This is a genomic window from Elongatibacter sediminis, from assembly GCF_037892215.1.
Classification (GTDB): Bacteria; Pseudomonadota; Gammaproteobacteria; order Xanthomonadales; family SZUA-36; genus Elongatibacter; species Elongatibacter sediminis.
In genome coordinates this window covers 1-115,343 of the sequence record NZ_JAZHOG010000007.1, presented here as the reverse complement: position 1 = coordinate 115,343, position 115,343 = coordinate 1, and the positions used below count along the sequence as shown (strand labels likewise).

At 62.0% G+C, this 115,343-nt stretch carries 91 protein-coding genes and 2 tRNA genes (1 of these 93 running past the window's edge); 46 read left to right on the top strand and 47 right to left on the bottom strand.

Features of this window, described 5'->3' with window-relative positions; genetic code table 11:
- From V3330_RS11525 to greB, 5 genes are all read right to left on the bottom strand, one after another.
- Positions 1–706: the 5' portion of a lysophospholipid acyltransferase family protein gene (locus tag V3330_RS11525; protein WP_354695573.1), read on the bottom strand. 59 nt of this gene lie to the left of the window's left edge; the window shows 706 of its 765 coding nt (coding positions 1–706); it begins with the start codon at positions 704–706; its stop codon lies off the left edge, out of view.
- Between the two features lie 59 nt (positions 707–765).
- Complete coding sequence (locus V3330_RS11520) at positions 766–1,431, bottom strand: SdpI family protein (protein WP_354695572.1); 666 nt, start codon at positions 1,429–1,431, stop codon at positions 766–768.
- Entirely contained in the window at positions 1,428–1,730 is a 303-nt protein-coding gene (locus V3330_RS11515; RefSeq protein ID WP_354695571.1) for a metalloregulator ArsR/SmtB family transcription factor, read from the bottom strand. The genes V3330_RS11520 and V3330_RS11515 overlap by 4 nt, the downstream gene beginning before the upstream one ends.
- A gap of 92 nt (positions 1,731–1,822) precedes the next feature.
- On the bottom strand, positions 1,823–2,317 hold the full coding sequence (locus tag V3330_RS11510; protein WP_354695570.1) for an Hsp20 family protein: 495 nt from the start codon (positions 2,315–2,317) through the stop codon (positions 1,823–1,825).
- A gap of 160 nt (positions 2,318–2,477) precedes the next feature.
- A complete protein-coding gene (gene greB / locus V3330_RS11505; RefSeq protein WP_354695569.1) occupies positions 2,478–2,981 on the bottom strand; it encodes a transcription elongation factor GreB in 504 nt (167 codons plus the stop codon).
- Positions 2,982–3,107: 126 nt separating this feature from the next.
- Between greB and V3330_RS11500 the strand changes: the two genes are divergently transcribed.
- From V3330_RS11500 to V3330_RS11480, 5 genes are all read left to right on the top strand, one after another.
- Positions 3,108–5,234, top strand: a complete 2,127-nt coding sequence (locus V3330_RS11500) for a M13 family metallopeptidase (RefSeq protein ID WP_354695568.1) — start codon at positions 3,108–3,110, stop codon at positions 5,232–5,234.
- 49 nt (positions 5,235–5,283) lie between these two features.
- Entirely contained in the window at positions 5,284–5,589 is a 306-nt protein-coding gene (locus V3330_RS11495) for a hypothetical protein (protein WP_354695567.1), read from the top strand.
- A 105-nt stretch (positions 5,590–5,694) separates the two neighbouring features.
- Positions 5,695–6,357, top strand: coding sequence for an RNA polymerase sigma factor (locus V3330_RS11490; RefSeq protein ID WP_354695566.1), 663 nt, complete (start codon positions 5,695–5,697; stop codon positions 6,355–6,357).
- A 33-nt stretch (positions 6,358–6,390) separates the two neighbouring features.
- Positions 6,391–6,945: a hypothetical protein gene (locus V3330_RS11485; protein WP_354695565.1), complete on the top strand. Its 555-nt coding sequence runs from the start codon at positions 6,391–6,393 to the stop codon at positions 6,943–6,945.
- Positions 6,946–6,975: 30 nt separating this feature from the next.
- Positions 6,976–8,463 carry a PDZ domain-containing protein gene (locus tag V3330_RS11480; RefSeq protein ID WP_354695564.1) on the top strand — a complete coding sequence of 496 codons (1,488 nt, stop codon included), beginning with the start codon at positions 6,976–6,978 and terminating at the stop codon, positions 8,461–8,463.
- 100 nt (positions 8,464–8,563) lie between these two features.
- Here the strand turns inward: V3330_RS11480 and V3330_RS11475 are convergent, their stop codons facing one another.
- Positions 8,564–8,836: a hypothetical protein gene (locus V3330_RS11475; RefSeq protein ID WP_354695563.1), complete on the bottom strand. Its 273-nt coding sequence runs from the start codon at positions 8,834–8,836 to the stop codon at positions 8,564–8,566.
- Here V3330_RS11475 and V3330_RS11470 point away from each other — a divergent pair.
- From V3330_RS11470 to V3330_RS11445, 6 genes are all read left to right on the top strand, one after another.
- Positions 8,835–9,740: a cation diffusion facilitator family transporter gene (locus V3330_RS11470; RefSeq protein ID WP_354695562.1), complete on the top strand. Its 906-nt coding sequence runs from the start codon at positions 8,835–8,837 to the stop codon at positions 9,738–9,740. The genes V3330_RS11475 and V3330_RS11470 overlap by 2 nt on opposite strands.
- A gap of 31 nt (positions 9,741–9,771) precedes the next feature.
- Positions 9,772–11,253 (top strand): 30S ribosomal protein S12 methylthiotransferase RimO, encoded by a 1,482-nt coding sequence (gene rimO / locus V3330_RS11465; RefSeq protein ID WP_354695561.1) that lies wholly within the window; start codon positions 9,772–9,774, stop codon positions 11,251–11,253.
- Between the two features lie 163 nt (positions 11,254–11,416).
- A complete protein-coding gene (locus tag V3330_RS11460) occupies positions 11,417–11,731 on the top strand; it encodes a hypothetical protein (RefSeq protein WP_354695560.1) in 315 nt (104 codons plus the stop codon).
- On the top strand, positions 11,710–13,209 hold the full coding sequence (locus V3330_RS11455; RefSeq protein ID WP_354695559.1) for a class I SAM-dependent methyltransferase: 1,500 nt from the start codon (positions 11,710–11,712) through the stop codon (positions 13,207–13,209). Before V3330_RS11460 ends, V3330_RS11455 begins: the two co-directional genes overlap by 22 nt.
- A 248-nt stretch (positions 13,210–13,457) precedes the next feature.
- Positions 13,458–13,889 carry a hypothetical protein gene (locus V3330_RS11450; RefSeq protein ID WP_354695558.1) on the top strand — a complete coding sequence of 144 codons (432 nt, stop codon included), beginning with the start codon at positions 13,458–13,460 and terminating at the stop codon, positions 13,887–13,889.
- Positions 13,890–14,142: 253 nt separating this feature from the next.
- The gene (locus V3330_RS11445) at positions 14,143–15,117 is read left to right on the top strand and encodes a lysylphosphatidylglycerol synthase transmembrane domain-containing protein (RefSeq protein WP_354695557.1); all 975 of its coding nucleotides are present in this window, start codon (positions 14,143–14,145) and stop codon (positions 15,115–15,117) included.
- 9 nt (positions 15,118–15,126) lie between these two features.
- Here V3330_RS11445 and V3330_RS11440 read toward each other — a convergent pair whose 3' ends face one another.
- Positions 15,127–16,326, bottom strand: coding sequence for a CDP-glycerol glycerophosphotransferase family protein (locus tag V3330_RS11440; RefSeq protein ID WP_354695556.1), 1,200 nt, complete (start codon positions 16,324–16,326; stop codon positions 15,127–15,129).
- A 215-nt stretch (positions 16,327–16,541) separates the two neighbouring features.
- On the opposite strand from V3330_RS11440, the gene V3330_RS11435 reads away from it, so the two are divergent.
- The 12 genes from V3330_RS11435 to V3330_RS11380 all read left to right on the top strand — a co-directional run bounded on the left by V3330_RS11435 (position 16,542) and on the right by V3330_RS11380 (position 27,102).
- Complete coding sequence (locus tag V3330_RS11435) at positions 16,542–17,732, top strand: AMP-binding protein (protein WP_354695555.1); 1,191 nt, start codon at positions 16,542–16,544, stop codon at positions 17,730–17,732.
- Positions 17,733–17,978: a hypothetical protein gene (locus V3330_RS11430; protein ID WP_354695554.1), complete on the top strand. Its 246-nt coding sequence runs from the start codon at positions 17,733–17,735 to the stop codon at positions 17,976–17,978.
- Positions 17,979–18,072: 94 nt separating this feature from the next.
- Entirely contained in the window at positions 18,073–18,897 is an 825-nt protein-coding gene (locus V3330_RS11425) for an iron-containing alcohol dehydrogenase (RefSeq protein WP_354695553.1), read from the top strand.
- Complete coding sequence (locus V3330_RS11420; RefSeq protein ID WP_354695552.1) at positions 18,894–19,943, top strand: LuxE/PaaK family acyltransferase; 1,050 nt, start codon at positions 18,894–18,896, stop codon at positions 19,941–19,943. Before V3330_RS11425 ends, V3330_RS11420 begins: the two co-directional genes overlap by 4 nt.
- Positions 19,936–21,135 carry an acyl-CoA reductase gene (locus tag V3330_RS11415; RefSeq protein WP_354695551.1) on the top strand — a complete coding sequence of 400 codons (1,200 nt, stop codon included), beginning with the start codon at positions 19,936–19,938 and terminating at the stop codon, positions 21,133–21,135. The genes V3330_RS11420 and V3330_RS11415 overlap by 8 nt, the downstream gene beginning before the upstream one ends.
- Positions 21,105–22,085, top strand: coding sequence for a glycosyltransferase family 2 protein (locus V3330_RS11410; RefSeq protein ID WP_354695550.1), 981 nt, complete (start codon positions 21,105–21,107; stop codon positions 22,083–22,085). Before V3330_RS11415 ends, V3330_RS11410 begins: the two co-directional genes overlap by 31 nt.
- The gene (locus V3330_RS11405; protein ID WP_354695549.1) at positions 22,082–22,783 is read left to right on the top strand and encodes a hypothetical protein; all 702 of its coding nucleotides are present in this window, start codon (positions 22,082–22,084) and stop codon (positions 22,781–22,783) included. Before V3330_RS11410 ends, V3330_RS11405 begins: the two co-directional genes overlap by 4 nt.
- An 85-nt stretch (positions 22,784–22,868) precedes the next feature.
- Complete coding sequence (locus V3330_RS11400) at positions 22,869–23,303, top strand: FAD synthase family protein (RefSeq protein WP_354695548.1); 435 nt, start codon at positions 22,869–22,871, stop codon at positions 23,301–23,303.
- A 5-nt stretch (positions 23,304–23,308) separates the two neighbouring features.
- Positions 23,309–25,234: an asparagine synthase (glutamine-hydrolyzing) gene (gene asnB / locus V3330_RS11395; protein ID WP_354695547.1), complete on the top strand. Its 1,926-nt coding sequence runs from the start codon at positions 23,309–23,311 to the stop codon at positions 25,232–25,234.
- Positions 25,235–25,285: 51 nt separating this feature from the next.
- Positions 25,286–25,705 (top strand): DCC1-like thiol-disulfide oxidoreductase family protein, encoded by a 420-nt coding sequence (locus V3330_RS11390; RefSeq protein ID WP_354695546.1) that lies wholly within the window; start codon positions 25,286–25,288, stop codon positions 25,703–25,705.
- Positions 25,686–26,222, top strand: a complete 537-nt coding sequence (locus tag V3330_RS11385) for a hypothetical protein (RefSeq protein ID WP_354695545.1) — start codon at positions 25,686–25,688, stop codon at positions 26,220–26,222. The genes V3330_RS11390 and V3330_RS11385 overlap by 20 nt, the downstream gene beginning before the upstream one ends.
- On the top strand, positions 26,212–27,102 hold the full coding sequence (locus tag V3330_RS11380) for an HTTM domain-containing protein (RefSeq protein ID WP_354695544.1): 891 nt from the start codon (positions 26,212–26,214) through the stop codon (positions 27,100–27,102). Before V3330_RS11385 ends, V3330_RS11380 begins: the two co-directional genes overlap by 11 nt.
- 55 nt (positions 27,103–27,157) lie before the next feature.
- Here V3330_RS11380 and V3330_RS11375 read toward each other — a convergent pair whose 3' ends face one another.
- From V3330_RS11375 to V3330_RS11365, 3 genes are read right to left on the bottom strand one after another with little or no spacing between them, the layout of a single operon-like run.
- The gene (locus V3330_RS11375; protein ID WP_354695543.1) at positions 27,158–29,194 is read right to left on the bottom strand and encodes a hypothetical protein; all 2,037 of its coding nucleotides are present in this window, start codon (positions 29,192–29,194) and stop codon (positions 27,158–27,160) included.
- A complete protein-coding gene (locus tag V3330_RS11370) occupies positions 29,194–30,528 on the bottom strand; it encodes an undecaprenyl-phosphate glucose phosphotransferase (RefSeq protein WP_354695711.1) in 1,335 nt (444 codons plus the stop codon). The genes V3330_RS11375 and V3330_RS11370 overlap by 1 nt, the downstream gene beginning before the upstream one ends.
- Positions 30,528–31,301: a WecB/TagA/CpsF family glycosyltransferase gene (locus V3330_RS11365; protein ID WP_354695542.1), complete on the bottom strand. Its 774-nt coding sequence runs from the start codon at positions 31,299–31,301 to the stop codon at positions 30,528–30,530. The genes V3330_RS11370 and V3330_RS11365 overlap by 1 nt, the downstream gene beginning before the upstream one ends.
- 12 nt (positions 31,302–31,313) lie before the next feature.
- On the opposite strand from V3330_RS11365, the gene V3330_RS11360 reads away from it, so the two are divergent.
- Complete coding sequence (locus V3330_RS11360; protein WP_354695541.1) at positions 31,314–32,348, top strand: glycosyltransferase family protein; 1,035 nt, start codon at positions 31,314–31,316, stop codon at positions 32,346–32,348.
- Here the strand turns inward: V3330_RS11360 and V3330_RS11355 are convergent, their stop codons facing one another.
- The 5 genes from V3330_RS11355 to V3330_RS11335 all read right to left on the bottom strand — a co-directional run bounded on the left by V3330_RS11355 (position 32,349) and on the right by V3330_RS11335 (position 38,017).
- Positions 32,349–33,278 carry a putative nucleotide-diphospho-sugar transferase gene (locus V3330_RS11355; protein WP_354695540.1) on the bottom strand — a complete coding sequence of 310 codons (930 nt, stop codon included), beginning with the start codon at positions 33,276–33,278 and terminating at the stop codon, positions 32,349–32,351. It lies immediately after the preceding gene.
- Positions 33,279–33,509: 231 nt separating this feature from the next.
- Positions 33,510–34,766 carry a glycosyltransferase family 4 protein gene (locus tag V3330_RS11350; protein ID WP_354695710.1) on the bottom strand — a complete coding sequence of 419 codons (1,257 nt, stop codon included), beginning with the start codon at positions 34,764–34,766 and terminating at the stop codon, positions 33,510–33,512.
- Positions 34,766–35,926, bottom strand: coding sequence for a glycosyltransferase family 4 protein (locus tag V3330_RS11345; protein WP_354695539.1), 1,161 nt, complete (start codon positions 35,924–35,926; stop codon positions 34,766–34,768). The genes V3330_RS11350 and V3330_RS11345 overlap by 1 nt, the downstream gene beginning before the upstream one ends.
- On the bottom strand, positions 35,904–37,049 hold the full coding sequence (locus tag V3330_RS11340; protein WP_354695538.1) for a glycosyltransferase family 4 protein: 1,146 nt from the start codon (positions 37,047–37,049) through the stop codon (positions 35,904–35,906). The genes V3330_RS11345 and V3330_RS11340 overlap by 23 nt, the downstream gene beginning before the upstream one ends.
- Positions 37,046–38,017, bottom strand: coding sequence for a glycosyltransferase family 2 protein (locus V3330_RS11335; RefSeq protein WP_354695537.1), 972 nt, complete (start codon positions 38,015–38,017; stop codon positions 37,046–37,048). Before V3330_RS11335 ends, V3330_RS11340 begins: the two co-directional genes overlap by 4 nt.
- Before the next feature lie 88 nt (positions 38,018–38,105).
- On the opposite strand from V3330_RS11335, the gene V3330_RS11330 reads away from it, so the two are divergent.
- Both V3330_RS11330 and V3330_RS11325 read left to right on the top strand, forming a co-directional pair.
- Positions 38,106–38,852 (top strand): class I SAM-dependent methyltransferase, encoded by a 747-nt coding sequence (locus tag V3330_RS11330; RefSeq protein WP_354695536.1) that lies wholly within the window; start codon positions 38,106–38,108, stop codon positions 38,850–38,852.
- A gap of 304 nt (positions 38,853–39,156) precedes the next feature.
- Positions 39,157–40,167, top strand: coding sequence for a class I SAM-dependent methyltransferase (locus V3330_RS11325; RefSeq protein ID WP_354695535.1), 1,011 nt, complete (start codon positions 39,157–39,159; stop codon positions 40,165–40,167).
- Positions 40,168–40,261: 94 nt separating this feature from the next.
- Here the strand turns inward: V3330_RS11325 and V3330_RS11320 are convergent, their stop codons facing one another.
- The 9 genes from V3330_RS11320 to V3330_RS11280 form a co-directional block, all read right to left on the bottom strand.
- Positions 40,262–40,777 carry a CDP-glycerol glycerophosphotransferase family protein gene (locus V3330_RS11320; protein WP_354695534.1) on the bottom strand — a complete coding sequence of 172 codons (516 nt, stop codon included), beginning with the start codon at positions 40,775–40,777 and terminating at the stop codon, positions 40,262–40,264.
- 929 nt (positions 40,778–41,706) lie between these two features.
- A complete protein-coding gene (locus V3330_RS11315; RefSeq protein WP_354695533.1) occupies positions 41,707–42,516 on the bottom strand; it encodes a class I SAM-dependent methyltransferase in 810 nt (269 codons plus the stop codon).
- Entirely contained in the window at positions 42,497–43,768 is a 1,272-nt protein-coding gene (locus tag V3330_RS11310; protein WP_354695532.1) for an ABC transporter ATP-binding protein, read from the bottom strand. The genes V3330_RS11315 and V3330_RS11310 overlap by 20 nt, the downstream gene beginning before the upstream one ends.
- Positions 43,769–43,771: 3 nt before the next feature.
- Complete coding sequence (locus V3330_RS11305) at positions 43,772–44,626, bottom strand: ABC transporter permease (protein WP_354695531.1); 855 nt, start codon at positions 44,624–44,626, stop codon at positions 43,772–43,774.
- 90 nt (positions 44,627–44,716) lie between these two features.
- The gene (locus V3330_RS11300) at positions 44,717–46,198 is read right to left on the bottom strand and encodes a hypothetical protein (RefSeq protein WP_354695530.1); all 1,482 of its coding nucleotides are present in this window, start codon (positions 46,196–46,198) and stop codon (positions 44,717–44,719) included.
- Positions 46,199–46,373: 175 nt separating this feature from the next.
- Complete coding sequence (locus tag V3330_RS11295) at positions 46,374–48,266, bottom strand: hypothetical protein (protein ID WP_354695529.1); 1,893 nt, start codon at positions 48,264–48,266, stop codon at positions 46,374–46,376.
- Positions 48,267–48,435: 169 nt separating this feature from the next.
- Positions 48,436–49,596 (bottom strand): dTDP-4-amino-4,6-dideoxygalactose transaminase, encoded by a 1,161-nt coding sequence (gene rffA / locus V3330_RS11290; protein ID WP_354695528.1) that lies wholly within the window; start codon positions 49,594–49,596, stop codon positions 48,436–48,438.
- A 100-nt stretch (positions 49,597–49,696) separates the two neighbouring features.
- A complete protein-coding gene (locus V3330_RS11285; RefSeq protein WP_354695527.1) occupies positions 49,697–53,407 on the bottom strand; it encodes a UvrD-helicase domain-containing protein in 3,711 nt (1,236 codons plus the stop codon).
- Positions 53,400–56,150, bottom strand: a complete 2,751-nt coding sequence (locus tag V3330_RS11280; RefSeq protein ID WP_354695526.1) for a PD-(D/E)XK nuclease family protein — start codon at positions 56,148–56,150, stop codon at positions 53,400–53,402. Before V3330_RS11280 ends, V3330_RS11285 begins: the two co-directional genes overlap by 8 nt.
- Positions 56,151–56,807: 657 nt before the next feature.
- On the opposite strand from V3330_RS11280, the gene V3330_RS11275 reads away from it, so the two are divergent.
- Entirely contained in the window at positions 56,808–57,575 is a 768-nt protein-coding gene (locus V3330_RS11275; RefSeq protein ID WP_354695525.1) for an SOS response-associated peptidase family protein, read from the top strand.
- Between the two features lie 118 nt (positions 57,576–57,693).
- On the opposite strand, the gene V3330_RS11270 is transcribed toward V3330_RS11275, so the two are convergent.
- Both V3330_RS11270 and V3330_RS11265 read right to left on the bottom strand, forming a co-directional pair.
- Positions 57,694–58,077 (bottom strand): hypothetical protein, encoded by a 384-nt coding sequence (locus V3330_RS11270; protein ID WP_354695524.1) that lies wholly within the window; start codon positions 58,075–58,077, stop codon positions 57,694–57,696.
- A gap of 113 nt (positions 58,078–58,190) precedes the next feature.
- A complete protein-coding gene (locus V3330_RS11265) occupies positions 58,191–58,808 on the bottom strand; it encodes a hypothetical protein (protein ID WP_354695523.1) in 618 nt (205 codons plus the stop codon).
- Positions 58,809–59,636: 828 nt separating this feature from the next.
- On the opposite strand from V3330_RS11265, the gene V3330_RS11260 reads away from it, so the two are divergent.
- Positions 59,637–60,812 carry a hypothetical protein gene (locus V3330_RS11260; RefSeq protein ID WP_354695522.1) on the top strand — a complete coding sequence of 392 codons (1,176 nt, stop codon included), beginning with the start codon at positions 59,637–59,639 and terminating at the stop codon, positions 60,810–60,812.
- On the opposite strand, the gene V3330_RS11255 is transcribed toward V3330_RS11260, so the two are convergent.
- Genes V3330_RS11255 through V3330_RS11235 form a run of 5 tightly spaced genes read right to left on the bottom strand, consistent with a single transcriptional unit; the run spans position 60,809 to position 66,427 of the window.
- Positions 60,809–61,984, bottom strand: coding sequence for a cytidylyltransferase domain-containing protein (locus V3330_RS11255; protein ID WP_354695521.1), 1,176 nt, complete (start codon positions 61,982–61,984; stop codon positions 60,809–60,811). The genes V3330_RS11260 and V3330_RS11255 overlap by 4 nt on opposite strands.
- Before the next feature lie 3 nt (positions 61,985–61,987).
- On the bottom strand, positions 61,988–62,866 hold the full coding sequence (locus V3330_RS11250) for an N-acetylneuraminate synthase family protein (RefSeq protein WP_354695520.1): 879 nt from the start codon (positions 62,864–62,866) through the stop codon (positions 61,988–61,990).
- A 39-nt stretch (positions 62,867–62,905) separates the two neighbouring features.
- Positions 62,906–63,820 carry a hypothetical protein gene (locus tag V3330_RS11245; RefSeq protein ID WP_354695519.1) on the bottom strand — a complete coding sequence of 305 codons (915 nt, stop codon included), beginning with the start codon at positions 63,818–63,820 and terminating at the stop codon, positions 62,906–62,908.
- Positions 63,817–65,235: a surface carbohydrate biosynthesis protein gene (locus V3330_RS11240; protein ID WP_354695518.1), complete on the bottom strand. Its 1,419-nt coding sequence runs from the start codon at positions 65,233–65,235 to the stop codon at positions 63,817–63,819. The genes V3330_RS11245 and V3330_RS11240 overlap by 4 nt, the downstream gene beginning before the upstream one ends.
- A gap of 7 nt (positions 65,236–65,242) precedes the next feature.
- Entirely contained in the window at positions 65,243–66,427 is a 1,185-nt protein-coding gene (locus V3330_RS11235) for a phospholipase D-like domain-containing protein (protein ID WP_354695517.1), read from the bottom strand.
- 430 nt (positions 66,428–66,857) lie between these two features.
- Here V3330_RS11235 and V3330_RS11230 point away from each other — a divergent pair, with 430 nt between their 5' ends.
- The 3 genes from V3330_RS11230 (at position 66,858) to V3330_RS11220 (ending at position 67,609) form a co-directional block, all read left to right on the top strand.
- Positions 66,858–67,367, top strand: a complete 510-nt coding sequence (locus V3330_RS11230) for a DUF1249 domain-containing protein (RefSeq protein ID WP_354695516.1) — start codon at positions 66,858–66,860, stop codon at positions 67,365–67,367.
- Between the two features lie 86 nt (positions 67,368–67,453).
- Positions 67,454–67,529: transfer RNA gene (locus V3330_RS11225), tRNA-Ala, on the top strand.
- A 4-nt stretch (positions 67,530–67,533) separates the two neighbouring features.
- Positions 67,534–67,609 (top strand) — tRNA-Glu (locus V3330_RS11220).
- Positions 67,610–68,132: 523 nt separating this feature from the next.
- Here the strand turns inward: V3330_RS11220 and ppsR are convergent.
- The gene (gene ppsR / locus V3330_RS11215; protein WP_354695515.1) at positions 68,133–68,948 is read right to left on the bottom strand and encodes a posphoenolpyruvate synthetase regulatory kinase/phosphorylase PpsR; all 816 of its coding nucleotides are present in this window, start codon (positions 68,946–68,948) and stop codon (positions 68,133–68,135) included.
- A 92-nt stretch (positions 68,949–69,040) separates the two neighbouring features.
- Between ppsR and ppsA the strand changes: the two genes are divergently transcribed.
- Complete coding sequence (gene ppsA / locus V3330_RS11210; RefSeq protein WP_354695514.1) at positions 69,041–71,407, top strand: phosphoenolpyruvate synthase; 2,367 nt, start codon at positions 69,041–69,043, stop codon at positions 71,405–71,407.
- A 646-nt stretch (positions 71,408–72,053) separates the two neighbouring features.
- On the opposite strand, the gene V3330_RS11205 is transcribed toward ppsA, so the two are convergent.
- A complete protein-coding gene (locus V3330_RS11205) occupies positions 72,054–75,020 on the bottom strand; it encodes a TonB-dependent receptor domain-containing protein (RefSeq protein ID WP_354695513.1) in 2,967 nt (988 codons plus the stop codon).
- 219 nt (positions 75,021–75,239) lie between these two features.
- Complete coding sequence (gene orn, locus V3330_RS11200; RefSeq protein WP_354695512.1) at positions 75,240–75,812, bottom strand: oligoribonuclease; 573 nt, start codon at positions 75,810–75,812, stop codon at positions 75,240–75,242.
- A gap of 112 nt (positions 75,813–75,924) precedes the next feature.
- Here orn and rsgA point away from each other — a divergent pair, with 112 nt between their 5' ends.
- The 10 genes from rsgA to V3330_RS11150 all read left to right on the top strand — a co-directional run bounded on the left by rsgA (position 75,925) and on the right by V3330_RS11150 (position 92,774).
- Entirely contained in the window at positions 75,925–76,830 is a 906-nt protein-coding gene (rsgA, locus tag V3330_RS11195) for a ribosome small subunit-dependent GTPase A (protein ID WP_354695511.1), read from the top strand.
- Between the two features lie 115 nt (positions 76,831–76,945).
- Entirely contained in the window at positions 76,946–77,245 is a 300-nt protein-coding gene (locus tag V3330_RS11190; protein ID WP_354695510.1) for a hypothetical protein, read from the top strand.
- A gap of 157 nt (positions 77,246–77,402) precedes the next feature.
- Positions 77,403–78,716, top strand: coding sequence for a TraB/GumN family protein (locus V3330_RS11185; protein WP_354695509.1), 1,314 nt, complete (start codon positions 77,403–77,405; stop codon positions 78,714–78,716).
- 13 nt (positions 78,717–78,729) lie between these two features.
- Positions 78,730–79,743 carry a tRNA dihydrouridine synthase DusB gene (dusB, locus tag V3330_RS11180; RefSeq protein WP_435791819.1) on the top strand — a complete coding sequence of 338 codons (1,014 nt, stop codon included), beginning with the start codon at positions 78,730–78,732 and terminating at the stop codon, positions 79,741–79,743.
- Positions 79,740–81,485 carry a Na+/H+ antiporter NhaC family protein gene (locus tag V3330_RS11175; RefSeq protein ID WP_354695508.1) on the top strand — a complete coding sequence of 582 codons (1,746 nt, stop codon included), beginning with the start codon at positions 79,740–79,742 and terminating at the stop codon, positions 81,483–81,485. Before dusB ends, V3330_RS11175 begins: the two co-directional genes overlap by 4 nt.
- Positions 81,486–81,496: 11 nt before the next feature.
- Positions 81,497–84,973 carry a transcription-repair coupling factor gene (gene mfd / locus V3330_RS11170; RefSeq protein ID WP_354695507.1) on the top strand — a complete coding sequence of 1,159 codons (3,477 nt, stop codon included), beginning with the start codon at positions 81,497–81,499 and terminating at the stop codon, positions 84,971–84,973.
- Positions 84,974–85,750: 777 nt separating this feature from the next.
- Complete coding sequence (locus tag V3330_RS11165) at positions 85,751–86,983, top strand: CsiV family protein (RefSeq protein WP_354695506.1); 1,233 nt, start codon at positions 85,751–85,753, stop codon at positions 86,981–86,983.
- 777 nt (positions 86,984–87,760) lie between these two features.
- The gene (locus V3330_RS11160; protein ID WP_354695505.1) at positions 87,761–90,544 is read left to right on the top strand and encodes a M16 family metallopeptidase; all 2,784 of its coding nucleotides are present in this window, start codon (positions 87,761–87,763) and stop codon (positions 90,542–90,544) included.
- Positions 90,545–90,662: 118 nt separating this feature from the next.
- On the top strand, positions 90,663–91,046 hold the full coding sequence (locus V3330_RS11155; protein WP_354695504.1) for a DUF6394 family protein: 384 nt from the start codon (positions 90,663–90,665) through the stop codon (positions 91,044–91,046).
- Between the two features lie 24 nt (positions 91,047–91,070).
- On the top strand, positions 91,071–92,774 hold the full coding sequence (locus tag V3330_RS11150) for a potassium channel family protein (protein WP_354695503.1): 1,704 nt from the start codon (positions 91,071–91,073) through the stop codon (positions 92,772–92,774).
- A gap of 76 nt (positions 92,775–92,850) precedes the next feature.
- Here the strand turns inward: V3330_RS11150 and V3330_RS11145 are convergent, their stop codons facing one another.
- The 6 genes from V3330_RS11145 to prfB all read right to left on the bottom strand — a co-directional run bounded on the left by V3330_RS11145 (position 92,851) and on the right by prfB (position 100,828).
- Entirely contained in the window at positions 92,851–93,669 is an 819-nt protein-coding gene (locus V3330_RS11145; protein ID WP_354695502.1) for a sulfotransferase family 2 domain-containing protein, read from the bottom strand.
- 130 nt (positions 93,670–93,799) lie between these two features.
- A complete protein-coding gene (locus V3330_RS11140) occupies positions 93,800–96,256 on the bottom strand; it encodes a CehA/McbA family metallohydrolase (protein WP_354695501.1) in 2,457 nt (818 codons plus the stop codon).
- A 23-nt stretch (positions 96,257–96,279) separates the two neighbouring features.
- Complete coding sequence (locus tag V3330_RS11135) at positions 96,280–97,095, bottom strand: nitrilase-related carbon-nitrogen hydrolase (RefSeq protein WP_354695500.1); 816 nt, start codon at positions 97,093–97,095, stop codon at positions 96,280–96,282.
- A 74-nt stretch (positions 97,096–97,169) separates the two neighbouring features.
- Positions 97,170–98,168, bottom strand: coding sequence for a glycosyltransferase (locus tag V3330_RS11130; RefSeq protein ID WP_354695499.1), 999 nt, complete (start codon positions 98,166–98,168; stop codon positions 97,170–97,172).
- Between the two features lie 9 nt (positions 98,169–98,177).
- Positions 98,178–99,710 (bottom strand): lysine--tRNA ligase, encoded by a 1,533-nt coding sequence (lysS, locus tag V3330_RS11125; RefSeq protein WP_354695498.1) that lies wholly within the window; start codon positions 99,708–99,710, stop codon positions 98,178–98,180.
- 16 nt (positions 99,711–99,726) lie between these two features.
- A protein-coding gene (prfB, locus tag V3330_RS11120) for a peptide chain release factor 2 (protein ID WP_354695708.1) occupies positions 99,727–100,828 on the bottom strand; the annotation gives its coding sequence in 2 pieces (ribosomal slippage) (positions 99,727–100,749 and positions 100,751–100,828; 1,101 coding nt in all).
- Between the two features lie 184 nt (positions 100,829–101,012).
- On the opposite strand from prfB, the gene V3330_RS11115 reads away from it, so the two are divergent.
- The 4 genes from V3330_RS11115 to V3330_RS11100 all read left to right on the top strand — a co-directional run bounded on the left by V3330_RS11115 (position 101,013) and on the right by V3330_RS11100 (position 105,142).
- Entirely contained in the window at positions 101,013–101,789 is a 777-nt protein-coding gene (locus tag V3330_RS11115) for an NIPSNAP family protein (RefSeq protein ID WP_354695497.1), read from the top strand.
- A gap of 132 nt (positions 101,790–101,921) precedes the next feature.
- Positions 101,922–103,103: an acyl-CoA dehydrogenase family protein gene (locus V3330_RS11110; RefSeq protein ID WP_354695496.1), complete on the top strand. Its 1,182-nt coding sequence runs from the start codon at positions 101,922–101,924 to the stop codon at positions 103,101–103,103.
- A 9-nt stretch (positions 103,104–103,112) separates the two neighbouring features.
- Positions 103,113–104,252: an acyl-CoA dehydrogenase family protein gene (locus tag V3330_RS11105; RefSeq protein WP_354695495.1), complete on the top strand. Its 1,140-nt coding sequence runs from the start codon at positions 103,113–103,115 to the stop codon at positions 104,250–104,252.
- Positions 104,253–104,311: 59 nt separating this feature from the next.
- Positions 104,312–105,142: an SDR family oxidoreductase gene (locus V3330_RS11100; RefSeq protein WP_354695494.1), complete on the top strand. Its 831-nt coding sequence runs from the start codon at positions 104,312–104,314 to the stop codon at positions 105,140–105,142.
- Between the two features lie 181 nt (positions 105,143–105,323).
- Here the strand turns inward: V3330_RS11100 and recJ are convergent, their stop codons facing one another.
- The 7 genes from recJ to dnaJ all read right to left on the bottom strand — a co-directional run bounded on the left by recJ (position 105,324) and on the right by dnaJ (position 114,987).
- Positions 105,324–107,078, bottom strand: a complete 1,755-nt coding sequence (recJ, locus tag V3330_RS11095; protein WP_354695493.1) for a single-stranded-DNA-specific exonuclease RecJ — start codon at positions 107,076–107,078, stop codon at positions 105,324–105,326.
- Positions 107,075–108,085 carry a hypothetical protein gene (locus V3330_RS11090; protein ID WP_354695492.1) on the bottom strand — a complete coding sequence of 337 codons (1,011 nt, stop codon included), beginning with the start codon at positions 108,083–108,085 and terminating at the stop codon, positions 107,075–107,077. The genes recJ and V3330_RS11090 overlap by 4 nt, the downstream gene beginning before the upstream one ends.
- A gap of 11 nt (positions 108,086–108,096) precedes the next feature.
- The gene (greA, locus tag V3330_RS11085; protein WP_354695491.1) at positions 108,097–108,573 is read right to left on the bottom strand and encodes a transcription elongation factor GreA; all 477 of its coding nucleotides are present in this window, start codon (positions 108,571–108,573) and stop codon (positions 108,097–108,099) included.
- A gap of 20 nt (positions 108,574–108,593) precedes the next feature.
- Complete coding sequence (gene carB, locus V3330_RS11080) at positions 108,594–111,818, bottom strand: carbamoyl-phosphate synthase large subunit (protein WP_354695490.1); 3,225 nt, start codon at positions 111,816–111,818, stop codon at positions 108,594–108,596.
- The gene (gene carA / locus V3330_RS11075) at positions 111,818–112,987 is read right to left on the bottom strand and encodes a glutamine-hydrolyzing carbamoyl-phosphate synthase small subunit (protein WP_354695489.1); all 1,170 of its coding nucleotides are present in this window, start codon (positions 112,985–112,987) and stop codon (positions 111,818–111,820) included. The genes carB and carA overlap by 1 nt, the downstream gene beginning before the upstream one ends.
- Positions 112,988–113,143: 156 nt before the next feature.
- Complete coding sequence (dapB, locus tag V3330_RS11070; RefSeq protein WP_354695488.1) at positions 113,144–113,854, bottom strand: 4-hydroxy-tetrahydrodipicolinate reductase; 711 nt, start codon at positions 113,852–113,854, stop codon at positions 113,144–113,146.
- Positions 113,855–113,862: 8 nt separating this feature from the next.
- Positions 113,863–114,987: a molecular chaperone DnaJ gene (dnaJ, locus tag V3330_RS11065; RefSeq protein ID WP_354695487.1), complete on the bottom strand. Its 1,125-nt coding sequence runs from the start codon at positions 114,985–114,987 to the stop codon at positions 113,863–113,865.
- Positions 114,988–115,343 lie beyond the last annotated feature (356 nt).

Below are 115,343 nucleotides of genomic sequence, written 5' to 3'. Positions count from 1 at the left end.
CCGCGCGGGTTTCGGACAGCAGCGCATCGAGATCCTGCAAGCTCATTTCCGTGGTGTCGATCGGTGGGTGTATGTGCATCGTGCAACGACCCGGAAACAGTTGCAGGGTTCGGGCCGGCAGAACGTCGCGGGTGCCGGTAATCGTGATCGGCAGCACCGGCAACTGCTGCTCGATGGCCAACCGGAAGGCGCCCTTCTTGAACGGCAGCAACCGACCGTCGTCACTGCGGGTGCCTTCGGCGAAAAACAGGATGCCCACCCCATCACCCAGGCGGTCCAGGGCCTGCATCACTGCCTTGCGGGCCTCACGCGGGTTACGGCGATTGACAAAAATATGGCCGGCCTTCTCGCAACCGATGCCAATGCCCGGAATTTTGCGCAATTCCTGCTTCATGACCCATTTCAGGTCCAGGTCCAGCCAGCCGTACACCACGGGAATGTCGTACTGACTCTGATGATTACACACCACCACGTAGGTGTTTTTGCGATCCGCGTTCTGCCGGCCTTCCACGGTTACCGAAATCGGCGTCAGCCAGGCCACCAGGCGCGCCCAGGTGACCGCGAACACGCGGCTGGCGACACGGTCGTTGACCAGCACCGCCGTAATCACGGTCAGGGTACTGAAGACCAGGGTCAGCACGGCGACCAATGGCAGGTAGACCAGCCAGACATAAACCTGGTACGGCCAGTAGAGAAGCTTCTTCATGGCTCGAAGTTTACGTGATACCGGTGCCCGGTACAGTGCCATCCTGGCGCTGCCGGCGGTCAGCCGGAGTCTGTATCCTCGCTGACAAATCCGTGCAGCCGCCGGTATAAAACCAGCGAGTAGCCGGTGGCCACCAGCGCCGCAAGCCCCAGCGCCAGCAGTCCCGGCCACAGCGGACCGCCGGCAAGACCGGTCAGCACGCAAACCAGACCCGCCGCCATGAACAACCAACCGCCCAGGCGGTGCGTGCGGTTCCACACGGTTTCGCTGGCCAGGGTCCACGGGGTGCGAATGCCGATGAAGAAATTGCGCGGAAACTTGGCCAGGTAATTGCCCAGCACGATGAAGAACGCACCCAGCAGAAACGGCAGCGCCCGATCCATTCCCAGGCGGCCACCCATGGCACTGTTCCAGCCGACAACGGCCAGAGCCCCCAGAAAGGACACCACCAGCAACACCACGAGATCATAAGCCCGGCGGCCCGCCTCCAGACGGAATCCCCTGGGTGCGACCCAGGGCAAGGCCATCAGCAATGCCGCGGTGCCCCCGGCGATCAACGGCATCAACCACACGCCCCAGGGCTTGGCGGTCCAGCCATCCGCCGCGCCATCGAGGTTCCAGTGGGTGGGCACCGGATCGGGCAACAGCGGGTACCAGGCCCACGCCAGTGCGGCCAGCGCCGCGACGACCACGGCGGTCAAGAGATTGAGACGGGACACTTTCATCGGCGTCCCACTCCCGGCTTGAGGAACTGGGTCAGCATCATCACGGCCTCCTCGAACACGGACAGATTCAGGGTGTAGATTCGTGATTGCCCGTCCCGGCGTACGCGGACCAGGCCGGCATCACGCAGGATGCCAAGGTGGTGGGAACAAGTCGCGGCCGACACCGCCACCCGGTCCGCGAGTTCACCCGCGGCCAGATCGCCGCCCCGCAATGCCCGCAGGATGCGCAGGCGTTGCGGGTCGCCCAGAGCCTTGAACAGGCGCTCTCCGGGCATTTCCGGGCCGGGATCGGGTTTCATATTTCGATATTCAAACAAATATCGAAATATGTCAACAATAAAAGGGGCGCCGAGAGGCGCCCCTTTTTCGATCGAACGGAAACCGGCGCCCGTCAGGCAGCCTTGATTTCCGTCTCCTCCGCGGACTGACCGCTTGCGGATTCGCCTTCCAGCAATGCCTTGCCGCTGTCGATTTCGATCGTGCGCGGCCGCATCACTTCCGGCAGTTCGCGTTCCAGGTCGATGTGCAGCAGGCCATTGTCCAGGCGGGCGCCCGTCACGCGCACGTGATCGGCCAGGTTAAACCGCCGCTCGAACGAACGCGTCGCGATGCCGCGATACAGGAACTTCTCCGCGCCGGCGGTCTCGTCTTCCGACTTTTCGCCGGTGACCGTCAACTGGTTCAGTTCTGTGGTGATCTTGAGTTCATTTTCCGCGAAACCCGCTACCGCCATGGTGATGCGGTACTCGTTTTCACCGGCCGAAACGATGTTGTACGGCGGGTACCCGCCGGCCTGTTCGACGCGATGGGCTGAGTTGAGCAGGGACGCCAGACGGTCGAAACCAACGGACGTGCGGAACAAGGGTGAGAGATCAAAAGTCGTCATTACCGTATCCTCCTGTGAAGCAATTCGGTATCAAATGTCAGCTTCCGCCGTATGGCCGGAAGCGCTTGCGGCCCCTTCTGGCGACCGCAATCAGAAAATGGGGATGAGCTGGAAAGTTTCAAGGCCTTCTGCGGTCCAAATGGCCCCGCCGGCCCGGCCCTCAGTGGCGCTCGTAACGTATGGACGTGATGGTGTAGAGCACGGACTTTTCGGGCAGGCTGACCTGGACCTCGTCGTCCACTGAACGCCCCAACAGGGCCCGCGCGAGTGGCGAATCCACCGAGATCAAGGCTCGCGCCGCATCGGTCTCGTCCGCCCCGACGATGCGGTATTCCGCGGCAATGCCCTGCTCGTCCTCGATACCGACCCAGGCACCGAAAAAAACCCGGTCCTGTTGCGGCGGCGTGCGGTCGACCACCTCGATCTCGTCCAGGCGTTTGCTCAGGTAACGGATTTTGCGGTCGATCTCGCCCAACTGCTTTTTGCGATAGATGTACTCGGCGTTCTCCGAACGGTCGCCCTCGGCCGCCGCCGCGGACAGCGCGGGCACCACTTCACCGCGCCGCAGCTTCCACAAGTCAGTCAGCCACGTCTTCAGCGCCGCGGCGCCTTCGGCCGTGATGTACGGGCTGCTTTTTTCCGGTGGCGGACGCCAACGTCCCATCGAGTTTCTCCCGCGCTTCGCCGCATCTGCAGCCGGGTGCATGTTAGCCCAACCAATGACACCTGCGTGACCAACGCGATTTGGTCCATAATGCCGCCAATTTTTCCCATCGCAGAGATTCGAACCATGTCCCAGCGAATTCCCACCCCTGCAACCGCCATCGCGCTGATCGCGGTGATCGCAGTTCTCGCGACCGCCTGCGGCCCGCAATCCGGGTCCGGACCCGAGGTTGCAGGCGACAGCAGCACGCCGGCGCCCGCCACCGCGGATACCGCGACACCGGACGCGTCTGCCGAAACGCTCGTCAGTGGTATCGAGGCGGACGGCTTCGACCGCTCGGTTCGCCCGCAAGACGACCTGTATACCTTCGCCAACGGCACCTGGCTGGAGCAGACCGAAATACCTGCCGACAAATCGCGCTACGGCACCTTCCTGGTACTGGCCGACAAGACCGAAGAGGACGTGCGCAAACTGGTCGAGGAAGTCAGCAATGCCGACGCGGTGGAACCGGGCAGTCCGGCGCAGAAAATCCGCGATTTCTTCAACGCTTACATGGATGCGGAAACCGCCGATCAGCTGGGCGAGAAGCCCATCGAGCCGGACCTCGAGCGTATCGCCGCGGCGCAGACTCATGCCGATATCGTGCGCCTGTTCGGCGAACTGGGCACCGACGGTATCAACAACCCGATCGGACTGTTCATTTTCTCGGACTTCCAGGACGCCAACACCAACGTGGTGTACGTGGCGCAGAATGGCCTGACCCTGCCCGACCGCGATTACTATCTCAAAGACGATGAGCAGTACGCGCAGGGACGCCAGTTGATGCAGGACTATGCTGAGCGCCTGTTCACCCTGGCCGGACTGGACGGCGCCGACTCCATTGGCAAGGAGCTTCTGGCGCTGGAAACCCGGCTGGCCGAGGTGCAGTGGACACGCGAGCAGAATCGCGACCGGGCGAGTCAGTACAACCCGCATTCGTCCGACGAACTGGAAAACCTGGCGCCGGAGATCGACTGGGAAGGGTTTTTCGAGGCCAGCCGACTGCCCGAGCGGGACACTTACATTGTCATGCAACCGAGTTTCTTCGAGGCCGCCGACGACATCATCAGCGATACGCCCGTGGAAACCTGGAAGAACTACCTGACTTTCCAGCTCCTCAGCGGTTACGCCCCGGTGTTGGGCGAAACGTATTTCAGCGCCTGGTTCGACATGTACCGCAAGGGGCTGCGCGGCGTGGAGCAGGCACGCCCGCGCTGGAAACGCGCCATCGCCTCGATCAACGGCAACATGGGCGAACTGCTGGGCCAACTCTACGTGGAAAGACACTTCACGCCCGAGGCCAAGGCCCGCATGCAGGAACTGATCGACAACCTGATTGAGGCCTACCGTCAATCCATCACCGACCTGGAATGGATGAGCGAGGAAACCAAGCAGGAGGCACTGGCCAAGCTGGCCCGTTTCAACTCCAAGGTCGGTTACCCCGACGAATGGCGTGATTACAGCGCGCTGGAAATCCGTCCCGGCGACCTGGTGGGCAACCTCAAGCGGGCCACGGCCTTCGAATATCAGCGCAACCTGAACAAACTCGACCGGCCGGTGGACAAATCCGAATGGCTGATGACGCCGCAGACCATCAACGCCTACTACCTGCCGATGTGGAATGAAATCGTATTCCCGGCTTCGATCCTGCAGCCTCCCTATTTCAACCTGGCCGCGGACGACGCGGTGAACTACGGTGCCATCGGCGCGGTGATCGGCCACGAAATCGGCCACGGATTCGACGACCAGGGCCGCAAGTTCGACGGCGACGGCAATCTGCGCGACTGGTGGACACCCGAAGACAACGCCCGCTTTCTCGAGCGCAAGGACAAACTGGCTGCACAGTACGACGCCTACGAAGTCATCGACGGTCTGACCATCAACGGGCAGTACACCTCGGGTGAGAACATCGGCGACCTGGGTGGCCTGAGCATCGCCTACAAGGCCTACCAATTGTCGCTGGACGGCGCCGAAGCGCCGGTGATCGACGGCTGGACCGGCGATCAGCGCTTCTTTCTGGGCTGGGCCCGCGCGTGGCGGGAAAAACGCCGCCCCGAAGAGGAAAAGCGGCTGCTGACCATCGACACCCATTCGCCAACCAAATTTCGCGCCAACGGCGCCGCCGTGAACGTCCCGGCCTTCTACGAAGCCTTCGACGTAAAGGAAGGCGACGGCATGTACCTGCCACCCGAAGACCGGGTCAAAATCTGGTAGCACCCGCTTCCCCCATGTCAAACCCATGGATCCCGGCTCGGAGGCCGGGATGACAGAACCGGGGTTTGAGCGTGAGGCGGCAATCGTTTCCGCAGTGGCCCAGGCGAGTGGATCCCGGCTCGGGGGCCGGGATGACGGGTGCGAGGGACACTACCCCGTGGTTCCGGACGCCAACCTCTCCCCCGTCATCCCGGACGCCAACCTCACCCCCGTCATCCCGGACGCCAACCTCCTCCCCGTCATCCCGGACGTCGCGCAGCGGCGATCCGGGATCCACCCGGCCCACAACCCCACCCCGCGCCAAACCCATGGATCCCGGCTCGGAGGCCGGGATGACGGGACCGAGGCACGGTGAACAGGCGCGAGTCTCTGGAGGACAGCCGCGAGTCTCTGGAGTCAAAGTGCGCAGGACCGCTACCGAACTGCGACCTTTTGGCGCCCAATCGCGTCTAATGGGTACATGAGCGGCTCCGCCTTCGACATCACATTGGACGACGTTACCCTCGCCCGCGCCCGCCGCGGGGACGAGGCGGCGCGCGAACGCATCTTCCGGCTGTACCACCAACCGGTCTATGCCATCGCCTACCGCGTGTGCCAGTGCCCGGAACTGGCGCAGGACGTGACCCAGGAAGCTTTCATCAACGCATTGGAACGCCTGCGTCAGTTTCGCGGCGACTCGCCGTTCTGGGGCTGGCTGCGCCGGGTGGTGGTCAATCACGCCATCAGCGCGCTGAGGCGAGCCCCGAAACACGATGCGATCGAACTGGAGGAGTACCACGCCGCCGCGCCGGGCGATGCCGGCCGTGTCGAACTGGGGCTGGATCTGGCCGATGCGCTGTCCCGGCTGGACCCCGAAGACCGCGCCGTGGTGTGGCTCTACGATGTCGAAGGCTACAACCACGCCGAAATCGCCGGCTTTTTCGGCCTGACGGCCAGTTTCTCCAAAACCCGGCTCTCGCGTGCCCGGGCCCGCCTGCGCGAACTGATGGGACCCGGCATGAATCCGCGCGATACGAGTACGGACCAACCGGCCTCGGAGCCAACCGAACGCGACCACGACCGCGAACAGGCTACATCCGGCAAGTCTCCTTATCCTGCCGGTGTACCCGCCGGAGGTTGCTGATGCGAACCCCATACCCAGAGGCTAATGAACCACATGAACGATATCCGTGATCCCTTCAGGCTGGCCTCACTGCCGCAACCCGAACCACCGGGCGATGCGTGGCCAGCCGTGGCGGCGGCGCTGCGTCAGCGCCAAAGGCGGCGCCGGCTGTACCGGGCGGCGGCGGGCATGGTACTGGCGGCCGGCCTCACCGCCTGGCTGCAGACGGATTTCCCCGGCCTGCCCAATCCCGGCGATCCGCCGCGCAGCGCAGCTGCGGATTCGGCCGCGGCCACGCCCGCTGAAAGTACCGCTCAGGCCACCGCATCTTCCGCCAGTCCCGAACGGACCCTGGCCGCGCTGATGAGCCTGTCGCAGCAGCTCGAAGCGCGACTCCGGCGGCTGCGCACCGACACCGGTCCGATGCCGTCCGGCGCGTTGGTCTACCAGATCGAACTGGAAGATCTGGTGGCCCAGGTGGACGATGCCCTGAGCCGGCAACCCGATTCGCCGACCCTGTGGAGCCAACGGGTCAACCTGTTGCTGGATCTGAATCAGCTTTACTGGCAGTCGCTGCGACCCGAAACCGGCCAGGTCGCGTCACTGTAGGAAAGACGAATGCACGAGGAACATGACTCCATGACACACATCCGATCCGCTCAATCCCAACACGCCCCGGCACAACGACGATCGCTGCTCGCGCTGGGTGCCCTGCTCGCAGGGCTGACGGCCGTCTCGGCGGCCCAGGCCGCCGGCGAGACAGCCGAGGCCGAACAGGCTCGTCAGGTACAGGCAATGCAAGCCGCCGAACAAGCGCGCGCGGCCGAAGCGAAACAATCCGCCGAGCAGGCGCGTGAGGCCGAAGCGAAACAATCCGCCGAACGGATGCGCCACGAAGCGGCACAGGTGCGTAGCGAGGCCCGCCAGGCCGAACGCGCGGCTTCAATCGCCGAAGCTGAACGGCAACTGGCCGAGGCTGCCCGCGCCATGGAAGAAGCGCGCCAGGGTCTGGCGGAAAGCCGAACCGAAAACATGCAGGATCAGAGCCGAATGCGCGAAGAACTCAGCCGCGCTCACCGGGCGCTGCGCGATGCCTCGCGCGAAGTGGCCCGCGCCCACCGCGAACTGGCCATGGCCGAACGCGAGCGCAGCGCGCGGATACGCGCATTCAACCTGGGCGATCGCGCGGTGATCGGAGTCCTGCTGGGCCCCGCCGACGACAACGGCATCCAGCTGATCGGAGTTTCCCCGGACGGCCCGGCCGAGCGCGCCGGACTGCGCGCCGGCGATGTGCTGGTGATGCTCAACGGCATCGAACTGGCCGCCAACTCCGATGGCGATGCTCGCGACACCCTGCTCTCACTGATGGAGGATGTCGGCGACGGCCAGGAACTGCCGGTTGAGGTGCTGCGCGATGACGAACGGCTGAACTTCAGCGTAACCGCCGAGCAACGCGAACCGGCATCGTGGCAGTCACTGGTTCGACTGCACGCGCCGTCGGCGCCGATTGCCCCGAGCGCAACCGCCGACCCCACGTCACCGCCACTTCCCGACGAGGCTCCGCACGTGGTGGTGGAACGTATCGAGATCCCGGAATTGGATTACGAAAAGCTGGAACGCAAACTGGAACGCATCGATGAACAACTGCAACGCTTCGAGTACCGTTTTATCGGCGAAGACGGCGAAACCATCGAGTTCAGTCAGGATTTCAGCTTCGATGGCGACGAGTTCTCGGCCATGGGCCGGCATGCGCTCGAGGAAGCCAACCTGATGTTCGGCCTGCCGCATACCCATGGCCTGGAAATGGTGGCACTGAATCCGAAACTGGGGGCTTATTTCAAAGCCGAGCGGGGTGTGCTGATCGTTCGCGCGGACACCGACAACGTGTATGGCCTGGAGTCCGGCGACGTGATTGTTTCGGTGGACGGCGAAGCCGTGGAACGCCCGGCCGACGTGCTGCGGGCGCTGCGCGACACCCAACCGGGCAACGAGGTCGAACTGGCCATCAAGCGCGACCGACGCAGCCGAACCCTGACCGCCACCGTACCGGAAAACCGGTTCGGTGGCCTGCATCTCAACGCACTGCCCACCCGCCTTGGCAACGCGCCCGCCAACGTGACCGATTAACCCCCGCTGCGGCACCCAAGCCCGCGCCGAGGGTCCAACCGAACGCCGCGCCAACAAAAACCAAGGGACCTGGCACCCCCGTCACCCGCACACGGACTCATCACCCTCCGCCATTCCGGACGTCGCCCCCCACCCCGTCATCCCGGACGTCGCCCCCCACCCCGTCATCCCGGACGCCACCCACCACCCCGTCGCTCCGGACGCCACCCACCACCCCGTCGCTCCGGACGCCACCCACCACCCCGTCATCCCGGACGTCGCGCAGCGGCGATCCGGGATCCACCCGGCCCTCGCCACCTGCCGCTTGTGGGTACAACGAAAGCGCCGGATAATGGCAACCTTCGAGGAAAGCATCCAAACGTGGAGCCCGCATGTCGGCGCCCGATTCACTCAAGTCCATTCTGTTCGCGTTTTTCGCCAACCTGTCGATCGCCATTGCCAAGGGTGTGGCGGCAATATTCACCGGTTCCGGCGCGATGCTGGCGGAAACCATTCACTCGCTGGCGGACAGCGGCAATCAATTGCTGTTGATCCTGGGGCTGCGCCAGACCCGGCGCGACCCGACCGATGAGCATCCGCTGGGTTTCGGCAAGAGCATCTACTTCTGGTCGTTCCTGGTGGCAGTGATCCTGTTCACCATTGGCGGCATGTTCTCGGTGTACGAAGGCATCCACAAATTGCAGCACCCCGAACCGCTGTCGCACGCCTGGGTGGCCTTTGCCGTGCTCAGTTTCGCCATCGTCGCCGAATCCATCTCGCTGTGGGGCTGCATGCGCGAGGTGAACAAGGAGCGACACGGCCGCAACCTGTGGCAGTGGTTCCGCCAGAGCCGCACTTCCGCCTTGATCGTGGTGTTCGGCGAAGACATCGCCGCCCTGCTCGGCCTGGTGCTGGCACTGCTGGCGGTGCTGGTCAGTGTTCTCACCGGCAACCCGCTGTGGGATGCGCTGGGCACCATCACCATCGGAGTGCTGCTGATCATCATCGCGGTGTTCATCGCCATCGAGGTCAAGCAATTGCTGATCGGCCAGAGCGTGGAGCCGCGCCAACTCGACCAGATGCGAGCCTTTCTCCAGGAGCACCGCGACGTCGATGATGTCTACAACCTGCTGACCCTGCAGTTCGGCCCCGATGCCGTGGTGGCGGTGAAAGCCCGGATGACACCGCAGGCCTCCGATGTCGCGCTGGTGGAATCGATCAATGGCGTCGAACTCGCCTTCCGCGAGCAATTCCCCTCGGTTCGCTGGCTGTTCTTCGAACCCGATGTGCACGACTAAACCCGCGGCCAGCCATCGAGCGACTCCCGATATGAAAACCCCGCAAGCCAAACGCGTCGGCTTCGTCAGCCTGGGATGTCCCAAGGCGCTGGTGGACTCCGAGCGCATCCTCACCCAACTGCGCCAGGACGGCTACGACATTGCGCCTGATTACGACGGCGCGGACGTGGTCGTCGTCAACACCTGCGGCTTCATCGACAGCGCCAAGGCGGAGTCGCTGGAAGCCATCGGCGAAGCCCTCGAGGCCAACGGCCGGGTCATCGTGACAGGCTGCATGGGCAAGAACTCCGACGACATCACCCGAGTTCACCCCAAAGTGCTGGCCGTCACCGGCCCTCAGCAGTACGAAGACGTGGTCAGCGCGGTGCACCGGCACGCGCCACAGCCGGCCACCCACGACCCGTTCACCGACCTGGTGCCGCCACCACGGACCCGGCCCGACGCAGAAGCCCGGGGCGTTAGCGGAGGCACCTCCGCCGAGGCCCGTACCGATGCCGATTCCAGAACCGCCGGTAGCGATGCGGGTGCCCGCACAGACGCCAACGCCGATGATGGCATCGGCATCAAGCTGACTCCACGTCACTATGCCTATCTGAAAATCTCCGAGGGCTGCAACCACAAATGCCGCTTCTGCATCATTCCCTCGATGCGCGGCCGCCTGGTCAGCCGCCCGGTGGGCGAGGTGCTCGGTGAGGCCGAACGGCTGGTCGCGGCCGGCGTCAAGGAACTGCTGGTGATATCGCAGGACACCTCGGCCTACGGCGTCGACCTGAAGTACAAACTGGATTTCTGGGGCGGCCGCCCGGTGCGCACCCGGATGAAGGAACTGTGCGAGGGCCTCGGCAGCCTGGGCGCGTGGGTGCGGTTGCACTATGTCTACCCCTACCCGCACGTGGACGACATCATCCCGCTGATGGCCGAGAACCGCATCCTGCCCTACCTCGACGTGCCTTTTCAGCACGGCAGCCCCGCCGTACTCAAACGCATGCGCCGGCCGGCGGCGGCTGAAAACACCCTGGAGCGGATTCGCATCTGGCGCGGCATCTGCCCCGAATTGACGATCCGCAGCACCTTCATCGTCGGCTTTCCCGGGGAGACCGAGGCAGAGTTCGAGGAGTTGCTGGACTTCCTCGAAGAGGCGCAACTCGACCGCGTCGGCTGTTTCCAGTACTCCCCGGTCGAAGGAGCCGCCGCCAATGACATGCCAGGCCCGGTACCCGACGAGGTGAAGCAGGAACGCTGGGAAGTGTTCATGCAGACGCAGGCCCGCATCAGCCGCGAACGCCTGCAGCGCAAGGTCGGCACCGTGCAGGAAGTGCTGATCGACGACATCCGCGTTGGCCGCGACGAAGACGGCTCCGCCATCGGCCGCAGCACCGCCGACGCCCCGGAAATCGACGGCATCGTCACCATCACCGACGGCGCCCGCCTGCGTCCCGGCGACCGCGTCAAAGTACGCATCGAGGCCGCCGACGACTACGACCTGTTCGGACGCCTGGATGACCCGCAATAACGCGCGGAACCCGCACGGAGCAGGCATGTGCCCCAGATACAAGGCAACCGCGGTACATTTACGGCACGCCGGATGGATGCCGGGTCAAGCCCGGCATGACGGGTTGGAACGCGAGCAGCACCGTCCAGGCCACTGGATACCGGGTCAGGCCCGGCATGACGGAGTGAAGGCGTTACGCCCTGCCACTTTCCCACACCCCGTCATCCCGGACGCGGCACAACCATTCACCGTCATTCCGGACGCGGCGCAACCTTTCATCGTCATCCCGGACGCGGCGCAACCATTCACCGTCATCCCGGACGCGGCGCAACCTTTCATCGTCATCCCGGACGCGGCCCAGCCATTCACCGTCATCCCGGACGCGGCGCAGCCATTCACCGTCATCCCGGACGCGGCCCAGCCGCGATCCGGGATCCACCCGGCCCACAACACCCAACAATCGCCCGAATCACCGCCATGCAACGCCCCAGCGAACTGATCCTGCGTAACGCCAGCGCTCTACCCGAGGGGCCGGTACTCCTGCTCAACGCACCGCGCGACGGTCTCTACCGTGAACTCGCCGCGCAACATTCGGTGAGCATCTCCACCCAGGACTACGGCGACTTCGACTGGCTACGAACCAGCGGCGCCGACACCCGTTTCGGTCTGCTCCCATGGGCCTCGGACGACCCCTCCACCACCCCAAGACACCCGACCGTCACCCCGTCTCCCGAGCCGGGGTCCACCACCGGAACACCCCGCGATCCACTGCCGCGGAATTCGGACCACACCCCCGTCACCCAGGCCCCCCAGCCGGGGTTCACCACCACCGGAACACCCAGCGATCCACTGCTGCCGAATTCGGACCACCCCCCAGTCACCCCGGCCCCCCAGCCGGGGTCCACCGGTACTGGAACACCCAGCGACCCGCTGCCGCGGAATTCGGACCACCCCCCAGTCACCCCGGCCCCCCAGCCGGGGTCCACCGGTACTGGAACACCCAGCGACCCACTGCCGCGGAATTCGGACCACCCCCCAGTCACCCCGGCCCCCGAGCCGGGGTCCACCGGCAGAACCACACCCACGGCAACGATCATCCTCTTTCTCCCACGCGAAAAAGACCGCCTGGAAATGCTCCTTCACGCCTGCGCCAGCACCATGGCACAAGACGCCCAACTGTGGCTGGTGGGCGAAAACCGCGCCGGCATCAAGTCGGCGGCACGCCGCCTGGCCACCCGCTTCAACCGGGTCGAAAAGCTCGACAGCGCCCGCCATTGCGTTCTGTTCCGCGCCGCCGAGCCACTACCGGGCACGCCTTTCGATGTGGCTGACTACCGCCAGCAATGGGAACTGCAACTTCCCCCGGGACTGCCCGGCGGCGTGCTGCGCATCGAATCCCTGCCGGGCGTGTTCGCGCACGGACGCCTGGATGGCGGCACGGCCCTGTTGCTCAAATTTCTCGGGGAGAACTTCGCCGCCCTGAAAATCAGCGGCCACTGCCTGGATTTCGGCTGCGGCGCCGGCATCATCGGCCTGGCATTGCTGCGTGCCAATCCCGAACTCGACATGACCCTGGTCGACAGCAACGCCGCCGCCCTGCTCTCGGCGGCGCGATCCCTGCAGGCCAACGGCCTGGCATCCGCGCCCCCGGCAACCGGGGAAAACATACCCGCCCAGCCCGAAAACGAGCCCAGGGTGCATCTGAAGGCCGCCGACGGCCTCCCGGCCGAGGGACCCGCGCTGGACTGGATCATCAGCAATCCCCCCTTCCACCAGGGCGTCGACACCGATTTCGACGTCGCCCGGCAATTTTTCACCCGGGCCGCCGCCCGCCTGAAAAAAACCGGTAAAATGCTGCTGGTCTGCAACCGGTACCTGCCCTACGAAAACTGGCTGGAGAAATCCTTCCAGGCGCTTGAAAAACCGGCAGAAAACCGCGATTTCAAGATTCTGCTGGCGCGGCGCCCCCGGGGCTGAACCCGCGGAGGACCGGGCCGAGGTGGCCACTGTTGTGCCGTCGGCGGAATTTTTTGCCGCAACACGTGTCGAAATGCGCTGCCGGCACAAGCGGCCGATGCCATGCAGGCCCGGGCGTAACGAAGGGCAAGCAACCGGAAGAGCGTCGAAGAACGTCGCCCCTGCGACCGGGCACCAACACAGGGGCCGCAAACCCGGGCCCGCAACCGGAAACTCCGATGAAACAATGCAAGAAGTCGAGGAACACCATGAAGCCGATTCAACTGATTCAACCATTCGCCATCAGCGCGCTCCTCGCCCTCGGCACCGCTTACGCGGGCCCCAGTGACGAGGCGTCAACCGAAGTCGCCGACGCCGTGGAAGCCGTCGAGTCCGCACCGGTCGATGCCGCCGCGGTCGACGCCGCCAGCCCGTCGGAACAGGCAGTCTCCCGCTTCAGCGAAGGCATGCAGATTCCGGTCGACGGCAGCAGCCTCGAAGCCTTCGAGAAAAGCCTGGAAGCCATCGGAGAACAAGCCACCAAGGCCGAATTCACCACCCTGAACAACGCCATCGACTACCTGATGATCTACGACCTCGCCGCCAAACGTAACCGCGAAAAACTCGCCTCCAACCTCGACGGCCTCACCGGCGAGCAGATCGTGGACAAGGTGCAGTGGCGCAAGGGCAAGAAGTACTGAGTCTGGTCAGCCGGCCATCTCGGTTCTGACTGCCACGCATCGACTTTCCCCGGTCTGCCCCACCCGACGGGAAATGCGCTATATGCACCCGCCACCCAGTGGCGCCTCGTTGCTGCGGCGCCTTCACCGGTACCTGTAAATCCCACGCTCACAACCGCCACGACCCACGCGAATCGACTGATCCTGCCACACGGCCTGAAGTGGTAATCTTGCGTTGGTGCCAATCCGGGCACCAAGCGACTTTTCCACGGCCATGAACAAGAAGCGCTGGAAAACCACGGCCAAAGTCGTCTTTGGTCTGGCCTTGCTGTTCACCCTGTTGGGCATGGTGGATCACGCCAGTCTGTGGGATGCAGTTAAAACAGCAAGTCCGCCCCTGCTGATTGCGTCGTTCGCTTTGTTCGCCAGCCAGGGAATCTTCGAATGCGGCCGCCTTCGCATCGTTTTCGCGGGCTACGGCATCGGGTGGATCGACAGTGCCCGCCTATTCCTCGTCGGCCTGTTCTTTGGCAATTTCATGCCCGGCATGATTGGCGCGGACGTTTACCAGGTACAGCAGATGCACGCCATCCGACCGGGACTGATCCAACCACTTTCCCTCTCGGCATTTCTCCGTGCAACCGGCCTCGTACTCAATGCCATTCTGGCCGGCACCGCGCTTCTGCTGGGCGCCGGGCTCGCCAGGGAAGACAGCCATATCGCGTGGGAATCGATTGGCAACAATGTTCCCTGGACCCTGATATGTGCTGGCATAGCCGTCTTGTTGCTATTAACGCTGGGAACGGCGCCGGGCCGACGCTTGGGCCGGACCATTTCGAGCCATGTCCGCCACCTGCTGGGTGAGTCGATACGGGCTGTCCGAAGCCTGACTGCGGGACAACAGGTGATGCTATGGCTTCTGGGAATATGCGTGATATTTTCGCGGGTGTTCTGCTATTTCCTGCTTCTTGCAGCCGTCGGTTCTTCGGCAACCATCGCCGAAATCCTGCTGGCCGTGACCTTCACAGCCTTGGCCGTGATCATTCCCGTCAGCTTTGCCGGTCTTGGTATCCGTGAAGCGTCGCTCGCGGCAGTCTTGATTGTAGCCGGGGTTGAACCAGCCTATGCAGTGGCCGTGTCCCTGATCAGCCGCTGCTATATCTGGATGCTATCCATTATTGGCGGTACATGGTTCGTGTTGGACCGGCGGGCGGCCGTGGCCGATACCAGCGCCACCACCGGAGACTGAACTCCTCCCTTAACGTAATGCTCGCAGCCGCTCAGTAACACGTTCACAGGATTTACCATCCTGGTGGACATGGTGATAGTTCACGAGCGATTCAAATGTCCTTGTGTACTCCGGTTCCTGGAACCATACCGAATGCTTGAACAGCTTTTCTTCCAGTTCTTTTTCCGTGCGGACGAGCGGCCCCGGAATCTCTTTCTGAAAATCTCCGATGACCCGCGAATCACTCAGGTAGCGCTCGATGTCATAGGCATAAAAAATGATGGGTCGCCGCGCCAGCAAGTAGTCGACGAAAACGCTCGAATAGTCGGTGATCAGCACATCAGCCTGAACCAGTAGTTCCTGAATGTCATCGACCGACTTCGAAACGTCCACGACATGGCTCATGGATGGAGGAATCTGAAGCGTCCGGTCAAATGCATGTTTTTTGATCAAAAGGACCCAGTTTCGCGCTGCCAGATGTTCATTGATTCTGGCGAGAAATTCGTCGGAGAACGGGCGAGTGGCATCCGGGTAATCACGGAAGGTCGGAGCATACACAATGACAGTTTCGTACTTGCGCCACGGTGTACGTATTCCCCAGGCTTCGGGAGCATCGAAAAAGACATCGTTTTTGGGGTAACCGGTAATCGCGACATTGGGATTGTCGAAGGCAGACGACAAGCGCTCACTGGCAATGTCCGAAAGCGCAATGATCAGACGCACCGAAGAGAGTTCCCACTGGTACAACTGGAAATACAATCGCTCGTGAAAGCGCGAGAGATCTCGATCCCTCAGCGCATCCAGGCAAATCCGTTTCATTGGCGTCCCATGCCAGGTCTGGACTACGTTGAATCGCCCGAGAAACAAACGCTCGTAAGCAATATCATGACCTCCGACATCCGCGGAATTGCCACTTTCGATCAGCAGGAATTCCGCACGCAAAATGGCCCACAATCCTGGCAGCGACCAGGCGCTGTAAACCGGATTTCCGTTCTTCCGCAGCGCCTGGAGCACCTGCGCGCTCTTGGTGATCCAGTGAGCGTCCGGAACATCCGGCACCGATCGCCTGTGAACGAGATATTGATAGAGAAATCGGGTATTTCCGGAAAACCGGTGTCCCATCCCCCCACCGAGAAGCCATTTGTCGCGTTGTTTCGGCACCACGTACGAGAGCAGGAAGAGCAGAAAATTCATTGCCAACCCGGCGATGACTTGGATGTACTTTGTCATTCTTATTCCTAAGGGAAGTTACGCCGCGACCACGCTCGCATGACAGCACGAGTCGAATATCATAGTGCCACAGACACTGGCGCCGGAGCCATGACCCGATTCGTTTACTTTCGGGTTCAGGGCCATTACATTCCCCTGAACTCGGGAACCCGTTCCGGGCGCGCGAAGGTTCGCACGGCAGCGATCCATGACTAAGAGAGGCAAAGCGCCGAACCATGTCCGATATCCACATCATCACGGAACAGGATATTGCTGAAGACACAAACCTGCTTCAGCGTCGATGGACCGAACCGAACACTTTTGTTCTGTTGCCAGCACGGCAGGAAATTCACCGGCACTGGATTGGCAATGCCACCCGACTGATCACCAAACACTGCCCGACCGACAGTTTCGCCTTGCTGACCTCCGGCAGCACCGGCCAGCCCCGGCTGATTGTGGGTAACCGCAACCGCTCCGAGGCGCTGGCGCGCGTTCTGCATGAGCAACAAAACAGTGAACCGGTTGACGAAACGGTGTGCACTCTTCCATTGAGCTACAGTTTCGCCTTCATCAACCAATGGTTGTGGTCGCACGTATTCCAGCGAAAGCTCCGATTGACCGAAGGATTCAGTGCTCCGGACCGATTGATGCAGATCCTCGCCGGGGCCTCGAACGCCATGCTGTGCCTGGTCGGCAGCCAAGTGCCCTTGATTCGCCGTTTTTTTCCGGAAGCTTCATTTCCGGGAATTATTCGCGTGCATTTCGCGGGCGGCCGCTTCCCGCAGGAAGAACTGGATTTCCTGAAGGAGCGGTTTCCGAATGCGGAGATTTACAACAATTACGGCTGTGCCGAAGCCATGCCGCGTCTGAGCATGAGACGCGCCGGCGATGCCGAGGACGCCAGCCATGTCGGATGTCCGCTGCCAGGCGTGGAGCTGCGCAGTGACCCGTCGCACCGATTGCTGTTCCGGAGCCCTTATCGGGCCATAGCGCTGATCGATGACACGCGGCTGCACCATGTCGACGATGAAGAATGGCTGCCAACTGGAGACCTTGGAATCATCGGAACCGATGGCGGCGTGCGGCTGATGGGTCGAGCAAACGACGTGTTCAAACGCCACGGCGAAAAAATCTCACTACCCCAACTCATGACCACCGTGAAGGAGCACTGGGCCGGTGACGCGGCGTTTTACACCGATCAGGATGCTTCGTGCGAATCCGGCTGCGTTCTTGTGCTGGCGCCCGTGCCGACACCAGAGCAGGTGCGCGAGGTATTGATGGGCTTTAGAAAGTACCATACCCGTCCACATTGGCCTTTGCGGGTGGAAAGCCTGGAATCGATGCCACTATTGCCCAATGGCAAGATAGACCTCAAAGGGCTGCCTGGTGCAGGGAACACACAGGTCCACTGGAAACAGAGAATATAAATGACAAATCGGGAAAAATTGCGGGAACTGCTCCTGGACATCCTGCTGCTGGACCCCAGCGAATTTCATTTCGATCTCAAGCGTGACGAGGTCGAGACCTGGGACTCCATGTCGGTGGTGGCGATCGCGGTCGGTGTCGATGAAGATTTCGGTTATCACTTCAGTCCTGAAGAGGCCATGGCCATCACCGGTGTCGCCGACATCATGTCCACACTCGAAAGCAAAGGCATTTCTTTTGCCGAATGATCCGGCCATCCGCCCGCTCGACGGGCTTGATCCGCAACGGCTCGGCGAAACGCGGCTTCTGGCAACACGCTCAGTGCGCGACCGGATAGCGGCGTTGCCGTTCGCGACAGCCCGGGATATTGACGAGCTTGCAGCCGGGCTGGAAACCCTGATTGTGGTCGGCGGTGGGAAGCTGATGGACGAAGCCAAATACTGGCGTTTCACGAAGTCACCAGACACTCGGCTCATCGCCATTCCTTCCATCTGGGGCAGTGGCGCGGAAAGCTCTCCGGTCGCCGTACTGAACCGCAACGGCGAAAAGCGGATACACATCGACGATCGCCTTGTACCCAACGAGCGCTGCGTCTGGCCGGAGCTGGCCGAGTCCATTCCGGTACCGCGGGCCCGAGATGCCTGTGGCGATACCTGGTCGCACGCACTGGAAGGCTTTCTCTCCCCCCTCGCCTCAGCGCAATTGCGATCCCAACTCGCTGTCATCATCCGGGAACTGACCGGGCTACCATTGACCAACGACCCCGCCTGGTTCGAGCCCAGCGCCCAGGCTTGCGCCGCCCAGGCGCAATCGAGCGTCGGACTGGTTCACGGCATCGCGCACACGCTGGAAGGTCCGTTACGTAAAGCGCAGCCCGAAGCCGGCTGGGGTCACGCGCGCCTGTGCGCTAATTTCATATGGCCAGTCATGGAGTTCAACCGCAACCGCAACGACAAGTGGACCGATCTCGCGGATCGTCACGAATTGGATGAAGCCGCCGTGTTCGAGCGCCTCCGCGACTTGCACGACCCTTCGGTGTACGATCAGACCCTGAAAACACTGGATGCCATGTGGCCGGACATACTTCGGGACGTGTGCACTCGCACGAACAGCGCCCTGGTCCGCGAGTCCACCCGATCCTGGTTCCTGGACAGGAGCTTCGAGTGAGCCAGTTACTCGACGAACGACGACCATACGGTCCGCGCGACAATGCCGAGTTCCTGCGGGAGATGAACGAATTGACGCGCTACCACCTCGATGGCTGCGCGCACTATCGCCATATCTGCCCCATGTTTCAGGGTGCAGACGACCGCGCCTCCCTGCCCTGGCTGCACGTCGGTCTGTTCAAGCAGATCAACCTTCGAACCGAGGCCGAAGGAATCCACCACGAGCGCACCCTGAAATCCTCGGCCACCAGCAGCGGGGTCGCCAGCCGCATTGCGCTGGATCGAACCAGTTCGCAACTGCAGTCGGCGAGCACGCTCGCCATACTGCGCGATTTCGTTGGTGACCAGATGCGGCCCCTGCTGGTGCTCGACAGCGCGAAGTCGCTGCGCGCACGCGGCGAGGTCTCCGCCCGCATCGCAGCGGCACTCAGTCTGCGGCCGCTGGCTTCGGAGATTCAGTTCCTGCTGGAAGACGCCGACAATCCGGCCAGCCTGAAATGGGATCTGCTGGAAGAAAAGCTGCACGGACATGACAGTCTGCTGGTGTACGGATTCACCTGGATGCTGTGGCTCGCCTGGGCGGCTGCTGAGATACCGACTTCGGTACGCCAGGCGCTCTCCGGCAAACGTATCCATTTCGTTCACAGCGGGGGTTGGAAAAAACTGGAGGCGATGCAGATTGAGCCAGAACACTTCAACGACACACTGACCTCTACACTGCATGCGGAATCGGCGGTGACGGACTTCTACGGACTGGTCGAGCAGGTCGGTATTATCTTCCCACTGTGCGCGTCCGGCTACCGTCACCCTCCAGTGTGGGCTGACGTGCTAGTCCGTGATCCCTGGACGCTGGCGCCGCTGACGAGTGAGCCCGGTCAATTGCAGCTGATGAACACCCTGCCCCGCGGTGCGCCTTACCACAATGTTCTGACGGAGGACCTGGGGCGGCTCGTGCCCGGAGAATGTGCCTGCGGTCGTTCAGGGACGCGCTTCGAACTCATTGGCCGCGTGCCCAAGGCCGAAATCCGGGGCTGCGCCAATGTCTGACTCGCTGGCCCGGTTCCACTCCACCAACGGGCCCGTGACCGTGGTGCTGCCCTTCGAGTACCACAGCATTATCGCGGACTGGGCCGCATTGCGGCGGCTCATGGCGCGCTCGGTACCGTCTGCTTTCACACGCGACGAGTGGGCCTATCTCATAACTTTTCTGGATCCGGAAAATCTCCTGTCCACGTTTACGGAAAGTTTCGGAGCGCCGCTGACCGATGCCGATGGCCATGACGAGCCCGACGCGCCATCACACTGGATCTATCGGCCGCGCGGCGCCATCGCAGTCTGGCTACCCAACAACGTCTCGCTGCTGGGTCCGCTCACCCTGATACTGCTGAGCCTGACGGGCCAGCGCATCCGGCTCAAGCTCGGCTCGCTGGCAGAAGACCTGTGCGGTGAGTTTCTGAAGTACGCCGTGACCCATCTTCCCGACGGTGCGTTACGCGGCTACCTGGAATCCCGTGTCACGGCTGAAACATTCGAGCGCGGTGACCGCCGTCAGCTTGAGTTCGCTGAGGAATCGGCCGTCCGAATCGTGTTCGGATCCGACGACGCGGCCAGCGCCATCCACGCCCTGCCCCATCCGGTGGATTCCGTGGGCTTCTCGTTCGCTGATCGTCGCTCGGAAGCATGGATAGCGCATGATGCCGCAGACGATGCGATCCTGACGACGCTGATCAAGGTTTTCGCGATTTACGGCCAGGCCGGGTGCACCTCACCGCGCCGCGTTGTTGTGCCGGACGGCACACCCGAACAGGCTCGCTCAATGCGCGACCGCGTGGCTGAACTTTGGCCACAGGTCATCCGCCATGATCCACCGATGCACGTCGCTTCGAGCAATCTGCTGGCCAGTCAGTGGGCGCTGGCGCTGGGCTGGGATACGCGTGTTACCGAACGTCACGGCGCCGTACTCGCCTGCGGCAGCATCGACCTCGAAGCGTTCGACTCGCCCATGGCTCTGCGCTTCGTTGCGGCCAGCCGCGAGCAAGCCGTGGCTGGCCTGCCGGACAACATTCAGACACTTGGCCATGCACTTACCGACCCGACGGATTCCGAATGGTTGCGTTTGCTGGCCGGCACACCGGTGTTACGCTTTGTCCCCCTGGCACGCATGCATCATTTCGGCGCAGTCTGGGACGGCCAGGACTACTGGCGCCAGTGTTTCTCGGCGATGGAGGTTCACTCATGACCCAAGCAACCGGATTAGTGACGGTGGTCGTGCCCGTTTACAACGGGGCGGAGACTATCGAACCACTGGTTCAAGGGATTGTTGATGCTTTCGCCGATCTCAAGTGGTCGTTGGAAATCATACTGGTCAACGACGGCAGCCCGGATGCGAGTTGGAGGGTGATCCAGAAACTGGCACAGACTTATCCATCCGTGCAAGGCCTTAACCTGATGCGCAATTTCGGCCAGCACAACGCCCTGCTGGCCGGTATACGAAGGGCCCGCGGAGCGGTGATCGTTACAATGGATGATGATCTTCAGAACCCACCCGAGGAAGTACCGAAGCTGCTGGCACAACTCGAGCAGGGCCACGACGTGGTTTACGGTATTCCCGCTGAAGGGCGGCATGGGCTGTTTCGTGACTTTGCCTCAGTGTTCGCCAAGATCGCGCTACGCATCGGACTGGGTTACCAGCACGCCAGCCGCACCAGTGCGTTCCGGGCATTTCGCGCATCGCTGCGGAACGCTTTTGCTGACTTCAACTCCAAGCATGTTTCCATCGACGTGCTGCTGACTTGGGCGACGACCGATTTTTGCGCCGTCACTGTCGATCACCGCAGCCGGGCGTCAGGACGCTCAGGCTATACCCTGTGGAAACTGTTGCGCCACACCGCCAACGTGGTCACGAGTTTCAGCACTCGGCCCCTGAAACTCGCCAGCCTTATCGGCTTCACGTTCACACTGTTCGGGTTTGGCGTGCTCATATACTCTCTGCTCATGTTCCTGGTTTACGGCAGATCGGTGCCCGGCTTTACCTTCCTGGCATCGGCCATTGCGATCTTTTCGGGGGTGCAGTTGTTCTCGCTGGGCATCATCGGCGAATACATCGGGCGTATCCATCAGCGCGCGCTGAACCAGCCTTGCTATGTGATTGCGTCCGAGACGGCCGACGGTGAGGCGAATTCACCATGATCGAGACCCATGAGTTCAACTCCCGGTGGTGGGGCTCTCCTGTCGGCATCGTCACCAACCCGGGCTTTTTCGCGCTGCCCGCTGATGAGCAGCGTGATCGCCTGGCAGCCTTCGAATGGGTCGAATTCCGCATGCCGCTGGAACAATCACCGGTGGACTTGCCATCCATCCATGCGGCCGGTTTTTATCAGGTGGATACGCAAATCAATTACCGCCTGAACCTCGGCCGCCTGCCGGCCCCGGAAAGCCTCGCCTCCTTATCGGTGGAATTCGCCGACCAGACACCTTTCACGGTAACGGCTGGCGAGATGAAACCCTTCGAGCACGAACGCTTCTTCAAACTGCCCGGCATCACCCCCGAACGTGTCAACGAGCGCTATGCGCTGTGGAGTAACGAACACCTGGCCAGGCATCCGGCGGCGTCCCTGCGCGTGCTGCACCAGGGGGAAGTTGAAGGCTGGTATCTGGGTGACGATTCGTCCGGCGTCGGGCTAAATCTCACCCTGGCCATGCTCAGCCGAAAAAGCACCATTTCGGGACTGCTACTGTTCCTGAAAGCCTATCAGGCTTTTTCCAGCCGAGGCCACCGTTTGGGCTGGGCGGCATTCAGCATTCAGAATAGCCCGGTACACAATATTTATGCATCCATCGGCGCGCGATTCATGCGGCCGACCGGGCAGTGGTTGTGGGTGGCTTGAGCCACGTGCCAGCCGAAACGCTCGCATTACGGACGCACCTGCCACCGGCGCCATCCATGCGTACCAATCACCGGAGGAATACACTGTGATTATTGGCTATACCACCGGCGTTTTCGATCTTTTTCACATCGGGCATCTCAACATTTTGCGCAACGCTCGCGCGATGTGCGATCGTCTGGTCGTCGGAGTCACAACCGATGATCTGATGCTGGAGTACAAGAAAAAACAACCCGTCATACCCTTTGTTGAGCGAATGGAGATCGTTCGCAACATCAAATGCGTCGATGTTGTCATCGCACAGGAAACCATGGACAAATTCGAAGCCTGGCGCAAACTCCAGTTCGATGTGATGTTCGTAGGTGACGACTGGTACCAGAGCGAAAAATGGCAGGACATTCAGGGAAAATTCGATGATGCCGGCGTACGGATCGTCTATTTTCCATACACGCAAACGACCTCCTCCACCAAAATCAACGAAATCCTCGACGAACGACGCAGCCAATTGGGCCCGGCCAAGTAATAGCCATGTGTGGAATTCTCGGAACCATCGATTTCTCTAAACGATTCGATCGGAACCGTGAGCGTTTCGAGCAGGCGTTGTTGCGGCAGCACCATCGCGGACCCGATGACAGTGGAATTTTTGAGACTGATCACTGCCTGCTCGGCCACCGACGGCTGAGCATCCTCGATCTGGACTCGCGCTCTGCCCAACCCATGGTCACTCGCGATTCGAAGCATGTCCTGATTTACAACGGGGAAATCTACAACTTTCGTGAACTGAAAGAAGATCTGCGTCGGCGTGGAATTGAGTTTTGTACGGAAAGCGACACCGAAGTGTTGTTACTGGGGCTTGTCACAGACGGCATAGAATTCATCGAACGTTGCATCGGGATGTTCGCATTCTGTTACGTCGACATGCACAAGCGTGAGGCCCACCTCGTCCGTGACCGACTGGGCATCAAACCGCTTTACTATCAAGCGCAGGGCGGGCGCATCTCATTTTCATCCACGCTCGAGTCGTTGAATCTCATCGCCGAGCCAGGAAGTTATTCGCTGGAGGCCCTGTCATCCTACCTGTCCTTTCGCTATCCGCTCGGTGACCGAACCTATTTCAGCGGCGTGACCAGCCTGGGTCCTGGCGAGCGCCTCGTGGTGCGAGCTTCCGGGATCGACCGCCTGTGCTACTGGGACCCCTGCGAAATCGCCAACGGGGAAAAAGTTGACAAAGGCGAGGCGTATTACCTGCAACGGCTAACGGAACTGATTCGCAGTTCCGTAGCCTATCGGTTGGTATCCGATGTTCCCGTCGGCGCTTACCTTTCCGGGGGTGTCGACTCGAGCGGATTGGTTGCCACGATGGCTGATTTTTCGAACACGCCCATCAAGACATTCACCATTGGCTTTGATCTGGAAGGGTATAACGAATTTGAACCTGCAGCCGAGGTGGCACGACAGTACGGAACGGATCACTACGAGATCAGGCAATCACCCGACGATTACCTCGAGGCCATGGAGGACCTGATCCGTTTGAAGGGCGCCCCTTTGGCCGTACCCAACGAGGTTCCCATCTGGCGGCTGTCGCAGCAACTACGAAAACACATCACGGTTGTGCTTTCCGGGGAGGGCGCAGACGAACTCTTCATGGGATATGGCCGGATCTTCAGATCCGCTTTCGACTTCGAACGTCTGCAATCGGGCTATGTCTGGTCCTCGCCCGAGGCCCGTGCAACGTTTCTGGAAAACGCCAGGGCACGCTATGGTGAAACCGGTTTTGCATCCGAACTCGATCATTTCCTTCACTTGTATTCCTATACGCCCTTTACGGATAAGCAGGCATTGTTGTCCAGGGACATTCCGCTCCCAGCTATCGAGGAAAACCTGCGTGAAGACTTCGAGCAGTGTTTTGACAAGGTCCGTGATGCCACCTATGAAGACCGGATCTCATACACCTTTCTGAAACTGCATCTGCCCGGGCTGTTGCAGAGACTGGACAACGCTACCATGGCTGCCAGCGTGGAAGGCAGGGTTCCTTTCATCGACCACCGCCTGGTGGAGTTTGTTCTGAGCATGCCTGTGCACTACAAGCTGCGCTGGCTGGACGGAAGCAAACGTGAGCACTACGAAGCTCTGACCTCCGATAAAATCAGCGAAGTGTACGACACGCCCAAGTATGCTCTGAAGAAGGTCTTCGAGCCCTTGCTCAGCGATAACATTCTTTATCGCAACAAGGTCGCCTTTCCGGTTCCCCTGCACACCTGGTTCAAGGGGAATTTTCGGAACACTGCTCGAGACTTACTGCTCTCAAAAACCGCACGGGAACGAGGAATTTACAACAACAAGTCACTCGAGCATTTGCTGCAGGGAGAGCGTGTGGAAAAAGATCCTGGCGCGGCGCAGCAACTATGGATGTTAATGAACAACGAAATGTTCATGCGCGCGTGCTGTGATTGAAGCGCAAAGACCCGCAAACTCAAGAGAGTCAGTGATACTCTATATCGCAGTATGGCCATAAAAAAAGCCAAGAATTCCAACCCACCCGCAGCCTTGATTTACGATGGTGAATGTCCGTTTTGTTCAGCTTACGTTCGTCTCATGAAATTAAGGGAAGCGGTGGGAGAAGTCGTTTTGGTCAATGCAAGACTCGGTGGCCCACTTGTAGATGAAGTCTTTCGTGCGGGACTCGATCTGGATGAAGGCATGGTTCTCAAATTTGAAGGCCACTTGTATCATGGCTCCGATTGCATGACGCGATTGGCTCTGCTTACAAGTACTTCGTCCTTTTTCAATAGAATCAACGCAGCCATTTTCAGACACCGCGCGATCTCCGGTTTTTTGTATCCGATTCTGCGGGCCGGAAGGAATATCACCCTTTTCCTGCTTGGGCGCAGACGAATTGGCAAACATGACCGCATTTCGTCATGAACTCCGAAGCACTTCCACTCGCTCGAACACCAACCTGAAAAAAATACTCACTGCCGTGCGCCCGTTTATAGGCCTCCAGATAAACATAAACAATTTCAGCTTGATCGCCTACGCATCGTTACTGCTGATTCTGGGCCTCCGCCAGTACACCCCGTACGCAGATTTTTTCAATGGCAGTCAGATTTATTCCTGGAATATGTACAAGTATCACCTGGTGGACGCATTCGATGAAGATAGCCGTTCACCTACGAGCAAATTGATACGAGTCGGCGAAACCGAAGTTACAGATATTACTGAGTTCATCCACAACCACATGTGGCATCAGCGGGCTTTCTTGAGCACAACGCATCCGCAACTGTACGAACCTGCCGTCAAGGCGTTCTTTTGCCGATACCAACACCAACTTTGGATCGACAAGCTTGAGAACTACTACTATCGCAATGAGTTGATAATCAACAAAACACGCGATTATGTCGTGCAGATTGCATTGGAATCGTGCGATAGCCATGCCAACTAAACGGCGCCACCCCAGGCTAATTGACCTTAAGTTCAGCCGAGATCAATTCATTTTGGCCGGTTTCTCTCTGCTTCTCGTTCTCAACGCAGTTAGAAATACATTTCTATACGATTTCTACAGGCTCACCGATGTAACCGTTTTTCATTTTCCATTGATTGCTCACCCGTTACTGGAGATGCAGGCTACCGGTTACGTTGTAACCGCCTTATTCTGGTTCTCGTTGCCACTCGTTTTTACACGATTTGCCGCAGCGGCATTTTTTGTACATTCAGCCGGAAATTTATTTGCGTTGACCGCCGATTTATACGCGTTTCATCATGATCTGGCGCTGTCCACGCTGATATTTACCTTTGTTGGCATTTTTCAGTACTCCAAGAGCCCTAAAGCACTCGACTTCATTAAGATAACGGTCGTCATTACGTATTTCCTTGCCGGCCTCAACAAGCTATCCATGGATTACCTTGAAGGCGCTGTTGTGCAATACGTGTTGGAATCCACGCCCAAATACACGTTTCTTGGGGACTTGCTACCGTTTCTGGGAAAATCACTTTCAGTTCCAATGGCCTGGTATGCCTTGATTGCCGAACTCATTATTTTGCCAATTGGCCTGCTGGTATTCCGGAGGACTGCGCTAAAGCTCGTGATGCTTACCGCCCTACCGTTCCACCTGGGCATTCTGATGACTACTGTAGGGACACTCTACAATTCCCTTTATCCCTTCTGCTTTATCGCGTGGGCGCCAAAATCAATGTCGATCTCGCTAAGCAGCATTTGGGGCGGTTCTGCAATTGACAAAATCCTGCTGCTTGCATACACACTGATCTGCTCCGTCATCCTTTTGCTCATACTTGGACTTCTGGCTATCCGTATCTGGCACTAACGGAAGCCTGCCCAGGGGCACGGAGAGTGATTACTTCTTTATCTGCATTCCGCGGTCATAAGCCGCTGCGCTTGTAGGCGAACAGAACCAGAGACTCGTTCCTCAGCACCTGAGCAACACCATCCAGTTCGGAAACCCAGTCCGCTTGCTCCGGCGACAGATAGATGTAATTAACGCCATACCGGTCGAGAATCTCGATCCGCTCTTGCGGCGTCGCCGATTCATCAAAAAACTTCAACACATCCGAACTGCGCTGCGTCAACCCCGCTGACTGGACGACAAACGAGAGGTGCGGACTCAGCACGGAACTGCGCCCGGCGAGGTTCGCGGCCAGCGAGGGTTCATCGAGGTTCAACGGGTGCAGCACCACGGCATTCGGATCGGTAGATTTCAGGTATTCCACCACTACCAGCGCCGAAGCATCATAGTGAGCGTAGCTATCGGCACTGCGTTTCGCCAGAAACTGGATAGTGGTTGGCATGGCGAGCACAACGATCACAGCAAGCGCGGTGATTGGGCGCCAACCATCGTAGCGCCAGGCTGCCAATGCCGCGAATAGCGCAAGCCAGGCACCCATCAAACCTTGGACGTAAAACCACGCCGCATTGTTCTGACCGCCTTTGGGCCCGATGAAAAACAGTTCCGAGACAACATAACCGACTAGCACGAATACCCCGATGAATACTAATGCCGCATCGCCTGAACTGCGCCGCATTATTCCTTCGTAAACAGACCAGGCGCCAATCGCCCGCACACCGAGCGCGCCCAGCGGCAACAACAACAGCCAGAACGGGTACCAGACGATGTCGGTATCGCCGAGCCCCAACCGGCTCAGGCTGGTTTGCATGACGCCAAACGGTTGCAGGTTGATCACTGTGCGCTCGGCATCGGCACCCTGTGACAAACCAGCCAGGATGAGCAGTACCAGCATGAAACCGCTCGTCACGATCAACCCCAACGACACACCGGCGGACGGCTTCAGGTAACGCCACAACAGTCCGGTAGCGAGCGCGGCGCTGGCCATCTGCAGACTCATGGATACTTTCATGCTAAACGCACCCATGACGCACAGCACGAACACCGCGAGCCAGCCGACGCGCTGCTCCCGGAAGTAGCGATCCAGCGCTATGATGCCGGCGAACAAGGCGAGAAGCGACGGCAAATAGCCGTTGAGGGTGAACAGCGACCAGATGGTACCGGGAAAATAGTTAGTGTACGGCAGCCCGTCACGTTCCAGCAGGCGCGGGATGAATGACAGGTCCGCGCCATAAACGAGCAGCGCCGCCAGAGCCGCCAGCCAAATGGCCCCGCCCCGCAGGCGCACCCAACAGAAGGCCAGTGACGACAACAAGGCAAAGTACAACAGCGGAAAATAAAAGCTCACCAGGCGCAGGGTGCCGACCCCCGTCAGCCGGTGCAGACCTTCCATCTGCAGATGCATGCCAAGGTGGTAATGGGCGAAATCGCCACTGCCGGCCGCATACAGCGATGGCGGCGGAAAAGTGCTGGTGAGCGAATTGACCAACCCGAGGTGGAATACGGATTCAGCCAGATACAGATTGCGCAGCTCCAGCCCCTCTCCGGCCCAGATTACATCGCCAAAATGGCTCAGATGGAGCAGCCCGAGCACCCCCGCCAATACCAGCACCAGCGCCCAGCCCTCACCCTGACCTGGAGCAGGGGCGGGAACCGACGCAAAACGCCAGTGCCCGATCAGCCAGGCCAGCACCGTCACCACCAGCAGCGGAAGCAATAAAAAATCCGCCATCCCGGTTTCGCGCAGAACCCGGTACCAAAGTGCGAACACGGACAGCCCCAACGCCATGGAAAGGGACGCACGGGTCACCAAATCGAGCTGCTTGACTTCGGTGAAGCGCAGCAGCAGTGCGCCAGGAACGTAGAACGCCACAAACGCGCCCACGAAGAACAGCACGGTTTCGCTCCACGGCAGCCCATAGATCACCTGACCCAGCACGGCCAACAAAACCAGCACGCCCCCCAGGCCCGCCACGCCGCCCCACGAGCGCCGCCCCACTGCCGGGCCTGACTGCCCTGCCTCCACTGTTGCATTGACTGGATCCTGCAGGCTCATCAGTACGCATTCCTGTGCATCAACACCAGTGGTGTCATCATCAATATTTTCAAATCCAGCCACAACGACCAGTTCTGGATGTACCACAGGTCATGCTCGATGCGCAGCGCCATTTTCTCAGGGGTCTCGGTCTCACCGCGGAAACCGTTTACCTGGGCCCAACCCGTTATGCCAGGCTTGACCTTATGCCGCAGCATGTATCGAGGTATGTTGGATTTGAATACATGATTGAGTTCGGTGGGATGTGGGCGTGGGCCGACAAGCGACATTTCGCCCTTGAGCACATTGAACAACTGGGGCAGTTCATCGAGACTCGAGCGCCGTAGCCAATGGCCCACGCGGGTCACCCGCTCATCTTCCCGCGTGGCCTGCCTCATCTGCCCCGGTCCGTCTGAATGCAACTTCATGGTTCGGAATTTGAGAATACTGATCGGATCGCCGCCCAGGCCCTGCCGCTGTTGACGAAATAAAACCGGCCCCGGGCTGGAAACACGAATCATCAGGCCGATCAGCAACATCAGTGGACTCAGAAACAACATCAACACGAGCGCGGCCCCCCAGTCGAAAACGGCTTTCAGGCGCAGCTCTGCGCCGGTCATCGGCGTTCCCGCCAGGCTGATGACGGGCAAGCCACCCCATTCGATGATGTTCTGATTGAGCAAACGGTATTGGTGCAGGTCCGGCACGACATTCACGTCCACCACGCTCTCGCGCAGCGCTTCCAGTGCCTGGTCGAGCAAATCCTTGCAATCCCAGGGAACCGCAATCCACACTTCGCGAACCGGGTGGGACATGAGGTACTCCTCCAGTTCAGCCAGTTGCCGCACCGGTTCATCGCTCCAGGATTCCCCGAAACAGGCCACCAGGTTCATCCGGGTGGCTGGGTCATCACGCAGTCTTCGTTCAATTCGCCGCGCCGCATCACCCGCGCCCACCAGGATCACAGGCCGTGCTGACTGCTCCCTGCGCCGCTCGCGAACGGCGGCCGCATGGGCTAGCAAGGTAACCATTACCAGCCCAACCGATGTCATCAGAACCCAAGACCCGAACCAGATGCGCGAGAACGTATCAGTCGCTTTGAGCATTGCAGCCAAACTTACGAGCCCCAGAACAACAATGGCCCAACCCGCCAGCAAGCGACGGACCCGCCGCATGATCGCCCATTCGAAGTCCTGCCGAAATGCGCCTGTCGCTGGCAGTACAACGGCTGCCAGCACCAGAGTTACCAACATGGCCACGAGGTACGATTCCGGTAACGCCGCGTAGCCGAACCGCAACCACCAGGCCAGCAGGAAGCCGACCATAATTACCAGCAAGGCGTTGGCCTGTCGCATCACGATCGCAATCCCCCGAATGAGCCGAGCCGTCTGCCTGACACCACCATTTTTAAACAAAAAATCAGAAACTTACTGTTATAAATCAGATATCTTTTCCACATTTTTAATGGATTTTGCAGAAATCGGAATAACCACACTAATCCGCTACGTTCCATCCATTGCGGCGGCATGGGTTCGCTGCCGGCCAGCCAATCGAACGCGGCGCCCACTCCGAGCAAGGCGCAGTTCAACCGTGCGGCGTGCCGTCCAATCCACTTTTCCTGTTTGGGGCATCCCAGACCAATGAACAATGCATGCAGATTCTGCGCGTTGATTTCACTGATTGATGAAGAATCCAGATCCAGGCCGGCCTCATCGGCGAATGGCGGAGCATGGGAGAAGGTAATGCGCAGACCGGGGACCTCAGTGACCAGGCGCCGACCAAGCGCCGCGAGCACCGCATCGGTTGCCCCAAACAGCCCCACGGGCTTGCCGAGTGACTCAGCCTGGCGGCACACGGTCAGCATGCCCTGGTAACCGCGAAAAACCGACGCGTGCGCCACTCCCAGTCGACGCATGAGCCAGGCCACCGGCACGCCATCAGGTATCAACAGATCAACTTCGCTCATCGCGGCAGCGAGTTGAGAATCCTCGCTGGCGAGCATCAGCATGTGGACGTTACAGAAAAACACCGAGGATCCGCCTTCGTTCAGGGCCTTCAGCAGATACCCCTCCAGCGTCCCCTCGGACCCACGTTCGAGCTTGTCCAGAAGTATCTCGGCAGCTTCCAAAGCCCTACCCGGTTGGTGTTGTTGGCATTCCGGGCCATTGCCCGGGCCGGGATGTCAGCAAGAGCATACCGTAAACGACTGTACACGGGGCACAGAAAACGGATGAAAACTGTTAGTCTTGCGCCATTGTTCGAACCGGCGATCCGCATGACCAGCGTTCTCACACCGCAAACACGCCAAGAATTGATAGAGGCGGGTTCTGCCCGCATGGGCGCGAGTTCGGTGGCCATCTGCGGACTCGCCCGGGACTGCGCGAACAGTCTTTCCCGCTTGATTCCCGCCATTGAGGCACTTGCGGCCTGTTTCCCGGAACATCGAATCATCGTGGTGGAAAATGACAGTTTGGATGACACCGCCCATGTATTGAATACCTGGGGCAGCAAAAACCCGGCAGTAGAGACGATCCACTTCAGTTACGTGGGAGATCAATGCGCCGATCCGGGATCTGGCGGCTGGTTCGGACACAATCGTATCGCGCGCATGACCTTCGCCCGCAATCGTTATCTCGAGGCGGTCAAAGAACCCGCACCAGCAGAATTCATGATCGTGGTCGATCTCGACATCTGGACTTTTGACCTCGACGGCGTCAAACACAGCTTCGGACTCATGGACGACTGGGACGCCATAGCAGGCGACGGGCGACGGTACTCCCTGCGCCACCCTTGGCGGCCATCCGTGTACTGGGATTCCTATGCATACGAACCCGCCACGGGTTTCGATGAAGATGTCCAGACACCGGAACAGATCCGCACAGATCAGGTTGAAATCGCGCGCCAGTTGAACCGCGGCGAGCTGTTACCGGCCCGATGCGCCTTCGGCGGCCTGTGTATTTACCGTACTGAGCGGCTGATAGGTCATGCATATGGTTTGATCGAGAATGCGCATCCGGACGTTACGGTCCTGTGCGAACATCACACCCTGGTTCGCTCGGTACGGGCCGACCACTCGGACTTTCGCCTGGCTATCAACCCCGCGATGCGGGTGCGTTACGCCAGCGCCAGAAAACTTATCGGACAGGCGACACGCCGGTTTATTCTGCGACGATGATCATATCCGTCGGAGTTTGTGGGCGAGGCGTGTCACGCTCAGGCGAATCCACTGAACCGACGCGGCAATCCTGAGCGACATGGGATGCTGCGCGCGATCGAACGCATTGATGACGCGGTCGCGGTCCGATGCGCGCAGGTACGCCCGACGCATCGCTGGTGAAATCCCCCCCCCCTGACGATACCGGGAATAGCCATAGGGAAGCTGCCGGGTCTCAGCCAGGCCGTTCTCCCGCAATCGGGCGCTGTAATTCTCGAACAGCACGGCCAGGTCCGGCAGCTCCGACAGATCAAAGCGGGTTTGATGACCCGACAGTATTCGTGGCCGTTCCGGGTCGAAATCGCTGAAGTGAAAAAACACCAGCGGCTCGCCGTTAACCCGCCAGTCCTGCCCGTCGCGGGTGACCTTCCGGCTGTGCAGATTCCAATAGGCCACGTTACAACCGGGGTGGCGCAACAATCTCAGCCCCTCGAATAGTCCTACGGCCAGGTCAACGTACTTCTGGTCAACGAAGAGCCCGTTGAAATGATCTTCGATGCAGCCACGTTCCAATTTGTCGGCCCACCAGTTGATGAACGCCCTGCCCTGGTGCGTATCGCGCACACCGATGAAACCGAGATTGAACATGCCGCTCAACAACAGGTGACCATCGTCGGGCTGAAGGCCATCTTGAGGAAACGGGGCATCGAGATGGGGCGTGACGAGCACATCGGCCGAACCCAGCGCCTCCAGAACCGGCCCGAAACCAGAGAAAACCGCCATATCGGCATCAAGATAGATCACCCGCTCAAACCCCTGGTCAAGCAAGTGCCGCAACGCGAACGGCTTGAGTGCGCAACAGAGCTCGAACGGCGTGTACTGGAACAACATCCCGCGCCCATTCTCCAGATTCAGCGCTTCGAACGGGATGATTTCGAAAGAACGTTCCACTCCACCATCCGGCTCCGACGGTGGGTCGATAACGACCGCAAAGCAGGAGAACCCCGGGTTGAAGGCTGTGAGTGAATCGAACAGCGATCTGGCATAGGCAATGCGGTTAAACGTAATGACCGCACAAACGGCCGTCCGGTCTGAAGCCTGCTCAGCAGGCATCAGATCGAGCGCTCGTCTTTTGTAGGGATCACTTTATACGCTCCATAAACCAACTACTGAGTCCAGGAATCACCGTAGGTGGTTGGCCAGTTTTCTCAGAACGCGGTCTACTTTATTCAGGCCGCGAAAAAGCAAATGATGGCCCCTAAAATCCTCCCGGACAAATTCGCGGCGAACCAGTGGGAGTTTTTTCGAAGCGTGCAAATCTACGATGGTTGTCGAAGAGCATTCATCTGCCAGTTTCCTTAGGATAGCTTCCCAGTGATCGGCGCAGGCCTTGTCGCTGTAGGATTCGATTATCATATTGCGTGCGCTTTGGGAAAGAGACTGCCAAGTCTCGCGGGATGCCTTTATTGACTTTATGGCAGAGACGAACGACTTACCCCGGTCCGACACAAGCAGACCCGTTTCGCCGTTCTTGACCAGTTGCGGAATTCCGCTCGATATATTCAAACAAACTGGCACGAGCCCACAGGCCATGGCTTCGAGCAGCGCAATGGGCAGACCTTCGTAGTCGGATAACAGAACCACGACATGATTTTGTGAAATGTGTGATTGAATCTCGTCGCTGGGCACCCTACCCATTATTTCAACTCTTCCGAGTTTATCCTCTTCCTGCAATATTTTCGCAATTGAGGTCTTGGCAGGGCCGTCACCATATATTTTGGCGCAGGTTCCGGGAACTTGCCTCACCATTTCACAGAATGCACGGGTGACTTCAGATATGCGCTTTTGTTCCTCTTCCAACCGCCCTACATAAATCACCTTCAAATCTTCATCCGGCTGGCTAGCTGTCTCCGGCGGAACGGGTACTCCATATGGAACATAATGAACGGAAGTCTTGGGCGAAGCCTTGTCTCTGACCGACTGCATCAAATACTCAGATACGCAAACCAGGGAGGAAACACGGAAGAAATCTTCTTTGCTCGAAAATTCATCAACAATGGCGTGATAGAAGCTGTCATCAGAATGCAGAATACCCACCGTTGGAATTCCTGCCGCACGCACCCAGCCTGCGGCAAAGTAAGCAGGAATTACCAGATTGGGGACAAAAACGTGCGGTGGATTTTCAGCAACGCACCCTAAAATCCATTGAATCTTCTTTCTAGTAGTCTGAGTGAATGGGAATGCCTTCGATGGTATCCCGCTCTTCAAGAGTGCTTCGGCCGTGGGCGAATTCTCCGCATCAAGCGTTAGAAAGAGAACGCTACAATCGATTCCCAAGGAGCCAAGCTGCGGCAGCAACCGCAACAGCCATGCATTTGGGCCACCAACGTAATTGGGAAAATCATATGCGCAAAATGTGACTCGGAGCGGCTCTGACATCACGGACAAAGTGTTTCAATGGCTCGAAGCGTACTCGCCTTCATGGTATCGATCGAAAAATCCCGCACTCTTTCTCGTCCTTTCCCCGCTTTTCTCACACCTTCTCCTTGCGCTTTGAGAGCTTGAACTATCTTGTCCGCCATGTCGGTTTTCGATCCGCACTTAAAGTGCAATCCGTATTCCCCGCTCGCACCGATCTCCGTTGATCCACAGCTATCGGAGGCTACGTATGGGGCATCGTGAGCCAGCGCCTCCAATAGCGCGAACGGAAACCCTTCGAAATGAGACGGAAACAGAAACAGGTCGCAGCAGTCGAGAAGAGCTGGGACGTCGGTTCTGTGCCCGAGCAGGAGTAGGTGATGGCCGAGACCGGAAGCCGCAATCTCCGATTCAACTTCTTTTCTGAGATTACCCTCACCAGCCCAAATGAACCTGGCCTGTGGAACATCCTGCAAAACACTTGGCACGGCTTTCACAAGGTCGAGAATCCCTTTACGCTTTTCCAGCCTCCCCACTGACAGGACTATCCTGGCGTCATCTGGAAGGTTAAATTCCGACAACAGATTCCTACGCAACTCGTCGCGTGCGAAGTCATCGCAGCCCTCCGCATCCGGCACGGCCACACCGTTGTGAATGACTTCAATCTCCGACCGGGACACTCCGAATGATTCACTCAACACGGATCGGTTTCCCTCCGACACAGCAACCCAGGCTTGCTTGCGCTTCTGGGTCCAGCGGTATAGCCGCCGCACAGGCCATCTGTATTTCATTTTGGTGGCGGGCACTAGTTGGAATACGATCAGGCTGGGAATTCTCAAGGCGGCAAGTGCACAGGCCATGCCCAGGCCGTAACCGGGCCATGGCAAGATGACGAGGGCGACGTCAGGATCGGCGCGCTTGAGCAAGGCAGTCGTATGGCGCGCCATTCCGACCTGGGCCGGAATGGAACGCAGGTTTGAGTCGTGCATTTCCAGCGCAGCGTGATGAATTCCGGCGCCCATCTCCGACAATCCGTTTCTGAATGCCTCCAGTGGTTTTGTGGCATTGAATGCTGCCTCTACCGACCAGCCACGATCGATTGCAGCGTCGCATATGGACAAGGCGTAGCTCTCCGCACCACCGAAGGACTCCGCAGGGTCAATTATGAGCAGCTTTTTCATGCTGGTCCGTGCCCGGCCGCTGTTGGTTCAAATCACAGTAGATCGCAGCGATTTGCTGCGAAACTCGTTCCCAAGAAAACAGGGAAACGGCCCGTTTACGGGCCTCGCGCCCCATTTCTTCCTGGCGTGCTGGATTGTCGCCCAACGCCATGATCGCATTGACTATTCCGTTTGCGTCTCCCTGCTCGAGAACCATTGCGCAGGATTCGTCGACATAGTCGCGCACCCCGCTCGTCCATGTCGTTATGATGGGCAACCCGCACGCAAGGCCCTCCAAAATGGAATTGTTAGCGGTTGATTCTGTTAGCGGAAGCACGAGGACGTTTGCGCCCTGGTAGAGCACTAGCAACTGTTCGTCGGTCAGGTGCTGATGAGACGAGACGAACGGGTATCGCTCAATCCTTTCGATCAGAGAGAGGATTTCGGGATCCATATCAGGATGTCTCGGCACGACGATATCGAAGCGAATGGGGAGATGCCGCTGTGAGATGGCGCGCATTACCTCGTGTAATGTGTAAAAGTCCCTCAGCCATTGGCCGACGAAGATACAAGAAATGGTCTCCAATTCACGATTGCGCTCCGACAATTCCCGACACGCGGGAGTGTAGAAATTGGTGTCGATCCCGTGCGGGACAAAATGGACCTTAGCGGACGTGAGAGTGGAAAAGTATTCCCGTTCTGCGCTGCTGAGCACGATCAGTGCGTCTACCGAGTCAAACATACCACCGAGATCCCGAATACGCTCCTTCCACCAGCTGGCAGGCTGGTGAATGGAAACGACAAGTTTTCGCTGTCCCTTGATCATCTTGTTCGACAGCAGTCCGAGGTTATTTTCGCCATAAAGAATGTGAACGGTAGCCGGCGACTTTCGGCTTCTGAAGATGAGTTCGATTTCCGCCCGGAGATTGTGTCCTTTGAACCAGGGTGAATTAACCACGCCGAGTTTTCTCAAAATCCTGAGGATTGGAGTGGATAGCCTGGTAAGCCACGAGGCCTTCAGCCAGATGAATTCCGGGTTGAGTTGAGCACTCTGCAGGTGCTTGCACAGAAAATCGTATCCACTATGGTCCCCCATATGCCCAAACGTCTCCCGCACAATAAGCAGCTTGGCGGATCTGCTCATCGAATCGAATCACCAGAATCACCAGGGCGTTGGAAAAACCTCTGCCAAAGTTTGAGAACTTTCTGGTCCAGTCTGCCGAGCGGTCGATTCTGCAGGGCTTCAAGTTCCCGCTCGGTGTTCGAGGCTAGATGTGCAAGCTTTTCCAGTACGACGCGCGCCGCCACCTCATTTCCGTGCTTGATATACACAAACGCCAAGTCCACATACATCAGCTGCTCCAGGCGTGTTGTCTTCGCGTCTCCATGCTTCAGGGAGTAGGACAGCAACGAATCGATTCGCTGGAATTCATACCTCTCTGCCATATTCAGCCACAGGTCAACGTCCAGTGCGATGTGCACGGATTCATCGAGTGGACCACAATTCTTCCACGCTTCGTCGCTGAAGAAGCAAGAGGGTTGCATAAAGTTCATATGGTCCAGCCAACGAAATATGCTCGCTTTGTCAACGACATGCACAGGCGGTTGGTACCAGACGCCCCCCGTTGAATCCAGAATCTGACCATCCCCGACGATCGCTCCCCTTTTCGGCTGTGGGTCCAACCAGGCTCTCACTACCGAATCGAAAGCCCAGGCCGAATAGTAGTCATCCGAGTTCAACCAGGCGAAAATCTCGCCGGTGGCCATGGCGAAACCCTTATTGATGGCATGGCTCTGACCGCGGTCCGCCTCACTGACCCAGTGGGTAATCCAGGAGTCGTATTTGCGAATGATGTCGACGGAATCATCGGAAGATCCACCGTCAATGACGATGTACTCGAGGTTGGGGTAGCCCTGCAATAGGACGGAACGGATCGTCTTCTCAAGCCATCTGGACTGATTGAAGGACGGGGTAACTATGGAGATTTTTGGCCAGTCGGAGCGTTCCTTCCACCCAGAATCCGAAAAGGTCTTAGTTCCGGCGGCCGGCCACGGCTCATCCTCACTGGACCGCGGAGGGGGCAAGTCGTCGTAGTCAGTGACCGTGCGCATGAAAAACTACCTATAATTCGCCATTGGCGGACGATCGACGCAGTATAGAGGAATATCTCCCCAATCCACATTGTGGAAACCGAGAACAATGATTGCTTCAAATCCCAATGGACCGACTTTCAAATTCGACGATTTTTCGCTCGAATGGCAAATGACCCGCTGCGAAAAGTTCGCCTTTCACTCGCTGGTCGAGTTCGTCAAACCCGAGGTAGCAATTGAAATTGGAACTTACAAGGGGGGAAGTCTTCAGGTGCTGGCCCAGCATGCGGATTCAGTGTACTCGTTAGACATCGACCCGAACTGTCGGAAAGTTCTCGGACCGCGATTCGACAATGTTGAATTCCTGACGGGACGATCCCGTTCCGTATTGCCGCCCTTGCTCCGGAAGATAGCGTCAAGCGGCTGCCCTCTGGAATTCGTACTGATTGATGGGGAGCACACGGCAGAAGCAGTTCGCAACGACATCAATGATGTCCTGAAGTATCAACCCGTGAAGCCGCTGTACATCGTTTTTCACGACAGCTTCAACCCGGCGTGTCGAAAGGGGATACTGGCAGCAGACTGGGCAGCCTGCCCGTTTGTTCATTTCGTGGAAGTGGATTTCGTACCCGGCGTGTATCATCACGAGGGGTTCGATCATGCGGAGCCGCGTTCAATGTACGGCGGGCTCGCGGTTGCCTTGATGTTGCCGAGTCCTCGCGATCACCAGCTGGTGGTTCACCAGTCCCAGAAGGGGCTCTTTGACGTCGTTCTGAAAAGGTCGTGTCATTCGACTTCGGCCACGGGAATGGTAGCCAACTTCTCCAGAAAGATTTTGCGAAAACTCCGCGCTTAGGTCACTGACGAGCCAACCACGCTCAACCAGATACTCCCCCCGAGGGTGTCGAGAAATTCGAGGCAGCGATGGCGAAACAGGTCAGGAAAGGCGTGCCCGGCGAACGAATAGAATGCAACTATCTGAAGACCCGGATTGCCCGGCAAAAACGCTCTCAGAAAAAGGGATTCATTCCAACCTCTCCCTGACTTGATCCAATCCAATGATTAGAAGCAAGGGTAGAAAATGTCGTGGAAATCGACCAGGATCTCCGGCTCTAACCTGGGGCGCGTGATAATCTCTGAGCGGATGCGGAATTTATGCAATGCAGGCGGCCATCTGGCTCAACACTTGCGTAATGGAGTACTACTGGACAATGAGTGGCATAAAGGAAGCGACCAAGAAGATGCTGCCTGATTTTGCTGTCCAAGCGGTCAGACGCTTGAAGCACCTTATCCAATCTTCTAATCGATTGGTTGGGATGACCAGCAAGAGTGAACAGGAATTCTATCGACGCTGTGTGAAGGACTCGGCGGATCTGGAGGGTGCTATTGCTGATCTCGGGTGCTGGATGGGTTCGACAACCATTTCCCTCGCCAAAGGCCTTTCCGATGGTCACTCGGAGTTTTCACGTCACATATATGCGTTTGACCAATTCATTTGGGAAGAGTGGATGACCCCATACAAGGGGGTAGTGCGTAGAAACTATCGCGTGGGTGATTCCTTTTTTGAAGAAGTGCAGCAGCGACTGAGTAGGTGGTCGGACAACATTACCCTCACAAGGGCCGACCTAAGCACCTACGAGTGGACGGGGGGGGCAATCGGGATTCTCCTCGTTGACGCTATGAAGGATTGGAGCCTGGCCAGTTCGATTGCCAAGAACTTCTATCCTCACCTCAGTGAAAGGTCAATCTTGATTCACCAGGACTTCAAGCATTACTTCACTCCATGGATTCACATTGTTCAATACCGGTTACGCCACTGCTTCGACTTGCTGGAGGATGTTTCAGGCGGCGCTACAGTTGCGTTCCGATGTGTAAAGCGACCTACCCCGGAGGAATTGACCATAGCAACAAGGTTCGAAGCTACTTCGGAACAAGAGTTGTGCGAAGTGTTTTCGTACTCGATTGCCAGTGTTAACACATCACAAAAATCAGCTGTGGCAGCGGCCCACGTGATGTACTTCGTGCACATGGAACAGCCCGACGCAGCGGCACGACAAGTAGCGTTGTACCGCACCGAGAACCTTCCCGAGACAGTAGATTTTCAACTGGCGGAAACGGCGGTCGATGAACTACTTCGTCGAAATCCTGAACCACCATACGCTAACCATTGAGTTGCCAAAAATTAGAGGTAGCTTTCACATTTGGATAGCCATATACCGACCTGCCCAGAAAATCGTGCGTGGCTGGACCAACGCCTCACGAAAGTCACTTACGTGACCTATCAGCAATCGCTAGCAAATACTCACACACCCGTTCAGTAGAGCACCCATCCAACTTGTAAGTTGTTTCTGCAATAAACGTGGTATCAGAAACTTGACTTGTGATGTGAGCGTTTAGTAACTCCTGCACGATCTCTTCCAGGTCACTACTCCCGCGAACACACATTCTAAAGTACTCAGACTCTTGGAGTCGCCCCAGTCCTGTGCTTGGCCCATCTTGAAAAAGATCAAACGCAATGCATGGTGTTGACAAGAGAAGCGCCTCTTCCGCCGCAGTTGATGCACGGGTGATTAAGACATCGGCAATCGACAAGAGGTCATAGAAATTAAAAGTTTGACTATTGGGCTCAAAAATATGTGTACTTCGAACCGCGTGAGCTGGCAACTCCTCCAAATAAACATTCGGAATCAACGAATCATTCGGATGCATCTTAATAATCAGAAATATTTCTTCAAAATTGAGGGAGTCGTAAATATCTCTGATGTAATGGCGATACAACATCGAGGAATCATCTCGGTCATCATATTCAGTGTGTAAACATGTAGCCAGCATAACTATTTTCTTATGCCCTAGATCTCCACCTGACTCCTCAATGAACGCTATAAATCGTTCCTCCAATGAATTCCGGTCAGTGCGCACGAGTTGGTCATGAAGAGGATTTCCCGAGACAAAGACAGCAGACGCGTCAAACCTGCTTTCGGACACGAGCTGTCGGTATAGAAACTCTCCCCAAACGATTTGATACTGTGAAAGTGACGATTTGTGACTTTCGACGCTGGCAGCATGAGTGCTTCCGTGTTGCAGGCACACTGACGCGCCACCATTTCGGTTTATGGCACTTACAGCACTGATTCCGATACGATGATGATACGGGTGCATACAGTGATCCAGGCAAACGACGCTAAGGCCCTTGCACGCTCTCGCACAGCTCTCGATGACAGGGTAAACAGCGGTTGTCCTTTTCAAGCGGGGGGATACAGCGAATTCTCGGCGGACGGCTTCACTAAACTCGAACGAGGTAAGATAGACGATATTCACACGGACTCGATCGAACTTGAGGAGCTTCAGAATTATCGGTTCGAAGACGCGTATCTCAGCATTGGAAGTAACCAGGAAATTCAGTGTCAACTTGCGACCGCAAAATCCGATGGACTTGAGAGCGTAACGCAGTAAAAAGCCAAACCGTTCTCGTATCCCACCTGGGTAATTCCTTATCAAGGACTCAAACCCGGGGAACGCTCGGGACAGAGGCGTTTTCACAAGCCTACTCGCGAAATAAATGTCCGACCAAATTCCAATACCGCTAGTCTCTTAGCAAGTAATTAGAGGGCGCACCGTATAACTGATTCCTCACTGAGTTAGATGCTCAAAGTCTGCTCTTTTCGCCAAAGCTCGAAAACCCAGTCATCCGCACTATCAATCAATTTCAGTTATCGGGCAATTACACGCTTGATCATCTTTTTGATTGATCTGGTAAACCCGTGCGCGTCAGACTTGAGTTCACTCTGCAACCGCAAAAACTCTTGATGCCGCTCAAATACCCCGTCATAAATCTCGTGAAGGACAGATTGATAGCCATGCGCACCAGTGTGATCGGCGTTCACATCAGAGCAAACTGCAACTAGACATTCGGCATCATCCGCCTCTTCGAGGTTCAGAGGACCAATTCCCTTCTTTCGATTATTATCGTTGCTGGAATTATTGTAGTAGTAGTCAACTCTGCCGAACCGGCCCTTCAGAATGCGCTGCAACATTCTCACATCAAAATCCCAGAAATGATGGTCTGAAAGTCCCCATCTATTCGGGACTGAAAGCACAGCAACTCCTGATGGACTAAGCACCCTTGAGATTTCGATCATGTGAGAATTTGGACAGAGTGTGTGCTCTACAGTCTCGAACGAGACAACCACGTCAATGGAGTCTGATTGAATCTCTGTGAGTTCAACGCATCCCACATTGAAGGTGGTATTGTCCGAGCCGTACTTGCTTCGAGCATACTCTATAGTCATTTCGTCGATATCAATACCTGTTACGTGCTTTGCACTCTTAGCCAAGATGGCTGATCCGTAACCGGTACCACATGCAGCGTCAAGCACAATCTTTCCAGTGCAGTATTTGGCTGCGAATTCATATCGATCGAGGTGAAGCTGCCGTCTACTTTCTGGAAATATGGACTCATTCGCGTCCATACGAAGAGCCCGATTCGCGTCCAGCCATTCTTCATTGGAACCATTTGACAAGATTTGTCTCCCATCCACTCTTAACAGACTCCGGAAAGATCTGATTCCAGCCGTGTTCTAGTTTCATTATGTGATAGAAACCATATCCAAAGGGCTCCGGTTCAGGTCCAACAACATTGATCGTCACGGCATGAATAACCTGATCAAAAATCTCCGTTCTTTGTTCACCACTCAGGCTGACAGAAACCGGGTACGAACCTACAAGAAGTGGCAGGTTGTGAAGCCTAAACACCACCAGGTTTTGTGGCCGTTCAAGCCGCAACTCAAATCCTGACGCCGGGGAACCGATAGAGCTGAGTGGACCCGATGCCGAATCAACAGATATTACCAATCTAGCACCCACAATTGGCTCTTCAACGCCAACTTCGACCCCGATTAGTATGTCGTCATCCGTACTAAACTCACTACATGGGCGCCCGAGGGAATCAAATAGCTGAACTTTCCCGACTCTTGCGGGTGAGGCAACGAACCGTGGTTGAACTGTATTCGGAATTAAACTTAGTTCTTCATAAAGGCAAACTGCTCTACTCACCGACTCGAACCAACAAAATTTTCCCGGGCTGATTACCGCAGCTGTTGAACAAACTCGATGAACATCCAGCATTGAGTGAGAAACAAGAACAATTACAGTTCCCAAATTCTTCAGTTTTAGAATTCTATTAAAACACTTCATTCGAAAACCGACGTCGCCAACCGCGAGAACTTCATCAATAAGGAGGATGTCCGGCTCCATCTGAGCCGCCACCGCAAAACCCAGCCTGACCTTCATCCCGGAACTAAAGCTTTGCACCGGGGTGTCAATGAACTCTTCGATCTCGGCGAAGTCGACGATGGCGTCGAACTTTCTGTCGATTTCCTTCTTGGTGAAACCCAATACCGAGCCGTTGACATAGATGTTCTCACGCGCGGTGAGTATGGGATTGAAGCCGGCGCCGAGTTCGATCAGAGCACCGACTCTGCCGCGCATGGTGATGCGGCCCTTGTCGGGCTTGATCAGGCCGTTGAGCATTTTGAGCAGTGTGCTCTTGCCGGCGCCGTTGGGTCCGATGAGGCCCAGGCATTCGCCGCGCCTGAGCTCAAATGAAACATCGTCGACCGCCCAGAATTCATTCTTTCGGAGTTGATCGTGGCCGCCCTGGCGTCCGAGCAATTCACTGGCGACATCCTGCACGCCGTACCACATGGAGCGCTTCAATGAGCGGCAGAATTTCTTGGAAACACCTTCCACCTTGACCAGGACATCGTCGCTCATGGCTCAGGCACTCATCCGTGAAATCAGGTGGGGCATGGCGATACGATAGAGAATCCAACCGGCGAACAATAGCGCCAGGGTGCCACCGCTTACCCACAGGAAGCCAGGCAGCAAGCTGGCCTTGCCGGTCGTCAACCAGTCGCGCGTGCTCACCAGTAGCGGGGTCACCGGGTTCAGGCCAATCAGCGTCGCTGCAAAAGCGGCTTTGGGCACCGGGTAAATCACCGGCGTCAGAAAAAATAGCGCCTGGGTGGCTACCGTGAGCCCACGCCCGATGTCGTGGTAGAGCACGCCCAGCGGCGTCAGCAGCACACCGATCATGGTGCCGAGGCCGATTAACGCCAGCACGCCCAAAGGGGCCAGCACCAGGCCGTCTTGCGGCGGCACGCCGTACCACCACATCACGCCGATCAGCAGCAACGCGCGGATGAGGAAGTTGAAGAGCACCAGTCCGATTCCGGCGAGAATCAGGGCTTCGCGCGGGAAGTTGATCTTGGCCAGCATCGACTTGGATTCGCTGACCATTTGTAATGGGCCATTGAGCGCATCGACAAAGGTCTGCCACAACACCGTGCCCGTGATGACAAACACCACGTAGGGCATGCCGGTGTCGCCGATGCTGAAAACATTCTGGGAGTTCAGGAAAATCCAGATCAGGGAGGTAAATACGGGCGGCACGAAAGCCCAGACATAGCCCAGCAGGGATTGACGGTACTGGGCGCTGATGTTGCGCACGAAAAGGCGCCAGGCCAGTTCTCGCGAGGCCAGCAGGTCCTGGCCCATGTGGCGCACAAGGCGGCCGAAATGGCGCAACTCGGAATCCGGGGTGTAGACGGTTTCTTTCAGGGGACGATCCATCGTTTGTCCGGCTGCTCCTCGATCCGGGCCCAGGCTGCGCAACAGTCGCAAGGTCTTGGGCGCTTAGTGTACCTCATGGTGCCATCTGCACTAAGGGCCCTTCTCGACCCGGTAAATTTCCAGCGCGGCCTTGCCATCGGTGTACGAATCCGTGGTTGCAATCAGGCTGTACCCGGCCTCGCGCACCAACTCGCGAGTGGTGTCGTAAAGCGGTTGGCGGTGCACGATGACATAGTCCAGGGTGCTCATGAAGTCCTGATAATTATCCAGCGAGACGGGCGTTCCGGCACGATAGACTTTCCAGCCAAGCTGCCGGGCCGCGTAATAACTCGACCAGTCTTCCAGCAACACGCGATGCGGGCCGGGGCCGATGGTATCCCGATACGCCTCGTAAACCAGGCTCGCGGTGTCCGAAGGCTCAGCCCGCCATAGTGGCAATGGCCGCAGCACCAGAACCGTGATGGCATTCCACGCCACCAATGCCCCGAGCAGGTAGACAGGCACGCGCGCCAGGGCTGGTTGCAGGCCCTGGCGTGCAACCACCTGGCATGCGCCGGCAATGATGGCCCACAAGTACGGCAGCAGATAAATGACCCGGGCCGGATAGACCATGGTCTGATAGGTCAGCCACAGCGATGCGGCCAAGGCGATCAGCAGCGGCCATTCACGGCGCCACAGCAGGCCGAGCAATGCGGCACAGAAGACCAGCGGTGAGTACACCAGAAAAAGTTGATAAACCGGGCTCTGGATTGCCGCGGCGCGAGCCTGAACCGCACTCAGAGTGGCCATACCCTCGAGCAGACCGGGCGCATAAAGCCATACAGGCAGCAACAGAAGCGCCGATGCACCCGCGCAGGCCGCGACGAACGGCCATCCGGCACTCAAAGCCGTGCTCACATAGCCGTGTTTCCCCCGCTGCGCAACGCCGATGAGGCCATGCCCCAATTCCACCAGCACCAGGGGGAACAGCAAAACCACGCTGGTCCACAGGAATGGCGACAGCGTGAGCAGACCACCCGCCGCCACCAATCGCACCCGGCGGGCCCGGGTTTCGGACACCTGCCCGGCGGCACGAATCAGCCAGCATGCACCCAGGCAGGCAGCGAAGGCGGCACCGTCGATGCGACCAGCACGAAAGATATCCGTGAACATGGGGTCGGTCAGGCAGGCGAAAGCGAGAGCCAGGGCCGCCCACGGCGGTGCGCCACGCGCCTGCAACCAGCCGAGCACGGCGGTTGCGGCCAACACGGCCCAGAAAAGTGCGGTTATCCGGGTGCCGAGATGAGACGGTTGCGTCGCCTGATAGGCCCATTCCTGGAAGACCTTGCCGACGTAGGAAAGCGGCACAGCCGTCCGCTCCTCAGCGATATTCCACACCATGGACCAGTCCGTGTCTGGCTGGAGGGCCGCACGACCCAATTCCACAATCTGCACTTCGTCCTGCGTCACTGGCGGGTGGCGGTCCATGGACGTGGCATGCACCGCAACTACAGCCAGACAAAGCACGAACCAGCCCAGCCAGAGTTTGCGGCGCCCGGAAGAATCCATGGAATGGGGCACATTCATGGTCATGATTGCGCATTGATGGTACGTACAAACGGGTGCCAGGCAAGTTCGCGCACAGGCGTCCCCATCGCATCGAGCATATGAGTTGAGATTTCACCCACGAACAGCAACATCGACGCGGGCAAGTGCCCCCTCCAGGTCGAATCGGGTTTGTGCCTGGTTTGCACCTGCCCCGCCCGACTCAGCCGGAAGCGCAGAACGCCGCAGTCGTCAGTGGTCCTGATTGCTTTCGGGGACCATCGCCGATCTGCTTCTCTAGGTCTTGCAAGATCTGATCATCCAGTACCTGGAACGGACCCGCACGGCGAATCTCCCTCAGAATCAGGTACTGTAGAAAGACGTCCGCATAGTCGATGTACACCCAACGGTGGCGCAACGCCGCATCGACTGCCTGTTCCGCCGCGCGGTAGTCACCACCCTGGATTTGCGCGAACGCTTCGGTCAAATAATCGCGTGGTGAGCGCACTTCCACGGCCGATAACAAGTTCAAAGCATTGTCGATCAGGCCATATTCCAGGTTGCGGTAGATGAGAAACCGGCGTGCATAGTCAGTGGCTATACGGTCCGCGATAATGGAATTAAGCCAATCAACCCGATTCGACGCACCGACAAAACCAGCCGCCAGGTGAAGGGGTCCCTGCATTGAAGCGGAGCCCGGCAGTTGCATCACCGCCTGAGCCAGCTCATCGCGAACCCGGCCTTCCATGCCGGCATTCCAGCACCACGGCTGTGCGGCCAGCCGACCGGTCAGTTCAAACGTGCCCGGTCCGTGGCGCAACAACACGTACTCGACATCAGCGAATTCCAGTTCGTAGCCGGCATCCTGAAACAGCGACAACGTATAGGGATCGTCTTCCACAACGGCCCAATCGATCGCATAGCGGTCGGTGGTTTCGCGCAGTGTCTGAGGGACGGCACGGCTCTCCAGCAGTTCGATGTAGTGGGACAACGGGTAGAGAATATTGGTCCGCCCATCGATGTAGACCTGGCTTGCGGGCGCCAGGCGCCAGATCAGGTAGCCGCCCATGGGGTACGCATTGAAGATTCGCCCCTGGAGGTCGTTGTCGATCATGTGCTGGACCAGGGCATCCGGAAATCGCGACCAGGAAGTGCGATTCTCGCGCATGAAATCACGCGCCATCTGCACACCGCTGAGCAGGGGAATCAATACCAGCACGACCGCCGCATAAACTGTCCACGACGGAAGGGACGGCTGATTCGAAGTGCGACGGGATTGCCATGCATCGGCGAGCAAATGAGCCAGTATCGCCAACACGACGAGCCCTGCGGGTGCGACCATTCGAGCCATGGTGATGGCACCGTAGATCAGGACGACCGAAATCAGCAGGTACCCGATCCGGCGTTGTTTCACACTCAACGCGAGGGTCAGCACAGCGACTGCCATCAGCACGTAGAACCAAACAAAATGCAGGTGCGCGAGCGGCGGGCCGTATTCCTGAATGTAGAACTTCCATTCGGCCGGGAAGCGCAACATTCCGATCACCGGATGAGACAAACTGGCATTGAGGAACCCAACCCCCACCAAAACGATGCCCCAACCGGCCCACTTCGCCCATTCTGGCGCACCGCCTTTCTCTTTTATCAGGCGCCAGGCGATGTCGATAAACAGGCCGAAGAAGATTACATAGCCAATTATCGGCGAGTGGTAGTTCGTCCATATCCACAACAATAAAGCGACCGGCCCGATGGCCCCCAGAGTGAGTCTCAAACGCGTGCGGTGGTAGAGCATCAAAGCGACGATGGAAACCGCGTAACTGAAGAGTTCCGGCCGAATCTGGGCGCGAAGCTGTAGCAGGCAGACCATTAAGGGAAGCACAATCAACCAGGCGATGACCGGTGCGCGAATCTGCTTCAGCCACGCACCCATCAAACCGAGGGTCAAAAGGAAAGCCACGAGTTTGACTGTGACAAATCCGCCGCGTTCTCCCAACAGATCCACGGCGCTCCACAACGCGACCTGAAACGCGACCGGTGGACTTTTGATCTCTTCACCTTGAAACGTGAAACTGTAGTGGTCCACCCACGGACTGAGGCCGTTTTCGACCCAGTCCATCCCCATGCGCAAGTGCCAATATCCGTCGTAATCGACGGGGTTGCGCAGAGCGCTGACGAACAATGTCGCGACACACAACAACACGATGCTGCCGATGGCGAAGCGGCGCCGATCTTCGAGAGACCGCGTCCAGTTGACTTCAGTTGGGTTTGTGGGTGTTGTCATGGCATCAACCAGGCAGAGATGAATTTGAAGAGTCGAAGAAGTCGAAAATCGCCTCGATAACGTGCTCAGCCGACTGTTCGAGCCCCACCCAGGAGGGCAGCCTCAACAGCCGGGCCGAGCAGCGGTCGGTATGTTCCAGCGTTCCGGCCTCGTAACCATAACGCCGGCCGGCTGGGGCGGAATGCAGCGGAATGTAGTGAAACGGCGCGGTAATCTCCCGCGCTTTCAAATGCGCGATCAAGGCATTGCGTTCCGCGGAACCGTTCATCATCAGGTAGAAGATGTGACCGTTGTGCCGGCACTCTGGCGGAATGACGGGCAGGCGAAAATGACCAGCCTGCGCCAGAGGTTCGAGCGCCTCCTGGTAGCGGTTCCAGAGCTGCAGCCGCCGGCGATTGATTTCATCCAGGCTCTCGAGCTGCGCCAGCAGGAACGCACAGGTCAGTTCACTGGGCAGAGCCGACACCCCCAGGTCCGCCCACGAATACTTGTCCACGAGACCCTGATAAAACAGCTTGCGGTTGGTCCCCTTCTCCGCAACGATCCAGGCGCGATCGACCAGTTCCGGGTTGTTGACGATCAACGCGCCGCCCTCACCGCTGACGACGTTCTTGGTACTGTGAAAACTCAGGGTGGCGAGATCACCCCGGGTACCCACCGGGCGCCCCTGGTACTCGCAACCAATCGCCTGCGCGGCATCTTCGACCACGGCCAGGTCGTGCTCCCCGGCCAGCGCCATGATCGCATCCATATCGCAGGAAACGCCCGCATAGTGAATGGGAGCAATCACCCGCGTGCGCGAATTGATCGCTGCAGCAACCTGCTCGGGATCGATATTCAAGGTCGCGGGGTCGATGTCCACAAAGGCGAGACGCGCCCCGCGCAGCGCAAACGCGTTGGCCGTGGATGAGAACGTAAAGGAAGGCAGAATGACTTCGTCCCCGGGCTCGATGTCGACCAGCAAGGCCGCCATTTCCAGCGCCGTGGTACAGGACTGCGTGATGATCACCTCGGCGGCGCCGAGTTGGGTATTCAGCAACTCCGCGCAACGCCGACCGAAACGGCTCTGCACCCCCATGGTGCCGCTCTCGAGGAGTTCCTGCAGGTAACGCTGCTCTTTCTCACCGTAGAACAGCCGATTAAACGGAATTTCCCTGTGAGTCACGTCGAATATTCCCTTCTCGCAATTCAGACCCTGGCAGATGAACCCCATCCAGAGACGAAAATCCTTTTTCTCGATATTTCTTATGCTTGCATTATGACGTTTATGTATCTTCTAGTCCATCCGCATCGAAATTCAGGGTCGTGCCCGTGGCGGCCAGGTAAATGGCCAGGCGATGCGGGGCTGTACCGGTGACGGCCTCCAGGAGGGTGGCGTAGCGGGATAGCTGGGCGCGCCAGGCTTCGCGGGTCTGGGGGGTGTCGGCGCCGGTCTTGTAGTCGACGATGTGCCAGCGGCCCTGCGTGTCACGAAAGGCCAGGTCGATGATGTGGTGGGCGATGCGGTGGCCGGCGCGGGACATCAGCGGGAGTTCGGCGAAGGCGGCGTTCGGCGCCACGGCCAGCAATTCGCGGCCGGCGTCGCTTTGCAGCAGAGTTCGGATGAAGGCGCGCAGTTTCTGGGTCAGCGCTTCGAGCTGGCCGGTTTCGGCGCCGGCGTTGCGGATCAGCGAGCGCAGTGCCGTGTCGTTTTCCAGCATGCCGGTGGCCCAGGCGCGGGCCGCTTCGCCGCCGGCGAAGTCGAACAGGCATTCGAGCATCTGGTGCAGGGCATCCCCCAGGGCGGCGGCGTTGCGGTCGGGCAGCCCCGGGAGTTGAAAGGCCTCCGGCTCGGGTTCGGGTTGGGGCGCCACCGAGCCTTCGTGTGCAGCATCCTCCGGGGCGGCTCCGGGCATTATGCCTGCCGGCAGCGATTCACGCAGGCGCAGCAGCGGCATCAAAGGGGCTTCTTCGGTGCTGTCATCACTTGCGCCAGGAGTGTAGTCCAGAGTTTCGGCGGCCGGCCCGAACACCGGCTCCAGCATTTTCATGAAACTGCCGGCCGGGATGGTGAAGGCATCGTCTTTGGCCCGGTAGCCGTAGCGGCCGAACAGATGCAGTTCGGTGCGGGCACGGGTCGCGGCGACGTACAGCACGCGCTGGGTTTCGTAGTCCTGGCGCTCCTTGTCGACGGCACCGAGGTAGTCGTAAAGCGACGGTCCGTTCTGGCGCCGGGTGGTCACGGCCGCCATCAGGATGCCGTCGCCGAGGGCGCCGCCGTTCCATTGCCGCGCCGGGCCGGCGTCGGACTCCGTTGCCAGATTCCCAGGGGCTGCGGCCGCAGCGCGACCCTCCAGGGTGAAGGGCTGCGCCATGATCAGCCGTCTTTCGTTGCGTCCCACCTTGCTGTGCAGGCGCGGCAGGATGACCACGTCGAATTCAAGCCCCTTGGCCTTGTGGATGGTCATCAGCTGCACCCGCGACGGGCGGCCGCGAGCGTAGAGGTCGTCCATCGCCTCGTCCAGGCGCTCGATCAGTTCACGTGGGCTCTCGCGCTCGAGCCGGTCGAGCAGCGCCAGGAAGTCGGCGGCGTTCTCCCATTCCTCGGGGCCGGCCACGCAGGCCGGGCCCTGCAGTTCCAGCCAGGCCCGTTCGACCCGTTCCGCCAGACGCTCGCCGTGAGCGCCATCCAGCGCCCGCCGCATCACCCGGTACAGCCGGGCCAGGCGCTGGCGGCTCGCCTGCGGCCAGTCGTCATCGGTGGGCGGCGGGCCCATCGGATCTTCCTCCTCCCAGTTGGATTCCACGGATTGGGAGATGTGCCCCAGCCGCTGCAGAATGTCGGCATCGCGACGTTCACCGGCCAGGCGATGCAGCCACGGCACGGTGAGCGCGCACCAGGGGGCGCGCAGCAGGGCCAGCCAGGCAACCCGGTCGGACGGCTGGGCCAGCACACGGGCGATGGCCCGCAAATCCTGAATGGCCGGCCGTTCGGTGAGCGGATCCACATCGACCGCCTCGAACGCAATGCCCTGCCGGCTGAGCTCGTGCGCCAGCGCGCGCAGATGGCTGCGGGCGCGGACCAGCACGGCAATCTCCGGATCGTCGAGGCGCGCCCGGCAATCGCGGATGAGGCCGGCGATTTCGCGCGCCTCGTCCTCATCGGAATAATCGGGCGCCAGCGGGTGGATGCGCACGTGGCCACCCGGCTCGCGTTCGGCCACCGCCGGGTGATAGGCCACCGCCCCGGAGTCGCGGCGCTCTTCGGCCGGGAAGATCGTCCGGAAGCGGGCATTGGCCCAGTCGACGATTTCCACGGCGGAGCGGAAGTTCGCGGTCAGCCGCAGCAGTTCCACCGGCACCTCGCCCATGCGCTGCTCGCGCACCACGCGGGTGAACAGTCCGACATCGGCCTGGCGGAAGCGGTAAATCGACTGCATCGGGTCACCGACCAGGAAAAGGGTGCGCCCGTCGCCGGGTTGCCAGCCCTCGGTGAGGTGGGCGATCAGACGGTGCTGGGTGTGGCTGGTGTCCTGGAATTCGTCCACCAGCAGGTGGTCCAGGCGCTGATCCTCGGCCATCAGAACCGGGCTGATGCCGCCGTCGGGAGCGGGCTCCAGGCAGTTCAGGGCGGCCTGGGCCAGGTGCTGGAAATCCGTCGCGCCCTCCTCGCTCATGGCCACGTTCAGTTCCACCAGCAGCACCCGCAGCAGGGCCACTACATCCTGCAGAATCCGGTCGTCGAACTCGCCGGTCGTCAGCGGCGGATACTTGGCCATGCGCTCGATGGCGTCCCGCGCAACGGGGTTTTCGAACCAGCGCTGATGTATTTCGCCCAGGGCCGTGGCCTGAGGCGCCAGATGCTCGCCCGCGTTCTTGAAAAAAGCCGGCTTGATCGCGGTTTTGCCACGGAACTTGCCGGCCTTGGTGGTGAGCAATTGCGCCAGGCACCAGGCCGCCACCACATCCGGGTCGGCGGTTCCGGTATCGACCGTGGCCAGTACCGTTTCGAAGGGGTCATTCCCGGCGCCCGGCACGGCCGCCCCGCCCGCGCTCGTGTCCGCGCCGGTGCCAGTGCTGGTGCCAGTACCGGTGCCCGGGTTTGCGTCCGTGCCTGAGCCGTCGTTCACCCCACTGCGCAGCAGGCGCGCCAGCGCCGCGGCCGGTGCGGTATCGGCATGGTCGGAGTCGGATTCGGCGCCCAGTTCGCAGGCGAGACGGATGGCGTTATCGACATTGGCCCCACCCAGGATGTCGCGGAAGGCCGCGTACTCGGCCGCCTGCCGGTAGCGCAGCACGTCGCGCATCGAGGGCCGCGGACGGCCCGGCACCGGCTCCGCCTCGGGGTCCACCCACTGATCGCGGATCCGCAGCATGCCGATCAGCAGATCCTCGAGCTGCGCCACGTCGCCTTCGAGGTGGGTGAGCACCCGCACCAGGCTTTCGTGCAGCGCGACGCCGTCGCCCAGGCCGGTGCCCGTCAGCGACTCGGGGTCATCCAGGTCCTCGAACAGGCTGCGCACCGCCCTGCGGTACAGGGGCTTGGGTTGTTCCATCAGGCGCAGGCCGGATACGGCCGCGCCATGCTCGGGGCTGCGCTGCAACAGATTCGCGCACAGGGAATCGATGGTCAGGATGCGCAGTCGACCGGGATGATCCAGCAGGTGCCAGCCGTGCCACGCATCGTTTTCCAGCACGCCCTGCGCCAGCCGAACGGCCTCGGCTTCGTGCGGTTTGGGCGCATCTCCGGCCGCGGCCTGACGCAACCGCCGCATGATGCGCTCGCGCATCTCCTGGGTGGCCTTGCGGGTGAAGGTGATGGCCAACACCCGTTCGGGACGTTCCACCCGGCCCAGCAGCTTGAGCAGGCGCTGGGTCAGCAGCTCGGTCTTGCCGGAGCCGGCCGGCGCCTGCACGATGAAGGAGCGCTCGAGGTCGAGCGCGGCGTCGCGCTGGTCCTGGTCGGCCGGCGGACGGGGACGGCTCAGATCAGTCATCGCCGGTTCCCCCCGATTCACCATGGCCGGACCGCCAGGCCGCGCCTTCGGCATGGCGCAACACCGGTTCCAAACCGGCCCAGCCGATGGCGCGTTCGTCGTACAGGCAATTCTCCGCGCGCCCGGCGACGATCTCGTCGAGCAGACCGGTGATACCGCTCTCCAGGTGGGCGCGCAGGGTGTCCCAGTCGCCGAAGCGGGTGACCAGCAGGCTGCGGCCCTGGCCCATTGGCGCCAAACCGGCCCCGGCGGCGGCCGCGTCGTCCACCACCCCGCTGAAGGTGCAGGCACCGGCCCGCACCGAGGCCAGGGCCAACCCGCCGACGCCGCTGCCGTTGGGCTCGGCCCGTTCCAGCAGCACGGCATAGAGCGGCAACTGCGGTTCGCCGAGGCGCTCGTCGGCCCAGCGTTTGGAATCCACCGCTCCGCTCTTGTAGTCGATGATCAGCAAGCGCCCGTCGTCGAGCCGATCGACCCGATCCAGGCGCGTGCGCAAGCCGGCACCGCCATAGCTGAATTCGTGCTGCACCTCGACCGCCTCGATGGTGAAACCCGCGCGTCGTCGTTCCAGATCCAGCCATTCCGCCAGCAGCCGGCACAGGCGCTGCCTCTCCGCCGCGAACCCGGCCCGGCTCAGGCGCTGCATGGCATCGAAACGCCCCAGGGCCTGATCGACCGCGTCACCGATCTTCGAATCCGCCGGCAAGCCGGGGCGTCCGGCCTGTTCGCCAAACAGGGCTTCCAGTGCTCCGTGCATCAGCTGACCGCGGTAGGCGGCATCGGCGAACGGCCCCGGCATGGGCTCGAACGCGACCTGCAGGCGAAACGCCAGATAGGCCGCCAGCGGGCAGGCGGACTGGTACTGCAGCATCCGCGCGGAGCCGGGGATGCGTGGCACTTCATCCACCCCGCCGGCGCCCGCGAGGCCGCGGCCGGGTTCGTCCTCGACCGCCTCCAGGAACGGATGCCCGGCATAGCCCGACAGCACTTTCGCCGCCGCGGCGTATTCGGGCCATGGCGCCGGGCCGGCGGAGACCGAAGACGGGTTGGCCACAGCGTCCGTGACCTCCTCCGCACTGACCGCGCAGGTGTCGAGCACCAGCGGACTGGGCAGGCGCGGGGCATCCCCGCCCTGCCGGCCCCAGCTGAAGACCACGTGCGGCGCCAATTCACCGAGCGCGGCATGCAGCCGGCGTACGTAGGCCAGTTCACCGGCGGCGCTGGCCCGTGGAATGTGTTCGGTGGCGGAAGCCGGCAGCCAGGGATTGGCCATGGGATGACCCGGCCAGTTGTCGGCGTGCACATTGGCCACCCAGGCGGCATCGAAGCGGCCACCCGCCGCCTCCTCGGGCGACAGCACCTGCACCGGCGACAGCGGGCCTCCACGCTCGGTGATGGCGGTCTCGCGGCAGATCTGGTCGAGCCAGCCCAGGGCCTCGGATGCCTTCGGCAACCGGACCGCCCGCAGCTCTTCGAGAAGAGCGACGAACCGAACCGCGGCCTCGCCCGCACGGGAGCCGGCAGCCACTTCGCCGGGCCAGCCCCAGGCCTTCAGGCAATCCAGAAATGCGCCGGCATGATCGGTCGAAACCGGGTCGCCAGCCGTTGTGCCCGCAGCGGAGGCCAATGCCGTGAGCGCCGGCAGATCGGACAGCAGGCGTTGCAGCTCGGGCAGTTCTCCTTCGCGCGAGGCGTGCCGCAACGCATGGGCGAGATCGTGCAGGCTGCGCCGGTAATGGCCATCGCGCCGCAGTTGCTGCTCGAACAGCGCGCGGCCATGACGTTCGGCTGATCCACCCGCGGTGTGCGGACTCAGCAGCAAGCGGCTGAATCGCGGAAAAGCCAGCGGCCGGCGCGCGCCGCCCAGGCTGATGCCCAGCAGCAACAGCGCATCCGACACGACCGTCTGCTCGGCCAGGCGCCCACCGCCGGGAAGATGGTAGGACAGGGCATGGGCCGGTATTTCACGCGGGGACGAATCCGCGCCTGCCCTCACCTCGTCTTCCCGCCCCAGGATTCGGTCGAAGGTCTGCCGTACCTCGGCGGCCAGCATATCCCGTTCGTTGACCACGATGGCGATGTGCCGCCGGCCGGCCGCGTGCTGCTCCCGGGCCCAGCCCGCGGCGGCACGCAGTTCCGCCTGCAGATCGTCGAAGGCGCGCGCAACGGGCGCGGCGGTGGCGGACGATTCGACCGACTCGTGCTCGATCGTGATGCCCCGGGCCTGCAGGCCATCGAGCAGGCGCTGTTCCAACCCGGTCACTTCCAGAAACCCGTGCAGCACCACCTGCGCCGGCAAGCCGGCGACCTCGTGTTCGGACGATTCGAGCCACCGGATCAGCCGCAGCAGCCAGTCTTCCGGGGTCGCCTGCCCGGCCTGCGCCAGCGATTCGGCGGCGGCCGCGCGCCAGCGGCGGAAATCAGCGTCCAGCCAGGCGGATTGCGGTTCCGCAAACCAGTGGCGCAGTTCCCGGTCGGCCGCCCGGGCCCTGCGCGCCAGCACCTGTCGCTGCGCGCGGTCGGGCGGCCCGCCATGCGCGGCGACCGCTTCGTACCAGGCGATGTTCATGGCCAGCAATCCGGCGCGAGCCAGTACGGGCTCTCCCTCCAGCAGCGCCAGGCGGCGCAGCGTGTCGGTCACCCATTGCGACAACACGTGGATCGGCGGAGTCACTCGAACCGCGCCACCCGACTCACCGACCTCGCACGCCAGGCAGCGATCACGAATGCGCTGGTTGGGCACCAGCACAACCCGTTGGGCAAACCGCGGATGCGCTATCGCGCTGGCATCAGGATCAGAAATGAACGTCTCCAAACTCGGACCACCCCCGGCCGGCAGGAAACCGAAGGCCTCGTCCGGCGATTCTAGCAAAGCACCATCTCAATACTGCGCCCTCCCCCTCTCAAAATCCGAGAATCCAAACCAACCCACCTCAACTGCTAAGATAAATCCACCAACCACAACAAACGAGACACAACATGGATTGCGGTTGGCGAGCAAAGCAAACTGGAGCATTCAGACCGCGCTTCACGAATACCCCGTTTGACGTGGCACCATACTGGCAATGGGAACGGAGCGAACGAGCGCAGCCGGTTTAACGCGTAGCGTTATGAAGGCAAGCGAGTGAGCGACACCCCCACCATTAACGGCACGGCTGACAGCAAGGCAAACGAGACACCAGAATCGATTGCGGTTGGCGAGCGAAGCGAGTCAGAGCAATCGCCTCTAATGCAGTCGAGTGCAGCCGGTTTGCGCCGCAAAGCGGCGTAAGAAGGCAAACGAGACACAAAAATCGATTGCGGTTGGCGAGCGCAGCGAGTCAGAGCAATCGCCTCCAATGCAGTCGAGTGCAGCCGGTTTGCGCCGCGAAGCGGCGTAAGAAGGCAAGCGAGACACCCAATGTGTGGCAAGACCTCAACCGTCAACATCAAGTGGTCCGAAGTCTACGCCTATGCTTCGGCGCTGCATCCGCCCTCCACCCTGCCGGCGGATCCGCAGGGGCGCATCAACGTTTCGCCGTCGCGGCTGCGGCGCAAGTCGGAACCCGACTCCATGGTGTGGGAGTCCCTGCCGGTCATCCACCGCGACGGCGAGACCGACCGGCCGGCCGAAGCGCTGTGGCCGTTCATTCCGGCCTATTCCGAGGGACGGTTGCCGATGAACAAGGAGGGCCGGCTGATCTCCACGGCCAATGCCCGCCTGCGTACCGAGGGCCGTCCGTTCGCACCCACGTTCATGGGCGCCTGGAATGCCGGCTCGCGGGTCGTGGTGGTGGTGTCGTGGTTCTACGAATTCGACAGCCGGGTTCGCCCGCAGGTGCCCTACGCGGTGTTTCCCACCGATGCGCCGTGCTGGCTGATGGCGGGCCTGGCGCGCCGCACGGTGCTGCCCGATGGGGATGCCCGCCTGACGGTGGCGGTGATTACGGTCAATCCGAACGAGGTACTCAAATCCGTGGGGCACAATCGCAGCCCGGCGCTGCTGCGTTCGGGCGATGAAGCCGCGCGTTGGCTGCGCGGCCAGCGCGACGAAGCGCAGGCCCTGTTACGGCCCTATCCCAACGAGACCATGGGCGTGGAATCGATCCCCATGGGCATCAAGATTCCCGGCAACGAAAACGTCGACCTGCCGGCGGCGCTCGCGAAACGCGGACAGCCAGACGACTGACGGTCCGCAAACGGCTGACGGTCTGGAGTTCCAGCTAGTGTGGATGGCCCGCGGATCGCGTCCGGCGCCGGACTGACGGGCCGGGTCCGGTATCGGTTTCGATTCCGGGCAGAGCGGATCAGTTATCGTCGCTGCCGGTGCGGGAGATCTTCGTGGGCGTGAATTCGATGGTACCCATGGTCATCTCGTCATCGTCCCGCTCGTCCGCTTCGTCGTCGCTGCGAAGCCGGGTGGCGGTGATCCGGGTGCCTTCCGCTTCGTCCCAATGTTCCTTCTGCGCGTGCGGACGCCGGGTGTGCCACATGTCGTGGGTCTCGGACGGCAGGTTGCCGGTGTGGCTGCCAAGCACGGTATGGCCCGACATCCGATGCTGATACAGCGGTTTCGTGTGCCGGCCGCGGGCCGCTGCCTGGCTCCTTTTACGCCCGGCGGAGCGTCCCAACAGCCAGACGAATACGATGGCGCAAACGGCGACAACGCCCAAAAAATAAATCGTCCCCATGTCACTCTCTCCCCATTGCCAGCCCACGCCCCGGAGGGCGGCCGCCGGTCTGCCGGCTACTGCCCGTAACCGCCTGTAATGACGACCGTCATGTTAGTGGCGACCTGGGGAGTTTACCAGCCCCAGGGCTGCCTGATGTCTTTGAGCGCCACGTAACGCATCCGTTTCGTCCCATTGCCAGGGGCCTTCGCCTTGTCGCCCATGGACTTGAGATACTGCAGTTTACGCCGCACCCGCTGCGCTTCACGGCTGCCGAAATTGTCCATCTGGTCGTGCGGTTCGCTGGGATCCCGCAAGCGCGGAGGCTTGACCTTCTCGTAGTGGATTTCCGGCATCTGCTCCTGCCTCACCCGGCCGTAGCGGTCTTCCAGCAGGGCGCGGATGCTTTGATTCCGGCGCGAATCGGATCCGCTGTTCACTTGTTTCTCGCGTATCAGCTGATCGGTCAAGGATTGCAGGGTGGAACTGAGTCCGCGACGCGGTGAGTTTTTCAACTGCGAATGACCGGGCCAACCCCACGGCGAGCGGATCTGGCGTGTCTGGCGCGCCAAGACCCGCCGGGCCGCCGGCGTCGCCCGGCCGTTTTTTCCGGCGGCGGCGCGTCTGTCACGGGATTGGCGTTTGTGGTAATCGAGCAGTGCCGCATTCTGGCTGCGGACGGCAAATCGAATGAAACACAGGCATACGAGACCGACGCACAACACGGCGAGAATGTAATAGAGATAGTCCACTTGAAAGTCCCTTCCCGGCGCATCCCGCTTCCAGTCGCGGTCGTCCGGTGCCCTCAGTCCGCGCCAAACCGGGGCGATATCAGCCCGCAGCCGGACGCTGCAACCGTGACTTTCAAGTTCCCTTTGATCCCTGTCAGATACGCTGATCGATCCCCGATGATCAGCACGATGAGGCGGCTCCGGGTTTCATCGCTTGCGATTCGTCGTACCGGGCCTCGTGAGATGGCGCTGGCAGCTGGTTTCCGGTTGCCCGGATTCCCGTATGAAACGCCATACCTATCAGTTTATACAACGAAACGGAAAAAATGTTGGTGCGATGTTACACCAATACATTGGTATATCAGTTCAACTTATTATTTTTATTGATTAATAGGGAAATCGTAAACGAATGTGTCTTGCGATGACCGGAGCACAATCAGGCAACGCCTGGGCGCAAACCCGTCGAAACACGACGGTTGATTTCACGATTTATTTTACACATCTAGTTATTCGCCTGTTCGCACCCTCTCCTCCATGAACCCCTGACCCCGACCGACGAATTGGGTACGACTCCGCATACGACGTGCTATTGGTCGGGACAACTGGCACAGACATCCACAGTGGACATCCGCTGGAAAAACCGATTTCATGGATTCCGATTGCCCGTTCAGGACACCCGCGAAATGGTTTTGAGACACCCACCAAACCGCCACCGGCCGAACTGCCGGCTGACTCGACGTGTCGACCCAGGATGCCCGTACTGCCCGCACTGCGAGGCCGGAATGCGCTTTGGCTCCCCGATCTGCCTGCCGTCCGTCCGTCGACCCTGAAACGATGATTCGTTTCCGCATGCCTCGACCGCCCCGAGCGACGCGTTTTATTCTCATCGCCGTTCTGCTGGCCGCCGGTTGGCTGGCCGCCCGGGCTGTCGTCGGACCGGAACGGACCGGGGCTGATGCCGGTGCGGACAATGAGAATGGTGCAGCCGACTCGGTCCCGCACGCACGCCCGGCCAAAACCCTGCCGGATTCGGTTTCAGCACCGGCGATCGTCGCGGCTGATGATCTGGAAACCCGCTTCCTGCTGGCCGCGGCGCAAGCCGATCTCAGCTCCATGGCGGTGCCGTTCGCGGCGGTTACGCAAGCCGACTCACCATTGGTGCGCGAACTGAGCACCGGCTTCGAGGCTCGTTTCATCAACCGCAGCGAACCGCTTTCACCCGCAACCGGCCAGGCTTTTATCGACGGGTTGGTGGCGATTTTTCGGCGCTACTGGACCGAGGCCCTGGTCAATCCCGGCGACGCCCCCCGGGCCGCCGCCCGGCTCGACTCCGCGCTGACGGCATTGCTCGCCAGTCACGATGCCGGGCAAGGTGCGGCACCCCGAGACCCTGCGGATGCCTACGCCCGGGTGCGGGCCACGGTCCGCAACGCCGGCTACGGGATATCGCTGAGTTCCGGCGCGCCCCTGCACGACCTGGTGGTGTGGAAAGACGAAACCCGCAAACATTACCGGGTCGATCTGACGGACAGCACCGAGACGGTCGAAGTGGTGTTCGTGGACGGACTGGTGAGCCAGGGCTGGCGCCACTTCGCCTCAATGGGACTCAATGCCACCAGCGGCTGGACTTCGGGCGACGTGCTGTACTGCGTGCGCTGGTCGTACGATCCGGCCACCGAGCCGTTCCGGGTTTCCTACCTCAAGCACGAAGCACGGCATTTCGCCGATTTTCGGCGCTACCCGGAACTCGATGACACGACCATGGAATACCGCGCCAAGCTCACCGAACTGGCCTACGCCAACCGCACCGCATCACGCCTGCTGCAGCGCTTCACCAGCGAACGCAGCGCCGCGGGCGCGAGTGCGCACGCCCGCGCCAACGACCGGGTCGCTCAGGACATGTATCGGGAAGTGTTCGGCCAGTCGCTGCCGGAACACCTGGACGCCTGGTCGGTGGTGGGCCCGGAGCGCATCAACCCGGCGGCCCGGCGCCTGCTGCAACGCAGTACCGCTCTGCTCCCCTAGCGGTCCCGGTCCTGGTCCCGGTCCTGGTCCCGGCCCCGCGCGGCCAACAACCGTTCGCAAACTTCACGCACCGCGCCGCCGCCGCCCGGCGCCCGCGCCACGTAGTGAGCGATGTTGCGAATGGGCTCCTCCGCGTCGGCCGGGCAGCAGGCGAAGCCGACCGCCTCCAGGCAGGCCTGATCGTTGAGATCGTCGCCCACGTAAGCCACTTCATCCAGGCCCAGTCCCCAGCGACCCACCAGCGCCTCGAGGGCCGGAAGCTTGTCCACGGTGCCGGGCAGATAGTCGTCAATCTCCAGCTTGCGCATGCGCGCGTGCACGGCCTCGCTCGTTTCCTGGGTCATCACGGCCACCCGGTAGCCTGCCTGCTCCAGCCGTTTCAGCCCCTTGGCATCGCGGGTGTTGAATTTTTTCAGGGCCTCACCGTCCGCCCCGTAGTACATGCCACCGTCGGTCAGGGTGCCGTCCACGTCCACGACCAGGGCGCGGATACCCGTGGCCGGTGATGCGGGCCGGCCGGACTGGCCCAGCATGGCCTCGATCAGGGTCCAGTCCGCAGGCTCGTCGATTTCGATGGCCGTTTCAGGGGCCATTTCGTACACGGAGATGGTGCCGCCCAGGCGGCACTGAAGCTCCTCGAGCACGGGCCGCCGCGTGTAGTAGAACGCGCCGTTCTCGACCAGGGTGCCGGCGAAATCCTGCCGCCGCGGGCGCCGGACGGGATCGTAATTGAGCGGTTCGCCCGCCGGGCTCCAGTAAAAGCGTTTCTCGCGGGTCGCGGTCACCAGCGAATCGGCTGCAGCCGCCTCGAACTGCGCGCGGGCCGCGCGAAAGTCGTCCGCCCGGGTCAGCGGGGCGGTGGCCTGAATGGTGCACAACACATCGAAGGCCTCGGCCGCGGCGAATTCCAGCAGGGCGCTTTCGGTGGAGGCCTCGTCGGTGCAGGTGTCGGGGCCGCGGCGGAATACGGCGACCTGTTCGCCGAATTCCCGGTTCACGGCCCGTGCGATGTCGTCACTGTCCGTACCCACCCACACCGCGTCGAAACAATCCGACGCCACCGCCTCGCCCAGCGCCCAGGCGAACAGCGGGCGGCCCGAAAGCTCCCGCACATTTTTGCCGGGAATCGATTTCGAGCCCCCGCGCAACGGCATGTAGGCCACCCAGCGCATGGTTCAGACCCGTTCCTCGAACCGCTTGAGCTTTTTGCGCTGCGGTACCTCGATGTCCAGGATGGGCCGGTCACGCCGGGTCAGCGCCTGGCTCACCGCGCGCAGGTCGCGCACCAGGCGGCGCAGGCCATCGGGCTCCAGCGAGGCCGCGTGATCGGTTCCTTTCCAGGTGCGGTCGAGCGTGAAATGCCGCTCGACCCAGTTCGCGCCCAGGGTATAGGCGGCGATATCGGCCGCGATTCCCAGGTGATGCCCGGAAAAGCCGATTGCCCGCACGGTGTCGCCGTAACGCTCGATCAGTTCGCTCACTTCCAGCAGGCAGAGCTGGTCGAACGGCACCGGATAACCGGACGTACAGGCATACAGAACGGTCCGCTCCAGCGCGCCTTCGGCCGCCAGCACGTCGATGATCTGCTCCTCCTCTTCCGGCGTGGTCATGCCCAGCGAAATGTGGATGTCGCCACCGTAGTTGCCGGCCAGTTCACGCAGGATGTCGAACCGCAGGTTGCAGGCCGAAGGAACCTTGATGTAGTCGGGTTCGATGCTGGCGATTTCGCGCGTGGAGGTCATGTCCCACACCGAACACGCATAGCCGGTGCCGAACTCCCGGCACCAGGTCTGCAACTGGCGGTGCTGATCCAGGTCCAGTTCGAGAAATTCACGGTGCTCGCCGTAGCTGGGACCATAGGCGTGCATCGGGTTCGGGTGCGGCGCGGCGTATTCTTCGGGAGTGAGCAATTCGCGGTTGGTGCGCTTCTGGAATTTCACGTATTCGCAGCGCGCGAAAGTCGCGGCGATGCCAATCATTTCACGGGCGATATCCATGTCGCCTTTGTGGTTGCAGCCGATTTCGGCGACGACAACGGGCGGTTTGACGTTCATTGGATCTCCATTACGGGTTCTGTTGTTCGGATACGGTGATCAGGCCGGCCCATCGAGGCGCTGTTGGAACGCATCGAGAAACTGCAACGCATTGCCATGCCATTTCTCGTCAACGGCAAGATCGGAAAGAGTTTCACACTCCAGCGCACGTTGCCAGTGTACCGGGCTGGGCAACAGGCACAGGGTGGCGGTGAGACGGGGTCCGTTGCGCGGCCCCAGGCCCCGGTGCAGCACCCGGGCCGGCTGGAACAACACGGCCTCGCCCGCGGCGCGGTCGGCCACGTGGGTGTCCAGCGGGCGTCCCGCCAGGCGCGCGAGTCGGTTCACATCGGCCGTGCGGGTTTTCGACCAGCCGAACAGGTATCCCCGGCGCGCCACCGCGGCGGTATCGCGCAGATCGATGAATTCGGTGTTGCCGCCGTGCTCGGCAGTGTCGTTCAGATAAACGATCAGCTTGAGGTGCGCCGTCGGACCCTTGTCGCAGTGCCAGCGGAACGACACCGACTTCTGTTCCGGTACCGGCCGGGTCACGGCCAGCGCCACCCAGTGGACCAGGTACTCACTGCGGAAAAAACCGCTGACGGCGGCATCCACCGCGCCCGGAAGAATCTCATCGAGCAGGCCGCGCAGCCACGCCCGATCCGCGACGGGATAGCCTTCGAGGTCGCGGCTGTCTTTCTTCAGACGCTCCGGTTCGCGAGCGGCGAGCTCACGACCGATGGCGCGCGCCCGTTCGGTCTGCAGTGCCCTGAGGTCGGCAAAGCCACGTTGTTCCAGCGCCACCGGGACTTCCGGCAGCCGCTCGCGGCGAAACCACTCGCGGCAGCGGGCGTGGTACTCGGCGTAGCCCCGCTCGAGATCGAAATGGCGCCACACCCGGGTGGCGCGCCGCGGGTCGCGTTCGCGTTTGTAGACCCGGTTGATCGCCCGGTGCAGCAGAGTCGCCCCGCTCATCGCTTCGCCTCCAAGGCGTTATCGAGCGTGAAAATGTGCTCGCTGTGCCGGCCGACCCGAACGCCGTCGAAACGGCCGAGGGTGGCGCCGAGTCGCCGGACCCGCGCTTCGACATCGGCGACCTCGAGCCGCGGAAACCGGTGATCGTGGTATGCGCGCCGATTGCGGCCGGGGCGATTCATGTTGAGGCGGGTCAACAGTGCCTTGGTCCGCGCCAGCAGCGCCGACCGAGCCCGACTGATCGGAGACACCGCCGGCAGCGCGGAGCGGCTCGGGTACGCCGCGTCGAGCTGATCCAGGATGCGTTCGCTGGCCAGTGGGCCCTCACGCGCGGCGATGAAGTGATCGATGCGCGCATCGCGCCCGGCGCTGGTGGCCGCCGGCCGACCTTCCGCTACGATGGCCCGTACCGTGGTCGTCAATGCCTCGAGATCGAAACATTCCTCGCTGAGCCGGTTGGGCAGGCCCTGGAAATCGTAATCGTAAGCCGGATTGCAGGTTGCCAGGTAAGCCACCGCCGGCACGCCCATCGCATAGCTTTCGACCGCCGTGGTGCAGCCGTTGTGGACCAGAGCGCGGCAGGCCAGCAACCAGGGCAGCACGTTGCCGCGGTGGGTCACGTGAACCCGCGCGCAGCGGGCGGCGAGTTCGTGGTAGACCGCGTGATCCTCGCTCGGGTGCGGCCGCAGCACGATCCGGGTGTCCGGCAAGGCCGCCTCCAGGGCCGGAATCATCGCCAGGAAATCATCGAGGATGGCTTGTTTGTGGTCGCGCAGTCCGGTGGCGAACTCGCGCGGCATGCCCTTGCCCGCCTGTCCCATCTTCTCCGGTTTGCCCGGTTCGCTCGACGGCACGAACAGTCCGATGGTGGGCAGAAACGGGTTCACGTCGGTGAAATTCGTGTTGATCATCACGAAGTCCCCGAACTCCTGGCGCAAGGCCCGCACCTCGTCATCGAAAAACGCCCGCAACTCCGGGCGCAGCATGTCGCCGCGCGGGTTGCCGGTCACGTGCACGTCGAGCCCCGGCGGAAAATGCGGATAGGCCTGCATCACTTCGCGATTCTCCTCGCCCCAGGCGAACAGGTGCGAAACCTGCCGCACCGTCTCCGGCGACAGGCGCAGGGAATAGAAAATATCGGCCGGCGGATGCACCAGGGCCTCTTCTTCCCAGGCGGCGATGTCATGACCGAGGCCGCGGATGATGCGGAACATCAGGCTGCTCATCCCGCGCATGCTCTTGGCCAGATAGACGCCCACCGGCAGGTCGGCCATCGCGAAGTGCACGTAAGCGCGCGAGCCGATGAAAACCCGGTAACCGCGCTCGGCCGCGCAACACGCCAGCAGCAGCTTGGCATCCATTTCCCGGACCTGGCTTTCCACCGGGATGATCAGGGCGGGTTTGTCGTCACGCATCGGCCATTCATCCGTGCCCGGCAGGATTGTGTGGTGGCACAACGGCCGGGTTCGCGGCAAGTTCCCGCCAGCGGGCATCGAAAGCCGACCACAGGGCCTCGTTGCCCGTGATCACCGCGACTTCGTGATTGAGGTAATACGAGGGACGGGTCCAGTTGAAGCTGCCAAAAGCCAAACGGCGCCCCGCCGGTCCGTCGGCCAGCACGAATTTCAGGTGCATCGGCACGTCCGCATCCGCGCCCAGGCGGGTAAATCCGATGCCGGCGGCCACCAACCGCCGCTCCATGCGTGGCGGCACCCTGCGGCGGGTGTGCTCGGCCGTCACTTCGACTTCGACCCCCCGCCGCGCCAGGCGGCACAGGCAAGCCACCGACCCCGGATTGCGAATGTGCGAGGCGGCAATGCGAACCCGGCTGCCCGGCTGCATGGATTCCAGCATCGCTTCGACCGGATGCGGCCCGCGCCGCGGCCAGAAATACACCGACCCGGTGTCAAATTCGTGATCGCCGGCCGGCCCGCGGCGGAACAGCCAGGAGCCGTTACGTTGCAACTGCCGTACATGCGCGCCCAGGCAGTCGACCAGGGCCGGATCGCGCACTTCCACCAGTGCGTTGTGGGCCACGCGGTGATCGCCGATGCGCCTGACGACTTCGGGATCGTCTTCAGGACGGTCGCCCGAGGGATTGAACGAACCGACGAAGGCCACCGGTTCCGGGTGCGAGAAACAATAGATTTTTTCGTGCACCTGAGGCTTCCAGGCCAGTCCCCGCGGCGCCAGGATGCCGCGTGCCGCCAGCAGGCGAAGACCGTTCCCAAGTCCTTCACGCCCCGTCCCTTCCGGTTCGGTTGACGGCCCATTTTCACCGCCCGGCGAACCCCGCAATATCCGGATGACCGCCTCATTGGCGCGGGCCACCCGCGGACGCCCCTCCAGCACCAGGTTCACCGTCACGCCGCGCTGCCGGGCCCTCACCAGTTCGCGCGCCAGTTCGCGGTCACGAAAATAATAAGTCACCCAGTCCACACGACCGCCCGCGGGCACCGCGGCCAGGCGACGGGCCAGCAGATCACGCAATGCATCCGGCGCCTGGTCGGGGCCGCCAAAATGGGCTGCAAACGGCTGCGGATGAGTCATCGGGACGGCTTCGATCGGAACAGACTCGGAATGAACGGCGCGCGCGGCTACGAGCATGGATCGATTCTATCCGATGGACGTAAGAATTTGGTTAGAAAACCGGTGTCCAGACCACCGTCTTCAGAATTCCAGGCACCCCATCATCCCCGGCCAACGAGTGACCTCAGCGTGCAGACCCCGGCTCGCGGGCCGGGGTGACGGCGCTGGCGACATTCTACGGTCAGCAAGGACACCCTCTATCCTTGCCATCCCGGACGCACTATTCACCGCCATCCTGGACACACTATTTACCATCACCGCAGACGCACTATTCACCGTCATCCCGGACGCAGAATTTGCGTCATCCCGGACACACTATTCACCGCCATCCCGGTCACACTATTTACCATCACCGCAGACGCACTATTCACCGTCATCCCGGACGCCGCGCAGCGGCGATCCGGGATCCACCAGCACCGAGCCTCAACCCCTGTGATATCCTTTTTTCATGGTTTCTTTCCGACAATCCGGCGGACTGTTGATGCCGCCCAAGCTACGGCGCTTGCAGGAAGTCCAGGCAGAAATTTACCGCCAATTGCAACTGTTGTTACCGGATGACATCGCCTTCCATGATCACCTCCGTTCCTGCGTGCCGGGGTCTGCCCCGCTGTGTCTGGACGTGCTCGAACGTCACCCGTACACGACATTTTTTCGGCTGACTTACGAGTTCAGCGGAACGGAAAATCGGGAATTTGAGCCCGATGCCCACGTACGTTTCTATCATGATGCCCGTATGGCGGAAGCGACCTCGTTCGACTGTGATCAGGCCTGCACCCGGGACAGCCATCCCGCCTATCCTCCCGCCGCCCTGATGCGCCGTACCTGGCGGCAGAACCGGGCCCTGGACCGCTGGCTGGACTTCCTGCTTCGCCAGGGCCACAGCGCCCAGACGATGGCGCCCGTCGAGAGCGCGGCCGGGCGCTCCGAGGCGGTACCTTCGCCGGTAACGGCCGGCTGAATGCCACACATCCCGGCTGCGGACTTGAATCCGCCATCCGGGCGTTGACAGGGCGCAGCCGACCCAGTACCATGCTGCGGCTTTGCGGGGCCATAGCTCAGCTGGGAGAGCGCTACAATGGCATTGTAGAGGTCGGCGGTTCAATCCCGCCTGGCTCCACCACAATGTCCCCTTCGTCTAGAGGCCCAGGACACCGCCCTTTCACGGCGGCGACAGGGGTTCGAATCCCCTAGGGGACGCCAAATATGAAAAAGCCCGCCTCGTGCGGGCTTTTTCATATTTGATGCCCCTGGAAGATAAAGAACCCATCGCGCAACGCCTGTACTGCTTTCCGCAGCGCCTCACGCTGAGAATCACTACAGAATCCTTCCCCACTCACGCCCAACCCCGGTACTGTCACCCCGGCCCCCGAGCCGGGGCCTGCACGCTGAGGTCACTCGGTGGCCGAAGCGTTGCAAGTTAGCGGCTGCTCGTGATTTTAACGTGGGTATTTCTTGCAGACGCTGCTGCGAATATCGACACGGGGTGGATCCCGGATCGCCGCTGCGCGGCGTCCGGGATGACGGAAATCAAAGGATCAGAAGCGCGGGATGACGGAGCATTAGCCCCAGCGCCGTCACCCCGGCCCCGAGCCGGGGCCTGCACGCTGAAGACCACTGCGGCACCATTCCCAACTCACGCCCCAACCCCGGTACTGTCACCCCGGCCCCCGAGCCGGGGTCCACTTGCCCGGATTGGTGCAATAGCCCTTCCCTGATCGAAAAATCAGAACATCTCGCGCTGCAGACCCAGCTGCAACAAGACCCGGCTGGCGATTTCCTCGATGGAGCTGTGCGTGGTGTGAAATGTGGGTACACCGGCCATGCGCAGCAGGCTCTCTGCCGATTCCACCTCCCAGTAGCACTGCTTCAAGGAGGCATAGCGGCTGCCGGGCCGGCGGGTTTCTCTGATCTGCGACAGCCGGTCGGCGTCGATGGTCAGGCCGGCGATCTTGGCGCGATGGGGTTTGAGAAACGACGGCAGAGCCTGGTTCTCCAGGTCGGTCTGAGTGAGTGGATAATTGGCCGCCTTGACCCCGAAATGCAGCGCCATGTACAGGCAGGTGGGCGTTTTGCCGGAACGCGACACACCGACCAGGATGAGATCGGCATTCAGATAGCTGGTACTGACGCCGTCGTCGTGATTCAACGCATAGTTGGTGGCATCGATGCGTTCCTCGTAGCGCCGCGGATTCGCCACGCCGTGGGCCCGGCCAACTTTCGACTCCCGCTTGACGCCCAGGGCCCGCTCCAGGGTTCCCAGAAAGGTGCCAAAGAGATCGATCGTCACCGCGTCGCTGGCCATGATGATGGAACCGATTTCCTCGTCGACGATGGAATTGAACACGATGGGCGGTGCGGAATCCTTCTCCGCCGCTTCGTTGATACGCCTCACCGCCTCCTGTGCTTTCCCGGGGTCGCTGACGAATGGAATGCGTACCTGGCTGAACCTCACGTCCGGAAACTGGGTCAGCAGGCTGTGCCCGACGGTCTCCGAAGTGATCGCGGTTCCGTCCGATATGAAGAACACCGTGCGATGCATGTCATGCCTCTGTAAAATGACCCGCTTTGGGCCGGCTCTCGAAGTGCCGGACCCGAGCCGGTTTCCATTGAAAATTCGCGGGAGAAGGAGCGTTGGAGCACTATATCAAATGGCTCGATGAGCTGGGGATGAAGGATCTGGACCAGGTGGGAGGCAAGAACTCCTCACTGGGCGAGATGATCAGCGAGCTGTCCGACCTGGGCGTGAGCGTTCCCGGCGGATTCGCCACCACAGCGGATGCCTTTCGCGAATTCCTCGCGCAATCCGGCCTGGCGGAACGCATCGGCACGGCGCTGGACGCACTGGACGTCGACGACCTCAAGGCCCTGGCGGAGACCGGTCGGCAGGTGCGGTCCTGGGTCATGGACACACCCTTCCCCGCCGCGCTGGACCAGGCCATCGAAACCGCCTGGGCCCAGTTGTGCGAAACCGCCGGAACGGAACCCGCCGTGGCCGTGCGCTCCTCGGCCACCGCCGAGGACCTGCCCGACGCTTCGTTCGCCGGACAGCAGGAAACCTTTCTGAACGTGCGCGGCCTGGACCAGGTGCGCGAGAAGATCCACGAGGTTTTTGCTTCCCTGTACAACGACCGCGCCATCGCCTATCGCGTGCACCAGGGATTCACCCATGCCGACGTGGCCCTGTCCGCCGGCATTCAGATCATGGTGCGTTCGGACATCGGTGCCAGCGGAGTGATGTTCACCCTGGACACGGAATCGGGCTTCCGCGATGCCGTTTTCATCACTGCCTCCTACGGGCTCGGCGAGACCGTGGTTCAGGGCGCGGTGAATCCGGACGAGTTCTACGTGTACAAACCGGCGCTGGCCTCAGGCCACGATCCCATGTTGCGCCGCAATCGCGGCAGCAAGGCGATCGAAATGGTCTACCAGTCGAACGGCAGCGGCGTGGAGACACGCGATGTCGAGGATGAACGCCGGCTGGCCTTTTGCATCAGCGACGACGAAGCCGTCGCACTGGCCCGCCAGGCCGTCACCATCGAGCAGCACTACGGCAAGCCCATGGACATCGAATGGGCCCGCGACGGCGAGACCGGCAAGCTGTACATCGTCCAGGCCCGGCCGGAAACCGTTCGCAGCCGCGCGGGTAACGTGGTCGAACGTTACCGTCTGAAAGACAGCGGCGCCAAACTGTGCGAGGGCCGCAGCATCGGACAGCGCATCGGCGCCGGCACCGCCCGGGTGATCCAGTCGATCGCGGAAATCGAACAGGTTCAACCCGGCGACGTGCTGGTCACCGACATGACCGATCCCGATTGGGAACCCATTATGAAACGGGCCTCGGCCATCGTCACCAACCGCGGCGGGCGCACCTGTCACGCGGCCATCATCGCGCGCGAACTGGGCATACCGGCGGTCGTTGGCTGTGGTGATGCCACGACCTGTATCGAAGCCGACACCGAGGTTACGGTTTCGTGCTCGGAGGGCGACACCGGCTTCGTCTACCGCGGCCTGCTGGAATTCGAGGTACACACGGACGCCCTGGACAAACTGCCGGAACCGCCGCTGAAGATCATGATGAACGTCGGCAATCCCGACCGGGCCTTCGATTTCTCGCAGATTCCCAATGCCGGCGTCGGCCTGGCTCGTCTGGAATTCATCATCAACCGGATGATCGGCGTGCATCCCAAGGCCCTGCTGGAATACGACCGACTGGACGAGTCCACCCGGGCGGACATCGGGCAGCGCATGGCCGGATATGCCGATCCCGTGACGTATTACGTCGACCGGCTGGCTGAAGGCATGGCGACCATCGCCGCTGCGTTCGCACCCCGCACGGTCATCGTGCGCCTGTCGGACTTCAAGTCCAACGAATACGCCAACCTGATTGGCGGGCGCAAATACGAGCCGGACGAAGAAAACCCGATGCTGGGTTTCCGCGGTGCATCCCGTTACGTTGCCGAATCCTTCCGCGACTGCTTCGAACTGGAATGCCGCGCCCTGCGCAAGGTGCGCGAAGACATGGGTTTGACCAACGTCTGGGCCATGATTCCCTTCGTGCGTACCCTTGAAGAGGGCCGCGGCGTGATCCAGACCATGAAGGACTTCGGGCTGGAACAGGGCAAGCACGACCTGAAAATCATCATGATGTGCGAACTGCCGTCCAATGCCCTGCTCGCCGATCAGTTCCTGGACATTTTTGACGGCTTTTCCATCGGCTCCAATGATCTGACGCAGCTCACCCTGGGACTGGATCGCGACTCGGGCCTGATTGCACATCTGTTCGACGAACGGGACGAGGCGGTCAAGGCCCTGCTGTCCCTGGCCATTCGGGCCTGCCGCGAACGCGGCAAGTACGTCGGCATCTGCGGCCAGGGCCCGTCGGATCACCCGGATCTGGCCGAATGGCTGCTCGATCAGGGCATCGAAAGCGTTTCGCTCAATCCCGATACGGTGGTCGACACCTGGTTGCGCCTGGCCAAACACCGGCCGGCCACGTAGCGCCACGCGCAGGGAGCTTCGAACATGGCGGCCGAGGCGGCACGAGCTGCCGATCTTCGGTCCAACCAGCGGGGAGCTTCGAAACCAGGGGTGCTCAGCTGAATTGACGGCCGGGTGGATCCCGGATCGCCGCTGTGCGGCGTCCAGGGTGACGGAAGATGCGGCGTCCGGGATGACTGACGGTTAGCGCCTCCCGGTACTTTCACCCCGGCCCCGTGCCGGGGCCTACACGCTGAAGACCACTGCGGCACCATTCCCAACTCACGCACCAACCCCGGTACTGTCACCCCGGCCCCCGAGCCGGGGCCCACACGCCGAGGACCACCACGGAATCCTTCCCCACTCACGCCCCAACCCCGGTACTGTCACCCCGCCCCCCCGAGCCGGGGTCCACACGCCGAGGTCACTCGGCGGTTGAGGCGTTGCAGGCTTGCTGCGAACCTCGAAGCCGGGTGGATCCCGGATCGCCGCTGCGCGGCGTCCGGGATGACGGAAGATGCGGCGTCCGGGATGACGGACGGTTAGCGCCCCCCGGTTCTGTCATCCCGGCCCCGTGCCGGGGCCGCGGGTCGGGAGCACCGGGAAGAGGCTAAAAAAAAGCCCGGCTATTGCCGGGCTTTTCTGGTATTGCCTGACGTTCAGGTACTCAGAACGTGTACTCCAGTTCGAGCGCGGCGTAACGGCCGATGCCGGCGCCGGAGTATACGAACACGTTGTACCAGGGCTGATCGAAGAAGTCGTGGGTATCGTCGGTCGGCGGCTTCTCGTCGAACAGGTTCTGGATGCGAATGCGGGTGAGCAGTTCGTCGGTCCAGTTGTACGAAGCCGTCAGGTTGAACGTGGTGTAGGAATCCACCCACCAGTTCTCGGTCGCGTAGTAGTCCTCGCCCGATACGTTACCCGTGCAGCCGTTGGTGGCCGTGGAGCAATTGAACACCGTGGAGCCGCCCCGGTAGATGGCCGTCAGCGTGGTCGCGAAATCGCGATACGCCCAGGACAGCGAACCGGTGAACGAGGAACGGAAGTCCCAACCACCCGCAATCGGATCGTTCTTCAGATCGGCTTCGGTTGAGGTCGGAGTCAGGCGCCGGGTGTGCGACAGCATGTTGTTGTACAGGCCGTCGAACTGGAAGATACCGGCTTCGGTGTTCACCGAGTAAGTCAGGTGAACGTCGATGAACTCCGCTTCCTCTTCGAACTGGTTGATCGACGTGACCAGCAGGGTATCGATGAAGCTGATACCGGTGGTCGGATCCACTTTGCGCTGAACCTGCTTGGCGACCACATCACACGGGGTCGTACTCGGCTCATCGCCGATGAAGCAGGAATATTCGTCGTTCAACAAGCCCTGGGTGCTCTGCTGCAGCACGCGCTGCTCCAGGCTCATGTTGGTGTAATCGACGGTCAGGTTCAGGCTCTGGTTGGCGACATTGTCGAGAATGTCCCAGGAGAAACCCAGCCACCAGCTGTCGCCGGTCTCGGCATCCAGCGGTTCTTCGCCGAATTCCTGGGCGCCAACACGCTGACCGAACACGGTGCTGGTTTCGCAATCGGCATTATCGAACCCGGCATCGGAGCCATTCGTGAACACGTACTGCTCGTAGCAGGACACGTCGTCGAACACCGTGGTGAAGAAGCCGGAACGCAGGAATACCAGCGCCATGTCCGGAGCCCGGAAGCTTTCGGTGTAACCGGCGCGCAGCAGCAGATTGCTGAGCGGGCGGAACTCGAGGCTAGCGGACGGCGTGAAATCACCACCGAACGAGGTCGATGTGCTGTCGTAGTCGTCGTAGCGGCCGGCCAGGTTCAGGGTCAGGGTGTCGAGCACCGGAATACGGACCTCGCCGCCCAGCGACCAGCGCTCGCGGTCGCCGGCACCGTTGAAGCCGGTCAGACGCCACCAGCCGGAACCGGTCAGTGACCCGGCAATCGGGTCGCCATTGGCATCGGTGGTCGGTGCGCGCTGCTGCAGCAGTTCATCCGGCACATACTCGATGCTGGAATCCTCGAACTCGGCCACCAGAGCGTACGAGACCGGACCGGACTTCATTTCGAACAGGTCGCCGCTCATGGTGAACTGAACGTACAGATCGTCCGAATTGTTGTCGTAGCGCTGCGTACCCACCACGTTGCGCAGGGCATCACCCGGGTCGGCGTAGACGTTGTTCGGATCGCCGAGGCCGAATGCCAGGCTTTCGCCCGGCAGGGTTCCGCCGGACCACCAGTCGTCGCCGAAGAACGAGACGCCCAGGTGGGTGCCGAGCATGGTGTCGATGGTTTCCCGCCACTTGAGCCAGGGCTGTGCGGTCTTCAACTCGTAATCCGAGTAGTTAACCGACAGTTCCCAGTCGTGGTAATCAGCGAACACGCCGCGCATGCCGACGACGGCCGTATAGGCGTCCTCGTCGAACTTCTGTGCCAGATCCATGCCCAGTTCTTCTTCGTTCCACAGGCGCTGGACCAGGTACCAGTCGAAGAATCCGAAGTCCACGGTGTCGGGCTGCGTAGTGTCCAGAATGTCTTCGGAAATGAACAGCCACTGATTGTTGGACTGGGCGTTGGAGGTGTAATACATCAAGTCGGTGAACAGCTCGAGACCGCTGTTGCCGATTTCCACCTTGCCGTTGAAATACGCGGACCAGGCTTCCTTTTCGTTCTGGAAGTTGACGGCCGGCGCACCGGAGTCGGGATCGCCGCAGAAGTTACCCGCGCCGGGGCGGAAGGCATAGACCAGGCCGCCACCAGACTGAGAACAAATGGCATTGGGATCACCCAGCTCAGCCGGATCGCGGTAACGGGGAAACACACCGAACGCGCTCTTGAACTGGTCGAGGATCAGCGCCGAGCGATCGTAAACGCCCTCGCCGAAGGGAAAGTCTTCCTGCTGATCATCGTACTGGTCGTAGTATTTGCCGAGGATGTCCTCGCGTTTCTGGTACTCCAGGGTGAACGTGTAACTGCCACGATCGAACAACTGTCCGTTCATGATCTGCACCCGCAGGTCGCCACGGGTCTGATCGGTTTCGGTCGGCGTGCCCCACAGCACATTGACGGTGGTCTCGTCGATGTCCGAACGCAGGATGATGTTGATCACGCCGGCAACGGCATCGGAACCGTAAATGGCCGAAGCGCCCTGGGCCAGTACCTCGATGCGTTCGACCGACGCGATGGGAATGGCGCCGAAATTGAACACCGTGGCATTGGACTGATAGGCGGCCGGATAGTTGGTCAGACGACGCCCGTTGATCAGAACCAGGGTGTTGCCGACACCAAAGCCGCGCAGATTCAGGGTCTGCACGTCGGGAGTGAACAGCGCCGATTCCGGGCCTTCGAATTTGAAGCCGTTATTGATGGTCAGGTCACTGAGCGCTTCGAACACCGTCGTGTAACCGCGATCGGAAATCTGTTCTCGGTCTATGGTGATCACCTGCGCGGGGCCCTCGATGTCGGTGCGCTTGATGCGCGAACCGGTGACCGCGATGCGGTCGAGGTCGGCGGAATCGTCTTCATCGTCGGATTCTTCCTGGGCCAGTGTCGCGCCGGAAAACATCAGCACGAATGCCAGGAGCAGAATCTGCCAGATGGAAAACTCGGTACTTCCCCTGCGAGTCATCTAGTCTCTCCTTAGTCGATGATCTGAAAATGGACTGCAAGTTCTGAGCGCCGCTGCGGATACGGCTGCGTATGTGCCTTGCATTAAATTATTGTTAAGGCGTGGCTATTCTAAGCCGTCAGGAAACCCATTTGCAACACATTCGGGCCGTTTGAACCATTCGGATCGGAACCGACTTACGGCCTTCCAATTGCCCTTCGAAACCGGCTGAAACGGGCGCTAGCCGTGCTCTTTCACCGTCCCGCCCAGCACGCCCATGAAACTGCGGTAATGACGCAGTTCGGCAATCGATTCGCGGATATCGGACAGCGCCTCATGGCGGCCTTCCTTGTGCAAACCCTTCAGCACCTCCGGCGCCCAGCGCGCGGCCAGTTCCTTGATGGTGCTGACATCCAGGTTGCGGTAATGAAACCAGGCTTCCAGTTCCGGCATCTGGCGTGCCAGAAAGCGCCGGTCCTGGCAGATGCTGTTGCCGCACATGGGGGAAGCACCCTGCGCGCTCCATTTCTCCAGGAACTCCAGGGTGGCGCGCTCGGCCAGGGCCGTGTCGATGTCGCTCGTCAACACCCGCTCCCACAAACCGGACGCCGCGTGGTGTTCGCGGTTCCAGTCGTCCATCGCCTGCAGGGCGGACAGGTCGTGGCGGATGGCGTAAACCGGACCCACCGCGAGTTCCTCGAGGTCGGGATCGGTCACGATGGTGGCAATCTCCAAAATGGAATCCGAGCCGGTATCGAGCCCGGTCATTTCCAGGTCGATCCAGATCAAACGGTCGCTCAGGTTACTGCTCATAATCGCCTCGCCGCTGCACCGGGGCACTATAACAACGTGCGGCCGGCCGATGCCATCTGCGGGTACAATGGCGCCGCCCGATCCGGGTGCTGCCAGAGACGCGATGAGCACGATGGACCCAACACGGCCGGAAGGTGTGATGCGCGTGGCGTACGGCGGCCAGGGCGTCGTGCAGCGTGAGGACGGCGAACGGCTGCCGTGCCGTTTCAGACGCTCGGTGGGACGGCCGTGCTGCGGCGACCGGGTCCGCCTCGAGCGGGCCGGCGCCGACGACTGGGTGGTGGCTGAAATCCTTCCGCGGCGCAATGAATTCGTGCGCGGAGACGGACGCCAGCGCCGGCAGGTCATCGCCTGCAACCTCGACCAGGTGCTGGTGGTCATCGCACCCGAACCGCGTCCCAGCCGCGATCTCGTCGAACGTTACCTGGTTGCCGTGCACAGCCTGGGCATGCAACCGGTGCTGGTGATCAACAAGGCGGAACTGCTGGATGCGTCGGCAGGGCTCACAGATACAGCGCAGTCACCTCCATTCAGCCGCGTCGCCGAATACCGCCGGCTCGGCTACACCGTGGTGCACACCTCAACCAGGGCCGCGCCCGGCACCGACGCCCTGGCACCCCTGCTGCACGGGTCCACCAGCATTCTGGTCGGCCAGTCGGGAGTGGGCAAATCATCCCTGGTCAACCGCCTGATTCCGGACCTCGATCTGCAGACCGGCGAACTCTCCCGGGCGACCGGCAAGGGAACCCACACGACCACCACCACCATTCTGTACGAGTTGCCGGATGGTGGTGCCCTGATCGATTCGCCGGGCGTGTGGGAATATGGGCTGTGGGCCATGTCGGCGCGGGAACTGGCGGCTGGCTTCCCCGAGTTCTGGCCCTACGTCGGGCAATGCCGTTTCAACGACTGCCGCCACCATGGCGAACCCGGCTGCGCCGTCGATGCGGCGATGGGCGAAGGCGCAATACCCGAATGGCGCCTGTCCGCCTACCGCCGACTGCTGGAACAGGCCTGACCACGCCCGTCCGCGGATTGCAGACGTGGCTCTCAACACAGGCGCCGCAGCGGGAAGCAAGGCCCAAACTCTGCTATATTCGAAGGCATCGCGACTTGAAACCGGAGGCAGTGACATGACAAGGATGGTTCTGACACTGATGTTGGCGTTCCTTGCGCCGCAGGCCGTAGCCGACGTGTTGCTGATCGAAGAGGTGCGTCAGGCCGAACGGATGGAAGTGCCGGAAAACGGCATGACAAAGGCTCAGGTGGAAGCCCGCTATGGTGCCCCGAGCGACCGGCATGCCGCCGTGGGCGACCCGCCGATCAGCCAGTGGGAATACGAACGGTGGAGCGTGTACTTCGAATACGACCGCGTGCTGTTTACCGTTTTGCACCGCGGCGAAGTCATCGAACCGCCCACCAGGAACGGCTGATAAACCGATTCGTCCCACCGGCACCCGCCCGGTGGAAACCGTATGCGGCCGGCGCCTGTGCCGGCACCACCCGCGCCAGAACCCGTGCCCCGCGGCATGATCTGCGGTATCCTTGCGCCCTTTTCCCCAGGGACCGCCAGGCTCGCCCAATCAGGTCATGTCAACCTCAACCGAAAGCACCAGCACGGACGTCGAACTGACTGCGGCAGCGTCGGCCGTTCCGGCGACCCCAGCTGACACCGAAAAGAACGCGTCATTGGAGCAACCCGTGCGCACGCTCCGGCGTGACGGCACCGAGTACACCTTGATCGGCACCGCGCACGTCTCGCGCGCCAGCGCGGACGCGGTGGCGGAACTGGCGCAGTCCGGACGATTCGACGCCATTGCCGTGGAACTGTGTCCGGCGCGCTTCGAGGCGATGACCTCAGAGCGGAAATGGACCGATCTGGATCTGTATCGGATCGTGCGCGAAGGCAAGGCGGGGCTGGTCATGGCCAACCTCGCGCTGAGCGCCTACCAACGACGCATTGCCGAGCAGTTCGGTATCGAACCCGGCGCGGAAATGCGCGCGGCCGCGACCGCTGCAGCCGAGCAGAACATACCGCTGCAACTGATCGACCGGGATCTCGCGCTCACCCTGCGGCGCAGCTATGCCAGCGTGCCGTGGTACAAGCGCATGTACCTGATGGCCGGGCTGGCCCTGGGCATGGTCAGCTCCGATGAAATCGACGAAGAAGCCATCGAACGTCTCAAGGAAGGCGACATCCTGGAGTCGACTTTCACCGAATTCGCTCAGCAGTCGCCAGAATTATTCGAAGCGCTGATCCGGGAACGCGACCGCTACATGGCTGCGCGGCTGCGGCAGGAGAACCCACCCGTCGATGACGGTGAACCGGGCAACGACGGCTCCGCTGAGCCACGGCGAGTCCTGGTCGTGATCGGTGCCGGCCATATGGAAGGCCTGGTCGACCACCTCGGGGAAAGCGAAGAAAGCCCGGCCGCGGAATGCGCGGCACTGGAGGCCTCACCGCCGCGCGCCCGCTGGCCGCGGATCATCCCGTGGGCGATCATGGTCCTGGTGCTGGCCGGATTCGCCATCGGCTTTTCGCGCAGCCCGGAACTCGGCTGGCAACTGGTACTGATCTGGGTGGCGATCAACGGCGGCCTGGCCGCGGTTGGAGCGCTCATTGCCCGCGGTCACCCACTGACGGTACTCAGCGCCATCGTCGCCGCGCCACTGACTTCGCTCAACCCGACCATCGCCGCCGGCATGGTAACCGGGCTGGTGGAATCATGGCTGCGCAAGCCGCGCATCGCCGATCTGGAGCGCCTGCATCTCGATATCGTGACCGCGGCCGGTTGGTGGCGAAATCCCGCCACCCGTATTCTGCTGGTATTCTTTTTCTCCAACCTGGGTTCGGCCATTGGCACCTGGGTGGCCGGTTTCAAGATTTTCGAAGCCCTGAGCTGACGGAGATTCAGTCATGACCGCGCTGGCGCCCTTCCACATCGGACCGTACCGCATCGACACGCCGCTGGCGCTGGCGCCGATGGTGGGGGTCACCGACCGCTGCTTCCGGCAATTGTGCCGCGAACTCGGCGCCGGCTACCTGGTGACCGAAATGCTGGCATCCAATCCGGTGCTGCGCGAAACCCGCACCTCGCGGCTGCGCGGCGATTTCGCCGGCGAGCCGGAACCGGTGGCGGTGCAACTGGCAGGCTCCGAACCGGACTGGATGGCCGATGCCGCCCGATACAACGCGGATCGCGGCGCCGCCATCATCGATATCAACATGGGCTGCCCGGCCAAGAAAGTCTGCAACAAGCTGGCCGGATCGGCCCTGCTGTCCGACCCCGAGCGGGTACGGGCCATCCTGGAAGCCGTGGTCGGCGCCGTCGATGTGCCCGTCACCCTGAAGATTCGCACCGGCCCGAACCGGGACCAGCGCAATGGCGTGGAAATCGCCCGCATGGCCGCCGATATCGGCATCGCCGCGCTGGCGGTTCACGGCCGCACCCGAGCCGACCGTTTCCGCGGCGAGGCCGAGTACGAAACCATCAGCCGCATCTGTGAGGCCGTGTCCATCCCGGTTTTCGCCAATGGTGACATCGACAGCCCGCAACAGGCCGCCGAGGTTCGCCGCCTCACCGGCGCAGCCGGCCTCATGATCGGGCGCGCCGCACAGGGCAATCCGTGGATTTTCCGCGAGATACGCCACTTCCTGGAACACGGCCACTGCCCCGCCCCGCCCCCGGCGGCGGAAGTGCACGCGGTGATGAAACGCCATCTGCGCCACCTGCACGCCAGCTATGGCGAATCCGTCGGGGTGCGGGTGGCGCGCAAGCACATCGGCTGGTACCTGCAGGGCCGGCCCGGCGCCGGCCCCTGCCGCGACGCCCTGATGCGCACGGAAAGCGCCGCCGGCCAGTTCAAGCTGCTGGCCGCCTACTTCGCCTCGGACGCGGCGGCACAGGCACCCGGGCGGCAAGCCGCATGAGGCGAATCGCGCCCACCCGGGGGCGGTTGCCGCTGGCGGGCATGGCACTGCTCATGCTGCTTGCCGCACCGCTGACACACGCCGCTGAGACTGCGCCCGCGCTGGCGGGCACCTGGGTATCCATACTGCCACCGGCACTCGCCATTGGGCTGGCGCTGACGCTGCGCCAGGTGATTCCGGCCATCTTCTTCGGTGTGTGGTGCGGCGCCTGGGCCATGAACGGATTCACGCTGCCCGGCTTGTGGACGTCGCTGTTCGACTCGTTCCAGGTTTATGTGCTGGAGGCTTTCGCCGATCGGGATCACGGCGCCATCATCCTGTTTACACTGATGATCGGCGGCATGGTCGGAATCGTCTCACGCAATGGCGGCATGCAGGGCATCGTCAACCGCATCGCCCACTTCGCCGATTCGGCACGACACGCCTGCCTGGCCACGGCCTCCATGGGCATGGCGATTTTCTTCGACGATTACGCCAACACCCTGGTGGTCGGCAACACCATGCGCCCGCTGGCCGATGCCAAGCGGGTCTCGCGCGCCAAGCTCGCCTACCTGGTCGATTCCACCGCAGCCCCGGTTTCCTGTGTGGCGGTCGTGACCACCTGGATCGGTTACGAGGTCGGCCTGCTGGGCGACACCATGGAGCGCATTCCCAACCTCGATATCGAGGCCTTCCTGCTGTTTCTGTCCACGCTGCCTTACAGCTTCTATCCCATACTCGCGATCGTCTTCGTATTCATGATCGCGGCGAGCGGGCGGGATTTCGGCCCCATGCTGGCGGCCGAGCGCGCGGCGCGGGCCGCGGACCCCGGGCAATCCGAATCCGTGGACTCGTCGATGGCCGCGGACTGTGAACCCATTGAACCGATTCCCGGCAAACCGCAACGCGCCTTGAATGCCATCCTGCCAATCGTCATGCTGATCGCCGGCGTGGTTGGAGGGCTGTACATCACCGGCTCGCAAGCCACCGACGCGGTGGACCCGGGCCTGCGCGACATCGTTGGTGCCGCCAACAGTTACACCGCGTTGATGTGGGCATCCCTGTTGGGCGCCTTCACGGCCGGGACGCTGACTCTGGCCCAGCGCATCATGTCGCTGCCGGAGTTGGTGGACGCCTGGTACAAGGGCATGCGCTCGATGCTTTACGCGATGATCATTCTGCTGCTCGCCTGGTCGTTGAGCAGCGTAACCGAAGACCTCGAAACCGCCGCGTTCCTGGTGCGGGCACTCGGCGATACCCTGGCGGTGGAATGGATGCCGGCGCTGGTGTTCATCCTGTCGGCGCTCACGGCCTTCGCCACCGGCTCCAGCTGGGGCGCCATGGGCATCCTGGTGCCGCTGACCCTGCCGCTGACCTGGGCGGTCATGGGCCTGAACGGCATGCAGGGTCCGGAACACATGCACATCCTGTACAGCTCGGTCGCCGCGGTACTGGCCGGCAGTGTCTGGGGTGACCACTGTTCGCCGATCTCCGACACCACCATACTGTCGTCGATGGCCAGCGGCTGTGATCACATCGAGCATGTACGCACCCAGTTACCCTACGCCCTTACCGTCGGCGCAACCGCCATCGTTCTGTGCAGCCTGCCGGTGGCCTATGGACTGCCCTGGTGGCTCGGTGTCCTGGTCTCCGTCGGGGTGCTTTATGCCACGCTGCGAGCCTTTGGACGCCTGGTCGAGCCTGCCGGCACACCACTGCCGGAATCCGCACCCACAACAGCCCCCGGCAACCGCCAAAGCTGAACTCACGAACCATGACTGCTTCACCGTTTACCGCCCGCCTGCCGGCCGGCGACCAGCCCGTCCGCTGGAGTGGCCTGCACGGCAGCAGCCGGGCCCTCGCCCTGCAGGCCGCGGCCCGTGCCCACGACGGCCTGATCCTGGTCGTCACCCGGTCCAGCCATCAGGCGCGCATCCTCGCGCAGGATCTCGAATTGCTGGCACCGGGCGGGCCCGAAGGCGCCACCGACATCCTGCTGTTTCCGGATCACGAAACCCTGCCTTACGATCCGTTTTCGCCCCATCCGGACATCATCTCCGAACGGGTGGCCGCGCTGGCGCGGCTGGTGTCGATGCAACGGGGACTGGTCCTCAGTTCGATCACCGCCCTGGCCCAGCGGCTGCCGCCGGTGGATTATGTGCGCCAGCGGGCTTTCAACCTGGTCACGGGGGAACGGGTTGTGATCGATGCGTTTCGCGAGCGGCTGGCCCGGGCGGGCTACCAGAGCGCGGACCAGGTCCACCAGCCGGGTCAGTTCGCCATTCGCGGGTCGGTCATCGATCTGTATCCGACCGGCACCACCCTGCCGATCCGTATCGATCTGTTCGACGAGGAGATCGAAACCATCCGCCTGTTCGATCCGGAAACCCAGCGGACCACCGGACAGACCGACCGCATCGATCTGTTGCCGGCGCGGGAATACCCCTCGGACGAAGAGGCTTTCGATGCATTCCGGCGCGCCTTCCGGTTGCGTTTCGATGTGGATACCCGGCACGTAACGCTGTATCAGGACCTGCGTGCCGGTCACCAGCCCCAGGGGCTGGAACAGTATCTGCCGCTGTTTTTCGAAACCACGTCCAATCTGCTGGATTACCCGGGGGCACCGCTGCGCCTGGTGGTGCAGGAAGGCGCCTTGCAGGCCGTGGCCGACCACTACCGGCGCACCGCGGAGCGCTGGGAGCAGCGGCGCCACGATGTCGAGCGCCCGGTGCTCGATCCGCAGGAACTCTTTTTTACCCCGCAGGAAGTGGAAGCGCGACTGCCCCGGAGCGGCGCGGTGGAACTGGCCGACAGCAACGCCGTACCGGAAGACACGGACGGCGATGCCGGTGCGTGTTTCGCGACCCGGCCGGCACCTGAGTTGCCAATTCACGAACAGGGTCGCGAAGCCGGTACTGCGCTGAAAGACTTTGTCGCCGGCTTCGACGGCCAGGTGCTGTTCGCCGCCGATTCCGCCGGCCGCCGCGAAGTCCTCAATTCCACGTTGAGTTCGCTCGGCATGCGGCCCACCGTGCACGAGGATTACGCGGCCTTCCACCGGTCCGGCGCACATATTGGCCTCGTGATTTTGCCGGTGGAAGACGGATTCATCGCCGGCGACGACCTGGCCTTGCTGACCGAATCGCAACTGTTTGGCGGACGGGTGCGGCAGCGCGCCCGCCGCGAAGCCGGGGAGCGCGACCCGGAGGCCATTGTTCGCGACCTCTCCGACCTGCAGGAAGGCGCACCCGTGGTCCACGAAGATCATGGCGTGGGACGCTACCAGGGCCTGGAGACCCTCGAAATCGATGGCCGTCCGGCTGAATTCCTGAAACTGCAGTACGCCGGCGACGACCGGCTGTACGTGCCGGTTTCCTACCTGCACCTGATCAGCCGTTACACCGGCGCCGACCTGGACAGCGCGCCACTGCACCGCCTCGGCGGCAAGCAATGGGAAAAGGCCCGGCGCAAGGCAGCCGAGAAAGTCCGCGACGTGGCCGCCGAACTGCTCGACCTGTACGCCCGGCGCCAGGCTCGTCCGGGTTTCGCTTTCCCCCTCGACGACGCGCTGTACAACGAGTTCGCCGCCGGCTTTCCGTACGAGGAAACGCCCGACCAGCAACAGGCCATCGAGTCGGTGATCGGCGATCTGATGTCGGATCAGCCCATGGACCGGGTGGTCTGCGGCGATGTCGGCTTCGGCAAAACCGAGGTTGCGTTGCGCGCGGCCTTCGTGGCGGTCCAGGCCGGACGGCAGGTGGCCGTACTGGTTCCAACGACCCTGCTGGCCCAACAGCATTATTCCAACTTCGCCGACCGCCTGGCCGACTGGCCGGTGAAAGTCGAATTGCTGTCCCGCTTCCGCGGCGCGAAAGAGATTCGCGAGGCACTCCAACGTATCGAGGCGGGCAAAGTCGACATCGTCATCGGCACCCACCGGCTGCTGCAGCGCGATGTGCGCTTCGAGCGGCTGGGCCTGTTGGTGATCGACGAGGAACACCGGTTCGGCGTGCAACAGAAGGAACGGCTCAAGCAACTGCGGGCCGAAGTGGACGTGTTGACCCTGACCGCGACGCCGATCCCCCGCACCCTGAACATGGCCATGGCGGGCATCCGCGACCTGTCGATCATCGCCACACCACCGGCCCGGCGAATGGCGGTCAAGACCCTGGTTTCGAACTGGGACAAGGCGGTCATCCGCGAAGCCCTGGGCCGTGAACTGCAACGCGGCGGGCAGGTGTTCTTTCTGCACAACGAGGTGCGCAATATCGAGCGCATCGCCCGCGAAGTCGGAGAACTCGCCCCATCGGGCCGGCTCGCCATCGCGCACGGTCAGATGGCCGAGAAGGAACTGGAATCGGTGATGCTGGATTTCTACCGCCAGCGTTACAACATCCTGGTGTGCACCACCATCATCGAAAGCGGCATCGACGTGCCCACCGCCAATACCATCGTGATCAACCGGGCCGACCGCTTCGGGCTGGCCCAGTTGCACCAGTTGCGCGGCCGGGTGGGCCGCTCGCACCATCGCGCCTACGCCTACCTGCTGGTACCCGACCGCCGCAGCATGACCGCGGACGCCAAAAAACGTCTCGAGGCCATTGCCGCGCTGGAAGACCTGGGCGCGGGCTTCACGCTGGCAACCCACGATCTGGAGATCCGAGGCGCCGGTGAATTGCTCGGCGCCGAGCAGAGCGGACAAATCCATGAAATCGGTTTCAGCCTGTACAGCGACATGCTCAACCGCGCCGTGGACGCCCTGCGTTCCGGCAAGGAACCCGACCTGGATGCGCCGGTGCATCGCGGCATTGATATTGAACTGCACGTGCCGGCTCTGATTCCGGACGACTACCTCGGTGACGTGCCCGCCCGGCTGACGCTGTACAAACGCATCGCCAGCGCGCCCGACGAGGCGGCTCTGCGCGAACTGCAGGTGGAGATGATCGACCGCTTCGGCTTGTTGCCCCAACCGGTGAAAAACCTGTTTGCCGTCGCCGAACTGAGGCTGGCCGCCGACCGCATTGGCCTGCGGCGGCTGGACCTGGGCCCGGGCGGCGGTCGCATCGAGTTCGCCGAGGACAGTCGCGCCGACCCACAGGCACTGATCAAACTGGTGCAGCAGGAATCCACTCGATACCGCCTGGAAGGGCCCCAGTTGCTGCGCATACGTCACGGCGAGGAAGACCCGCAGAAACGCATGGAACAGGCCGCAACCCTGCTCCAGCGCCTCACCGGCTCCAGCCAGGCATAAGCCCGGCTCAGGCGCCCTCCGCATCGCGGCGTCCGGTATGACAGAGACCCAGCGCCGTCGCCCCGGCCCCCGAGCCGGGGCCTACACGCCAAGACCACTCGGTGGTTCAGAAACCCACCACCAAATCGCCAGCATGATTCCCGAAATAAACACCCAATCGCTCGCGCTTACGCCAAAACACGACGCCGGGTGGATCCCGGATCGCCGCTGCGCGGCGTCCGGGATGACGGAAACCCAGCGCCGTCACCCCGGCCCCCGAGCCGGGGTCCACACGCCGAAGTCCACTACGGCACCATTCCCAACTCACTCCCAGACCCCGGTACGGTCGCCCCGGCCTCCGAGCCGGGGTCCACACGCCGAAGTCCACTGCGGCACCATTCCAACTCACGCCCAGACCCCGGTACGGTCACCCCGGCCCCCGAGCCGGGGTCCACACGCCGAAGTCCACTACGGCACCATTCCCAACTCACGCCCAGACCCCGGTACGGTCACCCCGGCCTCCGAGCCGGGGTCCACACGCCGAAGTTCACTACGGAATCCATCCCGACTCACGCACCAACCCCGGTACTGTCACCCCGTATTCTGCTACATTGGCGGCAGGCATCGAGATCCCTCACCAGCCCGCATCGGTATCACTCGTAAACCAGGCTGGGGCCTTGGGTTGACACTTCGGTTTAGTCTGGCCAAATATCAGCTATAAATAACTATTTAACAATGAGTTACAGAGTATTTCTAAGACTGTTTGTTTTTGTGGGTGTCCTGAACCTGGGAGTCGGGGTGACAGCGCTTGCCGCGGCGGAAGCAGAGGAGACGGAAACCCGTTACCGGGTGGAGTTGCTGGTGTTGCGCCATCTGGATTCGACGGCCGATCCGCGGCTGGAGGAGTACTTCCGTGATTTCTCCGAAGCGCTGGATCTGCGGGCACCGAAAACGGATGACGAGGTAAGCGCCGACCCGGCCAATCCGGCTGCGAACGAATCCACAGCGAATACCGCATCCGGCCCTGGCGACCGGACCGAAACCGGGTCCGGCGAGGTGTTGGGGCAGAGCAACGGCGATAAGCCCGGGACTTCTGATCTCTCGCAGCAAGGTGCTGGTGATTCCGCCATTGCTGACGCCGGGGAACCACCGTTGGGGTCTGCCGGCGACGAGATGATCGAGGAACCCCCTGAACCGGTCGCGACTCTCATCGAAGAGCCGGGCGAGACCCTGAGCGACGCGTGGCGACGGCTGCGTCAGAGCGCTGGATTCCGGCCGCTGCTGTATTTCTCCTGGGAACAATCGGAAAACGAACCCTTCCCTTCTCTTCGGGTCCACGACGACGAGTTGTTGCACGAGGATGATCCCTGGGCGGAACTGCGCCTGCCATCCGACCCCGCCTCAGGCGCCTTGGCCGGCAGCCAGCCCCCCGCGGAGTTTGGCGACGTTCCGTCGGGCCCGGTCCCGTCCTCGCAGATGCCCAACGCGCAACCGGCCGGGGAGACACCGCCACCTGAAGCAGCGGGAAGTCACGCAGCGACTGACACCGCCCTGCCCGATCCACGCCGCTTCTACCGATTGGACGGCACGGCCCGCCTGCGTCGATCCCGTTTTCTGCATCTGGAACTCGACCTGGAGTGGCGCGAACCACAATCACCCGGGATCGCGTATCCGGACGCTCTGGATTCCGCGTCCATCCCGGCTGACCCCGCACCCTTGCCCGACACCCCGGTTTCCGCTCCATCCGGCATGACCGGTCCTGTCGCTGGCGGCGACACGGCCCGCGAGACGCCTCCAGCGATCGCGGTTTACCACCTGCAGCAGAGCCGTCAGGTGCGAACCGACCAGGTGGAGTACTTCGACGGTCCGTTCCTCGGCGTGCTCGCTGTAATCAGCCGAATTGAAGTCCCGGTGGAGCCTCGAACCCCGGACGTCCAGAGCGCGGTCGGCAGGACCAACGCAGACACCCGGCGCACGAATGAGAACACCCTGACGAACCGGCCCGCAGGTGCCCTCAAACCTGCGCAATGACGCGAGCGCCAACGCACCGGCAGTCGCCGGATGGATCCCGGATCGCCGCTGTGCGGCGTCCGGGATGACGGAGAGTTAGCCCCGGTACTGTCACCCCGGCCCCCGAGCCGGGGCCTGCACGCCGAGGACCACTGCGGCACCGTTCCCAACTCACGCCCCAACCCCGGTACTGTCACCCCGGCCCCCGAGCCGGGGCCTACGCGCTGAGGTCACTCGGTGGCCGACGCGTTGCAAGTTGGCGGCTGCTCGTTATTTCAGCGTGGGTATTTCTTGCAGACGCTGCTGCGGATATCGACGCGGGGTGGATCCCGGATCGCCGCTGCGCGGCGTCCGGGATGACGGATATCGAGGTCTCCGGGAGGACGAATCTTGAGGTATCCGGGATGACGGATCTTGACGTATCGGGACGACGGGATGTGAGGTATCCGGGACGGTGGGAGTTGAGGTATTCGGGACGGTGGGAGTTGAGGTATCCGGGACGGTGGGAGTTGAGGTATCCGGGACGGTGGGAGTTGAGGTATCCGGGACGATGGGATGAGAGGTATCCGGGAGGACGGTCGTTGAAACTCCCGTCAACGAATGTGGTCATGACCTTCGGGTCTTAACCCGCCCGCTGCTGTTTGGCACAATGCCATACATACTCCTGCGAGGACCCCTTTCATGCCCGTTCCGTTCGATACCCGAATGAATCCCCCTGGCCGGCTGGACCTCCAAGGCAGACCAGGGGCCACCACCCGCCGGACAGGCTTACGAACCATGCTCGAGGATTCGTTGGTCATGGACCTGAGGCTGCCTGCACCCACCCGCCGGACAGGTTTGCGAAACCTGCTCGTGAGCCTGCTGGCGGTGGTTCTGAGTCTGCCGGCGCTCGCGGCCGAGATGCCCGACATCGACATTCCGTATGAACGCTTCGTGTTGCCCAACGGGCTGCGGGTAATCGTGCACGAGGACCGCAAGGCCCCGATCGTTGCGGTCAGCATCTGGTACCACGTCGGCTCCAAGAACGAGCCCGAAGGGCGCACCGGCTTCGCCCACCTGTTCGAACACATCATGTTCGAAGGCTCCGAGAACTACGACGACCGATTCAGCAAGCCACTGGAACAGGTTGGCGCCACCTCGCTCAACGGCACCACCTGGTTCGACCGCACCAATTACTTCGAAAACGTACCAACCCCGGCGCTGGAGCTGGCGCTGTTCCTCGAGTCCGATCGCATGGGCCACCTGCTGGGCGTGCTCACGCAGGACAAGCTCGACCAGGAACGCGGCGTGGTGCAGAACGAAAAACGCCAGGGCGACAACCAGCCGTATGGCAAGGTCGGCTACCGGGTGCTGGAAGGCCTGTACCCGCCCGGCCACCCATACCGTCACAACACCATCGGCTCGATGGAAGATCTCGAAGCAGCAAGCCTGGAAGACGTCCACGAGTGGTTTAAAACCTATTATGGCGCCGCCAATACCGTGGTGGTTCTGGCCGGCGACATCAGCCCGGAACGCGGCCGCGAACTGGTGGCGAAATACTTCGGCGACATTCCGCCCGGCCCACCACTGACCCGCATGCAGGCCATGGTGCCGGACCGCGACACCGACACCCGCGAAGTGATGGTGGACCGCGTACCGCAGATCCGGAGCTTTCAGAACTGGGCCGTGCCCGGCCGCACCACGCGCGATCGCGCATTGCTGGAACTGGCCGCCTACGTGCTCGGCGACGGCAAGAATTCGCGGCTGTACCAGGCCCTGATTTACGAGACCCAGCACGCGGTCAGCCTGTCGGTCGAAGTGGAACCCCAGGAACTGGCGAGCATCTTCACCATCGACACCACCCTGCGCCCCGGCGCTACGCTGCAGGAAGTCGACGGCATCATCGCCCATGAACTCGAGCGCTTTCTGGCCCGGGGCCCGGGCGAAGAGGAACTCGCTCGTGCTCGCTCCAAGATCAACGCATCGGTCATTCGCGGCCTGGAGCAGGTCGGCGGCTTCGGCGGCAAGGCCGGCACCCTGGCCGAGGGCGAACTGTATGACGGCAATCCCGCGTTTTACAAAACCCTGTTGCAGTGGATCAACGAAGCCAGCCCGGAAGACGTGCGGGAGGCCGCTGTGACCTGGCTTTCCGACGGGCGATATCAGCTCGACGTCATGCCCGATCCCGCTTACGCAGCCGCGGCAACCGGCGTGGACCGCAGCCAGGGCCTGCCCGTCGTCGAAGACCTGCCCGATCTGAGCTTTCCCGAAGTACAGCGGGGCACCCTGAAAAACGGCATCAACGTGGTGCTGGCCGAACGGCATGCCGTGCCGGTGGTATCGGTTTCCATGCAGTTCGATGCGGGCTATGCGGCGGACGCGGACCGGACACTGGGCACCGCCGGCTTCACGCTGGCCATGCTGGACGAAAGCACGCGCAACCGTTCCGCGCTCGAAATCGACGCTGAAGCGGAACGTCTGGGGGCCGAAATTTCAAGCGGATCGAACCTCGACATGTCCACCGTGTCGCTGTCCGCGCTGAAGCAGAACCTCGCGCCGTCGATCGAACTGTTCGCCGACATCGTGCGCAATCCGGCTTTTGCCCCGGAAGAAATGGAACGTCAGCGGGTGCGCCGGCTGGCAGCCATCGAACAGGAGAAAAACAGTCCGGTCGGTATCGCCCTGCGCACCCTTCCGCCGCTGATTTACGGGGATGATCACGCCTACGGCATACCGTTCACCGGCTCGGGCACCGAGGAATCGGTCGCGTCCATCAGCCGTGACGACCTGACGCGGTTCCACCGCGACTGGCTGCGGCCCGATAATGCCACGCTGTTCGTGGTCGGTGACACGAGCCTGGATGAGGTTCTGCCGCTGCTGGATTCCGCCTTTGGTGACTGGAAAGCGCCACGCTCGGACCTGCCGCGCAAGCACATTTCCGATGTGGAACTCCCCGCCGGGCCGCGCCTGCTGGTGGTCGACAAACCCGGCTCACCGCAATCGCTGATCCTCGCCGCCCACGTGGCGCCACCGACGGGCGTGGACAACAACATCACGATCGAGACGATGAACGACATCATCGGTGGCGTGTACTCGGCACGGGTGAACCAGAATCTCCGCGTCGACAAGGGCTGGTCCTACGGTGCGTCCACCTTCCTGCCGGATGCCCGCGGCCAGCGCCCGTTCATGGTTTACGCGCCGGTGCAGACCGACCGCACCGGTGACTCCATCCGTGAGCTGGTCGGCGAATTCGAGCGCTTCCAGGCTTCCGAACCGGCCGGCCGCGAGGAACTGACCCGGGTGGTGCGCAACAACGTGTACAGCCTGCCGGGCCAGTATGAAACCAACGGAGCGGTGCTCAATGCCCTGCTCGCCAACGACCGCTTCGGCCGTCCCGACGATTACGTCGCCACCCTGGCCGGGCAGTATCAGGCACAAAGCCTGGAAAAGGTTCAGGGCGCGGCCGAAAACGTGCTCCACCCCGAGCGGCTCACCTGGGTGGTGGTGGGCGACCGCGAGCAGATCATGGAGCAACTTCGAAACCTGGACCTGGCGCCGGTGGAAGTCATGGACAGCGGGGGACAAATCGAGGACCACCCGTGATCCGCGGTTCCGGCCCGGATCACGCGAATGCGCGGGGCGGCTGACAGCCGCCCCGGTTTCGGTCTAAGCTGAACCCGCCGAATGCATGGGGCGTCATCAGCCCGGGAGAGACCCGTACGTGAAACTCGACAAAGTCGTCTTCGCTTTTTTCATTGTTCTCGCATTGACCCTCAATTTCGGGTTCTTCGTCGGGGACATCGATAATCCGGATCATCACGACGCGCTGGAGCTTGGCGCCGCTCTCGCGGTAAGCCTGATCGCCACCATCCTCAAGTTCGGTGACCGCTCCCCCCTGGGCTCGGTGATGCTGGCCACCAGCCTGGTCGCCGACCTGCAATTGCTCGGCGCCGCCTTCATGTGGCTGTGGGCGACCAATGCCAGCGAAGCCGGCATGACCAGCTCGGTGCTGGCCAGCATCGTATCGTTCTCGGGCGGCGCGCTGCTGGCCAACCTCGTATCGGTGACCCTGCTGGTCGCCGAAACCGTCACCGCCCGACGCTGAAGCCGGCCACCGGCGGCATCCGGCATGGAGGACGTCATCCTGCTGACCATGCGGCGCATGCGCTCGCCGCTGATCCTGATGATCCTGGTGTACTCGGCCTCGGTCTTCGGGCTGGTCATGATTCCCGGCCAGGATCCACAGGGCCGTCCCATCGATGTCGGCTACCTGGACGCCGCCTATTACGTGGCCATCATGGCCACCACCATTGGTTTTGGCGAGATCCCGTATGCATTCACCGGCGCGCAGCGGCTGTACGCTTTTCTGATCATCCTGCCCAATGTCGGCGTGTGGCTGTATTCCTTCGGCACCATCCTGAGCCTGATCCTGGATCCGCAGTTTCGGGCGGTGCTGCGGCAGTCCCGCTTCCGGCGTCTGGTGCGCGGCACGGCAGAACCCTTTTACATCGTGTGCGGGTTCGGCAGCACCGGCAGCATGATCGTGACCGCGCTGGTGCGCCGCGGCTATGGCGCGGTGGTGCTGGAACGCGAGGAAGACATCATCCACCGCATGGAATTGCAACCGGAAATCTCCCGGGTACCGGCACTCAGCGGCGATGTCACCGACCGTGGACTGCTGGAATCGGCCGGGCTGCACCACCCGCAGTGTTGCGGCATCATCGCCATCACCAATGAAGATCACGCCAATCTGACCATTGCCATCACCAGCAAACTGCTGCGGCCCGAACTGAGCGTGATTGCGCGCAGCGAAAACCAGCGGGTGACGGCGAACATGGACTCGTTCGGCACCGATCATGTCATCGAGCCCTACGCCATTTTCGCCGAACGCTTCTACCTGGCGCTGAGTTCGCCCATCAAATACCTGGTGCAGGACTGGTTGATCAGCGTACCCGGCAGTGAACTGCGCGAACGCATGGAATTGCCGTCGGGCCGCTGGATCGTATGCGGTCTCGGCCGCTTCGGCTCACGGCTGGCCGAGCGACTGGAACAGGCGGGTCTGCCGTACACCGTGGTCGATGTGCATCCCGACCGCGTCGCGAATCAACCGGGATCCGTACTTGGCCGGGGCACCGAGGCGGCTACGCTGCTCGAAGCCGGCGTCGAGGATGCGGTCGGCATCATCGCCGGCACCGGCGATGACGTGGACAACCTGTCCATCGTCATGACCGCGCTGGAACTCAACCCGAAGCTGTTCACGGTGGCGCGCCAGGAGCGTCAGCAGAACGACGAACTGTTCGAGCGTTCCCACGCCCAACTGGTCGCGCGCCGAAGCCTCATCGTCGCACGTCGTGCGCTGTATATCGCCACGACACCCCTGATGCAGACGTTTCTGCATTACCTGGCCAGCGAAGACGAGGATTTCGCCCACCATGTCGCTTCGCGACTGAAGTCGGTACTGGGCGGACAGGCGCCAGCCATCTGGACCGAAACCCTCGAAGGGTCCCTGAGGAGCGGTCTCGACGAAGCCCGCGAGTACGGAACCGAAGTCCGCCTGGAGCACATCACCCAGCATTCGCGTACGCAGGTGGCCGAGGACCTGCCCTGCCTGTGCCTGTTGCTCGAACGCGGCGCATCACGGATTTTTCTGCCGCCCCCCGGGCAGGAACTGCACGCCGGTGACCGCCTGCTGTTCGCCGGCCGCAACCTCGCCCGGGATGAAATCCTCTGGACACTGACCGAGCCCTACGCGCTGATCGCCAATGCCACGGGGCGTCATATACCGCGCAGCGCGGTTTGGCGATGGATCGAACGCCATCGCGCGAATCCCTGACCGCTCACAGAATCACCCGGAAGCGGCGGGACGAAACCCGATCCGGTCCGGCCTGCAGCGAGATGCCCCGCCGGCGCTAACCCGTGCCTTTCGCTTTGGCTTCGCTCCAAAGTTCGAAGTCGCGCGCGAAACGTTTGCGCAAGCGTTCGGCCAGGTCCGGAACCAGTAACTCCGATGGTTTCGGCAAGCCACGTTTCGCGCGTATCCGGGCCGGTAGAAGATCCGCCGCATCATTCCCGTATTCGCCGTGCTGCGGACCTGCCGTTCGATTGAAATGTTCGACTTCAATGTGACGGCCGAATCGCTGCTCCAGCTCGGCCAGAAGCGGCTGCTGGTTTTCGGTCGTACTGATGAAATCGATGTTCTGGTGCACCAGGTAGGCGGATTGCGCCTTGAAGTGGGTGTCGAGCGCGGTATCCGGCACCTGTTCCAGGTAATCGACGAACTCGCGGAACGTGATCAGGCGCTCGTGATCGACCGGCTCCCCACGGTGTTCATACACCCAGTCGAGCGCGTCCTGAATCACCAGGTGATTGCGATTGTTGGGGTTTTTTCGCACCGGCGAGCGGACAAACTTGTCCAGGTAGCCGCTGACCGCCCGCTCCAGGGGATTGCGTAGCAACGTGAAATGGAAGTAATTGGCGTTGCCGAGAATCGCCGCGGCGTGTTCCGGCGTGTAGTCGGCCAGGACCAGGCCCGTTGGTTGGGCCAGCAGATTGACGTGGACGTCGCCGTCCAGCAGCACCTCGCTCGACGGGTGGCCGCTCAGCTCAACGAACAGACGCTTGTACGTTGTATTCGCGTTTTTCGCGATCGGGGTGTACATCACGCGATGGCGGTGCGAAACCAGGACCGTGATCATCGGCCATTGCATGACGTCGTATCGTAAATGCATCGTTTTTTATCCTGTTCGACGAATCATGCGACACGGCACCGGGTCGCATGATTGCGCAGATCGTAAATACCTTCGCCCGGCGTGCCCGTCCATGAAGCCGAGCTGCAGGATTCAGTCTCGCCTTCGAGGTTTATTCGGCCATTTCCCGCAAACGCACCCGCGCATTCTGAAAATGGCCCAGCAGGTCCGGAATGGGCGTGTTCCCGTAACCTTCGATCAGCCGGGTCTCGGACGCGTTGAGCACACGGAGCAAATCGGCGGCCGAACGCCGCCGGGCTTCCGGCTCGATACTGCCTACGGCGTGGAACCAGACCGGGCTGGTTTCCGCGTACAGGTAGCTGTCCAGCGCCGGCCAGCTTGCACTGGCGCCCGTGACACGCGCGGTGATCCAGCCGCCGGCAGGCGACTCGATCGTCCCGGAATAGTCCGCGCTGCCCGCCTCGTCACTGCCGGCAAGTTTCTGCACCGATACGCCGTTGACGAAAATCTCCACCGCATCGTACGGCAGTGCGGAGTGCACGGACAATGACCACTCCACCGTTTCCGCGGGCATTTCGAGTGCGCTGCCCGGCCCCTGCCCCGTAACGGTGAATTCCAGCAGAGGGCCATTGCTGATGAAACTCCTGCCGTCGCGCAAGCCGTCCAGGAAGTCATCATGATTCAGCGACTCGCCGGTGTTGACGTAGACCCGGGTCGAGCCGATCGCGAAGGTGCGGTAGTAGTTGTTCATGACATCGCTGCCCGCGGATGCCGCCAGCGGTATACCCAAGTTGAGCACCGCGTGCCACAACGCGGCCGTACCGATCTCATCGGTCCACAGGCAGGCCAGTTCGATCACGTCGACCTCGCCCAGCACGGCATCGGCGACGAAGCCGATGGGAACGGTGTTGATACCGGTCTCACTGAAGGGGTCGGCGACACCGACCGGATGAACGTAGCCACCCACTCCGCCCTCTGAGCGCGCATGGCGCAGCGCCGTGGCATTGGGCCGGTCGTCGTTCGCATAGACCTCGTAAAACGGACCCCAGATCCAGGGCCAGAACAGAGTGTCGATACCCAGCAACTGCAGGTGCCCGAGAAAATGCGACCGCACTTCCTGACCAAAATGAATCTGCGGCGTTTCTTCGTGGCGCCAACCCCACAGGCCCTGCTGCAGGAAGCGGTTGTGCAGGTTGGCCAGCAACGGATAACCCAGGGCCATGGCTTCGCCGCGCAGGTCGGGCAGGATGTCCTCCGGCGCCAACCGGTACGGGCCGCCATAGTTCAGGTGAAAATGATTGTCGGCCGCGTACCAGCCGTTCTCCGCCGCGTTCCACACCCGCTCCAGTTCCAGGGTCAGCCGGGCTTCGCCGTCTGCCGGAACGTCAATGGTTTGCCGGGCCTGCGGCGTTTCCAGGCCGTGGACGGCCGATACGGTGACCGGTCCGGCCGGCGCCAGCAGCGTGATTTCGCCATCGGAATACCAGAACACGCGGGCGTGCTGACCTTCGAAGCGCACCGCGCCCGTTTCCGGGATCACCGGATGACCGGAGCTGTCGACCGCGTTCAGTCGCGCCGCCACCGGCTGCCCGTCGATTTCCGTGCGCACCACCAGGCGGCCGGTGGGCGCACCCCAGTCCAGCTCGCCCACTGCAACCGGCTCCACGGTGCCGCCGGCCGTCCTGACCCGCTTGAGCGCGGTGCGCTCGTCGGCACCGGCCTCGGCGAAGTACACCCATTCACCGTCGTGACTGAAGGCCGGCGCCAGCGGCATGCCCAGGCTCTGGGTCAGCAGCACCGAGGTGCCGGGTGCATTCAGGGTGAGCAGTCGAAGTTCCCAGCCTCCGTCGTAAGGCCACACGTAGGCGAGATTGCGCCCGTCGGGCGACAACGCCAGGTCGGCCTGTGCGGTGATGCGATCCTCGACCAGGGTGGTGGCCTCGCCCGTGACCCGGTTCAGCAACTTGATGGCGTCGCGGGTTCCCTGCTTGTCGAGATACAGCAGCAGGCTGTCCGAATCCAGCAACAACGGGCGGCGCTTGAGCGGACGATTGAGCAACACGTCCGAATTCGTCACCGGCTGGCGCTCCAGGCTTTCCAGCTTCACTCTCCAGATTTCCAGCGGCCCCCCGTCGGCCGACGCGTAGTACACGTAGCGGCCGTCGGGATCGTACACCGGGTCGAGGTTGACCGCCTCGACGTCGACCAGCACCTGCTCGACTCCGCTGGTGACATCCAGTTGCACGATACTGAGCTGCCTGCCGCTGTCGCGGATGAATACCAGCCGCTCGCCGTCCGGCGACCATTCCGGACGCGAGTCCATGCCCGCGGCACGGGTGATGCGCCGGGCCTTTCCGTCCGCCACGTCCATCAGCCAGAGCCAGCCGTAAGCCGCGAACGCAAGCTGCCCACCATCCGGAGACGGTGCCGGATCCATGGGACCGGCATTGAGCATCGGCAGCTCGAACCCTTCCAGGTAGACCTGGTGGTTGAAACCGTCGACCGGGGGATAAGTGTGGGTCCACTGAGCCCGTGTGGCCGGTGACGCCAGCGCGGCAGCGAGCAGCGACACCGAAAGCAAAACACGTGAAACAAAGAAACGTTGCATGGGTCAGTTAATCCTGGTCGGAATCATGTTTGAAGCGTAAACGGGTCGGCATCTGCCTGGAACGGAAACTTGCCGCGCACGGCTTCGACCTGCGAGCGGTCGAGGCTGACGAGGCGGGTTTCTTCTTCCGCGCCCAGTTCGCAAACGGTTTCTCCCAGCGGATCGAAGATCAGGCTGCATCCCGGGTAGGCGATGCCGTTGCCATCCTCACCCGCCCGGTTCAGGCCGATCACCCAGGCCTGATTCTCGATCGCGCGGGCGCGCAGCAGGGCCTGCCAGTGCTCAACGCGGCTGGCCGGCCAGTTGGCGACGAATATCTGCAGATCAAAATCACCACGGTGCCGGCACCACGCCGGAAAGCGCAGGTCGTAGCAGACCTGCAGTGATGTCCGCCAGGGACCGAGGGGAACCGTCACGCGTTGCGAGCCCGGCGCGTATCGCTTGTTCTCGCCCCCGTACGAAAACAGGTGCCGCTTGTCGTAGGTGTGCACGTCTCCCGCCGGGGTGACCAGCAGGAAGCGGTTAAAGCGTTTGCCGTCCTCGACGATGACCGCGCTGCCGGCCAGGCTGCCCTGGTGGCGAACCGCGAGCTCGCGCATCCACTCGAGTGTCGGGCCGTCCATGCCTTCATTCGGCACATCGGGGTCACCCAGAAAGCCGGTGGTGAAGGTTTCCGGAAAAACCGCGAGATCAAAGGGACTTTGTGCCTGCTCCAGCAGATCCTCGAGGTGCGCGCGGTTCTCGGCTGGCTGCTTCCAGCCCAGGGTCGCCTGGACCAGCAATACCTGCAAGTGGTCGCCGGGAATGGGATGGCCGGGATGGGATGGCGTTGCGGACATTCAGTCGTGCCTCTCGAATTTCAGTGTGTTGCTATACGGCGGAGCGCCAGTGTAACCCAGCCCCCGGCCGCGTTTCAGGCGGCAAACCACCAGTCGGCGCCCTCGCGCCGCCCCATCCGTTGCAGCACGGCGCGAATTTCCGGACGTGCCGATGGCACCCCCACCGCCACCAGGATGATCGCCTCACGGGCGCGACGGCCGGCCTCTTCGAAATGCCACACCGGCCGGCCGCGTTTGCACCCGCCGATTCGGCGCGGATGCACGTCCACAAATCCCTGCACGGTGACGGATTCCCGGGACAGGGCATCATGGAGATCGCGACCACCGGGACCGGCGCCCCAGATCACGACCGGCCGGCCCTGTAACTCATCGGCGGCCAGAAAATGGGCGCGCGCGGCCGTGAATCGCTCCTGCGCGTAACGTGGATCGATGCGGGATGCGCGGTCCGGATGATCCCGCCAGCGCAGCAGCACACCTTCCGGTTTGCCACACCGGTAGCCGGCGGACGCCGCCCGCAGCAGAAAGTCGTAATCCTCGGGCCAGCCGGCGTCGCGGTAGCCCCCGAGGCGCCGCACCACGCTGCGCGGCATCAGCCAGGTGGGGTGCGGCAGGGGACATTCAATGAAGCGCTCGCGGTGAATGGCACCCGGTGAGCGCAGAACATTGATCCACCGCTGATAACGTTGGTTGCCCGCTCCCAGTTCACCTTCGGCGAACAATTCCACCTCGGTGCCGGCAATGGCCACCGAGGGATTCCTGGCGAGGTAATCGAGTTGTGTGCGGAGTCGCTTGGGCAGCGCGATGTCGTCGGCATCCATGCGGGCGATGTAATGGCCGCGCGCGGCGCGCAGACCGGTGTTGAGCGCATCGATCAGACCGCCGCCGGCATTGGCGATGAAGCGTATCCGCGCATCCCTGGACGGTAGCGACTCCAGGGCGCCGTCGGAACTGTGGTCGTCGACCAGGATCAGTTCGAAATCGCAGTTTTCCTGCGCCAGGATGCTGCCGACGGCCGCGGCCAGGTGGGGTCCGCCGTCACGGACCGGCAGCACCACCGAAACCGCGGGTTCCATCGGCCCGGGTCAGGCCTCCGGGCGCAGGTAGGGAAACAGCAGCACGTCGCGGATGGAGGGCGAATCGGTGAACAGCATCACCAGGCGATCGATGCCGACGCCCTCCCCGGCCGTCGGTGGCATGCCGTATTCCAGCGCGCGCACGTAGTCGGCGTCGTAGTGCATGGCCTCGAGATCACCGGCGTCCTTGCTTTCCACCTGGGCACGAAAGCGCTCGGCCTGGTCTTCCGGGTCGTTGAGTTCGGAGAAGCCGTTGGCGATTTCGCGGCCGGCGATAAACAGTTCGAACCGGTCGGTAATGCGCGGATCATCGTCGTTGCGACGCGACAGCGGCGAGACTTCGGTGGGATATTCGGTGATGAACACCGGTCCCGTCAGATGCGGCTCGGCCACTTCTTCGAACAGTTCCATCAGCAGCCGGCCGGGGCCCCAGGTTTTTTCGGTGTGAATCGAACGATCGGCGCAGGCGGTGCGAAGAGTCGTCTCATCCCACAGGTCGGCGTCGGCCAGTTCCGGCGCGTGACGGCGCACCGCATCCTCGACACTGAGACGCTCGTAGGGGCCGCCGAAATCCAGTTCCTCGTCCTGGTAAATCACCCGGGTACCGCCGGTCAGTTCGAGGGTCAGGCCCGACAGCATCTGCTCGGTGAGCGACATCAGATCGTTGTAGTCCGCGTAGGCCCAGTAGAATTCCAGCATCGTGAATTCCGGGTTGTGGCGGGTGGAAACGCCCTCGTTGCGGAAATTGCGGTTGATTTCATACACCCGCCCCAGACCGCCGACGATCAGTCGCTTGAGATACAGTTCCGGCGCCACGCGCAGGTACATGTCGATGTCCAGCGCGTTGTGGTGGGTGACGAAGGGTCGCGCGGTGGCGCCGCCCGGAATGGGGTGCATCATCGGCGTTTCCACTTCCAGAAACTCACGTCCCGGCGCCTCCATGAAGGCGCGAATGTAGCTGATGATGCGTGAGCGGGTGCGGAACACGGCGCGCGCGGGTTCATTGACGATCAGATCGACGTAGCGCTGGCGGTAACGCATCTCGGTATCGGTCAGACCGTGCCATTTCTCCGGCAGCGGACGCAGCGCCTTGGACAGCAGTTTCAGTTCGTCCACACGCAAGGACAATTCACCCTTGTTGGTACGGAACACGCGGCCACGGCCACCGATGATGTCGCCGACGTCCCAGTGCTTGAAACGGGCGTAATCACCTTCGGGCAGGTTGTCGCGCTGCACCACGAACTGAATCGGCCCGCTGTGGTCCTCAACGCGAACGAAGGCGATTTTTCCCATCACGCGCTTGGCCAGCATGCGGCCCGCCAGGGTGAACGACTGCTCCACCGCCTCGAGCGCTTCGTCGGACTGGTCTTCGTAATTGGCGCGTAATTCGGCGGCCAGGGTGTCGACCCGGAAATCGTTCGGATAGGCCTGACCGCCTTCGCGCAGTTCGGCCAGCTTGCGCCGGCGCTCGGCGATCAGCTTGTTCTCGTCGGGCGCGGCGCCGGTTGGTTCCTTCACCGGTTTGTTGGGCTTTTCACTCATTGCGGTCTTCTCCGGCCTACAGGCCTTCCTTCAGCGACGCCTCAACGAAACCGTCGAGGTCGCCATCGAGCACGCCCTGCGTGTTGCCCACTTCAACGTGGGTGCGCAGGTCCTTGATACGCGACTGGTCGAGCACATAGGAGCGAATCTGGCTACCCCAGCCGATATCGGACTTGGAGTCTTCCAGTTTCTGGTGCTCTTCGTTGCGCTTCTGCAGTTCGAACTCGTAGAGCCGGGCGCGCAACTGTTTCATTGCCTGGTCGCGGTTCTTGTGCTGCGAACGGTCGTTCTGGCATTGCACCACGATGCCGGTGGGCTCGTGAGTGATGCGCACGGCCGAGTCGGTGGTGTTCACGTGCTGACCGCCGGCGCCGGACGACCGGTAGACATCGATGCGCAGATCAGCGGGATTGATGTCAATTTCGATATCGTCATCCACTTCCGGCGATACGAAGACGGCCGCGAACGAGGTGTGGCGGCGATTGCCCGAATCGAACGGTGACTTGCGCACCAGGCGATGGACGCCGGTCTCGGTGCGGCACCAGCCGTAGGCGTAGTCACCGCGGATGTGGATGGTCGCGCTCTTGATGCCGGCGACTTCGCCGGGCGAGACTTCGATCAACTCGGCATCCCAGCCGCGGCGCTCGGCCCAGCGCAGATACATTCGCAACAGCATCTCGGCCCAGTCCTGGGCCTCGGTGCCGCCGGAGCCGGCCTGGATGTCGAGATAGCACGGCCGGTCGTCCATCTCTCCGGAGAACATACGCTCGAATTCCAGCCGTTCCACCTCGGTCCGCATGCGGTCCAGGTCCTGCACCACCGAATTGAGCACTTCCTCGTCGTCTTCCTCGGCCGCGAGGTCGAGCATCTCGGTGGCATCGGCAAGGCCCTGCGACAGGGAACCGAGCGTTTCGACGACCCGTTCAAGACGGGCACGCTCGCGCCCCAGGCCCTGAGCCCGTTCGGGATCGTTCCAGATTTCCGGGTTTTCGAGCTCGCGATTTACTTCTTCGAGCCGGTCACGCTTGCCGGCATAGTCAAAGATACCCCCTGAGCCCTTCGGAACGGCTCTCGAGGTCTTCGATCAGAGTGCGTGCGGGGTTGAGTTCCACAGCCATAGGACCCGTAGTGGCAAAACGCTGCATTCTACACCAAAGCGGTGGCCGCAAGCGCGCCGGCAGCGGCCTTCAGACCCGCAACCCGGTCCAGCCACCAGGGTTTTATTTTCCTATACTTCAAGCGCGCGGCTGTGGGGGCGGCTTCGCGCATTCATCCCTTAGACGAAGACATTGAGGAGTCCTTATGAACGCTCCAAACCACGCCCTATCTGCCATACTCATCGCGCTGCTGGCGCTGCTCGCAAGCGGCCTTTTGCCGGCACAGGAATCCCCCGCCAACCTGTCGGAAGCCTGGTACGTGACGGTCAAACCCGGCCACCAGGCGGCCTTCGAGACTGCCTTCAAGGAACACGCCAGGGTGCGTAATGACCACGGCGACCCTCGTTCGTGGGACGTATTTACACCCATCACCGGTGAGAATCTGTACGTCTACGGCATTCGAACCTGCTGCTTTTCCTGGCCCGATCAGGACGCCTACGATCAATGGAACCGTGACAACGCAGCGGTGATGGAGCACTGGTCATCGGAGGTCGATCCGCACGTCGAGCACTATGGCCACTACTTCTACGAAACCGACAGTGCCAATAGCCACTGGACAGACAACGGTGAGCCGGTGCGGCTGGTCGGGGTCACCGAGTTTTATCCGGCGCCCGGACACAGCGCCGATTTCACAGCCGCCCGCACTGAACTCAGCCAGGTGGCCATCGAGCAGGGTTGGACAGAGGGCGGTCACCGCTGGGCCTGGCTGAACCGAATTGGTGGCAAACCCGTGACGATTCTGGCCGTGGCATATTCCAACTACGCGGCGATGAATCCCCAGGACCCCAGCTTCTACGAATTCCTCAGCGACCATCTGGGTGCGGATCGCGCCAACGCATTGATGAAGCAACTCTCGGGCAGCACCCGCGGCTCGAAGTATTCGATCTGGGCCCATCGGGCCGACCTGACCGCGGCCGAGTAATTCCTGTACATTTGGCGGTCACCAGACTGAGCCGCGGACCCGGCACGCGGCTCAGTCTAATTGTGCAACTGAGAAATGGTATTCTAGCCCTCAGATTGTTCCAAAGATTCCGACCACCGCAGGAAAAACCCAGTGACCGAACTCGATGAATTCCGGGCCGAAGCCCGCGACTGGCTCGCAACCCATTGCCCCGAATCCATGCGCACACCGTACCGCACCGAAGCCGATCTGTGCTGGGGCGGACGCCATTATGCGTTCCAGAGCGATGACCAGGAGCGCTGGCTGCGCGCGATGGCGGACCGAGGATGGACCGCACCGACCTGGCCCGCCGAATATGGCGGCGGCGGCCTCGATCGCGAACATGCCAAGATTCTGCAGGAGGAAATGAACCGCATCAGTGCACGGCCGCCGCTGTACAGTTTCGGCATTTCCATGATCGGGCCGGCCCTGCTTCACTACGGCAGCGAGGAACTGAAACAGCAACACCTGCCGCCCATCGTTCGCGGCGAAATCCGCTGGGCGCAGGGCTACAGCGAGCCCAATGCCGGTTCCGACCTGGCCAGCCTGCAGGCGCGCCTGGAAGACCGCGGCGACCACTTCATCCTCAACGGCTCCAAGATCTGGACCTCGTACGGCGACAAGGGCGACTGGATGTTCTGCCTGGTCCGCAGCGACAGCGAAGCGCCGCGCCACGCGGGCATCAGCCTGGTGCTGTTTGATATGGCCACACCCGGCGTCAGCACTCGACCGATCCGCTTGATCAGCGGCAAATCGCCCTTTACCGAAACTTTCTTCGAGGATGTGCGGGTGGAGAAAAACCAGGTGGTCGGAGAACTCAACGCCGGCTGGACCGTGGCGAAATACCTGCTTACCCACGAGCGGGAAATGATCGGGACCTTCGGCATCGAGCCCAGCGGCGCCGAGCCGTTGCGGGCCATGGCGGTACGGGCCATCGGACTGGATGGGGAGCGGCTCGCCGACCCCAGCCTGCGCAACGACATCGCCTGGCTGGAGATCGATACCGCGGCGCTGGACCTGACCATGGAGCGGGCCCGCGACGAAGTGAAGGCGGGTGCCAGCCTGGGCGCGCGATCCAGTCTGTTCAAATACTGCGGCACCGAACTCAACATGCGGCGTCAGGAACTGATCATGGCCATCCACGGCGCTCATGCCCTCGACTGGGACGGCGCGGATACGGCCGATGGGCAAATCCCCCGCACCTGGTTGCGCTCACGCGGCAACGCCATCGAGGGCGGCACCTCCGAAATCCAATTGAACATCGTCGCCAAGCACATGCTTGGCCTGCCGGGCTGAGGTGACACCGTGGCGTTGACACTCAACGAAGAACAGACCATGTTGCGGGACTCGGCCCGCGAATTCCTGCAGCAGCGCGCTCCGGTGCAGCACCTGCGCAGCCTGCGTGACGACGAATCCGCCACCGGCATGTGCGCCGACCTGTGGCGCGAAATGACGGAGCTGGGTTGGCCGGCCATCGCCATTGACGAGTCCGATGGGGGACTGGGTTTCGGCTTTACCGGCCTGGGCATCGTGCTGCAGGAAACCGGCCGAACCCTGACTCCCAGCCCACTGCTGACCAGCGCGATGATGAGTGCAGCGGCCATCCGCCACGGCGCCTCCGCCACACAGCGAGAGACCTGGCTGCCGGACATCGCGGCCGGTCAATCGATTCTCGTGCCGGCCTGCGACGAGCAGACCCGCCACAATCCCGAGGCGATCGAAACCCGGATCGAAAATCACGGTGGAGAGCTGAAACTCACTGGCGCCAGACGTCATGTGCCCGATGGCATGGCCGCCGATGCCTTCCTGGTAAGTGCGCGCAATGAAGAGGGCGACATCGTACTCGTGCGCGTCGCAGCCAATGCGACCGGGCTGGCGCGCGAACCCGTTCGATTGCTTGATACCCATATCGGAGCCCACCTTCGTTTCGACGCCATTTCGCTGTCCGCCGATGACGTGCTGGGCGGACCCGGCGACCGCTCGGCCACCCTGCACCACCTGCTCGATACCGGGGTCATCGGCCAGTCCGCCGAGTTGCTGGGAGTCGCCAGCGAGGCCTTCGAACGCACCCTGAACTACCTGCGTGAACGCAAGCAGTTCGGTGTGCCCATTGGCAGCTTTCAGGCCTTGCAGCATCGCGCCGCCGACCTGTGCAACGATCTTGAACTGGGCACGTCGCTGGTGTTGCACGCACTGCACCGGCTCGACCAGCCCGGAGGCGGCAACGAACTCCCGTCCCTGTCGGAAACCGCCAGCATGACCAAGGCCAGGCTAGCAGCCATCGCGATGCGCGCCACCGCCGAAGCCATCCAGATGCATGGCGGTATCGGTATGACGGACGAATTCGACATCGGCTTCTTCTACAAGCGGGCACGCATCCTGGAGACTCTGCTCGGTGACCGCCACTTCCATCTCGATCGCTTCGCTCGCCTGCGCGGCTACTGATTCCGGGGCACGGCTTACGCTGCGCCCACTCACACATGGCAACGAGGTCTCACCACACCATGAAAGACATTGAAACCTATCTCGCTTCCCTGTTCGGTCTACAGGGTCGCAAGGCCCTGGTCACCGGCGGCGGCAGCGGTATCGGACTGATGATTACGCGGGCGCTTGCCGGTGCCGGCGCGGACGTGTACATCGCATCGAGGCGGCTGGAAGCCTGCGAGAAAGCCGCCACCGATCTGGCAGACCTGCCCGGTTCGGTGATTCCACTGCAGGCGGACTTGCAGTCCGAAGACGGTGTCAACGCGCTGGCCGCGGCCATTGCCGATGACACCGAAAAACTGGACATCCTGGTGAACAACTCCGGGCGCAGCTGGGGCGCTCCGCTGGAGCAGTTTCCGTGGTCGGCCTGGCAAGACGTGATGAATCTGAACGTGACCGCGCAGTTCACCCTGACCCGCCAGCTCATTCCCCTGCTGACCGCGGCCGGGAAACCGGACCAGCCGGCCCGGGTGATCAACATCGGATCGGTCATGGGCACCATGCCGCACGGATTCCCTGCCTACTCGTACTCGGCCAGCAAGGCCGCGGTTCATCACCTGACCCGGATCCTGGCCAATGAACTCGCCGACCGGGCCATCACGGTCAACGCGATCGCCCCGGGACCGTTCCCCAGCGGCATGACCGCATTCTTCACCGAAGACCCCGAGACCGCATCCGCGGTGGAACAAGCCGTGCCGCTGGCCCGCTTCGGCAAGCCGGAGGACATGGCCGGGCTGATCCTGTGCCTGTGCGGCGCCGGCGGCGCCTACATCAGCGGCGCCATCGTACCGCTGGACGGCGGCATGACGGCTTTCCGCACACCCGGCATCGAGCAAGGCCTCAGCCACTGAGTAAACATGGGGCCAGAGTAATTGTGGGGTCAGAGTAAAGGGACAGAGTAAGTGTGAGTAAGCGTGGGGTCAGAGTAAAGGGACAGAGTAAATTCCAGAACAGGTTTCCAACTGCATGGCCTTAGCATTTTACTCTGTCCCTTTACTCTGACCCCGGACTCTGACCCCGGACTCTGTCCCTTTACTCTGACCCCATACTTACGATGCGTTCGACGCGGAGCTGACAGGTTTCGCTGCCGCGCCAGCGGTTGATGTCGAGGCGGTACAGCAGGCGGGCGGTGCCGCTGCCCGGGAGGTCCTCGGGCAGGTGGTTGAAGGCAATGGCATCAACGACCTCGCGGGCGCCCGGCGCGCGCACCTGCATCTTGAGGTGCGCTCCACCCACCACCCGGTGATCGACCACCGCGAAGTGGCCGTCGAACAGGGGTTCCGGAAAGCGCTGTCCCCACGGGCCTGCCCGCTCCAGTTCACGCGCCAGTTCCAGACCCAGGTCGTCCGGCTCCAGGCTGCCGTCGGTGAGAATTTCAGCCTCCAGGCTGCCATCGCCCAGCAACTCCCTGACGGCGCTATCGAGCCCACCGCGAAAACGTTCGAGGTGTTCCCGCGCCAGGCTGAGGCCAGCCGCCATCGCGTGCCCCCCGAAAGCGCGCATCAGACCCGGCTCCCGCGCTTCCAGCAGGGCCAGGGCATCGCGTATGTGCAATCCCCGCACCGAACGGGCCGATCCCTTGAGCCAGTCCGAGCCCGGCTCCTCGGGCGCGAAGGCCACCACCGGCCGGTGCACGGCGTCCTTGACCCGGGAGGCCACCAGGCCGACCACGCCCTGGTGCCAGTCCTCGTCGAACAGGCAGAGGGCATCGGGCAGGCTGGCTTCGGCCCGCAGGGATTCGGTGAGCTCACCCACCTGGCTCATGGCTTCGATCTGCATCTGTTCCTGCATATCGCGGCGCTGCCGATTCAACTCGTCGAGCTGGGCCGCCATTCGGTCGGCCTGGTCCCGGTCTTCGCTGAGCAGGCAGCGGATGCCGACGCTCATGTCTTCCAGCCGGCCGGCCGCGTTGAGGCGGGGCCCGACCGCGAAACCCAGGTCCGCCGCACTGGCGAAGCGGTAGTCGCGCTTGCCCGCGCGCAGCAACGCCATCAGCCCGGGGCGTGCCAGGCCGCGGCGGATGCGCTCCAGGCCCTGGCGCACCAGCACACGGTTGTTGTGATCGAGCGGCACCAGATCCGCCACCGTACCAAGCGCGACCAGATCCAGCAGAGACGCCAGGTTGGGTTCGCGCCGCCCGCCCCCGAACCAACCGGCGTCACGCAGCGCCTGACGGGTGCGCCCGGCCAGATAGAACATCACCCCGACGCCGGCCAGGGCCTTGCTGCCGAAATCGTCTCCGGCGCAGTTGGGGTTGACGATGGCGTCCGCGGGCGGCAGGGTTTCCCCCGGCAGATGATGGTCGGTGACGATGACCCGGCTGCCGAGTTCCCGGGCACGCCCCACGCCCGCCACGCAACCAATTCCTGAATCGACGGTGACCAGCAGATCCGGTGGATCCCCCGCCAGGGTTTCGACCAGCGCCGGGGTCAGGCCGTAACCGAACTCGAATCGGTTGGGAACGCGGAAATCGACATGAGCCGCGCCCATGGCCCGCAGGGCCAGCACCGCCACGGCAGTTCCGGTGGCGCCGTCGGCATCGAAGTCGCCGACGATCAGGATGCGCTGACCCTCGACCACGGCGCGGGCCAGCAACTCGGCGGCCGTATCGATTCCCCCCAGGGTGTCGGGCCGCAGCAGATCCGCCAGCCCCAACCGCAATTCTTCCGCCGACCGGACGCCGCGGGCACACAGTACGCGCTGCAACACCGGGTGCAGTCCTTCCGAGGCCAGCTCCGGCACGGTATCGGGCACCGGCCGCTGGCGGATGATCGCCGGCGCCTTCAAGCGGCGGCCTCCACCGCGAACACGTCGGCCACCGGCCGGCTTCGGCGCCACCAGGCCCCACGCCATCCGTGACGGGCCTGGAAGCCGCGCCTGCCACCGTAGATCGCCAGCGTGGCAACCCGATCCAGGCGGGCCACGGCCTGATCCAGCGCCTGCAACTGCCCTTCGGCTTCGGAAGACGTCCCGGCCCAGTCGATGAAAACCGGTCCCGTACCCTGCCCGATCGCACGGACCGCCGTGCTCACGACCTCGTCCACCTCCCCGAAAGGCTGCAACTCCCCCCCATAACATCGCGCCAGTCCGGCGCTGATCGAGTGGTCGGAAATCACGGTTGCGGGCCCACCCGCCAGCGCTGGTGAAGGGGCCGGCCCGTCACCCCACAACCATATGCCGTTGATGACCGGGCGGCCGCTGGCGCGGCGGCCGGCATTGACCGGATGGTGATGCAGAATCATCTGCAGTTCATTGCTGAGCCGCCGCCAGGGCAGGCCGGCCGGGCCAGGCGGTAATTGATCGGCGATGTCGGCGCCCAGCGCCCGATGCAGGGGTGTGAACTCGGCGTCCGGGGCGCACGGCAGGCGGACTGCCCAATCCTCGCCACCGCCCGCCGATACACGGCGGACAAACTGCAGGCCGTGCTGTTCGAGTTCCGCGCTTACGGCCGCGGCCAGCGCCGTACGTTCGGCGGCGTCGAAGCCGTCCAGGCCAGCGCCCGACAGGTAGACCTGGCTCATGGAGGCGCTCAGGGTGACCGGATCCGCGCGCAGCCAGTGACCGTCGACCCGTTCTCCTGCGGCAGCGCAGGCAGTCAAGGCTCCGGCGGGCGCCCGGTCCGGCGAATCAGCTCCGAGCAGGGTCATGCGCGCCGCCTCGGGCCCGTCCGGTAATGGGGGAAGTGCCAGGCCGCGGGAAATCAGGGACTCGAGCGCGGGGCATCGCGACCCCGGCGCGGCGCTCGCCCAGGCGGGCAAAGCCTCCGCGTACAGGATGACGGGCGCGCCGGCCATTGCGCCGGCGTTCAGCGATATTCGACGCCGACGATCTCGAAATCGCGCTCGCCGCCGGGCGCTCGAACGGTGACGACGTCACCTTCCGTATGGCCAATCAGGGCACGAGCGATGGGCGAAGTCACGGCGATGCGGTTGTGTTTGATGTCCGCCTCGAGATCGCCAACGATCTGGTAGGTGGTCTCATCGCCGGATTCTTCGTCGGCGATGGTCACCGTCGCCCCGAACACGATCTTGCCGTTGGGGTTGAGCGTCGTGACGTCGATGACCTGGGCGTTGGACAGTGTGGATTCCAGGCGCTGAATCCGGCCTTCGATGAACCCCTGCTGTTCACGCGCCGCATGGTATTCGGCATTTTCCTTGAGGTCGCCGTGAGCGCGGGCTTCCGCGATGGCGGCGATGATCTGCGGGCGCTCCACTTTTTTCAGCTGCGCCAGTTCTTCACGCAGGCGCTCGGCGCCTGCCAGGGTAATCGGTTCTCTTTGCATGATGTCCTTCGTACAGTCGTTCAGGCTTCAAGCCCGCGGTGCAATTGTTGGAGGCTGTGCACCGTGTAATCTTCTTCGTGATCCAGGGCGCGCAGAGTCGCTCGGCCGCCCGCTATGGTCGTAGAGTAGCTCACTTTGTGCTGCAGGGCTTCGCGCCGGATGGAGAAGGAATCGGAAATGGCCTGTCGGCCCTCCGTGGTATTGACGATGAAATGGATTTCCTTGTTCTTGATCAGGTCGACCACGTGCGGCCGGCCCTCCATGACCTTGTTGACCAGCTCGCAGTCGATGGATTCCCCGCGCAGGAAATCGCAGGTGCCACGCGTGGCGACCAGCTGGTAACCGCGGCCAATCAGTTCGCGGGCGATCGGCAACAGTTCATCCTTGTCGCCATCGCGCACACTGAGGAAAGCCTTGCCCGGGCGTGGCAATCCGTAACCGGCGGCTTTCATGGACTTGGCGCGGGCGCCGCCCCAACTCCAGGCAATGCCCATCACCTCGCCGGTGGAACGCATCTCGGGTCCCAGGATGGGATCCACTCCGGGGAACTTGATGAACGGGAAAACGGCTTCCTTGATTGAAAAGAAATTAGGTATGATTTCTTTTGTAAACCCTTGTTCTTTTAAACTTTTTCCGGCCATTACACGGGCGGCAATTCCGGCCAGGGGTACACCCGTCGCCTTCGAGACGAAAGGCACCGTACGCGACGCGCGCGGGTTGACCTCGAGCACGAACACATCATTGCCGCGTACCGCGAACTGCGCGTTCATCAGCCCCACCACCTGAAGCTCCACGGCCATCAAGCGCATCTGCCGGCGCAGTTCATCCTGCATGGCGGTGCTCAGCGAGTAAGGCGGAATGGAACAGGCTGAATCACCCGAATGCACGCCCGCCTGCTCAATGTGTTCCATGATGCCGCCGATCAGCACATCTTCACCGTCACACACGGCATCCACATCGATTTCCAGCGCATGATCGAGGAAACGGTCGAGCAGCACCGGAGAAGCATTGGAGACTTCCACGGCGGCGGTCATGTAACGGCGCAGTTCGTCCTCGGCGTGCACGATGTCCATGGCCCGGCCGCCCAACACGTAGGACGGGCGCACCACCAGCGGATAGCCGATTTCCTCCGCCCGAGACACTGCCTCTTCGATGCTGGTGGCGGTGCGGTTGGGTGGCTGTTTCAGCTCGATGCGCTCGAGCAGGTTCTGAAAACGTTCGCGATCCTCGGCGAGATCGATGCAATCAGGCGTGGTGCCGATGATGGGCACGCCGGCCGCCTCCAGATCACGAGCCAGCTTCAATGGCGTCTGGCCACCGAACTGGACGATTACGCCGGCGGGTTGCTCCTTGGCGACGATTTCGAGCACGTCTTCAAGGGTCAGCGGGTCGAAGTACAACCGGTCGGAAGTGTCGTAGTCGGTGGACACGGTCTCCGGGTTGCAATTGACCATGATCGTTTCGTAACCGTCGTCACGCAGCGCCAGCGCCGCGTGCACGCAACAGTAATCGAACTCGATCCCCTGCCCGATCCGGTTGGGACCGCCGCCCAGCACCATGATCTTGCGCCGGTCGCCCGGGTTCGATTCGCACTCTTCCTCGTAGGTGGAGTACATGTAGGCGGTCGAAGTGGCAAACTCGGCGGCACAGGTATCGACCCGTTTGTACACCGGACGGATGCCCATTTCATGGCGATGTGCGCGCACTTCGTGTTCGTCCACGCCCAGCAGCGACGCCAGGCGTGCGTCCGAAAATCCCTTGCGCTTCAGGCCGCGCAGTACGGCTTTCTGCAGGGACTCGAGCGGTACACCGCGGATGGTCTGTTCGTCCTGCACCAGGTCTTCGATCTGGGCCAGGAACCAGGGATCGACCCGGGTCCAGTTGAAAATCTCATCGAAGCTCAGGCCTTCGCGGAAGGCATCCGCGATGTAAAGGATGCGTTCCGCACCGGCCTCGCGCAGCTCGCGGCGCAGAATGGTCTGACGCTCTTCGGCGTCCTCACCTTCGAGGATTTCGTCCAGGCCGTCGCGGTCGGTTTCCAGGCTACGCAGGGCCTTCTGCAACGATTCCTGGAAGGTGCGGCCGATGGCCATGGCCTCGCCGACGGATTTCATCTGGGTGGTCAGGCGGGCATTGGCGGCCGGGAATTTCTCGAACGCGAAGCGTGGAATCTTGGTGACGACGTAATCGATGGCCGGTTCGAACGAGGCCGGGGTCGCACCGCCGGTGATTTCGTTACGCAACTCGTCCAGGGTGAATCCGACCGCCAGCTTGGCCGCCACCTTGGCGATCGGGAAACCGGTGGCCTTGGACGCCAGAGCCGATGAACGCGACACACGCGGGTTCATCTCGATGATTACGATCCGGCCGTCCTCCGGGTTCACGGCGAACTGGACGTTGGATCCGCCGGTGTCCACGCCGATCTTGCGCAGCACCGCGATGGAGGCGTCACGCAGGCGCTGGTATTCCTTGTCGGTGAGGGTCTGGGCCGGCGCCACGGTGATGGAATCGCCGGTGTGCACGCCCATCGGATCGAAATTCTCGATGGCGCAGATGATGATGCAGTTGTCACGCCGGTCGCGCACCACCTCCATTTCGAATTCCTTCCACCCGAGCACGGACTCTTCGAGCAGAACTTCGTTGGTGGGCGACAGCTCCAGGCCGCGCGACACGATTTCCTCGAATTCCTCGCGGTTATAGGCGATGCCGCCGCCGGAACCACCCATGGTGAACGACGGCCGGATGATGGTCGGAAAGCCGATGCGGTCCTGGTGCTGCAGCGCTTCCTCCAGGCTGTGCGCGATGGCGGCGCCAGGCACCTCCAAACCGATTTCGATCATCGCATCGCGAAACTTTTCGCGATCCTCGGCCATGTCGATGGCGTCACGCGAAGCGCCGATCATTTCCACGCCGTAACGCTCGAGGACGCCCTCTCGCGCCAGATCGAGCGCGCAGTTGAGCGCGGTCTGCCCGCCCATGGTGGGCAGCAGAACATCCGGCTTCTCACGGGCGATGATCTGTTCCACGGTGCGCCATTCGATGGGCTCGATGTAGATGGCATCGGCCATCTCGGGGTCGGTCATGATCGTGGCGGGATTGGAGTTGACCAGGATGACCCGGTAGCCCTCCTCACGCAGCGCCTTGCAGGCCTGGGCTCCGGAGTAGTCGAACTCGCAGGCCTGGCCGATGACGATCGGGCCGGCGCCGATGATCAGAATGCTTTCAATGTCATTGCGGCGTGGCATCAGCGGGCCTCCCGCAGCACGGTAACGTTGCCGGTTTCTCCGGCATCGTCCATCAGTTTGATAAATCGATCGAACAGGCTTGCAATGTCGTGCGGGCCGGGACTGGCTTCGGGGTGGCCCTGGAAACTGAACACCGGCGCGTCCTTCAATTCGATGCCCTGCAGGGTGCCGTCGAACAGCGACCTGTGGGTGGCACGCACCGTATCCGGCAGACTGTCCTCGTCGACCGCGAACCCGTGATTCTGACTGGTGATGGCGACCGCACCCGTTTCGAGATCCTGCACCGGATGGTTGGCGCCATGATGGCCAAAACTCATTTTGAGGGTTTTCCCACCCATCGTCAGCGCCAGCAATTGATGGCCCAGGCAGATGCCGAACATCGGAATACCGGTCTTGAGCAAACGGCCGATGGCCTCGATGGCGTAGCCACAGGGTTCGGGATCACCGGGCCCGTTGGACAGGAACACACCGTCAGGCTCCAGGGCCAGTACTTCGTCGGCCGAAGTGGTTGCAGGCACCACGGTGATGCGGCAACCGCGATCCGCCAGCAGCCGCAGAATGTTGCGTTTGACGCCGAAGTCATAAGCCACCACGTGACGTGTGGCCTCCGACTCATGCCACGACACCGAATCCAGGTCCCAGCTGCCCTGGGTCCATTCATAGCGTTTTTCCGTGGTGACTTCCCGTGCCAGGTCGAGGCCCTGCATGCCAGGAAAGGCCCGCGCCAGTTCCAGCGCCCGTTCCGCCGACTGCTCTTCCCCCGCCCCGGCGACGATGGCGCCGCGCTGCGCCCCTTTCTCCCGCAGGATGCGGGTGAGCTTGCGGGTGTCGATATCGGCGATGGCGACCACGCCCTCGCGTTCCAGGTATTCCGGCAGGGTCTCGGTCATGCGCCAGTTGCTGGCGCGCAGCGGACAATCGCGAACGATCAGGCCGCCGGCCATGACGCGGTCGGATTCGACGTCCTGCTCATTACAACCGGTGTTGCCGATGTGGGGATACGTGAGGGTGACGAGTTGACGGGCGTAGGACGGGTCCGTGAGGATTTCCTGGTAACCCGTCATCGCGGTATTGAAAACGACTTCTCCGGAGGATTCACCGGGCGCGCCGATGGAAAGACCATGGAAAACCGTTCCGTCTTCCAGGGCCAAAACTGCGGACTTGCTCAAGATTCAACCTCCGGACATGAAAAACGGGAAAGCCCGACGAGGCTGTTCCCGCTTAGAATTCGCTGAATTTGTTTCTAAGCGCTCAGATTTTAGCGGAGGTGCCCCGGCCCTGTCTAATGCCGTTCGCCGAAACGAACGCCGCGAGACACCCGCCGGTCATCGACCGGCCAGCCAGTCGGCGGCGCGATAACGTCCGGGGGCCTGCCGGCACAGCCAACAGGCCGCATCCGCGGCGCCGCTCGCGAAGATCCCACGATCCAGCGCGTCGTGGGTGAGTTCCAGTACTTCGCCATCCATGTCGAAGCGGATGACATGCCGTCCCACCACCTCGCCTTCGCGATCGTCCGTATAACGGACTGGCGGCGCGTCCTCGCCACGTGAGGCCTCGATCGCGCGGCCCAGGGCCAGCGCGGTGCCCGACGGGGCGTCTTTTTTGTGCCGATGATGCACATCGTGGATGCTTACGGGCACCTGGTCATCGAGCGCGGCCGCGACGGTGCGACACAGGGATTCCAGCAGGTTTACGCCCACGCTCATGTTCGGAGCCCACAGCACGGGAACCTGGCCGGCCGCCCGGTCCAGCGCGGCGAAAGCCGCCTCGTCCAGGCCGGTAACCCCGCTGACGAATGGCATGCCGTTGCCGGCGCACCAGTCCGCCGCGGCCACCGTGCCGGCCGGCAGGGAAAAATCGATCATGACATCGGCATCGACGTCCAGCGTGTCGAGGGCATCGGCGTACACCGCGTCCTGCAACCAGCCGGGACGCTGCAGCGAGACCACCGCAACCACCTCGACTCCACGGCTCGTTGCGACACCGTGGATGGATTCGGCCATGCGGCCGCCCCCATGCAGTATGGCGCGAATCATGCGATGCCTCAGGAGGTCATGCGTTCGAAGAAGTCCCGCACGCTGCTGAGCCAGGACTCGGTACGGGGATTGTTTTCGCTGCCCTCATCACCGTGCGATTCGGCGAATTGGCGCAACAGCTCTTTCTGTGCACGGGTGAGCTTGACCGGGGTCTCGACCACGATGCGGCACATCAGGTCGCCTTCGCTGCGGCTGCGCACCGATTTGACGCCCTTGCCACGCAGGCGGAACAGCCGGCCGGTCTGGGTTTCGGCGGGCACTTTCAGTTTGACCTGCCCACCGAGTGTCGGAATCTCCAGTTCACCCCCCAGCGCCGCGGTGGTGAACGGAATGGGAACCTCGCAGTACAGGTCGTCACCGTCGCGTTCGAATATCCGGTGCGGACGCACGCGGATCTCGACATAGAGGTCTCCGGCCTGTGATGCATTCGGCCCGGCCTCGCCTTCGCCGGCCAGCCGTATGCGATCGCCATTGTCCACGCCCGGCGGAATTTTCACCGACAGGGTCCGGGTCTCGCGCACCCGCCCCTGTCCGCCGCATTCCGAGCAGGGATGCGCAATGCGTTCGCCCTGCCCCCGGCAACTCGGACAGGTCTGCTGCACGGAAAATATGCCCTGCTGCATTCGCACCTGGCCGGCGCCGCCGCAGGTGCTGCAGGTTTCGCGCTGTCCGTCCTGTGAGCCAGAACCGTCGCACGCCTTGCAACTCCCCAGGGTGGGAACCTTGATCTCGCGGCTGATGCCCTGAACGGCCTCTTCGAGGTCCAGGTCGAGGGTGTATTTCAGGTCGGAACCACGCTGCCGCTGCTGGGCGCGCCGGCCGCCACCAAAAATATCACCGAAAATGTCGCCAAAGATGTCACCGACGTCGCCGTGGAATCCACCCGGACCCTGTCCACCACCCATCGAGGGGTCGACCCCGGCATGCCCGAATCGATCGTAGGCAGCCCGCTTCTGCGGGTCCTTGAGCACTTCGTAGGCCTCCTTGGCCTCCTTGAACTGCTCTTGCGCGGCTTCATCCGGATTGCGGTCCGGATGGAATTTCATCGCCAGTCGGCGATACGCTTTTTTCAAATCACCGTCGCTGGCATCTTTGCTGACGCCGAGAATTTCGTAGTAGTCGCGCTTGGCCATACCCGCTTCCCTGTTGCTGCACCAGATTTAGGGCCCGGACCCGGTCAATTCAAGGCGGCCGCGTGGTATTGCCCGGAATTGATCGCTTTTGATCGGTGAATCAGAACAGATACAAAATATGGCAATAGATCCGCAGCGCGCCGTGATACGCCCCATCCAAAACATACGGGCTCCAGTCTCCTTTCCCGTTTCGCCCGGGAGTGAACCTTCGCCTTTTGACAATCAGGGCTGGGTGCCACTGAGGTCCGCCGCGCGCTGTGACATGCCCCTTCCAGGACTCGGCATAAACCCGTCCCTGGGGCCTTGATCGAAAACGTCCTGTTTTCGACAGTCCTGGAAGGGGCATGTCACATCAC

What these genes read in the sequence shown, in the direction of transcription:
- V3330_RS11515 (WP_354695571.1), bottom strand. Translation starts at nt 1,730, where the DNA reads ATGAAACCCGATCCCGGCCCGGAAATGCCCGGAGAGCGCCTGTTCAAG.
- V3330_RS11335 (WP_354695537.1), bottom strand. Translation starts at nt 38,017, where the DNA reads ATGCGCACGGTCACTGACTACGACGACTTGCCCCCTCCGCGGTCCAGT.
- V3330_RS11145 (WP_354695502.1), bottom strand. Translation starts at nt 93,669, where the DNA reads ATGCATTTACGATACGACGTCATGCAATGGCCGATGATCACGGTCCTG.
- V3330_RS11385 (WP_354695545.1), top strand. Translation starts at nt 25,686, where the DNA reads ATGACCGCATTTCGTCATGAACTCCGAAGCACTTCCACTCGCTCGAAC.
- V3330_RS11325 (WP_354695535.1), top strand. Translation starts at nt 39,157, where the DNA reads ATGCAGGCGGCCATCTGGCTCAACACTTGCGTAATGGAGTACTACTGG.
- V3330_RS11090 (WP_354695492.1), bottom strand. Translation starts at nt 108,085, where the DNA reads ATGGCCGGCGCGCCCGTCATCCTGTACGCGGAGGCTTTGCCCGCCTGG.
- V3330_RS11510 (WP_354695570.1), bottom strand. Translation starts at nt 2,317, where the DNA reads ATGACGACTTTTGATCTCTCACCCTTGTTCCGCACGTCCGTTGGTTTC.
- V3330_RS11500 (WP_354695568.1), top strand. Translation starts at nt 3,108, where the DNA reads ATGTCCCAGCGAATTCCCACCCCTGCAACCGCCATCGCGCTGATCGCG.
- V3330_RS11285 (WP_354695527.1), bottom strand. Translation starts at nt 53,407, where the DNA reads ATGACTGATCTGAGCCGTCCCCGTCCGCCGGCCGACCAGGACCAGCGC.
- V3330_RS11485 (WP_354695565.1), top strand. Translation starts at nt 6,391, where the DNA reads ATGAACGATATCCGTGATCCCTTCAGGCTGGCCTCACTGCCGCAACCC.
- V3330_RS11245 (WP_354695519.1), bottom strand. Translation starts at nt 63,820, where the DNA reads ATGAGCGGGGCGACTCTGCTGCACCGGGCGATCAACCGGGTCTACAAA.
- V3330_RS11495 (WP_354695567.1), top strand. Translation starts at nt 5,284, where the DNA reads ATGACAGAACCGGGGTTTGAGCGTGAGGCGGCAATCGTTTCCGCAGTG.
- V3330_RS11250 (WP_354695520.1), bottom strand. Translation starts at nt 62,866, where the DNA reads ATGAACGTCAAACCGCCCGTTGTCGTCGCCGAAATCGGCTGCAACCAC.
- V3330_RS11475 (WP_354695563.1), bottom strand. Translation starts at nt 8,836, where the DNA reads ATGCGGGCTCCACGTTTGGATGCTTTCCTCGAAGGTTGCCATTATCCG.
- rsgA (WP_354695511.1), top strand. Translation starts at nt 75,925, where the DNA reads ATGGACCCAACACGGCCGGAAGGTGTGATGCGCGTGGCGTACGGCGGC.
- V3330_RS11375 (WP_354695543.1), bottom strand. Translation starts at nt 29,194, where the DNA reads ATGAGCCTGCAGGATCCAGTCAATGCAACAGTGGAGGCAGGGCAGTCA.
- greA (WP_354695491.1), bottom strand. Translation starts at nt 108,573, where the DNA reads ATGCAAAGAGAACCGATTACCCTGGCAGGCGCCGAGCGCCTGCGTGAA.
- V3330_RS11240 (WP_354695518.1), bottom strand. Translation starts at nt 65,235, where the DNA reads ATGCGTGACGACAAACCCGCCCTGATCATCCCGGTGGAAAGCCAGGTC.
- V3330_RS11350 (WP_354695710.1), bottom strand. Translation starts at nt 34,766, where the DNA reads ATGTCAGAGCCGCTCCGAGTCACATTTTGCGCATATGATTTTCCCAAT.
- V3330_RS11520 (WP_354695572.1), bottom strand. Translation starts at nt 1,431, where the DNA reads ATGAAAGTGTCCCGTCTCAATCTCTTGACCGCCGTGGTCGTCGCGGCG.
- V3330_RS11370 (WP_354695711.1), bottom strand. Translation starts at nt 30,528, where the DNA reads ATGCGACAGGCCAACGCCTTGCTGGTAATTATGGTCGGCTTCCTGCTG.
- V3330_RS11490 (WP_354695566.1), top strand. Translation starts at nt 5,695, where the DNA reads ATGAGCGGCTCCGCCTTCGACATCACATTGGACGACGTTACCCTCGCC.
- V3330_RS11230 (WP_354695516.1), top strand. Translation starts at nt 66,858, where the DNA reads ATGGTTTCTTTCCGACAATCCGGCGGACTGTTGATGCCGCCCAAGCTA.
- V3330_RS11415 (WP_354695551.1), top strand. Translation starts at nt 19,936, where the DNA reads ATGTCTGACTCGCTGGCCCGGTTCCACTCCACCAACGGGCCCGTGACC.
- V3330_RS11190 (WP_354695510.1), top strand. Translation starts at nt 76,946, where the DNA reads ATGACAAGGATGGTTCTGACACTGATGTTGGCGTTCCTTGCGCCGCAG.
- V3330_RS11320 (WP_354695534.1), bottom strand. Translation starts at nt 40,777, where the DNA reads ATGTTGTATCGCCATTACATCAGAGATATTTACGACTCCCTCAATTTT.
- dnaJ (WP_354695487.1), bottom strand. Translation starts at nt 114,987, where the DNA reads ATGGCCAAGCGCGACTACTACGAAATTCTCGGCGTCAGCAAAGATGCC.
- V3330_RS11275 (WP_354695525.1), top strand. Translation starts at nt 56,808, where the DNA reads ATGTGTGGCAAGACCTCAACCGTCAACATCAAGTGGTCCGAAGTCTAC.
- rimO (WP_354695561.1), top strand. Translation starts at nt 9,772, where the DNA reads ATGAAAACCCCGCAAGCCAAACGCGTCGGCTTCGTCAGCCTGGGATGT.
- V3330_RS11270 (WP_354695524.1), bottom strand. Translation starts at nt 58,077, where the DNA reads ATGGGGACGATTTATTTTTTGGGCGTTGTCGCCGTTTGCGCCATCGTA.
- V3330_RS11440 (WP_354695556.1), bottom strand. Translation starts at nt 16,326, where the DNA reads ATGACAAAGTACATCCAAGTCATCGCCGGGTTGGCAATGAATTTTCTG.
- V3330_RS11435 (WP_354695555.1), top strand. Translation starts at nt 16,542, where the DNA reads ATGTCCGATATCCACATCATCACGGAACAGGATATTGCTGAAGACACA.
- V3330_RS11115 (WP_354695497.1), top strand. Translation starts at nt 101,013, where the DNA reads ATGAACGCTCCAAACCACGCCCTATCTGCCATACTCATCGCGCTGCTG.
- carB (WP_354695490.1), bottom strand. Translation starts at nt 111,818, where the DNA reads ATGCCACGCCGCAATGACATTGAAAGCATTCTGATCATCGGCGCCGGC.
- V3330_RS11430 (WP_354695554.1), top strand. Translation starts at nt 17,733, where the DNA reads ATGACAAATCGGGAAAAATTGCGGGAACTGCTCCTGGACATCCTGCTG.
- V3330_RS11295 (WP_354695529.1), bottom strand. Translation starts at nt 48,266, where the DNA reads ATGGACTGGGTCGAAAACGGCCTCAGTCCGTGGGTGGACCACTACAGT.
- V3330_RS11480 (WP_354695564.1), top strand. Translation starts at nt 6,976, where the DNA reads ATGACACACATCCGATCCGCTCAATCCCAACACGCCCCGGCACAACGA.
- V3330_RS11140 (WP_354695501.1), bottom strand. Translation starts at nt 96,256, where the DNA reads ATGCAACGTTTCTTTGTTTCACGTGTTTTGCTTTCGGTGTCGCTGCTC.
- V3330_RS11150 (WP_354695503.1), top strand. Translation starts at nt 91,071, where the DNA reads ATGGAGGACGTCATCCTGCTGACCATGCGGCGCATGCGCTCGCCGCTG.
- V3330_RS11260 (WP_354695522.1), top strand. Translation starts at nt 59,637, where the DNA reads ATGCCTCGACCGCCCCGAGCGACGCGTTTTATTCTCATCGCCGTTCTG.
- V3330_RS11445 (WP_354695557.1), top strand. Translation starts at nt 14,143, where the DNA reads ATGAACAAGAAGCGCTGGAAAACCACGGCCAAAGTCGTCTTTGGTCTG.
- greB (WP_354695569.1), bottom strand. Translation starts at nt 2,981, where the DNA reads ATGGGACGTTGGCGTCCGCCACCGGAAAAAAGCAGCCCGTACATCACG.
- V3330_RS11455 (WP_354695559.1), top strand. Translation starts at nt 11,710, where the DNA reads ATGCAACGCCCCAGCGAACTGATCCTGCGTAACGCCAGCGCTCTACCC.
- V3330_RS11255 (WP_354695521.1), bottom strand. Translation starts at nt 61,984, where the DNA reads ATGCGCTGGGTGGCCTACATGCCGTTGCGCGGGGGCTCGAAATCGATT.
- V3330_RS11205 (WP_354695513.1), bottom strand. Translation starts at nt 75,020, where the DNA reads ATGACTCGCAGGGGAAGTACCGAGTTTTCCATCTGGCAGATTCTGCTC.
- V3330_RS11330 (WP_354695536.1), top strand. Translation starts at nt 38,106, where the DNA reads ATGATTGCTTCAAATCCCAATGGACCGACTTTCAAATTCGACGATTTT.
- V3330_RS11470 (WP_354695562.1), top strand. Translation starts at nt 8,835, where the DNA reads ATGTCGGCGCCCGATTCACTCAAGTCCATTCTGTTCGCGTTTTTCGCC.
- V3330_RS11185 (WP_354695509.1), top strand. Translation starts at nt 77,403, where the DNA reads ATGTCAACCTCAACCGAAAGCACCAGCACGGACGTCGAACTGACTGCG.
- asnB (WP_354695547.1), top strand. Translation starts at nt 23,309, where the DNA reads ATGTGTGGAATTCTCGGAACCATCGATTTCTCTAAACGATTCGATCGG.
- lysS (WP_354695498.1), bottom strand. Translation starts at nt 99,710, where the DNA reads ATGAGTGAAAAGCCCAACAAACCGGTGAAGGAACCAACCGGCGCCGCG.
- V3330_RS11345 (WP_354695539.1), bottom strand. Translation starts at nt 35,926, where the DNA reads ATGAAAAAGCTGCTCATAATTGACCCTGCGGAGTCCTTCGGTGGTGCG.
- V3330_RS11390 (WP_354695546.1), top strand. Translation starts at nt 25,286, where the DNA reads ATGGCCATAAAAAAAGCCAAGAATTCCAACCCACCCGCAGCCTTGATT.
- V3330_RS11380 (WP_354695544.1), top strand. Translation starts at nt 26,212, where the DNA reads ATGCCAACTAAACGGCGCCACCCCAGGCTAATTGACCTTAAGTTCAGC.
- V3330_RS11305 (WP_354695531.1), bottom strand. Translation starts at nt 44,626, where the DNA reads ATGGATCGTCCCCTGAAAGAAACCGTCTACACCCCGGATTCCGAGTTG.
- V3330_RS11340 (WP_354695538.1), bottom strand. Translation starts at nt 37,049, where the DNA reads ATGAGCAGATCCGCCAAGCTGCTTATTGTGCGGGAGACGTTTGGGCAT.
- ppsR (WP_354695515.1), bottom strand. Translation starts at nt 68,948, where the DNA reads ATGCATCGCACGGTGTTCTTCATATCGGACGGAACCGCGATCACTTCG.
- V3330_RS11100 (WP_354695494.1), top strand. Translation starts at nt 104,312, where the DNA reads ATGAAAGACATTGAAACCTATCTCGCTTCCCTGTTCGGTCTACAGGGT.
- dapB (WP_354695488.1), bottom strand. Translation starts at nt 113,854, where the DNA reads ATGATTCGCGCCATACTGCATGGGGGCGGCCGCATGGCCGAATCCATC.
- V3330_RS11235 (WP_354695517.1), bottom strand. Translation starts at nt 66,427, where the DNA reads ATGCTCGTAGCCGCGCGCGCCGTTCATTCCGAGTCTGTTCCGATCGAA.
- V3330_RS11405 (WP_354695549.1), top strand. Translation starts at nt 22,082, where the DNA reads ATGATCGAGACCCATGAGTTCAACTCCCGGTGGTGGGGCTCTCCTGTC.
- orn (WP_354695512.1), bottom strand. Translation starts at nt 75,812, where the DNA reads ATGAGCAGTAACCTGAGCGACCGTTTGATCTGGATCGACCTGGAAATG.
- V3330_RS11130 (WP_354695499.1), bottom strand. Translation starts at nt 98,168, where the DNA reads ATGGAACCCGCGGTTTCGGTGGTGCTGCCGGTCCGTGACGGCGGACCC.
- V3330_RS11135 (WP_354695500.1), bottom strand. Translation starts at nt 97,095, where the DNA reads ATGTCCGCAACGCCATCCCATCCCGGCCATCCCATTCCCGGCGACCAC.
- dusB (WP_435791819.1), top strand. Translation starts at nt 78,730, where the DNA reads ATGACCGCGCTGGCGCCCTTCCACATCGGACCGTACCGCATCGACACG.
- V3330_RS11160 (WP_354695505.1), top strand. Translation starts at nt 87,761, where the DNA reads ATGGACCTGAGGCTGCCTGCACCCACCCGCCGGACAGGTTTGCGAAAC.
- V3330_RS11175 (WP_354695508.1), top strand. Translation starts at nt 79,740, where the DNA reads ATGAGGCGAATCGCGCCCACCCGGGGGCGGTTGCCGCTGGCGGGCATG.
- mfd (WP_354695507.1), top strand. Translation starts at nt 81,497, where the DNA reads ATGACTGCTTCACCGTTTACCGCCCGCCTGCCGGCCGGCGACCAGCCC.
- V3330_RS11450 (WP_354695558.1), top strand. Translation starts at nt 13,458, where the DNA reads ATGAAGCCGATTCAACTGATTCAACCATTCGCCATCAGCGCGCTCCTC.
- V3330_RS11300 (WP_354695530.1), bottom strand. Translation starts at nt 46,198, where the DNA reads ATGACCATGAATGTGCCCCATTCCATGGATTCTTCCGGGCGCCGCAAA.
- V3330_RS11310 (WP_354695532.1), bottom strand. Translation starts at nt 43,768, where the DNA reads ATGAGCGACGATGTCCTGGTCAAGGTGGAAGGTGTTTCCAAGAAATTC.